The organism is Amycolatopsis sp. NPDC043887 (assembly GCF_056435665.1).
In genome coordinates this window covers 1-91,400 of the sequence record NZ_JBWKEB010000015.1, presented here as the reverse complement: position 1 = coordinate 91,400, position 91,400 = coordinate 1, and the positions used below count along the sequence as shown (strand labels likewise).

Sequence of the window (91,400 nt, the reverse complement as noted above, 5' to 3'; positions counted from 1 at the left end):
GGGGGGGGGGGGGGGGGAAGGGGGGGGGGGAGGGGGGGGGGGGGGGGGGGGGGGGGGGTTTTTTGGTTTCCCACCCAAAAACCCCCCCCACGACCACCCCGGCCGACTCGGTTCCGGCGCCTTTGTCGCATTCAGAGGACGAAATGCGGCGACCTCCCGCACGCTTCCGCACACCGTGACCCAGTCGTAGCCGAAAACGGCCCGCCCGCGCTCACGCGCTGGTTATAGTCCTGACCCGGGGTAACGGGGGAGGGAACGACGGCGATGGGCGGGTTCGTCACCGCGGCTCTGGGGTTTCCGGCCGTGCTCTTCAGCTTCCTGCTGATCGTGGTGATCGGCTACTGGCTGCTTGCCCTGCTGGGCGCCGTCGAGCTCGACGAGTTCGACGGCGGCGACGGGCTCCTGGTGGGCTTCGGCGGGGTCCCACTGTCCATTTCGCTCTCCTTACTGATCGCATTCACCTGGTTCACCAGCCTGGCAGGGACGGTTCTTCTCGATGACCTGGAGCTTTCGACACCATCGAGGATCGGGCTCGGGGTCGGCGTGCTCGTCGTCGCGCTCGTGCTCGGCGCACTTGGGACGAGGGTGATCGTGGTGCCGCTACGTCGTGTCTTCGGCCCCGCGAAGGAGCCGAGCAGGAGGGACTTCGTCGGCAGGGCCGCGGTCATCCGCACCTCGTCGGTCACCCATGACTTCGGCCAGGCCGAAGTCGCCGCCGCCGACGGGTCCACGGCCATTGTGGACGTTCGTCAGGCCGGCGAAGGCAACCTCACGGCGGGCAGCCGCGTAGTTCTCTATGACTACGACTCCGAAGGCGAGTTCTTCTGGGTCGAGTCCTTGGACATCTGAAGCAGAAAAGGAACACTATGGGTGCCATCAGTGTGGGGGCCGGCGTGCTGATCGCCGTGGTAGTTGTCATCCTCCTGGTCTTGCTCTTCACGATCACCAGGTTGTTCAAGAAGGTGCCGCAGGGGAAGGCACTGATCATCTCGAAGGTCCGCCGCGTCGACGTGACGTTCACCGGCGCGATCGTCCTGCCGGTGCTGCACAAGGCCGAGATCATGGACACCTCGGTGAAGGCGATGGAGATCACCCGGACCGGCCGCGAGGGCCTGATCTGCCGGGACAACATCCGCGCCGACATCCGGATCTCGTTCTTCGTGCGGGTCAACAAGACCGTCGAGGACGTGATCAAGGTCGCGCAGGCCATCGGCACCGAACGCGCGAGCGACGAGGCGACCCTGCAGGAGCTGTTCAACGCCAAGTTCTCCGAGGCCCTGAAGACCGTCGGCAAGCAGCTGGACTTCGTGGACCTCTACACCAAGCGCCACGAATTCCGCGACCAGATCATCCGCGTCATCGGCACCGACCTCAACGGGTACAGCCTGGAGGACGCGGCCATCGACTACCTCGAGCAGACGCCGATGGCGCAGCTCGACTCCGCGAACATCCTCGACGCGCAGGGTATCCGCAAGATCACCGAGCTGACCGCGATCGAGCACGTGCGCACGAACGAGTTCCGCCGCAGCGAGGAAAAGGAGATCACCCGCCAGAACGTGGACGCCAAGGAGGCGATCCTCGAACTGGAGCGGCGGCAGGCCGACGCCGAGATCAAGCAGCGCCGCGAGGTCGAGACCATGCGGGCGCGCGAAGAGGCCGAGATCGCGAAGGTGCAGGCGGAGGAGCGGCTCAAGTCTCAGGCCGCGCAGCTCCGCACGGACGAGCAGCTCGGCATCCAGCACCAGAACCAGCAGCGTGAGATCGAGGTCGCCGGCAAGAACCGTGAGCGGGTCATCGCCATCGAGAGCGAGCGCATCGAGAAGGACCGGCTGCTCGAGGTCATCGGCCGCGAACGTGAGACCGAGCTGTCCCGGATCGCCAAGGACAAGGAAGTCGAGACCGAGAAGCGGTCCATCGCCGAGGTGATCCGCGAGCGGATCGCGGTCGAGAAGACCGTCGCGGAGCAGGAAGAGAACATCAAGAAGCTCCGCGTCGTCGAAGAGGCGCAACGCCAGCGTGAGGCCACCATCATCCGGGCCGAGGGGGAGGCGCAGGAGAACCTCGTCAAGGACATCAAGGCCGCGGAAGCCGCCGAGGCCGCGTCGAAGCACAAGGCCCGCGAGGAGCTGACGCTGGCCGAGGCGCGCCAGCAGGCCGCCGAGCTGGAGACCAGGGCGAAGATCCGCCTGGCCGAAGGCATCCAGGCCGAGGAGGCCGCCGTCGGCCTGGCGGCGGCGCAGGTCAAGGAACGCGACGCCGACGCGCTGGAGAAGGTCGGCCGCGCCGAGGCCATCGTCGAACGCGAGAAGGCGATCGTGCTCGCCGACGCGATGCGCGACAAGCTCAAGGGCGAGGCCGAAGGTCTCACCGAGAAGGCCGCCGCGATGGCCGCGCTCGACTCCGCCAGCCGCCAGCACGAGGAGTACCGTCTGCGCCTGGAGGCCGAGAAGGAGATCCGGCTCGCCGCGCTCAACGTGCAGCGTGAGGTCGCCGAGGCGCAGGCCACGGTGCTGGGCATCGGGCTGGAGAAGGCCGACATCGACATCGTCGGAGGCGAGACGATGTTCTTCGAGAAGGTGATCGGCTCGATCGGGCTCGGCAAGAGCGTGGACGGTTTCGTCGAGCATTCGGACGTCGTCCAGACCCTCGGGAAGTCGTGGCTCGACGGTTCGGGCAGCTTCACCGACGACCTGACGAAACTGGTCGGCTCGGTGAGCACGGAGGACGTGAAGAATCTGACGCTGTCGGCCTTCCTGGCCAAGCAGCTGCAGGCGGGCGGCCCGGACAGCGGCAAGGTGCAGGAGCTGCTGGCCATGGCGCAGCGGCTCGGCCTCGCCGACACCTCTGTGGCCGCCCTCGCCCCCGCGAAGCAGTGACGACGACCGAACCGGCGGCGGGAACGGAGCAGCTGGACGCGGGCACCTACGAGGTGCTCCGCGCCCGGCTCGCCGCACAGGCCGCCGAACTGGCGAAACGCGCGGACGAGCTCAACAAGGCGCGGCTCGGGGTCTTCGGCAGCGCGCAGCTCGCGCTGATCGGCACGGAGCGGATTCGCACCGCGAACAACTGCGTGCCGCGGGACGTCGTGTCGGTCGGCGGGCGGATGCTTTTCGGCTACAACGTCTTCATCGGCCTCAAGCCCGAGACGACGGTCGATGACGTCTTCTCGCTGCACGGCTTCAGCCACGACGAAGAGGCGTTCCGCTTCGATGACGTGCCCGCCGAAGAGCTGCCGGAGCTGCTGCGCGACGAGCAGTTCGTCCGCGACTTCGCCGAGCTGTACCGGTACTACCGGCAGGCGAAGCTGCTGCAGCTGCGGCGGGTCGAGGGCAAACTGCTCGCGGTGTTCCAGATCGGTCCGCGGACCGAGGACATCCGCGTGCTGCGCTGGGGGATCGCCGCCGACGGCACGGTGTCCTATGTGGACAGCCGGGGCGAACGGGACCACGTCTTCCCGCCGTCGCACGACTTCGAATGGATCGAGACGAGCCGCGAACAGCATGTTCTCGGCCGGCATCCGCATATCTCGATCGAGGACGAGGTGTTCGTCGAGACCGTCGGCGGCAACCTGACGATCAAGGTCGAGAACAACACCGAAACCGGTGAGGGCGTCTACGCCGAGGCGGTCGACGAGCCGCTGCAGAGCCTCGCCGACGCCGAGGTCTCCTACGCCAGGATCGGCCCGCTGATCCTGCTCCGGATCCTGCCGTACAAGGAGACGGTGTACCGGTACCTGGTGTTCAACACCCGCACGCGGGACGTGGTGCGCCTCGACGGGATCGGGCAGGCGTGCCAGCGGTTGCCCGAGGACCACGGGATCATCTTCCCCGGCGGCTACTACCTCGACACGGGTGTCAGCAAGACGTTCGACACCACCGTGGACGAGCTCGAATTCGAGCGTGTGATCCGCTCGCCCAACGGGGAGGACGTGCTCTACGTCTTCCACGCGCGGACCGACGGACGCTCGCTGCTCCTGCCGTACAACGTGATCCGCAAAGAGGTCTCGAACCCGATCCCGTGCCACGGGTACTCGCTGTTCGACGACGGCACGATGGTGCTGTTCCGCGCGCTGTCGGACGAGCCGAGCCGTGTGCACCCGATGCAGGTGTGGCGGACGCCGTTCCAGTCCGACACCTACGCCGCGTCGCAGCCCGCCGGGACCGGGCCGCTGGAGCGGGTCGGCAACGCCGATCTGGTCCGCGGGATCTCCGACTGTCTCTCGATCGGCCGGATGGTCGGCGAGATGGCGCCGTCGGCGGCGGTGTTCGAGGCTCTGATCGCCGCGTGCGCGCGGGTCTTCGACCACTACCACTGGCTCGGCGAGGCCGAACTCGGCGATCTGCGGTCGCCGCTGTCGGAGGTCCGGGTCACCGCGGAGCAGGTGCTCGACGAGTTCGAGACGGTCACCGCGCTCACCTCGCAGGCGGCCGACGCCGTCGAGGAAGCCGCCGCGGAAACCGCCTCGCTCGTGCGGAAGGTGCGGGGCGAGGCGCTGAACGCGGCCGACGCGTGGGTGCGCAGGCTCGCCGAAATGCATCGCGCGCGAGGGCATCTCGTCACCGTCCGGGAGTTGCGGTACGTCGACACCGGCCGTGTCGACAAGTTGATCGCCGATCTCGACGGAAATTTCAGCGAAGCCGCTCAACGCGCCGTCCGGTTCCTGCAGGGCGAAGACGCGTTCACGAGCTACCACGCCGAGGTCGACGGGCTGATCGAGGCCGCGGGCGCGATCTCCACGGTCGCCGAAGCCGTCCCGGTCGCCGAACAGCTGGACGAGCAGTCCGGCGGACTCGAAGTCCTCACCGACGTCGTCGGGGGGTTGGAGATCGCGGACGCCGTGGTGCGGACGAAGATCCTCGAACGCGTCGGCGAGGTCATCGGCGCGGTCAACCGGGCACGGGCCACCCTCGAAGCACGTCGCAAGGAACTGCTGGAGACCGAGGGCCGGGCGGAGTTCGCCGCCGAGTTCGCGCTGCTCGCGCAGGCGATCACCGGCGGGCTCGCGGTCGCGGACACCCCCGACCGTTGCGACGAACAGCTCGGCAGATTGCTGCTGCAGCTGGAAAACCTCGAGTCGCGGTTCGGCGAGTTCGACGACTTCCTCGCGTCGCTCGGCGAGAAGCGCACCGACGTCTACGAGGCGTTCTCCTCACGCAAGCAGGCGCTGCTCGACGAGCGGGCCCGCCGTGCGGACAGGCTGGTCGACTCGGCCGAGCGGATTCTCTCGAGCGTCACCAGGCGGGTCGGCACGCTCGGTTCGGTCGACGAGATCAACACCTACTTCGCTTCCGACCCGATGGTCGCGAAGCTGCGCAGCGTCGTCGCCGAACTGCGGGACCTCGGCGACCAGGTGCGCGCCGAAGAGCTGGAAGGCCGGGTCAAGGCCGCCCGGCAGGAAGCGGGCCGCGCACTGCGCGACCGGCTCGACCTCTACGGCGAGGACGGGGAGACGATCCGCCTCGGCCGCAACACCTTCGCGGTCAACACACAGGACATCGACCTCACCCTGGTGCCGCACGACGGCGGGATGAAGTTCGCGATCACGGGGACCGACTACCGCTCGCCTGTGCGGGATTCCTCGTTCGAGGAGACGCGGCAGTATTGGGACCAGCTGCTGGTCTCGGAGTCGGCCGAGGTCTACCGCGCCGAGTACCTGGCGACGTCGATCCTGGCCGAACAGCCGGATCTGCAGGAAGCCGATCTGCTGGACGTCGTCCGGCGGGTGGCGGGGGACCGCTACGACGAGGGTTACGCGCGTGGTGTGCACGACCACGACGCCGCCGCGATCCTGTCGGTGTTGTTGCGCCTGCGATCCGGGGCCGGGCTGCTGCGTTACCCGCCCGCCGCCAGGGCCGCCGCCCAGCTGTTCTGGGCCTTCGGCGCCGATGAGGCGGCGAAGTCCGCGTGGACGACGCGCGCCGCGTCGCTCGCGCGGGTGCGGGAGGCTTTCGGTCACTCCACGGCGATCGACGCGCTGGCGCGGGAACTCACCGAGGCGGTGGGCGCGTTCGCCACGTCGTCCGGCCTGGCGCTGGACATCGAACTCGCCGGCGAGTACCTGTTCGAGGAGCTGGCCGACGCGTCGCCGGGTTTCGTCACCAGCGGTGGCGCGCGGACCCTGCTCGACAAGTTCCGGCTCGACCGCCGGACCTTCGCCGAAGACCTGCGCGCCCTCGAAGACCTCGCGGACCGTCACCAGCTCGCCGAGGCCTGGCTTCGGTCCTTTGTGGATTCGGCAGGTCTGCCTGACGACGAGCTGGCGGAGGCCGTCGCGATCGAACTGGCCGACCTGCCCCGTTACGACTCCTCGGCGGAGCTTTCGGCCACTGTGGGCGGTCTGCTCGGCGCGCATCCGCGGATCGTCAACCGGACACTGACCCTGCGGCTAGACGAGACGCTGGCCAGGACGCTGCGCTTCCGGCGCGACCGGGTGCCGGGTTTCCGGGCGTACCAGCGGCTGCGCAACGATCTGGTGACGGCCGAACGCGACAGGCTGCGGCTGAGCGAATACAAGCCGAAGGTGATGAGCGCCTTCGTGCGCAACAGGTTGCTCGACGAGGTCTATCTGCCGTTGATCGGCGACAACCTCGCCAAGCAGCTCGGCGCGACCGGCGACGCGCGGCGGACCGACCAGTCCGGTCTGCTGCTGCTCATCTCGCCGCCCGGTTACGGCAAGACGACCCTCATGGAGTACGTCGCGAGCCGCCTCGGGCTGGTGTTCGTCAAGGTGAACGGGCCGGCGCTCGGGCACGAGGTCACGTCGGTGGATCCGGCGGACGCGCCCAACGCGACGGCGCGGCAAGAGGTCGAGAAGATCTCTTTCGCGCTGGAGCAGGGCAACAACGTGCTGTTGTATCTGGACGACATCCAGCACACGTCGCCGGAACTGCTGCAGAAGTTCATCTCGCTGTGCGACGCGCAACGGCGGATGGAAGGCGTGTGGGAAGGCCGGACGCGGACCTACGACCTGCGGGGCAAGCGGTTCGCGGTCTGCATGGCGGGCAACCCGTACACCGAACAGGGCAAGCGGTTCCGGATCCCGGACATGCTCGCCAACCGCGCGGACGTGTGGAACCTCGGCGATGTGCTGTCGGGCAAGGAAGAGCTGTTCGCGCTGAGCTACATCGAGAACTCGCTCACCGCGAACACCGTCCTGGCCCCGCTGGTCTCGCGCGAACGGTCCGATGTGGACGTTCTCGTCCGGCTGGCCCGTGGCGACGGCTCGGTGCGGGCGGATCAGCTGAAGCACGCGTACTCGGCGACTGAGCTCGAGCAGATCCTCGCCGTACTGCGGAAACTGATCAAGGTCCAGCGGATCGTCCTGACGAACAACCAGGCGTACATCGCTTCGGCCGCGCAAGCGGACTCGTCCCGCGTCGAACCGCCGTTCCAGCTGCAAGGCTCGTACCGGAACATGAACAAACTCGCCGGCCGGATCGTGCCCGCGATGAACGACGCCGAACTGGAAGCGCTGATCGACGACCACTACGCCGGCGAAGCGCAGACACTCACCTCTGGCGCCGAAGCGAATCTGCTGAAACTGGCGGAACTGCGCGGACGGCTGAGCTCCTCGGAGGCGAAGCGATGGGCGGACGTGAAGGCGGCTTACCTGCGCGCGCAGGCGCTGGGCGGGGACGACGAGGACCCGATGAGCCGCGCGGTCGGCGCGATGGGCTTGCTGGCGGATCGGGTGGGGGCGGTCGAGGCGGCTATCGAACGGGCTTCGGAGCGGATGGTCGTGCGGGATGTGATGTAGGGCTTTCCCGGTGGGCGGGCTCGGTTGCTTCTCGGCGGGTTCTTGCTGGGCGTTCGGGTGGCAGATTCTGTCGGCGGCCTGCCTTTGTCACCGGAAATCGGCTATGTGATCCGGTGGCTACCTCAGTGCCGGAAATCGGCGACGGACGCCCGGTGGTGCCTATCGGCAGGTCTCGGCTGAGACCTTGTTGCCGGAAGTCGTCGACGCTGCGCGGATGCCCTCGTTGTCGAGAATCGGCGGCGCCGCCCGGCTGCTATGGCTGCCGGGCCTCCGCCGAGTGCTCGTCGTCGAAAATCGGCGATCCCGCCCCTCGTCATGAAGCCGGAAACTGTCGGTGGCCGGTCGTATGGTCGTGGGGTGGACACACATTCCGCGCCTGTGGCGCTACTGGAAAAACTCACTGAACCCGAGGTGCTGGAAGCGGTGAATGCTTCGGTCACTTCGTTGGACGACAAGGATTCCGTCGCTGTCGCGCAAGCGGCGTCGGCCGGGATCGCGCGGCTGGAAGCGGTCCGGTTCCGGGCGCTGGCGCAGCTGAACCGGCATCGCGACGGGGCGCGGAGCGTCACGCAGGAAGTCGCCTTCGCGCTGTCTCTTGTGGACAATCATGCCGGTGCGATGGTCGCCGCTGCCGACGCGTTGACCGCCCGCCTGCCCCGCACTCTGTCCCTGATGGACCTAGGAGAAGTGAGTGGCTTCGGCGCGATGAAGGTCGCCGCGGCCACCGCGTGGCTGTCGGACGAGGACGCCCGTACCGTCGATTCGCTCCTGGAGGAGCGGTTACCGGGCAGGAACCCTGATCAGATCCGGAAAGCAGCGAACCACGCGGCGAACACCGTCGACCGCGAGGGCGCCGAAGCGCGGGCCGAACGGCATCGCGAAGGCCGTCGCCTGACCTTGCGGCAAGGCGAAACGGGAGTGGCGTCGATCGAGGTCGAAGACGGACCGGTCGAGAAAGTCACCGCCGCCTACCGGCGCATCGATCGGGAAGCACGGGCGCTCAAGACCGGGGAAGAGACCCGCACCCTGGAGCAGCTACGCGCCGACGTCGCGCTCGACCTCCTGCTCGGCGGCCAAGGCGGCACCGGTGAACGCACCGAAGTGTTCCTGTACATGGATCTGTTCACCTACCTGGGCCTCAACGACGACCCGGCGGAGATGGCCGGACACGGCACAGTCCCCGCCGGACTGGCCCGGCACATCGCCACCGGCCCGAACACCGTGCTGCGCCGCATCATCACGGACCCGCTCTCCGGCCAGGTACTCGATCTCGGGCGGGGCCGGTATCGACCCACCGCCGGTTTGGACGAGTTCGTCCGGGTCCGGGACCGCGAGTGCCGAAGACCCGGCTGCCACCGTCCCGCGCAAGCATGCGACATCGATCATTCCGTGCCCTGGCAGCACGGCGGCCATACCAATGTCGACGAACTGATCGATCTCTGCCGACGTGACCACCGCCTCAAAGACGAACCCGGCTGGACCTACCACCTCGCCACCGACGGCACCCTCACCATTACCACCCCCACCGGACAGAGCTACGACAGCTCACCCCCGCCGCTTCACGTACCCCGCCCAAGGACTCCGCTCGCCGACGAGCCACCACCGTTCTGAGTCTCATTGCCGGGAATCGGCGATAGGCGGCTTTGTGCGGAGGGCTCGACTTTCACCTTCAAGGACGCTCACAGGCAAGTCTTGCTGTTAGAACCGCGTCGCCGGAAAGTGGCGACGGGCGGCCTGTGTGGAGGGCTCGGCTTTGGTTCTTCGGGGCTGTCGCCGACAAGTCGCGCCATTAGGCCAGCGTTGCCGGAAAGCGCGACGGGCACCGCGTGCGCAGGAGACTCCGCGTTGGCCTATCGAGGTTCGCCGCTGGCAAGCCTCGCCATTGGACTCGCTTTGCTGGAAAGTGGCGACGGGCGGCGTGCGAGGAGGGTGCCGCTTGGTCCTTTGAGCGGCGCTGGCAAGTCGCACCGTTAGACCGGCGTTGCCGGAAAGCGGCGACGGGCACCGCGTGCGCAAGGGCTCTGCTTCGGCCCCTTCAAAAGCCGCTGCCAAAACTCGCCATTAGGCCAGCGTCGCCAAAAAGCGGCAACAGGCGGCGAGTCCGCAAGACTCCGCTCAAACCGGGCGCAGCCATCGCCTACCCGAGCCACCCGGGGCCACTCAAGACCTCAAAGCAGCCAACTGCGCAGTCGTGAGCCGTTCCGCCAACGGGACCGCCCGATACTCCCCAGCGCGAGAATCCACCCGAACCGGGCCGGCGATGTGCGGGTGCTCTTCCGCCACCCGCAAGGCGGCCGCGGCCCGCTCGGTGGACCAGTCCAGTGCGGACGCGAGGGCAGGAAGGGAGAGTGCGCGCCCGGCGTGGAGGAGTGCGGTGAGTACGGTCAGCGCGTCACCGGCGAATACGGCGACGCGGTCGTCGTGCATGACTTCGTCGATGCGGGCGTGGAACCGGGAGAGGTCGTCCAAGCGGGCGCCCGCGGGTGTCGCGACGCCGAGGACTTCGGCGCCCTGGCGGGAGACCTTGACCCATTCCTGGTTCGAGCGGACGCTTTCGGCCCAGACTCGCTGCGGCATTTCCTCGTCGATGACGTACTGCTCACGGCGGCCGTCCCGTTCCCGCTTGAGCATCGCCTGCGCTTCGAGGTAGGCGACGGCGTTCGAGATCGAGGCCGGGCTGACCTGGAGCCGCCGGGCGAGTTCGGCGGCGGTGAGCACGCCGTCGTCGCTGACGGCCAGGCAAGCGAGGACGCGCGCGGTCATCCGGGGGAGTCCGGTCGCCACGATCATCTCGGCGAAGTCGGTTTCGAAGGCGCGTACGGCTTCCGGGTCCCGTCCGTAGCCGTTCTCGAGGACGGGGACGGCGCGCGGTCGCGGTTTGCGGCGCCGCGCGCGTTCGCCGGTCACGCGGTTCGCTTCGTCGGCGCGGTAGCCGGAACGGCCGCTGTTGCGCGCGACCTCGCGGCTGATCGTCGACGTCGGCCGCCCGAGCCGCCGGGCGATCTCGGCGTAACCGAGACCGTCCTTGAGCCAGGTCGCGATCAGCCGGCGGTCCTCCTGGGTCAGCCTGCCGCCCGGCATGGGCACCTCCTGTGCGTTCACGCGCAGATCATTGCAACGAGACGTTGCATTCACCGCCACGACCGTTGCAACGATTTCCCGAAATCTACCAGCAGCAACAGTAAAAATGCCAGTCCGTAGCTTTGAGTAAAACGTAAATGCAACGTAGCCTTTGGGTATCGGTAAAAACTGGGAGGAACAGCAATGACCACCTCGATCCCTCATCTCACCGAGATACCCCTCGAACGACCGAAGGGCTGCCCGTTCGACCCGCCCGCCGAGCTCGGCACGCTGCGCGACGAGCACCCGCTCGTCCGGCTGACGTTCCCCGACGGCCACGAAGGCTGGCTCGCGACGGGGCACGCGATCGCCCGGGCCGTCCTCGCGGATCCGCGGTTCAGTGCCCGGCAGGAGCTGATGCACTCGCCGCTGCCGGGCGCGGCCGCGATGGTGGAGATGCCACCGGCGGCCCCGGGGATGTTCATCAGGATGGACGGTGCGGAGCACGCGCGGTACCGCAAGCTGCTCACCGGCAAGTTCACCGTCCGCCGAATGCGGCTGCTCTCCGAACGAGTGGAGCAGGTGACCACCGAGTATCTCGACGCGATGGAACGGCAAGGTACGTCAGCAGACCTGGTGACGGCCTTCGCGCAGCCCATTCCGGCGCTGATGATCTGCGAGCTGCTCGGCGTCCCCTACGAAGACCACGAGTTCTTCCGCCGCAACGTCCTGCCGCTGAACCTGCCGGACGCTCCGGCCGAGGAGCAGGAAGCCGCCATCAACGCGCTGGGGGAGTACCTCTACAAACTCATCTTGGCGAAACGGGCCGAGCCGACCGACGACATCCTCGGCGAACTGACGACCACGGAACTCACCGACGAGGAGCTCACCAGTATCGCGTTCCTCTTGCTGGGAGCCGGTTTGGACACCACGGCCAATATGCTCGCGCTGGGCACTTTCGCCTTGCTGCAGCATCCGGACCAGCTCGCGGTCTTGCGCGAAGAACCGGAGCGTATCGACGGCGCGATCGAGGAACTGCTGCGCTACTTGACGATCGCGCACACCGGTGCGCGCACCGCGCTCGAAGACGTCGAGATCGGCGGCCGGCTCGTCAAAGCGGGGGAGGCGGTCGCGCTGTCGGGCATGGCGGCCAACCGTGATCCGCTGAAATTCCCGGATCCCGACCGGCTCGACGTCCGCCGGAACGCCGCCGGGCACGCCTCCTTCGGGCACGGGGTCCACCAGTGCCTCGGTCAGCAGCTCGCGCGGGTCCAGATGAAGGTCGCCTTCACCGGGCTGCTCGCCAGGTTCCCGAAGCTGCGACTGGCCGTTCCGGCCGAAGAGATCCCGATGCGGACGGATTCCGACATCTACGGGGTGTACGCGCTCCCGGTGGCGTGGGACTGATCGCGATGAAACTCGAAGTGGACCGGGAACGCTGTGTGGGCGCCGGAATGTGCGTGCTGACCGCGCCCGATGTGTTCGCACAGGACGATGAAGACGGCCGTGTCCGGTTGCTGGACCGGGACCCGGCGGAGATCGGCGACGCCGTGCAGTTGTGTCCGGCGGCGGCGATCACGGCGAGCGAATGACCGGCCAGGGGGTGCCGGGCGGGCACCCCCTGGCGCGGGATTAGCCGATTTCCGCGAGGACCTTGCCCGCGTCGGCGCTCTGCACCGCGGTGCCGGCGTAGAGCTGCTGGACCCTGGCCTTCTCCTGGGCGTTGGGGTTCACGTTGGTGCAGCTGACGCCACCGGTCGAGCCGGACATCAGCGACGAGCACGGGCCGGGCTTCACATCGGGCAGGCCGAGGCTGTGCCCGAGTTCGTGGGAAGCGATCCGGGGCGTGTGATAGCCCTGCTGGACGGCCTGCCTGCCCATCCACACGGTGACCGTGCCGCCGGGGCGGACCGGGCCGAGCGTGGCGCGCGGCCAGCCGTTGTCGGCGATGACCCGGATGTTGACCCGCTGCCCCGGCGTCGCCTTCACGATACGGACGTTGGTGACGTTGGTGTTCCAGACGTTGACGCCGGCGGCCACCGCTTCCTTGAACTCCGCGGCCTGGCTGTCGTCGTAGGTCAGGGTGGTCGCCATGATCTCGGCGGCACCGGCGGAGGGGGCCGAGAGCACCGAGATGGAGAGCGCGGCGCCGGTGAGCACCGCGGCGAAGGTACGTCGAAGCACGTTGAACTCCTCGCGTTTAAGGCGTGCTGGAATTTCGGAGCAGTGTCGACACTGAACCTTTCGAGGCGGTCGGGGTACCCGCCGATAGTCGCCTGTCGTTAACCATGATCTTGACGCGACCGGAAGACTGTGCCGTTATGACGACGGCGCGTTTCACTGGACACGAAGAACCGATCCTCGCGGTCGCGGTGAAGGGAAACCGCCTGGTCACCGGCGGTGCGGACCGGACCGTGCGGGTCTGGGACCTGGAGACCGGAGAGCAGCGTTTCGCGCTGAGCGGCCACGATCGGCCGGTGCTGGCGGTGGGGATTTCGGGGCAGTACGTGGTCGGTTGCGATGGGGCGACGGTGCGGCGCTGGCGGATCACCGGTACCGGCGCGCATCCCCCGGAGGTCCAGACCACCAGGCGGACCGTGGCGGTCGCGGTGGCGAAGGACTTCGCCGTGTCCGGCGCGGGAAGCACTGTCGAGGTCCGGAGGCTGGACGGCACGACGGTACGGGCTCTGCGCACCGGCGGCCCGGAGGTGGAGTCGGTCGCGGTGACCCCGGACGGCCGGGTGGTCGTCGCCGGGGACGACGCCGGTGGCGTGCGGTTGTGGGACGGGGAAATCGTTTCCCACTACCGGTTCGGCGGCGCGGGCGCGGTCCACGTGGTCGCGATCTCGGAGGACGGCCAGCAGGTGCTGTCCGCCGAAGGGGAGGTGGTCCGGTTGTGGGGGCGCAAGGGCGATCCGGCCCTCGTCTTCCCCGGGCATACCGGCGTGGTGCGGGCGCTGGCCTTCGGCGCGGACGGCAGGTTGGTGCTATCCGGCGGTTCCGACGGCGAGGTCCGCGTCCGCGAGATCGACGACCCGCGCGACTACACGCTCCTCAAGGGACATCAGGGGAACGTCCGGGCGATCGTCTGCACCGCGGGCAACGAGAAGATCGTCACCGTCGGGGACGACCGCACGATCCGGGTGTGGGACCGCTTCGGCAACCAGATCGACGGCACCGGCTTCGTCGAGCCCAAACCGGGCCGGGCGCGGCCGCGGATCACGCCCGACGTCGAAAGTCCGGTCGACCTGATCGGTTTCCACGACGACGTGCGCACCCTCGCCGCGGTCATCGCCGACCGTGAGACCAGCCCGCCGCTGTGCGTCGCGCTGCTGGGCCCGTGGGGCTCCGGCAAGTCGAGTTTCGTCCGGCAGGTGACCGACCGGGTGGCCGAACTGGCGCGCCGGTCCCGCGGCGCCGCCGCCAACAGCGTGTTCACCGGTGAGATCCGGCAGATCCGGTTCAACGCCTGGCAGTACCACGACGACCATCTGTGGGTCGGGCTCGTGGACCACCTGTTCCGCAACCTCGGCGCGCCCGAGACGCACGCGGACTCCGGCGAGGTCCGCGCCGAACGCGAGGAGCTGCGCAATCGGCTCGCGGGACTGAAGGCGGTCAAGGCGGATTCCCCGCACACCTGGCGCTGGCGGCTGCTGGTGTCCGGGGTGGACCGGGCCGAACGCCGTCGGCGAAGGCTCGCCGTCGCGGGATACGCGGTGCTGGGCGTGCTCGGTGTCGCCGCGGCGATCACCGGCTGGGCGTTGTGGCACAACGCTATCCTCGCCGCGGCGGGCGCCGTCGTCGCGCTCGGTGCCGTGCTGACCCCGGCGCTCACCACCGCCAGGGCGGCCCTCGCGCCGGTGAAGTCCACTTTGGACAAGCTGCGGCACGACGTGGACAAACGCGCGGAACGGTTCGAGACCGAGGTCCGGGAGACCGAGGAACGGCTCCGGCGGCTCGACGCGGCGAGCAGGCTCGGCGATCTGATCGAAGAGGCGAAAACCGGGAGATACGGGGACTACCAAGGGGTTTTCGCCCGGGTCCGCGAAGACCTCGCGAACCTGAGCGCCGATCTGGTGGACGCCAGGGAGGAGTGGCTGCGGGCGGGCGGCACGGGCAAGCCGCCGCTGGAACGGATCGTGCTCTATATCGACGATCTCGACCGCTGCCCGCCGTCGAAGGTGATCGAAGTACTGGCCGCGGTGCATCTACTGCTGGCGCTGCCCGCGTTCGTCGTGGTGGTCGCGGTCGACCCGCGGTGGCTGCGGCGCTGCCTCGACCTGCACCACGAAGAACTGTTCGGCACGGGGGAGGCGCGACGGGCGGAGTACCTCGACAAGATCTTCCAGATCGTGTTCGCCTTGCGCCCCATGGGAAGCGCGGCGGACGAGCTGATCGACGCGCTGATGCCGATCGAGGAACGGGAACCGGAGCCGTCCGAGCCCGAAGAATGGCCGAAGGACGGGAGCACCCCCGAACCCGGCGAAACGAGGGAGGTCGTCGTCCAGGAAACGGCCCCGCCGACGTTCTACAACATGCGGCCGGACCGGCTGCGGCTCACCGAGGTCGAACGCACTTTCGTCCACGTGCTGCGGAAAAGGCTGAACACGCCGCGCGAGATCCGGAAGCTGGTCAACCTCTACCGGCTCGTGCGCATCGGCATCCCGGACGCGGAACTGGCGCGGTTCGTCGGCGGCCCCTACCGCGCGGTGCTCGTCCTGCTGACCCTGCTGGTCGCCGATCCGGACGCCGCGCGCGCGACGTTCGTCGCCCTCGCGGCCGGAGAATCGTTACGAGAGGCCTTTCCACCTGAATGGCGGCTAGACGCCGAATCCTTCGATGATCTAAAGGTCTATCGGAATTGGGTGGGCACTCTCGCCCGCTTCAGTTTCGAAACCTACGATCTCGTGACCGAGGAGACGGAACCGGGAACCACGTTGTAGCTACACTTGCCCGCTACGACGGCTAGGGGGCGGCGCATGCGGAGATCAAGCTGGCTTTCGCTCGTCTTCGGCGCGCTCGTCGGGACGCTCGTGATCGTCCTGCTCGCCACCACGGTCACCCCGCCCTCGAACGCGACCAGGGCCGACTGCGTCCGCCTGGTCACCAGTTCCTCCACGGAGAAGGGCGACCTGATCGCCGAACTGGCCGAGCGGTACAACAACACCGGCCGGACGTTCGACGGCGGCCGGTGCGCGAAGGTCGAGGCGTACAAGAAGACCTCGGGTGCCACGCTCGACCTCATCGCCGACGGCTGGAACGACATCGACGAACGCCAGCCCGAGCCCCAGGTCTGGATGCCCAGTTCGTCGCTCTGGCTCGATCTGCTGCGCCAGAGCGGAAAGGGCGAGCGGATCAGGACCGGGCCGAAGACCTCCCTCGCGACCAGCCCGATGGTGATCGCGATGCCGGAACCGATGGCCAAGGCCATGGGCTGGCCGGGAAGGACCCTCGGCTGGGGTGACGTCCTGGAGGTGAACCGGAACGGTGGCTGGGCCTCGAAGGGGGCGGCGTACGCCCAGTGGGGCAACTTCACGCTCGGCAAGGACAACCCGCGGCGGTCGACGTCCGGGCTCGCCGCGACCATCGCGACCTACTTCGCGGCGACGGGCGGCGACTACGGCAAGATCGGGACCGCGGAGACCGTGCAGTTCGTCCGCGGGATCGAGGCGTCGGTCGCCTACTACAGCGACGATTCGGTGGCCTTCCTGAAGACGCTGTACGAAGAGGACCGCAAGAAGCCGACGCCCTACATCAGCGCGATGGCGATGCAGGAGCAGATGGTCTACCTCTACAACCGCGGCGTGCCGACCGGGGATCCGGCGCAGCTGAAGGGAAACCCCGTCGCGCCGCTGCGCCCGCTGGTCGCCGTCCACCCCAGGGAAGGGACGATGCTGATCGACCATCCCTTCCTGACCACCGCGAACGCGTCACCGGAGCAGCAGGCGGCGGCCAAGGACTTCTACGACTTCCTCCTGGAGACCGAGCAGCAGAAACGGTTCCGTGATCTCGGGTTCCGGGAGCCCGGCGGTAGCGGAAACCCGGAGCTGGCCAAGGTCGTGGGCACGCAGGAGACCCAGGAACCCCCGAAGATCGGCGTCCCGACCGGCGAGCAGATCCAGAAGATGCTCGACGGCTGGGAGTACACGCAGCGGCGCGGCCGGATCCTGCTGGTGCTGGACCTGTCCGGCTCGATGAACGAACCGTTCGACAAGAACCGCAAGGACAAGCCGTACTCCGAGAGCCGGATCGCCCTGCTGAAACCCGCGATCCGGAAACAGCTCGAGTACCTGCATCCCGAAGACGAGGTCGGGCTGTGGACGTTCTCCGACGGGTATGAGGAAAAGATGCCGATCGGCAAGGTGAAGAACGTCCGCGGCCCGATGCTCGACCTGGTCGAAAACCTGACCCCGAAAGGCGATACGGCGCTGTACCAGACCGTGATGGCCGCGAACGACAAGATGCGGCGGGAGTTCGACCCGAACCTGATCAACGCCGTCGTCTTCCTGACCGACGGCGAGAACACCGAGGCCGGGACGAAGGAGCAGGTGCTGCAGAACGTCGACGCCGAGCGGCTGGACAACTCCGTCCGCATCTTCACCATGGCCTACGGCGCGCAGGCCGACAGCCGGGTCCTCGACGAGATCGCGCAGAAGTCCAAGGCCCGCAGCTACCAGGCCGTCGACCCGCACGGCATCGACAAGATGTTCGTCAACGTCTTCAGCAACTTCTGACATGGCCGATCACGACAACCGCCCGTTCCACGTCGTCGCGGTGGTGCTGGGCCTGATCGCCGGGATGATCGGCCGCGCGGTGACCTATCCGCATCCGCAGGCCTGGCTCTTCGGCGGCGTCGCCGTCCTGGCCGTGCTGATTCCGGCCGAGACCGCGTTCTTCGTGCTGAACGGCAGGCGGCGGAGGCCGGCGCGGGAGAAGAAGCGTGCGCCGCAACCCACTCCCTACGACCACTTCAGCCTGCTCGGCCGGGCGCTGACCGCCATCGAAACGGTGCGGCCGGGCGAGACGGAGCTTTCCGGAGCCTTCCGCCGGGCGGTGGCCCGGCTCGAAGAACACAAGAACCGGAACACTCCCGAAGTCGTCGAACTGCGGGTGACGGTGAAGCAGACCACCGACCGGCTGGAACGACACGCGGGGGACGAGAACCCTGATCCGGTGATGCTCGTCGAACGGATGGGGCTGTACCGGGAAACGCTCGAAGAGGCTCTCCGGGCGGTCGAACCGGGTTGAGTGTTCGGTGCCGAACAGACTACGGCCGTGCGTCATGCTGATCTGACAGCATGCCGTTGATCGGGCGCCGGGTTGTCGAGGGCGTGGAACATGTGGTCGTACCGGTGGAGCACCGGTTCAGCCTGGAGGAGGCCGTGCTGGCGGTGATGGCCGCCAAGAGCACCGTGCGGCCCGCTCCGGGAGTCAAGGTCGCTCCGCTGAAGGTGTCGGAGGTACGGTCAGCGCTGCTCTATGCGGCGAAACACGCCGACAGACGACACCAGATCGTGGACAGCTATTTCGTCGAGGCCGAAGACGGACCGTTGCACCGGTTGGCCGAGTGGATCAGATCGGAGCTGATCCGGCTGGGCATCTTCACCACCCACGACGGTTCCGCCGCCGGATCGGGTGGCCGATTCGGTTACTCTCCGCGATAGGTGTTCACGACTGCCTGGGAGGGTGTTTCGTGGGTTTGGGCCAGGAGGCCGCCGAAGAAAGAGAACGTCCGTTCCTGGAGCGACTGGACGAACCCGTCCGCGCCCGGTTGCTGGAAATGGGCACCCCGCAGACCTACGAGGGACGGCAGGCGCTCATGCGGGCGGGCGAACCCGGCGACTTCGTCATGCTGCTGCGGCACGGCTACGTGAAGGTGACCAGCGCCGACCGGATGGGCGCGACGGTCATCCTCGACGTCGGGGTCCCTGGAGATCTGCACGGCGAGATCGCGGTGATCGCGGGCGGCATTCGGATGGCCGACGTCGTCGCCATCGAAGAAGTGCACGTCCGGCGTATCGCGGCGAGCGAGTTCAACCGGTTCCTGCTGGAGCATCCGGCGGCGATGCGGGAGGTGCTCGTCAGCGTCGCCCGCAGGTTCGTGCTCGCCCAGCGGCAGCGGACCCAGTCCTGGAAACCGCAGGCGGTGGCCAGGGTCGCGACCAGGTTGGACTATCTCGTCGACGTCTGTGGCATCCGGACACCCGCCGGCTGGCGCATCGGGATCCCGTTGAGCCAGGACGAACTCGCGCAGTTCATCCCGATGGGCCGGACCATGGTCGCGCAGGCACTGGACAAACTCCGGAAGGCGGGAGTGGTGGCCAGTTCGCGCCGGGCGATCACCGTCATCGATCGCGAGGCATTGCGGGTGGTCACGGAAAAAGGTGTGACTTAGCTCACTGGCGTTGATCGACGCGGGGTCACGTTTTGTTCGGTTCCGAACAGAACTTCCGGTGAGGAGTGGGAACACTGCTCCCTGTCGCCAGTTTTCACCGATCAGGGGAGGGGTCGCAGAGATGCAGGTGCTGACCTCAGGCCATTACAACGCGCACACCCACGCCGTCCTGTCCGTCGACATCGTCGGTTCGTCCAAGGCCAGCGACGACCTGTTGGACCCGATGAAGACCGAGATGGAAACGCTGGTTTCCCGCTCGTTCACCGCGGTCGGGCTCGCGCCGGGGGAAGCGCGCCACTTCCGGGAGACCGGGGACGGGCTGATGGTCGCGTATCCGGACCACGCCGTCGGCCAGCTCTGCGAGGTCGTGTTCCACCTGGACCATCTCCTCCGGACCCGCAACCGCTACGCCCGGGTCCCGATGCGGGCGCGCGTGGCGGTCCACATGGGACCGATGGCGGACAACCACCGCTACCACCGCACGTACATCACGCTGACCCGGTTGCTGTGCGCCTCCACCTTCAACGACGCCGTGGGCTACTGGTGCCGTTCGGATCCGACGGGCGACAAGTTCGGCGCCGGGATGATCGTCTCGCAATCCGTGTGGCGCAACGTGGTCGAGCCGTTCGGGGTCGCGCTGGTCCCGCCGGCCCGCTGCGCCAGGATCAGCGTCACGACACCGGATTTCGCGGACAGCGCGTGGATCCATCTGCCGGGCTTGGACGCGGAAGCGGTCCTCGCCGAACTGAACCCCGCTGTCGCGGTGCCGCTCGTGTTCGACCGGGTGAGCCGGTTGTCCACGACGGCCTGACCCAGACCGGGCGGTCCGGTTTCCAGGGAGGGAAAACCGTATCGCTCGCCGGTTCCCGGCCCGGTACCCCTACGCCGGGCCGGGAACCGGACCCTCGGCGCGGGGGTGAGGGCGCGGGTCATCCCCGCCGCGCCCTCTCGCGGAGACCTCGTGAGTGGTAAGGACGGTTAGAACCGTCCTTACCACTCACGAGACGGGACCACACGCGGCTCGCTACTGTCGGCACCTCTTGCCGCTGTTGACGCACTTCACCAGCTGGTTCATCAGCCGCTGCGACATGACGTTCGCGAAGTCGTCGTGATCGGAGCGGGGATCGTGCTTCTCCTGCGCGAACGCGTCGACCGCGTACTGCCCGGCCGCTTGGATCTCCGGCGGGATGTTGTACACGAGCGTGATCCGCAGCTGCGGCACGTTCTTGAAGCCGCGCGGGCATTTCCCGTTGCGGTCGGAGAACACGATATGCGTGCGGTGGTTGGCGCTGTCGGTGTTCTTCCCGTCCCAGCAGTTCGGGAACGAGTGGATACGCGTGACCTTGCTGCCCCGGGGGCAGATCGGGTACAGCTCGGTGAGCCGGTCTTCGAAGCCGGTGCAGGTCCAGCTGGGCCGCGCGTTGGCCGGGCCGTTGGTGCTCTGCTTGGCGTCGCCGTAGAGCACACGCAGGAATTTCGGCATCGCGACGACCCGGCGGGCGCCGCCGCTGGTGAAGGTCAGGTCCACCTTCTCGGCGCGCTGGATCTCGCCTTCGTTGTCGCCGATCTCGTTGTTGTCGTCCGCACCGGGCAGGTCGGCGGCCTTGCCGTCGGACTTCTTCTTTTCGGCGTCGCCCGCGGCGTTGACGTTGCTGTTGTCGCCACCGTTGTCGAGGCCGCCCTCGCCGTTCTGCTTCACCGCGCAGCCGGCCAGCTGGTCTTCGTTCTTCGCGACCGGTTTGCCTGCTTGCCGCAGGGTGTCGGCGATCTTCTCGATCGACGGCTTCCGCTTGTTCTTCAGTTCATCGAGCACCTGGCCCGCTTGTTTTCCTTGCGCCAGCTGGTTGTCCGCGTTCTCGGACTCCTGGTCGAGCTTGTCGAGGTTCTCGTCCACCGCGGGCATGGCCTGGTCGGGGACCTCACTGAGTTCACTGAGCTCGCTGGCGACGTCGGGGCAGTCCACTTGGGCGGCCGCCTCGTCCTTGGCCGCGTTCGCGCGGTCGGCGGCGAGTTTCTCCTCGTTCGCCGCCTCGTTCTCTTCCTCTTCTTCGGTGTTGATCCGGATGACCGGCCAGAAATAGGCCGACTTGTCCCCGTTCTTGCACGTGGTGCCCGCGCGCAGCAGGCTCTTGTTGTTCGAATCCGCGTTGGTCGACAGGTTTCCGACGTAGTCGTGCAGATGCTCGGCTCCATTGCGGACACCGGGCTGCGCGATGAAGTTGTCGCCGTTGAAGTGGCCGTTCTCGTTGCGGCCGCAGTCCACGGTGAACGTCCCTCGCGCGCCTCGTTTCGCGAGGTCGAGGTTGACGTTGTTGCCGCGGGGGACCTTCGTGATGTCGATGAAGAAAGACTTGTCCGCGCCGTCGGCCCTGGCGGCGTCGGGGGTTCCGGTCGTGTTGATCACGACGATCCCGCCGACGGCTAGGGCGAGGGCGATGGCGCCCGTGGCGACCTTGGTACGGCGTGCCATGCGATGGCGGCCGGCGGTTCTTTGGTTACGGGGCATGAACTTGTTCACCTCGTTCGGTGTCGTTGCGCGGAGCCCGGGGGATGCGGCGCCGGCAGCACCGGCGTCACTGACTCCGCGTTGGCTGAAACGGCCCCGACGGGTGCCCGGTTCAAAACGCGACCTCGCCGTTATGCTTTCGTTATCTTGCGACGGCGGTGGTAGGCGAGTCCCAGAACGATGGTGATCGGCCCCCACAAGGCGAGCGGGGCGCTGCAGATCGAGGCCAGCGTTTCCCAGCCTTCGTGGACGTAGGCGGCGTTTTCGGCGACGCCGAACACGGTGAGCCGGCGGCCGTCACCGAGGGGGATCGAGCTGAAGAGCGCGGTGAGGATCAAGCCTCCGGCCACGGCGGGAACGACCGCCGCCATTGGCCGGACGGATTTGCCGCCGAGGACCGGGATCCATCGGGGCACCACCTCGCCCCAGCCTCGGACCAGCCCGATGGCCAGGATCGCGATCACTTCGGAAAGCACGCTGAGTGTGAGGACGTACGGAATGCTCACCCAGTAGTCCGGCATCTCGCGATCGTGGATCTGCCCCATTTCGAAATGCACCGCGAAGGGCAGCCGCCACAGACACGAAGGCAGCAGGAGCCAGGGGAGTGCGTAGGCCAGGCGCATCGCCCAGCGGGGAACCGGCCGCTCGGTGTCGCTGACGGCCGGGGGACGGTGCAGGATCTTCATGAAACCGATCCTGTCGCCGTGTGGCGCCGGAAAGATCACTCGCGCGGACAAGTGCCCTCCTTCCGGAGAGGGAGAAGGCCCGGCCTCGGGGCAGTCGAGGCCGGGCCGGTTTCCCACTGGTCAGGCGTCCACCTTGTCCTTGGGCTCCGCCTCGGTGGCGGTGGGACGGGCAGGCAGGAAACGCTTGATCAACGGGAAGAACAGGATCACCAGGATGATCACGTAGACCACGATCGCGAACGGGGTGTTGACCAGTCCGGTCATCTCGCCGTCACTGAGCTGCAGCGCGCGCCGCATCTGCTGTTCGGCGGCCGGGCCGAGGATGACGCCGATGATCGCCGGCAGCACCGGCAACCCGTAGCGGCGCATCGCGAACCCGATCAGGCCGATCACGAACATCACCAGCAGGTCGAAGATGTCCGCGTTGACCGCGTACGCGCCGACACTGGCGAAGAACAGGATGCCCGCGTAGAGGTACGGCCGCGGGATCCGCAGGAGCTTCGCCCACAGCGGCGCCAGTGGCAGGTTCAGCACCAGCAGCAGCGTCAGTCCGACGAACAGCGAGGCGATCAGGCCCCACACCAGCGAAGACTCCCGCTCGAACAGCAGCGGTCCCGGCTGGATGCCGTACTGCTGGAACGCCGCCAGCATCACGGCCGCGACCGCGGTGGTCGGCAGGCCGAGCGTCAGCATCGAGACCAGCGTCCCGGCGGCGGAAGCAGACGCCGTCGCTTCCGGGCCCGCGACCCCTTCGATGGCGCCCTTGCCGAACTCGTCCTTGTGCTTCGAGAGCCGCTTTTCCGTGACGTAGGAGAGGAAAGTCGGGATCTCGGCGCCACCGGCGGGCACCGCGCCGAACGGGAACCCGATGACCGGACCGCGCAGCCACGGCTTCCACGTCCGCTTCAGATCGGCACGCGAAAGCCAGGGCCTGCCGACCGGGATCGGTTTGAACGCGTTGCGCCGCAGGTGTGCGGCGACCCAGAGCGACTCGCCGACCGCGAACAGCGCGACCGCCACGATCACGACGTCGATCCCGTCGGCGAGATGCAGTGAGCCGAAGGTCAGCCGCTGCTGTCCGGTCATCTCGTCCAGGCCGACCAGCCCGATGGTGAGCCCGATCAGCAGCGACGCCACGCCGCGGATCCGGGAACTGCCCAGCACCGAGGTGACCGCGATGAACGCCAGCACCATGATCGCGAACAGATCCGGCGCGCCGATGTCGACGGCGTGTTTCGCGATCACCGGGGCCAGCACGACCAGCGCGATCGTGCCGAGGATACCGCCGACGAAATGCCCGATCGCGGCCGCCGCAAGCGCTTGCGCGCCGCGTCCCTTGCGAGCCATCGGGTTGCCGTCGATGGCCGCGACCACCGCGGCGCTCTCACCCGGCGTGTTCAGCAGGATCGACGTCGTCGAACCGCCGAACATCCCGCCGTAGTAGATGCCGGCGAACATGATGAACGCGCCGGTGGGCTCCAGCCCGTAGGTCACCGGGAGCAGCAGCGCCACCGCCATGGCCGGGCCGATACCCGGCAGGACACCGATCGCGGTGCCCAGCAGTACCCCGATCGCCGCCATCGCGATATGGGTCGGGGTCAGCGCGGTGCCGAAGCCGTCGATGAGTTGCTGGAACATCAGAACACCTCCATCAACGGGCCACCGGGGAGCGGGACTCCGAGCAGGTTGTTGAAGACCAGGAAGGTCACGACGGACATGCCCGCCGCGATCAGCGGGTCACGCACCAGGTTGCGGCTGCCGAGCGCGTACGCCGCGCCCCAGAACAGGATCGCGCCCGAGATCGGGAAACCGACCAGGCCGATCAGCGCCGCGTTGGCGAGGAAGGCGCCGCACAGCAGCAGCACCGTGCGCAGATCGGCGGGCGCGGTCAGGTCGATGTCCTCGCCGCCCTCGGCCTCGCCCTTGCCGCCGCGCAGCACGTCGCGCGCCAGCAGCACGGCGACGAGCAGCAGCAGCGAGCCGACCAGGATCGGCACCGCCTTCGGTCCCACCGGGCCGCGCTGGGCGAAGTCGGTGGGAATGCTCAGCGCGTCGGTGAGCACCAGGACACCGAGCACCACGAGCCCGACGCTCACCCCGAGTTCGGAGCGCTCCTTCAGCCACGTGGTCGTCATGCCAGACCCAGCTCTTTCAGCACCGTTGCCACTCGAGTGTTCTCCTCTTCGAGAAACGAACCGAACTGCTCACCTGGCGCGAACGCGCCGGTCCATCCGTTGCGCTGCAAGGCTTCCTGCCATTGCGGCGTCTTCTGCAATCGCTCGAACAGGCTCACCAGCTTCGCGCGGTCCGATTCGGTGATGCCGGGCGGCGCGACGATGCCGCGCCAGTTGGTGAACTTGACGTCCACACCGGACTCGGCAAGCGTCGGCGCGTCGATTCCGGGGATCCGGTTCCCACTGGTCACCGCCAGGACCCGGAGCGTGCCCGCCGCGATCTGGTCGCGGTACTCGCCGACCCCCGAGACGCCGAACGCGACCTTGCCGCCGAGGACCGACGCGAGCAGTTCACCGCCTCCGTCGAACTGGACGTAGTTGACCGCCTTGGGCGCGAGCCCGACGGCCTTCGCCATCAGCATCGGCGCCAGGTGGTCCGGGCCGCCGGGCGACGAACCGCCGCCGACCTGTACCGCGCCGGGGTCCTTCTTCCAAGCCTCGATCAGCTGACCGATGTTCTGGTACGGCGAGTCCTTGCCGACCACGACGATGTCCGACTCTTCGATCAGCTTCGCCACCGGCGTGGTGTCGAGCAGCGAAGACGGCGACTTGTTCGTGAACACGCTGCCGACGACGCCAAGGCCCATCGACATGACGAGTTTGCCGTTGCCGCGTTCGGCCACCGTGCGGCCGAGGCCGACCGTGCCGCCGGCACCGGGGAGATTGAAGACCTCCGCGTTGCCGAGCAGGTCGGCGTCTTCCATCGCCTTGGTCGCCGTGCGCGCCGTGATGTCGTAACCGCCGCCGGGCGCGTTGGGCACGAGCACCCGCAACGACCGGATCTGCGAGCCCTCGTCGGCCTCGCCGCCCGGGGTGAGCAACGGTGGCACCAGCAAAACGGCGACGAGCGCCGCCGCGATGGCCAACCAGCTACTGGGCTTCACTGTGATCCCCGCCTCTCTGCCGCGTGGTTGGACATGTTGCACTCGTGTAAACAGAGATGTCTCGCTTAGACGCCTAAGGTTTCTTTTGTTCTTTGTGGTCACGCGGAGGTGGCGATGGGTGCTCGGGGTTCCTTGGCCCGCCAGCTCCTCGTGTGGCAACTCGTAGTCGTCACCTGCCTACTGTGCGCGGTGGGCGTGCTGGCCGTCGTCCAGGCGGGGAACAACTTCCGCACGACCGAGGGACGCCGGGCACTTTCGGTCGCGGAGAGTGTCGCCGCGCAGGGGGTCGTGGGCGACCTCGAGAACGGCCCGTTCGAATTGAACGCGCCCGCGGAGACCGCGCGAAGCCTCTCCGGGGTGGATTTCGTGGTCATCGCGAGCGCCGACCGCTCCGTGCTCGCGTCACCTGATCCGGGTCAGGTGCGGACGCTGCTCGACATCGGAGAGAGCACTGTCCTCTCTGGACGGTCCTGGGTCGGTGAACTCGACGGTTCGATCGTGGCGCACGTACCGGTGCTCGACGAAAAGGGCGGCAAGGTGATCCGCATGGTCGCGGCGGGTTCTAAATCGCCCGGGTTCTTCGCCGGCGTGCTCGACTCGCCGGACAACGCGCTGCGGGTGCTGGGGGTCGCGCTGGTGATCGGGGTGAGCGGTTCGCTGCTGCTCGCGCGGCGCGTGAAGAACCAGACGCTCGGCCTGGAGCCGCACGAGATCACCGCGCTGGTCGAGAACCGGGAGGCGCTCCTGCACGGCATCAAGGAGGGCGTCGTCGGCCTGGACCCGCAGCACCGGATCACCCTGGTGAACGATCAGGCCCGCGAACTGCTGGCGCTGCCGGAGGACGCCGTCGGCAGGTCGGTCGAGGACCTCGACCTCAACGAGCGGATCCGCGACCTGCTCACCGGCCGCGCGACCGGCGCCGACCAGATCGTGTTGCGGCAAGGGAAGGTGCTGACGCTGAACCGGATGCCGATCGACGTGCGAGGAGCCGTGGTCACGCTGCGGGACCGGACCGATCTGATGACGCTGCGGGACGAACTCGACGCCAGCAGGCACGCGACCGACACGTTGCGGGCGCAGGCGCACGAGTTCAGCAACCGGCTGCACACCATCTCCGGGCTGCTGGAACTCGGGGAATACGAAGAGGTTCGCGGCTACGTCAGCCGGATCAGTTCGGCGCAGGGGGAGTGGCGCGCGGAGGTCGGCTCACGGGTCGGCGATCCGGCGGTGGCGGCGTTGCTGATCGCGAAGGCGTCACTCGCCGCGGAACGCGGGGTCGGGCTGCGCATGGCCCCGGACAGCGAACTGGACCGCGTCGAGGACGCCCTTTCCACGGATCTGGTGACAGTGCTGGGAAATCTCGTCGACAACGCCTTGGACGCGCTGAGTTTGAACAAGCAGGGCGGGGAGCAGGGCTGGATCGAGGTCGGGGTGTGGCAGGAGGAGGACGAAGTGCGCGTGGAGGTCCGTGACTCCGGACCGGGGGTCGCCCCGGAGATCGCGGAAGAAGTGTTCGAGCACGGGTTCACCACGAAGGCCGCCGCGCACGGCCAGCGCGGGCTCGGGCTAGCGCTGATCCGGCAGGCGTGCGTGCGGCGGGGCGGTTCCGTCGAGGTGCACAACTCCGGCGGCGCGGTGTTCACGGCGAGGTTGCCGCGATGATCAAGGTGCTCGTCGTCGACGACGATTTCATGGTCGCTAAAGTCCACAGTGGATACGTCACGCGGACGGAGGGGTTCGCCGTGGTCGGGGTCGCGCACACCGGTGCCGACGCGCTCCGCCTGGCGCGGGAACTGAAACCGGATCTGGTGCTGCTCGACGTCTATCTTCCCGATCTCGACGGGCTTTCGGTGCTGCGGGAACTGCGCGCGACCGAGGACGTCGACGTCATCCTCATCACCGCCGCGACCGACGTGGAAACCGTGCGGCAGGCGATGCGGGGCGGCGTCCTGCACTATCTGATCAAGCCGTTCGAGTACGCGTCACTGCGCGATCAGCTCACCCATTTCGCGTCGTTGCACCAGCGGCTGGACCGGCTGGCCGAGGCCGGGCAGGCCGACGTCGATCAGGTCTTCGGCGCGCGGCCGAGCGCGAAACCCGTGCTGCCCAAGGGACTCACCGTCCAGACCGCGCGGTTGGTGGAAACCGCGCTGAGGGGCGCGGCCGGCGGGATGTCCGCGAGCGAATGCGCCGAGGCGACCGGCGTGGCGCGGGTGAGCGCGCGCCGGTACCTGGAGCATTTCGTGGCGACCGGAAAGGCCGAGGTGACCCTCAAGTACGGCGGGACCGGACGCCCCGAACGCCGTTACCTCTGGTCCTGACCCTTCCGCGTTCAGTCCTCTAAATGCGGCTAGGCGACATCCTGGTCCGGCGGATTCGCGGCATCGACGTCGGCGCGGAGCCCGGCGATCAGGCGTGCGAGACCGTACTCGAACGAGGCGGCCGGATCCTCGTCGTGGTCGCCGTCGATGTGCTGTTGTTCGTCGATCGCGCAGCCGAGCGTGTACCGGCTGATGGCGAGGATCGCGTGCGTCGCGTCTTCTTCGGTGAAACCGGCCCGCAGCAACGGTTTGATCAGCGGCGTCATCGCCGACCGGTCGGTCGGGCGGGAGCCCGCGTGCAGGCGGGCGCCGTCCCGGTAGGACAGCAGGGTGCGGCGGATGGTGCGGGCGCGCCGCGCCAGCCACTCGGCCCAATCGTCCATCGCCGAGGGATCGTCCAGCGGGGCGAGCCGGTCGTTCAGCATGGTCTCGGCCATCTGATCGAGCAACGCCTGCTTGCTCTTGAAGTGCGTGTAGAGCGCGGGACCCCGCACGCCGAGTTTCTCCCCGAGCTTGCGCAGGCTCAATCCGTCCAGCCCGACCTCGTCGAGGAGTTCGAGCGCGGCTCGAACGTAGCCATCCCGTCTCACGACCATGCGCACACCTTCGCCGGTCCGTATCGGACTTGACAACTCGGCAAGATCTTATCACCGTTAAGATCTTAACGGTGATAAGATGGGCAGGTAGGATGATCGGAAGTCCCGAGGAGCGCATAGCCCCGGCGTTGTGGGGGATGGCCTCGATCCTGACCCTCGGCGGGTTCCTGTCGATGTTCACCTCGACCGTCGTCAACGTCGCGCTCGGCACGATCGCGGCCCGATTCCAGGCACCGCTCGGTACCGCCCAGTGGATCGCCACCGGCTATCTGCTCGCGCTCGCCGCGATGGTGCCGGTGAGCGGCTGGGCGAGCCGCCGCTTCGGGACGACGCGGCTGTGGCTGGTGTGCGTTGGTCTGTTCGCGGTGCTTTCCGCGCTCTGCGCGACGGCCCCGACGATCGAGGCGCTGATCGCTTTCCGTGTCCTGCAAGGCGCCGCGGGCGGGCTGCTGGTCCCGGCGGGACAGATCCTGTTCGCGACGACGGTGGGGCCGACGCGGCTCGGCCGGATGATGGCCGTGCTGAGCATCCCGATCTACCTCGCGCCCGTGCTCGGCACTCTGGCGGGCAGCGTGCTCACCGAGCGGTTCGGCGTGCCGTGGTTGTTCCTGGTGAACGTGCCGCTCTCGCTGCTCTGCCTGCTGCTGGGCCGGAAACGGTTGCCGAAGGAGGGCTTCGTCGACACCCGGCCGCTGGACCGGCGTGGGTTGGCGCTCACCGTGACCGGGCTGCCGTTGCTCGTGTACGGCTTCGCCGGCGGCCGCCCCGATCGCGGCGGCCGCCGGCGCGACCCTGCTCGCCGCCTTCGCGGTCAGCGCGCTGAGGTCGCCCGCGCCGTTGCTCGATCTGCGGCTGTTCCGCGACCGGACGTTCTCCTCGGCCGCCGCCGTGATCTTCGGGATGGGGATCGCGTTGTTCGGCGCGATGATCGTCCTGCCGCTGTACTACCTCGACGTCCGGCACGAAAGCCTCGTCGCCACCGGCTTCCTGACCGCGCCCCTGGCACTCGGCACGGTGCTGGCCCTCCCGCTCGCGGGCAGGCTGACCGACCGGATCGGCGGGGCCCGGGTGATCTTCGCCGGGCTGATCGTCACGATCGCCGGGACGGTGCCGCTGGCGCTGCTCACCGGAACCGACAGCTACTGGTGGCTCTCGGCCGTGCAGGTCGTCCGCGGTTGCGGGATCGGACTCACCACGACCCCGGCGCTCGCCGCCGGGCTGGTGTCGGTGCCCGAGGCGCGAATCTCCCACGCGATGCCGCTCTTCGCCATGCTGCAACGGATCGGCGGATCCTTCGGGACGTCGATCCTGACCTCGGTCGTCTCCGCGCGGTTCGCCGCCGCTCCGGGGGCCGCGGCGGCCGTCGCGGGCACGCACTGGTGGATCGCCGGGATCACCGCGATCGTGCTGATCCCGGCGTGGCTGCTCGTTCGCGCCGAATCGTCCACAGTGGACTGACCGTGCCGGTGGGTTTGTTCCCGCCCGACGCGTCCCGCTGGTTCCGAGTGGCATTCGGGACAGCCGGTGGACAACGCCGTAGGCTCAGGTGAATGAGCACGGCATCCACCTCGGAGCATCCGATGGTCGAAACCCGGCACCAGACCCAGCTGCTCACCCTGTTGCGGGATGAGGGACCGATGTCCCGGGTCGAACTGGGGGAGCGGCTGGAGCTGCCGCGTGCCCGGGTGGGGGCCGAGGTCGCGCGGCTGGCCGAGGTCGGCCTCGTCGAGACCGCGGGTCCTTCGGCGAGCCGTGGCGGCAGGCGGTCCACGCTGGTGCGGCTCGCGGGAGACCTGCGGGTGCTGTCGGTCGACGTCGGCGCGACGTCGGTCGGGGTCGCGCTCACCGACGCTTCGTGCGAGGTGCTGGTGCACACCGTCGAGGACTGCGACGTCCGGCAGGGTCCGCACGCCGTGCTCAAACGCGTCGTCGCGCTGGCGGAGAAGATCCGCGAAGAGGCGCCGGGCAAGCTGATCGCCGCCGGGATCGGCCTCCCGGGGCCGGTGAGTTTCGCCGAGGGCATGGCGGTCGCGCCGCCGATAATGCCCGGCTGGGACCGGTTCTCCGTGCGCGACCATCTCGGCGGGCTGCTGCGCTGCCCGGTCACCGTCGACAACGACGTGAACTCGATGGCGCTCGGGGAACGGCACGCCGGCGTCGCGCGCTCCATCGACGATCTGGTGTTCGTCAAGATCGGTACCGGGATCGGCTGCGGGATCGTGCTCGGCGGCAAGGTCTACCGCGGCGTCGCCGGCACCGCGGGCGACATCGGGCACATCCGCCTCGACGACTACGGGCCGACCTGCGCCTGCGGTGAGACGGGCTGTCTCGAGGCGTACTTCGGCGGCGCCGCGCTGGCCCGCGACGGGCTGACGCTGGCCCGCAGCGGCCGGTCGGCATACCTGGCCGACGTCGTCGCGGACCGCGGCGTGATCACCGCGCAGGACGTCGGCCGCGCGGCGGCGTCGGGCGATTTCGGCGCGGTCAACCTCATCCGTGACGGCGGGCGCAGGCTCGGGCAGGTGGTCGCCTCGCTGGTGAGTTTCGTGAACCCGGGCATGGTCGTGATCGGCGGCGGCGTGGCGCAGCTCGGACATCAGCTGCTAGCCGAGATCCGCAGCTCGGTCTACCGGCGGTCGCTGCCGCTCGCGACCGGGAACCTGCCGATCGTGCTGTCCGAGCTGGGGGACACCGCGGGCGTCATCGGGGCCGCTTGGTCCGCTACTGATCGGGCCTTCACGCTGAGCAGCTGAGGCGCCTCACCCGCGCCCCACCGCCTGTGCAATGAAGGGGCCTTTCATAGCAAAATTTGCTATGAAAGGCCCCTTCATTGCACGCGGGGAAGCGCGCGGGACGACCGCCCGGAGAACGCTGAGTGACCGGCTCGGCGGCACGTTGAGCACTCACCTGATTCCGATTAGTAACGTCAAGATCGTACAGACTTTCGCTCAAACCATGCGAAAGTCTGCGCGGTTCTGGACGGCTATTCGGGTGACGGCGGGCATTTCTGTCCTGTTGTCACCTTGACGAGTGACACGGACCACCCTACTTTCGCTGGCTAAGTAACAAAGTTTGTTACGGCCGATTCGTAAGTGAGGGCAGTGTGGCCGCGACTGAATCCGGGCAGCTCGACCCGGTCAGCCCACGTACCTCGAACCTCGCCGTGCTTCTGCGGGCGTTGCGTGCGGGGCCGCTTTCGCGTACCCAGCTCGCGGCGCGCTGCGGGCTCACCAAGGCGGCCGTCTCCGGGTTGATCACCGAGCTGTCCGAACGTGGTCTCGTCCGCTCCGCCGGACTCCAGGGCGGCGGCAACGGCAGGCCCAGCCAGCTCGTCGAGCTGAACGGCGCCAGCGCCTGCGGGCTCGCGCTCAGCGTCGAGGCCGATCGTTTCGCCGCCGTCGTCACGAACCTCGACGGCCGCGTCGTCGCCGAACGCATCGAGACCGCCGACGTCGCCGCGCTCGGGCTGCACCGGAGCATGGACGAACTCGCCTTCCTCGCCCGGAACATGCTGCTCGACGATCAGCCGGTCGGGGTCACCGTCTCGGTGCCGGGGCTGGTCGATTCGGCCGCCGCCGTGCTGCGGTTCGCGCCGACCCTGCGCTGGCGCGACGCCGAGATCGCCGATCTCCTCGCCGCCCGGCTCGGTCTTCCCGCCGACGCCATCGCGGTCGACAACGAGGCCAACCTCGGCGCGATCGGCGAGGCCGTCGCCGGAGTCGGCCAAGGTGTGCGGGAGCTCTTCTACCTCAGCGGCGGCACGGGCGTCGGCGGCGGACTCGTGTCCGGCGGCATGATCCTGCGTGGTGCCAGGGGTTTCGCGGGCGAGGTCGGGCATATCACCGTCGACCCGTCCGGCGAGCAGTGCCAGTGCGGCCGGGTCGGCTGCCTGGAGACCAAGGCCGGCCTCAACGCCGTCCTGCGCGGCGCGGCGTCGCCCGGCGACCCGCTGCACGATCCCGCGCTGGGTGTCGACGGCCGGGTCGGGCTGCTCAAGCACCGCGTGCAGCGCGGTGACCAGCGCGCGGTCGCCGCGGTTTCGGAACTCGGGGTCGCGCTCGGCATCGCGGTGTCCACTGTGGTCGACGTGCTCGACCCGGACGTCGTCGTGCTCGGCGGCTACTTCGCCGAACTGGGCGAATGGCTGGTCGAGCCGGTGCGCCGCGAACTGTCCGCGCGTCCGCTAGGGCATGAGCCCACCTGTCGCGTCGAGCCGTCGCCGCTGGGCACCACCGCCCCGCTGCGCGGCGCCGCGCATCTCGCCACCGAACGGCTTTTCGCCGACCCGACGCTAGTTCCCTTCGTGACCGAGGAGGCTCCGGCATGACGCTGCTATCCGTCCGGGGGATCGTGAAGACCTTCCCCGGGGTCCGTGCGCTCGACGGGGTCGACTTCGACGTCGAACCCGGTGAGGTGCACTGTCTCCTCGGCCAGAACGGCGCGGGCAAGTCCACGCTGATCAAAACGCTCGCCGGTGCGCATCGCCCCGACGGCGGCGAGATCTTCTGGCAGGGCGAGCCGGTCACGCTGCCCTCGCCGGTCGCCGCGCTGAAGATCGGCATCGCGACCATGTACCAGGAACTCGACCTGGTACCCGGGCTTTCCGTGGCGGACAACATCTTCCTCGGCCGCGAGCGCGCGTCGTTCGGGTTCACGCGGATCAGCGAGTCCCGGAACAAGGCCGCGAGACTGATGGCGCGGCTCGGGCATCCCGAGATCTCGCCGTCGACCGAGGTCGGCAAGCTCTCCGCCGCCGGTCAGCAGCTGGTCTCGATGGCGCGGGCGCTCGCGTACGACGCGAAGCTGCTGGTGATGGACGAGCCCACCGCGGCGCTGGCGGGCGAAGAGGTCGACAACCTGTTCCGCATCGTCGGCGAACTGACCGCCGAAGGTGTCGCGATCATCTACATCTCCCACCGGCTCGAAGAACTGCGCCGGATCGGGCACCGCGTCACCGTGCTCAAGGACGGCAAGACCGTCTCCACCGGCCTCGACGCCAAGGAGACGCCGACCTCCGACCTCGTCGCGCTGATGGCGGGCCGCAAGGTCGAAACCGTGTTCGGTCCGCGCCACCAGGAACACGTGGACCCGGACAACGAGGTCCTCAAGGTGGAAAACCTGACCACCGTCGGCGAATTCGAGAACGTGAACTTCACCGTGCACGCCGGTGAGGTCGTCGGGATCGCGGGCCTCGTCGGCTCGGGACGCAGCGAACTGCTGGAGACGATCTTCGGCGCGCGCAAACAGGACGCGGGTTCGGTGTCGGTCGACGGCGAGCCGGTCCGGCCGGGCAGCGTGTCCGCGGCGGTCAAGGCCGGGATCGGGCTGGCGCCGGAGGAACGCAAGAGCCAGGGGCTGCTGCTGGACCTGCCCGTCGTGCACAACGTGACCTTGGCGAGCCTGGGCAAATACGCGACGTTCGGTTTCACCGAGCGGGGCAGGGAGCTCGACGACGCCGGGGAAAGCCTGCGGCGCCTCGATCTGCGGCCCGCCGATCCGCACCGCATCATCCGCACGCTGTCCGGCGGCAACCAGCAGAAGGCGGTGCTCGCCCGCTGGCTGGTCCGCGGCTGCCGGGTCCTGCTGCTGGACGAACCGACGCGCGGGGTCGACGTCGGCGCGCGGGCGGAGCTGTACCGGCTGATCGAGGAACTGGCCGCGACCGGCGTCGCGATCGTGCTCGTCAGCAGCGAGATCCCCGAAGTACTCGGCTTGTCCGACCGGGTGCTGGTGCTGCGTGAAGGACGTGTCCTGGCTGAAAAGCCGTCTGCGGAGCTGACAGAGGCGGATGTGCTCGACGTGATTCTCGAGGGGAGTGCGGCGTGACCGACCAAGCCGAATCGGTGCGTACGGAGCCCGCCGTGGAACCGTTACGACCCAAGGAAAAGCGAAACTTCTCGCTCGACACCCGGCTGCTCGGGCTGGCCGGGGTACTGGTCATCCTGTGCATCGTCGGCCAGGTCACGAGGCCCGACCAGTTCTTCACCGACGGCAACATCTCGACGATCCTGCGGCTCGCCGCGGCCATCGGGGTGGTCAGCGTCGGGATGACGTTCGTGATCATCGCCGGCGGCATCGACCTCTCGGTCGGGTCGATCGTGGCGCTCTCCAGTGTCTGGCTGACCACCCTGGCCACCCAGTCCTACGGCCCGTGGGTGATGATCCTTTGTGGACTCCTGGTCGGCCTCGGCTGCGGGCTGATCAACGGGATCCTGGTCTCCTACGGGAAGATCGTGCCGTTCATCGCGACACTGGCGATGTACGTCTCGGCCCGCGGGCTCGCGGAACGCATCAGTGGCCGCCGCACGCAGGTGGTGTCGGAGGCGGGTTTCCTCGACTTCTTCCGCGGTGACCTGCTCGGCGTCCCGGTGCTGATCTGGATGTTCGCGCTGGTGTTCGTGATCGGCTGGGTGCTGCTGAACCGCACCACGTTCGGCCGCCGCACCTTCGCCGTCGGCGGCAACGCCGAGGCTTCGCGGCTGGCGGGTATCAACGTCAAGCGGCACACCGCGCTCGTCTACGGCGTCGCCGGGCTGTGCTGCGGCATCGCCGCGCTGATGGTCGTCGCCCGCACCACCGCGGGCGCCTCGACCAACGGCATGCTCTACGAACTCGACGCCATCGCGGCGGTCGTCATCGGCGGCACGCTGCTCACCGGTGGCCGCGGCTCGCTCATCGGCACCCTGATCGGCGTGCTGATCTTCACCGTGCTGTCCAACATCTTCACGCTCAACAACCTGGACACCGACATCCAGAACATCGCCAAGGGCGTGATCATCGTCCTGGCCGCGCTACTGCAGTTCCGCTCCGTGAAAAAGACAAAGACGAGTACTTAGCGGGGTCGTGAGTGGCGTTTCGGGTTAGAACCCGAAACGCCACTCACGACCACCTGGACCACCGCCGTCACCGTGGATGGAGAGTCGTCATGACCGAACAATCCCTGCATCGCCGCCGGTTCCTGCTGGGAGGCGCGGCCGTCGGAGCGGGTGCGCTGCTGACCGCGTGCACCTCGAACGAGGCACCGGCGCAGAACAACGCGGCCAACGTGGCCAACGCCGGGGCGAACTCGCAGCCCGGCACCCCGGTCACCATCGGGTTCTCGGCGCCTGCCGCGGACCACGGCTGGATGGCGGCCATCACCAAGAACGCCCGCGCGCAGGCGCAGAAGTTCAGTGAGGTCACGCTCAACGCGACCGAGGGCACCAACGACGTCAACCAGCAGATCTCCCAGGTGGAGACCTTGATCAACGCCAAGGTCAACGTGCTGGTGATCCTGCCGTTCGACGGCAAGGCGCTGACCGCCGTCGGCCAGCAGGCGATGGACGCCGGTATCCAGGTGATCAACCTGGACCGCGTCTTCGACACCCCGCTCGCGTACCGCACCTGGATCGGTGGCGACAACTACCGCATGGGCGTCAACGCCGGGAACTACATCGCCCAGCAGATGAAGGCGAAGAACATCGCCAGCCCGGTGATCGGCGAGGTCGCGGGTATCGACTCGCTGCCGCTGACCCAGGAACGCAGCAAGGGTTTCAAGGACGCCTTGGCGCGTCAGGGTTTCCAGGTGGGACCGCGTGTCTCGGCGCAGTTCACCCCGGAGTCCGGCGAGCAGCAGACGTCGAACCTGCTCCAGTCTGCGTCCAAATTGGACGCTCTCTGGAACCACGACGACGACCAGGGTGTCGGCGTCATCGCGGCGATCAACAACGCCAACCGCAAGAACTTCCTGATGGTCGGCGGCGCGGGCTCGAAGAACGCGATGAACCTGATCAAGTCCGACGCCGAGCCGCTGAAGGCGACCGTGCTCTACAGCCCGTCGATGGCGTCTTCGGCGATCTCGCTCGCGCGGCTTCTCGGCCAGGGCAAGGGGGCCGGCGACTTCGCCGAGCACGAGATCCCCGCCGAGATAACCACGTACTCCGCGGTGGTCACCAAGGAGAACGTCGACAAGTACATGGACGTCGGCTTCGACTCGTAAACCCGCGTACCCGACACGCGCGCTTGAAAGACACAGCCTAGGAGGGGCATGAGCACGGCAAAGGAAACGATCGGGATCGGCATGGTCGGCCACGCGTTCATGGGTGCGGTGCATTCGCACGCGTGGCGCAGTGTGCACCGGTTCTTCGCCCCACCGCTGATCCCGAGACTCGCCGTGCTCGGCGGCCGTGACGAGGTGCGGACGAAGGCCGCGGCGGAACGGTTCGGCTGGGAAGACGTCGAGACGGACTGGCGCGCGCTGATCGCCCGTGACGACGTCGACCTGGTCGACATCTGCACGCCGGGCGACAGCCACGCCGAGATCGCGATCGCCGCGCTCGAAGCGGGCAAGCACGTGCTGTGCGAGAAGCCGCTGGCCAACACCCTCGCCGAGGCCGAAGCGATGGCCGAGGCCGCGGCGAAGGCGCGGGCCAACGGCGTCCGGTCGATGGTGGCGTTCAACTATCGCCGGGTGCCCGCGCTCGCGCACGCCAGGAAACTGGTCGCGAGCGGGGCGCTCGGCGAGATCCGCCACGTGCGGTCGGTCTACCTGCAGGATTGGCTGTCCGACGCGCGGGCGCCGATGACCTGGCGGCTGCACAAGGACAAGGCGGGTTCCGGCGCGCTGGGCGATCTCGGCGCGCACATCGTCGACGCCGCCCAGTTCGTCACCGGCGAGACGATCACCGGGGTTTCCGCGCTGACCAACACCTTCGTCAAGGAGCGGCCGGACGGCGACGGCGGTACCGGGCAGGTCACCGTCGACGACACCGCGCTGTTCCTCGGCCGGTTCACCGGCGGCGCGGTGGCGAGTTTCGAGGCGACCCGGTTCGCGCTGGGCCGCAAGAACGCGATGCGGCTGGAGATCAACGGGTCGAAGGCGAGCCTCGCGTTCGACTTCGAGTCGATGAACGAACTGTCCTTTTTCGACGGTGGCCAGCCCGCCACCGAGGCGGGGTTCCGCCGGATCCTGGTCACCGAACCCGAGCACCCGTACGTCGGGGTGTGGTGGCCGCCGGGGCATCTCCTCGGCTACGAGCACACCTTCACCAACGAGGTCGCCGATCTGCTCACCGCGATCGGCGACGGCACGGATCCCGCACCGTCCTTCGAGGACGGGTTGAGGGTTCAGCAGGTCTTGGCCGCGGTCGAGCGCAGCGCGTCCGACGAGGCGCGATGGACCACTGTGCCCGGCGTCACCACGAAAGGAAGTAACTGAGTAGTAGATCCAGCCGAAAGTCGCATGACGACTGTCACTGCGACTTGGTTCGATCCGAAACATCCGACCATCGGAGGTTGGTGTACTCGGGCTGGGAAAGGTGGAGGAAATGCCTGCTCACGAGCGTACGGGCATCTGGTTGATCGGGGCGAGGGGGTCGGTGGCCACCACGGCCGCGGTGGGGCTCCTCGCGCTGCGCGCGGGGGTGACGGGCGGTGGCGGCTGCGTCACCGAGCTGCCCGCGTTCGCCGGGGTTCCGTTGCCGGGCTGGGACGATCTGGTCCTCGGCGGGCACGACATCGCGCATACGCCGCTGGAGAAGCGGGCCGAGCAGCTGGCGCACGCCGGTGTGTTCGGGCACGCGGTGTTCGCCGCGGTCCGGTCCGGGCTGGCCGAGGTGGACGCCGAGATCCGCGACGGCTACCACCCGGCGTCCCACACCGGTGCCCAGGCCGACGCGGCCGCCCGGCTCACGGCGGACATCCGAGCTTTCGCCGACCGGCACGACCTCGCGCGGGTCGTCGTGGTCAACGTGTCCTCCACCGAGGCCCCGTGTCCCCACCTGCCCGAACACGACGACCTCGCCGCGCTGGAAGTGGCGCTCGCCGACCCGGCGCGGGCAGTGCTCCCGTCGAGTTCCCTGTCGGCTTACGCGGCGCTGAAGGCGGGAAGCCCGTACGTCGAGTTCACGCCGTCCGCCGGGATCACCCTGCCCGCGCTGCGGGAGCTGGCCGAGCGGGAAGGCCTGCCGTACGCGGGTTGTGACGGCAAGACCGGTGAGACGCTGCTGCGCACGGTCCTCGCGCCGATGTTCAGCGCGCGGGCGTTGAAGGTCCGCTCCTGGGCGGGCACCAACCTGCTGGGCGGCGGCGACGGCGAGACCCTGGCCGACCCGGTGACGGCGAACAGCAAGCTGGAATCCAAGGCCCGCGGGCTCGCGGCGCTGCTCGGCGAGGACGTCACCGCGCCGCTGCACATCGACAACGTGCCCGACCTCGGCGAGATCAAGACCGCGTGGGACCACGTGTCGTTCGAGGGTTTCCTCGGTGCGCGCATGAGCCTGCAGTTCACCTGGACCGGTTACGACTCCGCGCTCGCGGCGCCGCTGATCCTGGATCTGGCCCGTTTCGTCACCGCGGCGCACGCCGGCGGCCAGAGCGGCGCGCTGACCGAACTCGGGTTCTTCTTCAAGGATCCGCTGGGCAGCGACGAACACCGGTTCGCCGAGCAGACCGCCCGCCTGATCACCTGGGCGGGAACCCTGTGAAGGCTTACGTGGAACTCGTCCGGGCGCCCGCCGCGCTGACGGTGCTCGGCGACACGGTCGCCGGATCCGCCGCGGCGGGGCTCAAGATGACCGGGCGACGGCTGCTGCTGCCGCTGTCTTCGGTCGCCTTCTACTGGGCCGGGATGGCCCTCAACGACTGGGCGGACCGGAAGCTCGACGCCGTGGAGCGTCCCGAGCGGCCGATCCCGTCCGGGCGGGTGAGTGCCGGCGCGGCGCTCACCACCGGGACCGCGCTGACCGCTGCCGGACTTGGCCTGGCAGCGCTCGGTGGCGGCCGCCGGGCGATGCGTGTCGCGGTCCCGCTCGCGGCGTCGGTGTGGGCTTACGACACCGTGCTCAAGCCGACCCCGGCCGGGCCGGTGGCGATGGCGGCCTGCCGCACGCTCGACGTCCTGCTGGGCGCGGGCGACTCTCCGAAGAAGGCGGCCACCGCCGCGGCGGCGGTGGGTGTGCACACACTCGGCGTCACGGCGTTGTCCACCGGGGAAGTGCACGGCGCGAAACCAGGCACGGCCCGCGCCGCACTGGCCACCAGCTGTGCGGCGACAACGTTGGCATTGACCGGATCGGCGCGGGGCGGCTGGCATCGCGCGGCCTCGATGGCGGCCGGTTCCGGCTACGCGGGCCTGGTCGGCCGGGCTCAGGCGGACGCCGTCCGCGACCCGTCGGCGAAGTCCGTGCGTTCGGCGACCAAGAACGGCATCCACGGCATGGTCCCGCTGCAGGCGGCGGTCACGGCGAAGGGCTCGGTACTGGGGGCGGCGCTGGTCGCGGCCGCGCTGCCGATCGCCCGCAAGCTGTCGCGGAAGGTGAGCCCCACATGACGTTTTCTTTGGGATACGGCACCAACGGCTTCTCCAACCACCGCCTCGACGACGCGCTCGCGATCATCGCCGACCTCGGCTACACCGGGGTGGCGCTGACCCTGGACCACGACCACCTCGACCCGTTCGCCGACGATCTGGCACGGCAGGTCGACCACGTGGCTTCCCGGCTTTCGGCGCTCGGCCTGAACCGCGTCGTCGTCGAAACCGGCGCGCGTTATCTGCTCGACCCGTGGCGCAAGCACTCGCCGACGCTGCTGTCGGACGACCCCGCGCTTCGGATCGACTTCCTGGAACGGGCTTTGCGGATCGCCGGGGATCTCGGTGCCGACTGCGTTTCGTTCTGGTCCGGCGTGTCCACTGTGGACACGGAGATCGCCTGGTCTCGATTGCGCGAGGGAGTCGCGGCGGTCCTGGAGCACGCCGCGCGGCTGAACGTGCGGCTGGCGATGGAACCCGAGCCCGGGCATCTCGTGCAGCATCTGGGCCGGGTCCTTGACCTGCGCAAGGAGCTCGGCGAGCCGGAGCTGTTCGGCGTCACGCTCGACGTCGGGCACTGTGTCGCCGTCGAGCCGGTCAACGCGGCCGAATGCGTCCGCCTCGCCGGCCCGCTGCTGTGGAACGTGCAGCTGGACGACATGCTGCCGAGGGTCCACGAGCATCTGGAGTTCGGTGACGGGCACCTGGATCTGCCGGGGACGCTCGCCGCGCTGGCGGAGATCGGCTACACCGGACTGGCCGCGGTCGAACTGCCCCGGCACAGCCACGCCGCGCCGGACACCGCGCGCCGGGCCTTCGAAGCGCTCACCGCGGCGATGCCGCAGACGTGGTCGGCCAAGGCGGAACGCCGGATCCGGGAGAAGCCGTCGGTGATCGGCTCGCTCTTCCCGGCCGTCGGCCGCGAGGTCGGGCGTGCGGCGCTGCGGCCGGACACCGATCCGCAAGGGCTGGTCCACGGCACCGTCGACGACCGGGCGCGGGTCCGGCTCGTGGCGGTCTTGGCCGACGTCCTCGACGACGCCGCGCTGGCCACGGAACTGCGCGACCTCTATCGCTACGGCGACGACGCCGAGCGGCGCGGGGTCCTGCGGGCGCTCAACGCGCTGAAGTCCCCGGGCGCCGAAGTCACCGATGCCGGGATCAAGCTGGTCGAAGACGCCTTGCGCGCCAACGACATCAGGCTGGTCGCCGCCGCCATGGGTGCCTTCGCCCGGTTCCTGGACGACCACACGTGGCGCCACGGCGTCCTCAAATGCGTCTTCGTCGGGGTGCCGCTGGCCGCCGTCGCGGATCTCCCTTCCCGCGCGGACGACGAGCTGAGGCGCATGCTCGCCGACTTCGCCGACGAACGCAGGGCGGCCGGACGTGACGTACCCGCCGACGCCCTCGAACTCCTCAAGGAGAACTGAGCCAGTGCGTATCTTCGATCCCCACATCCACATGTCCTCCCGGACCACCGACGACTACGAAGCCATGTACGCGGCCGGTGTCCGCGCGCTGGTCGAGCCCGCGTTCTGGCTGGGGCAGCCGCGCACGAGCGTCGGCTCGTACACCGACTACTTCGACGCGCTCATCGGCTGGGAACGGTTCCGCGCCGCCCAGTTCGGCATCCGGCACCACTGCACGATCGCGCTGAACCCCAAGGAGGCCAACGACCCCCGCTGCCGCGAGGTGCTCGACGTACTCCCGAGGTACCTGGCCAAGGACGGCGTGGTCGCGGTCGGCGAGGTCGGCTACGACTCGATGACCAAGGAAGAGGACGAGGTCTTCTCGCGGCAGCTCGCCATGGCGCTGGAGCACGACCTCCCGGTCCTGGTGCACACCCCGCACCGCGACAAGCTGGAAGGCACCAAGCGCACCCTCGACGTCGTGCGGGAAGCCGGTGTCGCGCCGGAGCGCGTGGTCGTCGACCACCTCAACGAGGTCACCGTCAAGCTGGTCAAGGATTCCGGTGCCTGGATGGGCTTCTCCATCTACCCGGACACCAAGATGGACGAGCACCGGATGGTCGAGATCCTGCGCCAGTACGGGCTCGAAAACATGATCGTCAACTCGGCAGCCGACTGGGGCCGGTCCGATCCACTGAAGACCGCCAAGACCGGACAGGCGATGCTCGACGGCGGTTTCACCGAGGCCGACGTCGACAAGGTGCTCTGGCAGAACCCCGTCGACTTCTACGGCCTCAGCGGCAGGCTCACTCTCGATCCGCTGCCCGGGTTCACCGGCGAGGCCGTGACCTTCGAGGGCAACTCGGTCCTGCGAGGTGCCCGCAAATGATCTCCTACTGTACGAACGTCCATCCGGCCGAAGACGTCGACGGCATCGTCGCGCAGCTGGAGCGGTACGCGCTGCCCGTGCGTGAGCGGCTGGCCGCCGATCGGCTCGGCGTGGGGCTGTGGCTCTCCGCGCCGGTCGCGCGCGGACTCGCCGAAGACGCCGGAGCCCGCAAGCGTTTCCGCGCCGAACTCGACGCTCGCGGGCTTTCGGTGTACACGCTGAACGCGTTCCCGTACGGCGGTTTCCACGACGACGTCGTCAAGCACGCGGTCTATCGTCCTGAGTGGACGAACCCGGACCGGGTCGTGTACACGATCGACTGCGTGAACGTGCTGTCCGATCTGCTCGCCGAGGACGCTTCTTACGGCAGCATATCCACGCTGCCGTTGGCTTGGCGTGAACCGTGGGCCGAACAGGACGATCGTCGCGCCACCGAGGCGTTCGGTCAGGTCGTCCGGGCGATCGGAGACCGGCCGATCAAACTGGCCGTCGAGCCGGAGCCAGGTTGTGTGCTCGACACCGTGGCCGACGCGCTGGACTGGCTGTCCGGTCGCGTCGACCCGGAGTACGTCGGGCTGTGCCTGGACACCTGTCACCTCGCGGTGTCGTTCGCCGACCCGGCGGAGACCCTCAAGGCGATCGCGGAGTCCGATGTGGACATCGTCAAGGTGCAGGCTTCCGCCGCGCTGCATGTCGAGAAGCCCGCCGATGCGCGTGAAGCGTTGGCGGCGTTCGCCGAACCGCGGTACCTGCACCAGGTCCGCGAGTTTTCGGGCGGTGTCGTGCGCAAGGCCGACGACCTGCCCGAGGCGTGGTCCGAGCTGCCGGGGGAGGGGCCGTGGCGCGTGCACTTCCACATGCCGCTGCACCAGGCGCCGGCCGCACCGCTGTCCACCACGACGGACGTGCTGCGCACCATCGCCGCCGGCCTGCCCGGCGAACCGCATATCGAGGTCGAGACCTACACCTGGAGCGTGCTCCCGGACGCGGGCGACCTCGTCGGCGGGATCGCCGCCGAACTCGAATGGGCACAGGCCAACCTCGTCAAGGAAGGGGTGTCCGCGTGAAACCCTTGGTCGTCATCGACGTCGTCGGGCTGACCCCGAAGGCGTTGCGGGACATGCCGAAACTGTCCGCCGTCGCCCGCGACGGCTGGCAGGCCGAACTGGGCACGGTGCTGCCCGCCGTCACCTGCAGCGCGCAGTCGACGTTCCTCACCGGGCTCATGCCCGCGCGGCACGGGATCGTCGGCAACGGCTGGTACTTCCGCGAACTCGGCGAGATCTTCCTGTGGCGCCAGCACAACCGGCTCGTCGGCGGCGAAAAGCTGTGGGAGACCGCGCGAGCGGCGCATCCCGGCTACACGTCGGCGAACGTCTGCTGGTGGTACGCGATGGGGATGAGCACCGACGTCACGGTGACCCCGCGGCCGATCTACCACGCCGACGGCCGCAAGTCGCCGGACGCCTACGTTCGGCCGCCCGAGCTGCACGATCAGCTGACCGGCGCGCTGGGGGAGTTCCCGCTCTTCCAGTACTGGGGCCCGACGGCGTCGCTCAAGTCGAGCAAGTGGGTCATCGGCGCGTCCCGGCAGATCCTGCGGGAGAAGCGGCCGGATCTGCTGCTGACCTACGTGCCGCATCTGGACTACGACCTGCAGCGCTTCGGTCCCGACGCGCAGCAGGCGGCCAGGGCGGCGCGGGAGCTGGACAACGCGCTCGCGCCACTGCTCGACGACGCCCGCAACGCCGGGGCGACCGTGGTCGCGCTCAGCGAGTACGGGATCACGAACGTGAGCAGGCCGGTCGACATCAACCGGGCGCTGCGGCGCGAGGGTCTGCTGGAGGTCTACACCCAGGCGGGCATGGAGTACCTCGACCCGTGGGCGTCGCGCGCGTTCGCCGTCGCCGACCACCAGGTCGCGCACGTCTACGTCCGCGACTCCGCCGATATCGAGCGAGTGCGGTCGATCGTCGGTGAACTGACCGGCGTCGACGAGGTGCTCGACCGCGAGGCGCAGGCTCGTTATGGATTGGATCACGAGCGCGCAGGCGAGCTCGTCGCGGTCGCCGAGCCGGACGCGTGGTTCACCTACTACTACTGGCTCGACGACGAGCGGAAGCCCGACTTCGCGCGCGGCGTCGAGATCCACCGCAAGCCGGGCTACGACCCCGCCGAGCTGTTCTTCGACCCGGAGGACAAGTTCGCCAAGGCGCGGGCCGGGCTCAACCTGGCGAAGAAGTTCGCCGGGCTCCGGTACGCGATGGACGTCGTTCCGACCGATCCGCGCTGGGTGCGCGGTTCGCACGGACGGCTGCCCGATTCCACTGAGGACGGTCCGGTGTTGTTGTGTTCGGATCCGGCCTTCCAGCCGTCCGGTCGCGTCGGGGCGACCGACGTGCATCCGCTGCTGTTGTCCCTGCAAGGCCTGAAGTGAACGGGACACGCGTGCTTGGAGGCGGAACACGCGTGCTTGGAGACCGAACACCGTGATCCGGCCGGAGACACGCGTGATCCGCCTCCAAGCACGCGTGATCCGGCTTCGCGACTGGCCTGAATAGTCCGAAATCACCGCCAGAAAGGAAAGTTCCACCCGCAAGTCCTTCCTTGATCGCCGCCGCTCATCGAAAGGATCGCCACTGCTATGTCTTTGAAACGACGATTGGGTGTGCTCGTCACATCCATGGTCACGGCTCTGACAGGCGTCGCGCTACCGATGCAGACCGCATCGGCGCACGAAGCGGCCACGGTGCTCGTGTTCTCCAAGACCGCGGGCTTCCGGCACGATTCGATCCCCGACGGCATCAAGGCGATCAAGGAACTGGGGGCGCAGAACCACTTCGCGGTGGAGGCCACCGAGGACGCGGCGGCCTTCACCGACGCGAACCTCAAGCGGTTCGACGCGGTGGTCTGGCTTTCCACCACCGGTGACGTGCTGAACGCGGACCAGCAGGCCGCGTTCGAGCGGTACGTGAAGGGAGGCGGCGGGTACGTGGGCGTGCACGCCGCCTCCGACACCGAGTACGACTGGCCCTGGTACGGCGAGCTGGTCGGGGCGTACTTCAAGTCCCACCCGCAGATCCAGCAGGCGAACGTCAAGGTCGAAGATCACGAGCACGTGTCTACTGTGGACCTTCCGGAGACCTGGCCGCGCACGGACGAGTGGTACAACTACCGCGAGAACCCGCGCAGCGACGTCCACGTGCTCGCCAGTCTGGACGAGAAGAGCTACCAGCCCGGCGACGGCGCGATGGGCGACCACCCCATCGCCTGGTGCCACGAGAATTCCGGCGGCCGCTCCTGGTACACCGGCGGCGGGCACACCAAGGCCTCCTACGCCGAGCCTGCCTTCCTCAAGCATCTGGCGGGCGGCATCAAGTACGCCACCAAGCTGAGCGAGGCGGGCTGCGCCAAGACCCAGGAAGACCCGGTCGACGCGGACTTCGACCAGATCACCCTGGCCAAGGGCGAGGAGAAGACCGGCGAGCCGATCGCGCTTTCCGTACTGCCCAATCGCGACGTGCTGCACACCTCGCGTGACGGCCGCGTCTGGTACACCAGCTCGTCGGCGACGACGTCGCTGGCCGGGCAGATCCCCGTCTACAACCACGACGAGGACGGCCTCCAGGGGGTCGCCATCGACCCGGACTTCGCCAAGAACCGCTGGGTCTACCTGTACTACGCGCCCAAGCTGAACACCCCGGCCGGTGACGCGCCGGAGAACGGCACCCCGGCCGACTTCGAGCCGTTCAAGGGCTACAACCAGCTCTCGCGGTTCAAGCTGGGTACCGACAACAAGCTCGACCTCGCGAGCGAGCAGAAGATCCTGCAGGTCCCCGCCGAACGCGGTATCTGCTGCCACGCCGGCGGTGAGATCGACTTCGACGCGCGGGGCAACCTGTATCTGTCCACCGGGGACGATTCCAACCCGTTCGCCTCCGACGGCTTCACCCCGATCGACGAACGCGCCGACCGCAACCCGGTCTACGACGCGCAGCGCACCTCGGCCAACACCAACGACCTGCGCGGGAAGGTGCTGCGGATCAAGGTCGGCGCGAACGGCAAGTACACGATCCCGAAGGGCAACCTGTTCCCGCGTGGCACGGCCAAGACCAAGCCCGAGATCTACGCGATGGGCTTCCGCAACCCGTTCCGGTTCGCCGTCGACCGTAAGACCGGCTGGATCCACCTGGCCGACTACGGTCCCGACGCCGGCGCGGCCGACCCGAAGCGCGGTCCCGGCGGCACGGTCGAGTTCAACCTGATCAAGAAGCCCGGCAACTTCGGCTGGCCGTACTGCGTCGGGGACAACCAGCCGTTCATCGACTACGACTTCGCCACCAAGCAGTCCGGCGCCGCTTTCGACTGCGCCAAACCGAAGAACACCAGCCCGCGCAACACCGGCCTGACCGATCTGCCGCCGGTGGAGAAGGCGTGGATCGCCTACGACGGCGGTTCGCTGCCCGAGTTCGGCACCGGCCCCGAGTCGCCGATGGGCGGCCCGGTCTACCAGTTCGACGCGAAGAACCCGTCGCAGACCAAGTTCCCGGAGTACTTCAACGGCAAGACCTTCGCCTACGAATGGGAACGCGGCTGGATCAAGGAGATCACCGTCGGTGCGAACGGTGAACGCGGCGCCATCAAGCCGTTCTTCGACTCGATGGACCTCGTCCGCCCGATGAACCTCGAGTTCGGCCCGGACGGCGCGCTCTACGTCCTCGACTACGGCACCGGCTACTTCGGCGGCTCCAAGGAATCCGCCGTCTACCGCATCGACTACACCAAGGGCCGCCGCACGCCGGTCGCCAAGGTGGCCGCGGACAAGACGTCCGGCCAGGCGCCGCTGACCGTCAAGTTCGACCCGGCCGGGACGAACGATCCCGACGGCGGCGCGCTCACCTACGCGTGGGACTTCGACGGGAACGGCACGACCGATTCCACCGAGGCCACCCCGGTTTCCCACACCTACGCCGCGAACGGCCAGTACACCGCGAAGCTCTCGGTCACCGACTCCACCGGGCTGACCGGTTCGGCGAGCGTGGTCGTCACCGTCGGCAACACCGCGCCGGTGGTCACGCTGAAGACGCCGGTCAACGGCAGCGTGTTCAGCTTCGGCGACATGGTTCCGTTCAAGGTCGAGGTGACCGACGCCGAGGACGACCCGATCGACTGCTCGAAGGTGACCGTCGAATACATCCTCGGCCACGAGGGCCACGGACATCCGCTGAGCCGTGCGACCGGCTGTGAAGGCACCATCGCCACGCCCGCCGACGAAGGACACGGGGCGGACGCCAACGTCTTCGGCGTCATCAACGCCAGCTACACCGACAACGGCGGAAACGGCGTGCCCGCGCTCACCGGTGAGGCGGAATCCATCCTGCAACCCAAGCTGAAGCAGGCCGAGTTCTACACCCAGTCCAGCGGGATCGAGGTCGTCGTGCACGCCGGCGCCAGTGGCGGCAAACGCGTCGGCCACATCGAATCCGGTGACTGGATCAAATTCGACCCGGTGAACCTCGTGGGTGTCAGCGGCATCGGCTACCGGGTGTCCTCCGGCGGCGCGGGCGGCACGATCGAGGTCCGCTCGGGCGCGGTGGACGGACCGCTGGTCCAGACGGTCACCGTCGCCAACACCGGCGGCTGGGACACCTATGCCGACATCCCGGCGTCCGCCCTCACCGACCCCGGCGGTACCGGCCCGTTGTTCCTCGTGTTCAAGGGCGGTTCCGGCGGCTTGTTCGACGTAGACGCGATCACCTTCGAGGAGAACTGATGAGCCGTCCGATCACCCTGTTCACCGGCCAGTGGGCGGATCTGCCGTTCACCGAGGTGTGCAGGCTGGCCAGCGAATGGGGCTACGACGGCCTCGAAATCGCGTGTTCCGGCGACCATTTCGAGGTCGACCGCGCACTGTCCGAAGAGGACTATGTGCCCGGCCGCCTGAAACTGCTCGCCGACCACGGCCTGAAGGTGTGGGCGATCTCCAACCACCTCGTCGGCCAGGCCGTCTGTGACGACCCGATCGACGAACGCCACCAGGCCATCATCCCGTCCAGGGTGTGGGGCGACGGTGAACCGGAAGGCGTCCGGCAGCGGGCGGCGAAGGAGATGGCCGACACCGCCCGCGCGGCGGCGAAACTCGGCGTGGAGACGGTGATCGGCTTCACGGGTTCGAAGACCTGGAAGTACGTCGCGATGTTCCCGCCGGTGTCGCAGGCGGTCATCGACGACGGCTACCAGGACTTCGCGGACCGATGGAACCCGATCCTCGACGTCTTCGACGAGGTGGGCGTGCGGTTCGCCCACGAGGTCCACCCGTCGGAGATCGCTTACGACTACTGGACCACGAAACGTGCGCTCGAAGCTGTCGGCGACCGTCCGGCATTCGGGCTGAATTGGGATCCTTCGCATTTCATCTGGCAGGACCTCGACCCGGTCGGCTTCATCCTCGACTTCGCCGACCGGATCTACCACGTGGACTGCAAGGACACCAGGAAGCGGTTCGACGGGCGGAACGGACGGCTCGGCTCGCATCTCCCCTGGGGAGATCCCCGACGCGGCTGGGACTTCGTTTCGACCGGGCACGGCGACGTGCCCTGGGAGGACTGTTTCCGCGCACTGAATTCGATCGGCTACGCCGGTCCGATCTCGGTGGAGTGGGAGGACGCCGGCATGGACCGGCTCCGGGGCGCGGCGGAAGCCGTGACCTTTCTGCGGGGGCTCCTGTTCGACAAGCCGTCGGCGGCCTTCGACGCGGCTTTCAGCAACCAGAAGTGAGGGCGGTTTCATGTGCGGTGAAGAAGCTGAGCAGTTCCACTCTCGACGGGCGCTCCTGCGCGGCGCGGCGACGGCGGCGGTCGCGGTGGGCGCGGCGGTAGCCCTGCCGAGCGTGGCCAGTGCGGCCACCGAGGGATCCGGCCACCACGGTCGGGGCCGGGTCCCGGTGGAGAAGATCAGCATCCAGCTCTACTCCCTGCGCACCGCGCTGCAGGCCGATCTGCCGGGAACCCTGTCCGCGCTGGCGGACATCGGCTACCGGAAGGTCGAACTGGCGGGCACCTACGGCCGCACGGCCGAGGAGTTCCGCGGGCTGCTGGACAAGAACCACATCAAGGCGACGTCCACGCACGTCGGCATCGACGGTGACCTCGACAAGACCATCGCGGACGCGAAGATCCTCGGGAACACCCGCGCCAACGTGCCGTGGGCGAACTTCGACACCATCGACGGCTGGAAGCAGTTCGCCGGCCGGATGGACACGGCGGCACGGAAGTTCCGCCAGGCCGGTATCCCGCTCGGCTACCACAACCACGCGCACGAGTTCGCGCCCATCGACGGCGTGCGCCCGTACGACGTGCTCACCAGGAACACGAACCCGCGTTACGTGCACCTGGAGATCGACCTGTTCTGGGCGGTGGAAGGCGGGATGGACCCGGTTTCGCTGTACCGGCGGCACTGCCCGCGCGTGGTGCAGTACCACGTCAAGGACCGGACGGCGGACGGTCAGATGGTCGACCCGGGCAAGGGCGTCATCGACTTCCCCCGCATCTTCCGGCACACCCGTCCCCACCTCGCCGAGTACATCGTCGAGCACGACAACCCCACGGATCCCCTGAGCACCGCCCAGACCGGATTCACCTATCTCCGCAACGTCCGATTCTGACTGGGGAATCCACAATGGACATGAAGAAACGCGGGCTGTCCCGCAGATCGATGCTCGCGGGCACCGCGGCCGGGGTCATCGCCCCGGTCGTGGTGTCGGCCAGCGCGGGTTCGGCACCGGCCGCCGCGGCCGGGATGACCCGCAACATCACCGTCTACGCCGACTACGTTCCCGGCTCGACCCGGGTCGGTTACGGGCTGGAGCCCGGGAAACCGACGATCCCCGGGCCGCTCCTGGAGTGCTACGAGGGCGACACGCTGGTGATCGAGCTGGTCAACAACACCGACCAGCGGCTTTCGATCCACCCGCACGGCGTCAACTACGACACCAAGTCGGACGGCTCGCCGTTCAACGATTCCTTCAACAAGCCGTACGAGACCAAGACCTACACCTGGAAGACCCGGACGGCCTACCAGGCGGCCAACGGTTTCTGGATGCCCGGCAGCGCGGGGTACTGGCACTACCACGACCACGCGTTCGGCGGTGACCACGGCACCGTCGGCCTGATGAAGGGCCTGTACGGCGGACTGATCGTGCGCAAACGCGGGGATCTGCTGCCCAGCAAGCAGTTCACCGTGGTGTTCACCGAAATGTGGATCAACCACCAGGTCGCCCCGAACACGCCGATCTTCGAGGCGAACCTCGGCGAACGCGTCGAGTTCATCTGCATCGGGCACGGCAACCTGATGCACACCTTCCATCTGCACGCGCACCGCTGGGCGGACACCCGCACCGGCATGCTCACCAGCGCGACCGACAACGCGCCGATCCTCGACAACAAGACCCTGGACCCCGGTAACTCCTTCGGCTTCCAGGTGATCGCCGGTGACGGCGTCGGGCCCGGCGCGTGGATGTACCACTGCCACGTCCAGCAGCACTCGGACGACGGCATGTCCGGGGTGTTCCTGGTCCGCAACGCCGACGGCGGGATGCCCGCGGGCGCCCAGGAGGCGATCGACCGCTTCAAGGGACATCAGCACCCGACGTCCACTCCGGACGCCACCGGCGCTTCCGCCCATACCCACCACCAGTCTTGAAAGGAGCGAGAACTTGAGACGAGTGTTTTCGCAACGTCGGCTCCGCAGACGGTCACTGGCCGCGCTGGCGGTCGGCGCCGTCGTCACCTCCGGGCTTCCGCTGGCCATCGCACCGGTGACCGCCGAAGCCGCGACGAACGTCCCGATCAACGTCCTGGTCTTCCACGGCACCGCCGCGGACCAGAAGGACCCCGTCCTGCGCGCCACGGACGCGATCGCGAGCCTGGGGCAGGCGAACGGCATCTCCGTTTCGTCCTCTTCGGACCCCGCGGTGTTCACGCAGGCGAACCTCGCGAAGTACCGCGGCGTCGTTTTCCTGTCCGCACAGGGCATCACGCTGAACCGTGACCAGGAAACCTCGCTGCAGAACTACATGAAGGCGGGCGGCGGCTTCCTCGGCCTCTCCGACGCCGCGCGGGCGCAGGACGGCTCGCAGTGGTTCTCCGGGCTGATCGGCGCGCGCCCGGTGGGGGCGCGTCCCACTCCGGAGGCTGTCGCCTCGATCACCGCGAGCGCGGAGAACCCGCCCAACGAGACCAAGGAAAAGCTCGCCGACAACAACGAGAACACCAAGTGGCTGGCCTTCGCGAACAGCGGCTGGATCGCCTACAAGCTGGCCGCCCCGGTCGCCGTGAGCAGCTACGCGCTCGTTTCGGCGAACGACTTCGCCGGGCGTGACCCCAAGAGCTGGACCCTGCAGGGCTCCAACGACGGGACCGCGTGGACCGATCTGGACACCCGTACCAACGAGGTGTTCGCCGACCGGTTCCAGAGCCGGACCTTCACCTTCGCCAACACCACGGCGTACTCGAACTACCGGCTGAACATCACCGCCAACGCCGGTGAATCGGCCACCCAGCTGGCCGACTTCAAGCTGTTCAAGGACAACTCGACGACCCCGCCGCCGCCGGAGAGCGACCCGGCGCAGGCCACGGTCGACGTCCTCGACAAGGCGAACCCGGCCACCGCCGGCCTGCCGCAGAAGTGGGTCCGCACCGACCGGTGGCTCAACTGGGAGGTCAACCCGGTCGGCACCGTGCACACGGTCGCGCAGGTCGAGGAATCGACCTACAAGCCGGGAGTCGGCGCGAACGGCGCCTTCCACCCGATCTCGTGGTGCCGTGACTACGACGGCGGCCGCTCCTTCTACACCGGCATGGGCCGGACCGAGGCGAGCTACGGCGAAGCCCAGTTCCGCAGCCACATCCTCGGCGCGCTGAAGTGGACCACCGGCATGGTGCGCGGTGACTGCAAGGCGGGGATCGCGGCCAACTACAAGGTCGAACGCCTGACCGGGATCAACCAGCCCGGTCAGCTGGACCAGATGGGCGAGCCGCACGGGCTCACCATCGCGCCGAACGGCCGGGTCTTCTACATCGGCCGCGCGGCCTGCGCCGGCAACGTGGTGCCCGCGCCGAACGACTGGACCAACCCCGAGATCGGCGCCGGCTGCGGCACGATCCACCAGTGGGACCCGGTCACCAAGAAGCCGAAGCTGCTCACCACGCTGAAGGTGATGGGCAACCGCGGCAGCGGCGACGAACTGGTCAAGAACGAGGAAGGCCTCCTCGGTCTCGTGCTGGACCCGAAGTTCAGCGAGAACGGCTTCATGTACGCCTACTGGATGCCGCACGCGTCGATCGACCTCGACAAGCGGATCGGCAAGCGCACGGTCTCGCGGTTCACCTACGACCTGAAGAACCAGACGCTGGACCAGGCGACCCGCAAGGACCTGCTGTCGTGGGACGTCCAGATCCACAGCTGCTGCCACGCCGGCGGCGGGATGGACTTCGACTCCGACGGGAACCTCTACATCGGGTCCGGTGACAGCAACTCGTCGCAGGGCTCCAACGGGTACTCCGGCAACAACTGGACCAAGGACTACAAGGGCGTCTCGTTCCAGGACGCGCGCCGCACCGCCGGCAACACCAACGACCTCAACGGCAAGATCCTGCGGATCCACCCGGAGCCGGACGGTACCTACACCAACCCGGCGGGCAACCTGTTCCCCGAGGCGAACGATCCCGGGGACAAGACCAGGCCCGAGATCTACGTGATGGGCGTGCGGAACATCTCGCGTCTGCAAGTCGACAAGAAGACCAACTGGCTGACCGCCGCGTGGGTCGGCCCGGACGCGTCCTCGCCGAGCCCGGAACTCGGCCCGGCCAAGTACGAGACCGCCACGGTCATCACCGAGGCGGGCAACCACGGCTGGCCGTACTGCATGGGTAACAAGCAGCCGTACCGCGACCGCAGCAGTACCGACGCCGCGGTGCTCACCGGCTGGTACGACTGCGACAACCCGGTCAACACCTCGCCGCGCAACACCGGTCTGGTGAACCTTCCGCCGATCAAGAAGAACATGATCTGGTACGCGCCGGACGGCGGAGGGCCGGTGTTCCCCAACCGTCCCAACAGCTCCGTCCCGACGTACAACGCGGCCGAGGCAACCTACACGCAGCCCTACCTCAAGGGCGGCGGCCAGGCGGTCATGACCGGGCCGACGTACCACCGCGAACTGGTCAACACCAACAGCGGCGTCGCGTGGCCCGCCTACTGGAACGACAAGTGGTTCATCGGTGACCAGAGCAACGGGCAGAACCGGATCGCGGTCACCCTCGACCCGAACGGCGTCGCGAAGCAGGATCCGCCGGTGTTCGCCGAGACCGTGCGGCAGATCATCCCGACCGGCGGTGGCGACACCAAGCTGAACCAGTGGATGGACGCCAAGTTCGGGCCGGACGGCGCGTTGTACGCGCTCGACTACGGCGGCGGCTTCTTCACCCTGACCAACAACCAGAAGCTGCTGAAGATCAGCTACACCGGCGGCGAGGCCACGCCGGCCGCGGCGGCGTCTTCGACCATGGTGCAGAACAAGCCGCTCACCGCGGCCTTCACCGGGTCGAAGTCCGGCGGCGTCTCCTACAAGTGGGAGTTCGGCGACGGCACGATCTCGACGCAGCCCGACCCGCGGCACACCTACCCGCGCACGGGCCTGTACACCGCCAAGCTGACCGTGACCTACGCGAACGGCGAGACGGTGACCACGCGGAACTCGGTGAACGTCGGGTGTCTCGTGGCGGATCCCAGTGCCACGGTGACCATCGGAGACACCGACACCGGGGTGACCAACCGCAACGCCGGTGGCGGCTGCACGGTCGACGACATGATCGACGACGAGAGCACGTGGACCTCCCACGCCGGTTTCGTCAACCACGTCACCCAGGCCGTGGACCGGCTCGGCGACCTCGGCGTGCTGAACGCGGCCGAGTCGGACAAGATCAACGCCGCGGCCGCCGCGTCGCCCATCGGCAACAAGGGCGTCACCGGCTACGACGCGATCTACGACGGCACGCCCGAATCGTTCCGCAACTGGTCACAGGCGCCGTCCGGGCAGTTCGCCATCCAGCCGGACGGGTCACTGCGACCGTCGGGCGGGCTGGGCATGCTGTGGTACTCGGCACGGCAGTTCGGCAACTTCTCGGTGAAGCTGCAGTTCAAGGACATCGCGCCGACCGGCAGCGCCAACAGCGGTGTGTTCGTCCGGTTCCCGGACCCGCGCACCCCGCTGGAGCAGCGTCCGCCGGGCAGCTGCGGCACGGTCGGTTCGGCGAGGACGTCGCAGGCCTGGGTCGCGATCTACTGCGGCCACGAGGTCCAGCTGTACGACGGGGCCACCGGTGAACCGCAGAAGACCGGGTCGATCTACAACTTCGACCCGCGGCCGCTGGACCAGGCGGGAGTGAAGCCGAAGGGGACCTGGAACGAGTACGAGGTCAAGGTCGTCGGGCAGAAGTACACGATCATCCGCAACGGTGTGGTGATCAACGAGTTCGAGAACGCGCCGGGGATCCAGTCGTCGCGGGCGGGCGATCCGTCCACCGACTTCCGGCAGTTCGTCAGCGGGTTCATCGGTCTGCAGAACCACGGTGACAACGACCTGATGGAGTTCCGCAACATCCGGGTGCGGCAGCTGTAGCGCGAAAGCCGGCCGGGCGCGGGTTCGCGTGCCCGGCCGGTGTCCCTTGTACGGAAGGTTTCCCTGCGATGTCCCCAAGAACCCTCGTCGTGGCCCTGGTGGCCGCGACGCTCGCGCTGGCGGGCCTGGTGTTACCGGGCTCGTCCGCTCCCGCCTCCGCCGCACCCGTCCAGACCCTGGAATGGACCGCGGGCGACAGCACCGACCACTACCTCAGCGCGCCGTCCACCGCGGTGGCGGGCGAGACCACGATCGTCTTCAAGAACACCGAAGAGCTCGGCTCGACGATGTCGCACACGCTGACGTTCGACACGGCGACCCCGGGCTACAACCACGACGTGAACCTGAACATCCTCGCCAACCCCTATGACGACAAGAACGGCGTGCACCAGGCCACGGTGACGCTGACCCCGGGCAAGTACCGGTACTACTGCACGATCCAGGGCCACACCAAGATGATGGGCGAGTTCGTCGTCACCGACGGCGGCGGCGCCGACACCACTCCGCCGACCGTGACCGCGAACGTGACCGGCACCAAGGACACCGCCGGGAACTACGTCGGTTCCGCGACGGTGAACCTGACCGCGTCGGACAGCCAGTCCGGAGTGGACAAGGTCGAGTACCAGCTCGACGGCGGCGCGTGGACCGCGTACACCGCACCCGTGGCGGTCACCGCGGCCGGTTCGCACATGGTCCACTATCGCGCTTCCGACAAAGCGGGCAACGTTTCGCCGGAAGGGATGTCGTCGTTCACCGTCGTCACCGGGCAGCCCGGCGACACGACTCCGCCGACGGTGAATTCCGAGGTGACGGGGACCAAGGACACCGCGGGCAACTACCTCGACACCGCCACCGTGAAGCTCACCGCGACCGACGCCGGCACCGGCGTCGACAAGGTCGAGTACAAAGTGGACGAAGGCGCGTGGACCGCGTACACCGCTCCGGTCGCGGTCACCGCGCCGGGGATGCACATGGTCTCGTACCGCGCGTCGGACAAGGCGGGCAACGTCTCGCCGGAGGGCATGGCGCACTTCACGATCGTCAGCAGTGACACCACCGCGCCGACGGTGACCTCCGAGGTGACCGGGACCAAGGACACCGCCGGGAACTACGTCGGCAAGGCCACCGTGACCCTCACGGCCACCGACGCCGGTTCCGGTGTCGGCAAGGTCGAGTACCAGTTGAACGGCGGTCCGTGGCTGGCGTACTCGGCGCCGCTCGCGCTCACCGTCGTCGGCGCGCACACGGTGAAGTACCGCGCCACCGACAAGGCGGGCAACGTCTCGGCCGAAGGCACGGCGACGTTCACCATCGTCGAGGGCGACGACAGCACCGCGCCCGCCGTTTCGGTGGTGGTGAGCGGCGATCTGGACGGAAGCTGGTCGTACATCGAGGACGCGACCATCAACCTGACCGCGACGGACACCGGATCCGGCGTCGACAAGATCGAGTACAAATTGGACGGTGGGGCCTGGACGGTCTACACCGCGCCGGTGAAGGTGACCGAGCTCGGCACGCACACGCTGACCTACCGCGCGTCGGACAAGGCGGGCAACGTCTCGGCGGAACAGGGCGGCGCGTTCACCATCGTCGCCGCGCCGCCTGGCTCGGACGCGTGCCCGGACTCCGACGTCCGGGACACCGTGATCCTCGGCACGGCGGACAGCCAGGTCGAGAACCGCGACACCGGCAACGGCTGCACGATCAACGACGTGATCGACGACGAGTCGGACTACTCGTCGAACGAGCAGTTCGTGACCTACGTGCGGGCCGTGACGCAGGAGCTCCTCGACGGCGAGGTCATCTCGTCCGACGAGCGGAACCTGATCGTCACGGCGGCGATCGACTCCGGTATCGGCGGCTCGACCGCCGAGCCCGAGCCGGAGCCCGGTAAGAAGAAGCCGGAGACGAAGAACCCCGGCATGAAGAAGACCGTGAAGACGCCGATCCGGGACGTCTGAGCGGCTCCTCGTAGCGCGGAAGGCCCCTTCTCTCTGCCCAGCCGAGGGAAGGGGGCTTCACACGCCTGTGCCTGCCACCTTCGGTAACCGGGTCGGTCACGTGTGTCGTGAGTGGCGATTCGGGTTCTAACCGTCCTTGCCACTCACGAGACGTGCCCCACCCTGCCACCGCCGCCCTTGCTCGCTTCCCGCGCCGCCACTGAGACTGCTGGAGCTGGTGGTGTTGCTGAGGCCGCGGATGGCGATCACGTAGTCCGTGAAGGCCTCCTTCCCTACCTTCAGGGTAGGCAAGGAGGCCTTCACGGACCGGCGCACTCGACCGGCCGCCGGTTACCTTTCTCGCGTCGCGCTCGTCATGGACATGACGGGTTCGGCGCGAGAAAGGAATCGACATGACCGGCGAAGCCCTGGCCAGCGCGTTCGAGGAACAGCGCGGGCGTCTGGTGGCCGTGGCCCAGCGGATGCTCGGCTCGCGCGCGGACGCCGAGGACGCCGTCCAGGAGGCCTGGCTGCGGCTGGCCCGCCAGGACGCCGACACGATCGACAACCTCTCCGGCTGGCTGACCACGGTCGTCGGCCGCGTCTGCATCGACGTCCTGCGCTCCCGCAAGACCCGCCCCGAGGATTCCTACGACGAGCCGCCCGAGCTGCTGGTGCTGGAGGACTCGCCGGAAGAGGACGCGCTGCTCGCCGAATCGGTCGGGGTGGCGCTGGTCGTGGTGCTCGACACCCTCGGCCCGGCGGAGCGGCTGGCGTTCGTCCTGCACGACCTGTTCGCGGTCCCGTTCGCCGAGGTCGGCGAGATCCTCGGCAAATCCGCCGACGCGGCCAAGATGCTCGCCAGCCGGGCCCGCCGGAAGGTGCAAGGACGGCGTCCAGCCGACGAGCCTCGGCAGCACGCGGTCGTCGAGGCGTTCCTCGCCGCCGCGCGCGAAGGAGACTTCGAAGGACTGGTCGAGATGCTCGACCCCGGCGTGACGTGGCGTTCGCGGAGCAGGCACGGCGAGGTCGTGCGGCTCGGCGCGGCCGAGGTGGCCACGCGGGTCCAGCGCGGGGCGCGCGCCGTCGTCACCACTCGTCCCGCGCTGGTCAACGGAAAACCGGGAATCGTGTCGTGGAGCAGGACCGGCAAGCTGCTGGGCGTGATGTCCTGCACCGTCGTCGACGGCCGTATCGTCGAAATCGATTCCGTGAGTGACCCGCGTCGCCTCGCGGCCATGGGTGTTACCTCCCGGGAGTCCTCCTCGTCGAAGTAAGTGAACACCGACGAGAAGGAGAAATCCCGTGCAGGCAAGGATCGATTACCTCAAGACCGCTCTCGCGCCGAAGCTGGTGAAGCACCTCGTCTCGGCCGCGAAGGTGCTCGACGGCAGCGAACTTCCCTTGGCGACAAGGGAACTGGTGAACATCCGGGCCAGCCAGATCAACGGCTGCTCGGGCTGCCTCGACATGCACACCAAGGACGCGGCGCACGCGGGGGAGACCACGACCCGGCTGAACCTGGTCGCGTGCTGGCGCGAGGCGACGGTCTTCACCGAGGCCGAACGCGCCGCGCTGGAGCTCACCGAGCAGGGCTGCCGCCTCGCCGACGGCAGCGGTGTCACCGACGAGGCGTGGGCGGCCGCCGCCAAGCATTACGACGACGAGCAGCTCGTGGCGCTGGTGACCCAGATCGCGCTCATCAACGCCTTCAACCGGCTCAACGTCATCACCCGGCAGCCGGCGGGCGACTACACGCCAGGCCAGTTCGCGGGGCATTGATGGACACCGCACTATGGATCGTCGCCTGGCTGCTGGCCGTCATGTATGCCGTGTCCGGCGTCGGGAAACTGTTCCTGCAAAGGGAAAAGATCGCCGGCGTGGCGTCGGCCGCGGGCTGGGTACTGGATTTCGGCCCCGGCACGGTGAAGTTCATCGGGCTGGTCGAGATCCTGGGCGCGGTCGGCCTGATCCTTCCGGCCTTGCTCGACATCGCGCCGGAACTCGTGCCGCTGGCCGCCCTCGGGCTGGCGCTGGTCATGGCGGGCGCCGTGGTCGTCCGGCTGCGTCGCCGGGAGCCCCTGGTCGCGCTGCTGGACCTGGGCTACCTCGCGCTGTGCGCTTTCGTCGCCATCGGGCGCGCCTGAAACGCGTGAAGGCCCCCTTCCCTCGGCTCAGCCGAGGGAAGGGGGCCTTCACGCGCGATCAGCTCAGGTGCGCTGTTTCGAGCGTCCGAGGATGCGACGGCGGCCGTGGCCGTTCGTGCGTTCCTCGTGGAGTTCCTTCAGCGACAACATCATCGCGTCTTCCTGCTTCATCAGCGGGTCGTTGCGCAGGTCCTTCCAGACCGAGACGCACAACCCGACCATCACGAACACGAACGGCACCGCGATCAGGATCGTGAGGTTCTGCAGACCGGTCAGCGCCTTGTCCCCGCCGACCAGCAGCATCACCGCCGCGACGGCGCCCATCAGCACGCCCCAGAAGATCACGACGGTCTTCTTCGGATGCACGCTTCCGCGCTGGGACAAGGTACCCATCACCACCGACGCCGCGTCCGCACCGGAGACGAAGAAGATGGACACCAGGATCATCACCAGGATGGCGATCGGGAGGAACCACGGCAGCGTCTCGAGCAGTTCGAACGTCGCCGACTGGGCACTGCCCGCGCCCGCGATGTCCGTCCCCGCTCGCTGCCTGCTGATCGCCGCGCCGCCGAAGATCGCGAACCAGATGAGGCTCACGATGCTCGGGATCGCGATGACCCCGAAGATGAACTGCCGGATCGTGCGGCCGCGCGAGATCCGCGCGATGAACATGCCGACGAAGGGGGTCCACGAGATCCACCAGGCCCAGTAGAAGACCGTCCATCCGCCGAGCCAGGTCTGCATCTCCTCGCCGCCGGTCATCCCGGTGCGGCCGGACATCTCGGCCAGCTCGCGGAAGTAGTCGCCGATGGCGCCCGGCACGATGTTGAGGATCAGCACGGTCGGCCCGACCACCAGGACGAACACCGCGAGTACCGCGGCGAGCACCATGTTGATGTTGGACAGCCACTGGATGCCCTTGGCCACACCGGAAACCGCCGAAGCGATGAACGCGATCGTGAGGATCGCGATGATCGCGACCAGCAGGCCCTTGCCTGGGTCGTCGATCCAGCCGACGGCGCCCATGCCGCCACCGACCTGGAGCGCGCCGAGACCGAGGGAAGCGGCGGAACCGAACAGAGTGGCGAAGATCGCCATGATGTCGATCGCCTTGCCCAGTGGGCCTTCGGTGCGCCGCTTGCCGATCAGCGGCGCGAACACCGAACTGATCAGCTGGCTGCGACCCTTGCGGAAGGTGCTGTAGGCGATCGCGAGACCGACGACGGCGTAGATCGCCCACGGGTGCACGGTCCAGTGGAACAACGTCGTCGCCATCGCGGTGTGGACGGCTTCGTCGGAATTCGGGGCCGCAGTGCCCGGGGGCGGGCTCGCGAGGTGGGAGACCGGTTCGTACACCCCGAAGAACATCAGGCCGATGCCCATGCCGGCGCTGAACATCATCGCGATCCACGACGACGTCCGGAATTCGGGCAGTTCCTTGTCCCCGCCCAGCGGGATCCGGCCGTAGCGGCTTATGGCCAGACAGACCGCGAAGAGCACGAAACCGCTCGCGGTCAGCACGAAAGCCCAACCGCCGTAAGGGATCACGGCGTCGTTCAACAGGGTCGACGCGACACTCGCCAGGTTTTCCGGGGCCAGCACGCCCCAGACGATGATCGCGAGCGCGAGCACCGCCGCCACACCGAAAACGGTCCGGTCGGTCTCGGCGGGTCGTTCGGAGGCGAGGTCGAGGGGGACGTGCTCATCGGGCGGGTGGCCCGGGCCCGTCGTGTCCGGTGCGTGGGCAAGGTCGGCCGCGGTCTCCGCGACGACCTCTTCTTCCGCTTGTTTACCGTCCTGCGAACTCATGTTCAGTGACGCGCCGACTGCGGCGCGCTCTCCTTCCGCCCGATGTTAACCCGTTTGCACCACTGCACCCTAACCAGAAAACTGGTAACCGGCAGAAAATACGGGCGAAGTGGTTTAAAGCCGTGATTGTGGGTTTGACCTCGGCGGATGACGGTCGGGTTCGCGGTCCGGGCGGGGAACGTGGCGCTCGTGACACCGGGCCTTCGCGGCCCGGTGTCCTCAGGCCGTGTCGCCGCCTCTCCAGAAGGGGCGGACGAGCGGGTCTCCGCCGGCGGTGCCGGGGCGACCCTGGCGCGTGTGGTTGCGCTCCAGGAGGTAGCCGACGAGGGCGATCAGGGCGAGGGTGACGAGGATTGCGGTCATGGCAGTAAGTTTGCGCCGCCAGAGATCCTGCCAAAAGTGGCAGTTCTGTCGTTGTGTGACAATATCCTGCCAGCTATGCTCCGGCCATGCTGAAAAGCGTCGCCGTGGTGCTGCTGGACGATTTCGCCGCCTTCGAGTTCGGTGTCGTCTGCGAGGTGCTCGGTTACGACCGCACCGATGACGGAGTGCCACTGCTCGACTTCCGCGTGTGCGGGGAGCGGGCGGGAGAACCGCTCAGCCTCGGCCACGGCGTCAAAGTGACCCCGGAGCACGGTCTCGAAGCGACGGAGGACGCGGATCTCGTCGTCGTCCCCGCCTGCGACGTACGCGACGAGTACCCGCCCGCGGTGCTCGAGGCGCTCCGGGCGGCTTCGGAGCGCGGCGCCACGCTGCTTTCGGTCTGCACGGGCGCGTTCGTGCTGGGCGCCGCCGGCTTGCTCGACGGACGGCGGTGCACGAACCACTGGCGCCACAGCGCGGCGTTCCGGAAGCGGTTCCCGCAGGCCCAGCTGGATCCGGACGTCCTCTTCGTCGACGACGGCGACATCGTCACCAGCGCGGGCACGGCCGCCGGCATCGACGCCTGCCTGCATCTGGTCCGGCGCGAACTCGGCTCCGCCGCGGCCACCGCGATCGCGCGGCGCATGGTGGTGCCGCCGCAACGGGAAGGCGGGCAGCGCCAGTTCGTCGAGGTGCCGATCCCGGAGTGCACCGGGGACAGCCTGCAGCCGGTGCTCACCTGGATGCTCGACACCATCGCCCACGAACATCCGGTCGCCGATCTCGCCCGCCGGGCCCGGATGTCCGAGCGCACCTTCGCGCGCAAGTTCGTCGCGGAGACGGGCACCACGCCGCACCGATGGCTTTCGACGCAACGGGTTCTGCACGCGAGGTCGTTGCTGGAGGAGACGACGATGAGCATCGACGAGGTCGCGCGCCGCTGCGGTTTCGGTTCGGGAGCCTTGCTACGGCACCATTTCCACAAGGTCGTCGGCGTTTCCCCGCAGGACTATCGCCGGACCTTCGCGCCGCGGCGAGTTTGACCTTCCTTCAGGCGGAACGCCGTCCGACGGCCTCGAAGATGTCGTGTGCCAACAGGTCGGCGCCTTCGGTGAATCCGTTGATGAGGATCTTCCTGCCGTCGGTGAGTTTGACGAGACAGCCGACATCGCCGCCGAACGCCTTGGCGAGGGCGTTCTTCTTGGCGTGGTCGACGGCCACCTCGACCTTGCTCCACGGCACGACGGTGGTCGATTTCCGCCAGGTGCGCACGAATCCCTGTTCGTACAAGGTGAAGATCTCGCCTCGCTTGCTGATGGCGTGCCAGCAGCCCCAGGCGCCCATCAGCGCCAGCCCGAGCCCGCAGCCGATGACGAGGCCGATGATCATCTCGCCGCCGGAAACCCCGGCTTCCTGACCCAGCACGAACACGACGACACCGAGGACGGCGATCGGCACGCCGATCACGATCGCGGCCACACCCCGGAGCGCACGCCTGCGGCAATTCGTCTCGAAGCGTTCGACGTACGCACCCAGTTCGGTCACGGGCAGGACGCTAACGGCGGGTGCGGGGACCGGTCCCTAATCCTTCGGTGCCTTGGTGAACAGGCCGAGGGATTGAGCGAACGCCGCTCCGCCCGCCAGGAAGACGAGCGGCAGCGTCTTGGCCCAGAAGGCGCCGACGTCGAGCGAGATGAGCAACGCGAGCAGCCCGCCCGCCAAGGCGGCCAAAACGAGCATTCCCAGTGCGACGCGGGGTTTCGAGACCATGTGCCCTCCAAGAAACGGTTCGGAAGAGCAAGCCCCGCGATGGTTCCGCCGCGGAAAGAGGTCATTTTTGCCGCGTCGGACTTTCAGAGCGAGCCCCAGGAGCGGGCGCGTTCCAGCAGCCTGTCGCGGATGAGCGTCACCACCGGCCGCGTCGTCCCCGACCGGTACGCGAGATAGATCGTGTTGAGCGGCGGCACCTCCGGGGAGTGCACGATCGAGACCGAGCCCGCTTCGAGCGCGGCCGCGGCGATGTAGCGAGGCAGCACGCTCACCCCGGCGCCCGCGACGACGACGGCGAGGATCGCGCGGAGGTCGGGGACGACCATCGCGACGCGGTTCGGCGGCCGCCGCCCGAATTCGCTGCGCCAGTAGCGGCGGATGATCGGCAGATCGTCGGCGTACGCGATCAGCGGCAGATGGGCCAGCGCGGGTACCGGGTCGGTCGCGAGCAACGCGGGATCCACGCTCCGCGCGAGGGCGGGCGCGGCGGCGAGGACGAATTCCTCGTCGATCAGCGGAATGGCGATGATCCCGCGCTGCCGTGGGCGGACCGAGGAGATCACGAGGTCCAGGCGCGCGGCTTCGAGCGCGGACAGGAGCTCATCGGCGAGCCCGAGGGTGACGGTGACGCGCAGCCCGCGTTCGGTCAGCGGGGCGAGCGCGGGCAGGAACCGCGTCGCCATGCCGTCGCTCGCACCGCCCACCGCCACCCGTTCGCGGTACTGGACGTCGTCGCCTGCCGTCAACGCGCCTCGCAGTTCGTCGATGCGGGTGCCGATCCTGGCGGCGAGTTCGGCCGCGCGGGCGGTCGGGGCCGCGCCCTGTCGCGACCGGACGAACAGCTGCTCGCCGAGTTCTTCCTCGAGCTTGAGCAGCTGCCCGGTGACGGCGGGCTGGGTCAGGCCGAGTTCCGCGGCGGCCGCGGAGAGCGAGCCTTGACGGTAGATGGCCAGGAAGGTCGCCAGCCGATCCAAGTTGGGCATGCAAGGCACCTTCCATAAGAAATCTTATGGATTGTAGCCGCCTGGGCGGAGTACGCGCGGCGAAGACCTCGTTGAAGCCGGCAGTGGGGCACATCGCCCCGGAAGAACGAAAGGAACACTCATGGCGCGGATCCTCATGATCGTCTCGGCCGCCGACCACGTGCGGCTCACCGACGGCACCGACCACCCGACCGGGTTCTGGGCCGAAGAGGTCGCCGAATCGCATCGGGTGCTCGCCGCGGCGGGTCACCAGGTGGAGATCGCGACCCCGGCCGGGCTCCGGCCGACCGTCGATCCCATCAGCCTCGACGAACGCGGCGGCGTCGACCCGGCCGAGGGCGCGAAGTTCGCGGAATACCTCAAAGGGCTCGATCTTTCGGCGCCGCTCAAGCTTTCCGACGTCTCGGCCGACGCCTACGACGCCTTCTACCTGCCGGGCGGGCACGGTCCGATGACCGACCTGGTGGACGACGCCGATCTCGGTGCCCTGCTGAACGCCGCCGACGCGCGGGGCAAGACCATCGCCGCGCTCTGCCACGGGCTCGCCGCCTTGCTCGGCGCGCGTGGCGATGACGGCTCGTTCACCTTCGCCGGCCGATCGATGACGTCGTTCAGCGACGAAGAGGAGCGGCAGGGCGGGCTGGGCGACAAGAGCCCGTTCTTCGTCGAGACCCGGCTTCGGGAACAGGGCGCGATCGTCACTCCGGCGACCGCCTGGTCGAGCGAGGTCGTCGTCGACGGAAACCTCGTCACCGGGCAGAACCCGCAGTCCAGCGTCGCGACCGCGGAGCGCGTGGTGGAGCTCCTGAAGACCGCGTGAGCAGAGGTCGGTGACCGCCGGGTTTGCGCCGCGGGCGGATCCGGGCCTACGATCAGGGCATTCGTACAGGACGAATGCCCTAGGAGATGAACGGTGGCAGGATCCCCGGCCGCGGCGCGCGGTCAGCTCGTTCGGCGCCGGTTGCTCGACGCGGCCGTCGCGCTCGTGCCCGAACTCGGCTGGTCCGCGGTCAGCACCCGCATCCTGGCCGAACGCGCGGGTGTCACGCCGAGCGTCGTGCACTATCACTTCCCTTCGCTGCAAGCCTTGTTGATCGAGGCCGTGCTGGGGGCGATGCGCGAGGTCGCCCTCGCCTTCGAGCCGGCGCTGGAAACCGTCGAAACGCCCGCGGACGCGGTCGACGCGCTGCTGGCGTCGGTCGGTGGGTACTCCGGTACCGACCCGATGTCGTTGCTGTTCGCGGAGTCCTACCTCGCCGCGACCCGCGACGACACTCTGCGCCAAGGCATCCGCGAACTGCTCGCCGACCTGCGCACCCGGCTTGGCGGCTGGCTGGCGCGGCATGGGGTGGCCGACGCCGAGGACACGGCCGCGGTCCTTCTCGCGGCGGTGGACGGGCTTCTGCTCCATCGGGCGCTCGGGCCGGATTCGGGCGCTGTCTCTCCCGCCGTCCTGCGCAGACTGGTCGACTGAACCGAAAGGGAGGACACCCATGAAGGTGGCGATCTGCGGGGCCGGGATCACCGGGCTGGCGCTGGCGCACCGGCTCGCGACGCTGGACGTCGAGGTCGTGGTGCTGGAGCGGGCCGCGGGGCCGCGCGAACAGGGCTACATGATCGACTTCTTCGGTCCCGGCTTCGACGCCGTCGAGGAGATGGGCCTGCTGCCTCAGGTCGAAGACGTGGCGTACCGGGTGGACGAGGCGAGTTTGCTGGACGAGCGCGGTCGCCGCCGGGCGGCCATCGATTACGTCCAGTTCGCCAAATCGGTGCGGGGCAGGCTCTGCAGCATCATGCGGCCCGATCTGGAACGTGTCCTGCGCACCGGACTGCCGTCCACAGTGGACGTCCGGTTCGGTGCCGGGGTCACGGGAGTCGAGGATCTCGGCGACCGGGTGCGGGTCACTTCGGCGGACGGCGGGACACTCGAAGCCGATCTGCTGATCGGGGCCGACGGGATCCATTCGACCGTGCGGCGGCTGGTCTTCGGTGAAGAGAACCGGTTCTTGCGTCGTCTCGGGTTTCATACGGCGGCCTTCGTTTTCGAGGACGAGGAGATTCGTGCGCGGGTCGGGGAGCGGTTCTGCCTGACCGACACGATCGGGATGCAGATGGGTTTCTACGGTCTTCGCGACGGCAAGCTCGCGGCCTTCGCCGTGCACCGCACGACGGATCCGGTCCTGCCGGACGACGCGCGAGCGGCCCTGCGCGCGACCTACGGTTCGCTGGGCTGGGCGGTACCTCAAGCGCTCGCTCTGTGTCCGCCCTCCAGCGAGGTGTACTACGACCAGGTCGCGCAGATCGAGATGCCGTCCTGGAGCCGCGGCCGGGTCGTACTCGTCGGCGATTCCTGTTACGCCGTCTCCCTTCTCGCCGGACAAGGCGCTTCGCTGGGGATCGCGGGCGCGTTCGTGCTGGCCGAACAGCTCACCCGGTCACCCTCGATCGAGTCCGCGCTCGCCGAGTACGAAAAACTGGTCCGCCCGGTGGTGACCGAAAAGCAGCAGGTCGCCCGCCGCGGCGCCCGATGGTTCCTGCCCGCCAACCGATTCCTGCTCCAGGCGCGCCGGGCTTTCCTTCACGTGGCACGCCTTCCCGGCCTCGAACGCCCGCTCGCGGCCGCCGTCACCGGCAAGTCGACGGCGCTGGTGACGAATCTGAGGCATGGGGCCGAAATCCGGAGCCGGTGATGGTCCGGCGCGGCCTTCTGCTGCACCGGTCACGGAAGTTCGGTGTTTCCGGTGCGGTCGGGCGGGCCAGGTGGTCCGGCGTCGCCGGGTGGTTCGGAAGTTTCCGGGGGTCGGCTTATGTCCTGAGGTGCATGGTGTTCCGTCTCGGTGTTCCGGTGGGGTGAATTCGGGAGGCCGTCTTGGGCGATGTGGACTTTCCATTCGCTGTGGTGGATCAACCGGTGGTGTTTGGTGCACAGCAGGACGAGGTTGTCGATTTTCGTTTCGCCGTGGTGGCGTTCGTCCTGGGTGCGGGAGTCGCGGACCCCGTCGATGGCCTTATCAGGTTTGGCCATCGGGTCGAGATCGGACTTCAACCGGGCGTAGGTTTCGAGGTCGAGCCTGGCTTTGAGGCCGAGGGTGCCGTCGCGGTGCTGGACGAACCGCAGCTCCGGCCGGGTGTCTTTCGGGTCTTCGTTGCGGGGCTCTTTGCCGTCGGGGTCGAGTGTGTCCAGCAGGCGGCGTCCGGCGCGGGCGATCTGCCGGGGCCCGGCACGACGAGCCAGCTCGACCAGGATCTTCTCCCCAGCCTGCACGTCTTCTTCCGGCACGGTGGACGGAATGCGGGCGAGAGTCCGGATGATGGCGTCGATCTGCGAACCCCCGATCGCGCCCTCGGCGGCGGCTTGGGCGGTCAAGGGTGCCAGGGGTGGTTCGGGGTCTCCGCCGATGGACGGTCCGGGATGCAAAGCGAGGACCCGGTCGGCGCGGGCGCTGGCTTCCTTGTCCGTCACCAGGAAATCCTCGAAAATCAACGCCGCCAACGTCGAATGACCCGAACACCCGCGAACCCCGCGGGAATTGATTTCCGCCAGGATCGCGTTTTTGCTCGGCATCCGCCCGCCGCTTCACAACCTTCAATTCCTGTTTGCGGCATGCAGCGTCGCGGTGTCGACACGCCACCACTCGGTGGACGTCCTCGGGAGTGCATCGTCGCTGGCCACGACACCGACATTACCCGAATCGAACACCTGTACTATCGCATATTCAGACTAGTCATGCCTCATCAATGTATGAAGATTCACCTGCTCCAATAAATGATGATGGCCATGTCGTGTTGCCGCACAAGTCAAACGGTAGAAGTGTCAGCCAGTAGCGCTGCGACGAATAACCGTCCCAGAACCCGAATCCGTGATCACCAGGTGGGACGTGCGGAGACGCCTCCGTCCACGGTCAGGTTGTGCCCGGTGACCCACGCCGCGAGCGGCGACGCGAGGAACAGGCAGGCGTTCGCGACGTCGCCGGGGGTGCCGAGCCTGCCAAGGGGTGCGGCCTGCTCCCAGCGGCGGACGCCCTCCGGCCAAGCGTCGCCGAGGCCGGGGCGGTCGATCAGGCCGGGGGAAACCGCGTTGACGCGCAGGCCTCGCGGTCCGTATTCGAGCGCGGCGGCGCGGGCGTGCATGACCAGGGCGGCCTTGGCGCTGCTGTAGTGCGCGTGTCCCGGCGCGGGGTGGGCCGCTTCGATCGAGGCGATGTGGATGACGCTGCCGCCGTCCATCACGTCGGCGGCGGCCTGCGTGCACGAGAAGGCGCTGGTGAGGTTCGCGTCGAGGACGGCGCGCCAGCTTTCCGCCGACATCTCCGGCAAGGGGTCTATCGGCTGCACGCCGGCGTTGTTGACCAACGTGTCCAGTCGTCCGGTCCATGCCGCGGCGGCGGCCACGAGACGGCGGCATTCGCCGTCGTCGGTGAGGTCGGCGGAGAACGCCTTGGCGGTGCCGCCCGCTTCCTCGATCCGCTCGACGACGGCGAGCGCGGAAGCTTCATCGCGGTGGTAGTGCACGGCGACGGCGCTGCCCGCTCCGGCGAAGCGCAGGGCGATGCCGTGGCCGATGCCGCCGCTGGCCCCGGTGACGAGGGTCGTGGTGCCGCTCAGGTCGAGCATCGAGGTCCTTTCCGCAGCGCGAGAACGGCCGCGACGACGAGGAAGACCAGGCCCGCGGCGACGTAGCAGTTTCCCAGCCACTGCTGGGCGGTCGTCCACGTCTGGCCCGGCCGGTCGAAGGCGGGGAAGTACCGGAACGGTGCCCCGACGAAGATCGTGGCGGCGACCCCGGTGACGGCGAGCCAGGCCGCGGCCCGGCGGCGATCTCGGCGATGGAGTGCCGCGCACGCGGCGGTGGTGAACAGCGCCGGGGCGATCCACACCCAGTGGTGTGACCACGACGTCGGCGAGATGAGCAGGGCGAACGTCGCGTTCAGCAGCAGCGCCGGCACCGCGGCCGAGCGGTACATGGTCAGGGTCACCAGAATCAGCAGAACGCCGGTGAGGACGATCCACAGCGGCTTCGCGGCGCCCTCGACGCCGAATCGCGCCAGCACGGCCCGCAAGGTCTGGTTGGTGTGGAACGAGGTACCGCTGATCCCCGACGCCCCCGCGAGTCCGCCGAACCAATAGCGCGCGGAAGCCTCCGGGGCGACCGCGAACGCGACGGCGGACGCGGCCACGAACGTGCCCGACGCGGTCAACGCGCCGCGGAAGTCCTTGCGCACCAGGAAGAACAACAAGAACGCCATGGGCGTCAACTTGATCGCGGCCGCGAGACCGACGCCGATTCCCCGGTAGCGGCCCCGAGTCAGCAGGCAGTCGGCCGCGACGAGACCCATCAGCAACAGATTGATCTGGCCGAAGCCGAGCGTCTGGCGGACCGGTTCGAGGAAGAGCACCGGCGTGATCGCCAGCGAGGCGACGAGCAGCGCCTTCCGCCGGTCCCCGGACGGCCACAGCGTGCGGGTGATCCCGTAGAAGGTGATCCCCAGCGCGGCCAGGCTGAGCGCGAACAACAGGAGCACCGCGCCGGTCCAGGGCACCAGCGCCAGCGGGGTGAGCACCAGTGCGGCGAACGGCGGATAGATGAACAGCAGGGGGATGCCCGCGTCGGAAAGCGGCAACGCGCCGTAGAGGTCGCCGCCGTTCCACAGGGTGTCGACGCCGAAGCGGTAGATCTCGAGGTCGCTGTGGGAAGCGCCCGTCGTCGCCCAGGCCACGGCGCACGCCAGTACCAGTGCGGCGAACGCGCCGACCGGCCACCAGGTCCGACCGCGCGACTTGGTGGGAGACATCGCGTGGTGACCCTTCGGACGTGCGTCGATGCTCCTGACTGTACCCCGACGGCGACAAGCGACTTCCGTCGGCAGTCAGCGATCCGTCATTGGTCTAGACTTTTCATTCCCAGTGTGGTGAAAGGGACCGGTCCATGCGCGGAACGACGGTGTTGCCGAGGACGCCTTGCCTCGAACCGAAGGCGGGGGAATTGCCACTGCATCGGCTGGAGGTCCGCGCGCCGGACGCTCTGCCGTTCACGGTCGGCACATTCGACACGATCGGGCCGATGTCGCGGGCGGCGTTCCCGCATCGGCACACTTTCTACGAAATCGTCCATGTCACCGGCGGTACCGGCGACCACGTCATCGATTTCACCCGCTGGGAATTGGGGCCGCCGCAGCTCGCGGTCATAACACCGGGGCAGGTGCACCATTGGGATGCCCGCGATCTCAGTGGATTCGTCGTGTTGTTCACCGACGATTTCCTGCTCGAACATCCGTCGGATCGCGAAACCCTGCGAAGGCTCAGCCAGCAGCCGTGGCGGCTCGACGAGCGCGCGGCCGAGGAGACGGCCCGGATGGTCGCCGAACTGGACGAGGAATTCCGTTGTGGCGGCCAGGGTACCGATTCGGTGCTGCGGGCCCTGATGCACGTGCTGATCGTGCGGGCGGGACGCCTTCCGGGATTGGCGGACCCGCGCCCGCCCGCCAGAGCACAGGCGGTGGGCACGGAATTCGCCCGGCTGCTGGGCAGGCCGGATCTGGGGCTGTGGTCGGTCGGCGCACTCGCGGAGCGAATCGGGGTCACGCCGGGATATCTCACCGACGCGGTGAAAACGGCGACCGGCCGGACGGCGGCACAACTGATGCGCGAGGCGAGGACGAGGGAGGCGAAACGATTCCTGCGCGGCACGGATCTCACCGTGCGGCAGGTCGCCAGCCGGGTCGGATTCGCGGATCCCGCCTATTTCTGCCGGTTCTTCCGGCGGGAAACGGGGTTGAGCCCCGGCGATTACCGCAGGACCGGTGACGCGCCCCCGGAGATTCACCACGACTGACCACCTCAGTCCATCGTCCGCAGCTGATCTTCTCCATACCGTCGAGGGTGATTCCCGAAGCCCCCACGAGGAGCAGGTATGGACGAAGAGAACAAGCTCAGCCGGAAGACCGTGCTGAAGGCCGCGCTCGCCGCGGGCGTGGCGGCTCCGGTCGCGTTGATCGGCGGCCCGGCTCTCGCGCGCACCACCGTCGAGAGCGGCCAGGCACCCGAGCTGACCCCCGCCTGTGACGACGGTGACGACCCGACCCCGCCGCAGACCGAAGGTCCTTACTTCAAGCCGAATTCCCCGCAGCGGACGTCGCTCGTCACGCCGAACACGCAAGGGACGAGGCTCACCGTCTCCGGCTACGTCTTCGGTCTCGGGTGCCTTCCGATCTCGCGGGTGCTGCTGGACTTCTGGCAGGCGGACGTCAACGGCGCCTACGACAACGTGGGGTACACCTTCCGCGGTCACCAGTTCACCAACGACCAGGGCGCGTTCTCGCTGAGCACGATCGTGCCCGGCCTGTACCCCGGCCGTACGCGGCACATCCACGTCAAGGTCCAGGCGCCCGGCAGGCCGGTACTGACCACGCAGCTCTACTTCCCCAACGAGCCGCGCAACAACACCGACTCGATCTTCGACCCGCGGCTGCTGATGACCGTGCGCGATCAGCCTCCCGGCAAGCAGGCCGCGTTCGACTTCGTGCTGAACGTGCCGCAGACGCCGACGTCGACCTCACGGCCGACCAGTACGACGCCGACGACGTCGACTTCGACCTCCAACCCGCCCGGCGGGACGACCTGGGCGGCGGGAACCGGCTATTCCGCGGGCGCCCGGGTCACCTACAGCGGTCGCGGTTACGTGTGCTTGCAGGCGCACACGGCCCAGCCAGGCTGGGAGCCGCCGTCCACACCCGCGTTGTGGCGCGCGGAGTGACGGACAGCCGCTGCGGAGGGAGATAAACGCGGGTGGACTCCCGCCGCCGGGACCCACACCCCGGCGGCGGGGTCCACCCGCTTCCTCGTGGGGTGGGGTTTTCCTCACCCCAAGTGGGAGCTTTGCTTCAGTGCGCCGCTCCGGTCCGCGGACGATGATCGTCTTCGACATCGGAGCGAAGGGGTGGACGGTAATGACACAGCGCCGGAAACGGTGGGGGAGACGCGGATTGGTGGCCGCGGCGGTGGTGGTGACGGGGGCGGTGCTCGCTCCCGCGGCGAGTCCGGCTCTCGCGGCGGAGACGACCTCCGCCTGGCGGGATCCGGTGCGGTCGCTGGACCGGGCGGCATATCCGTTGCGCTCGACCGAGCCCGGCCGGAGCACCGCCGATCTACGGGCGCTGGGCGGGATGATCGGCGGCGCGAAGGTGGTGGGCCTCGGCGAGGCGACGCACGGCTCCCACGAGTTCTTCACCATGAAGGAGCGGGTGTTCCGCTACCTCGTCGAGGAAAAGGGGTTCCGGGCCTTCGCGCTGGAGCTCAGCTGGTCAGCCGGCCTGGAGATCGACGAGTACGTCCAGAGCGGGCGCGGCGACGCCCGTGAGATCGCGAAGCGCACGCTGGCCGGCTCCCCGTGGGACCGCGAGGAGTTCGTCAGCCTGATCCGGTGGATGCGCGATCACAACCGCGCGCACCCCGACCGCACGGTGCACTTCGTCGGTGACGACCTCGGCGCGCCATCGGTGAACGACGGGTTCTTCGCGCGGATCACCGACTATATCGGCCGCCATCACCCGGAGGCGCTGCCCCGGCTCAACGAGCTGTACACCGGGCTGCGCCCGATCGACGACGCGTTCGCTTACTTGCGCAAACCCGTCGACGAGCGACAGCGGCTCGCCACGCAGGCGGAGCAGGCCTTCGAGCTGGTCAAGGGCCTGACCGGCGCGGACGCCCACGGCTGGGCCGAGCAGCACGCCCGGTTCGTCGCGCAGACCGCCCGCTTCCTCGCCGTCGACCTCGCGGATCCGGAGAGCCTGCCCGCGGCACAGATCCTGCGCGACCAGGCGATGGCGCAGAACGTCGCCTGGTGGCAGCGGCGGACCGGGCACAAGATCCTGCTCTCCGCGCACAACGCCCACGTCGCGTACATCCCCGACATGCCGGCGATCTACCCGAAGACCCAAGGCGCCTTCCTGAGCGAGACGTTGGGCCGCGGCTACCTGCCGATCGGGTTCAGCTTCGACGAGGGTTCCTTCTTGTCCAAGGACACCGCGGTGGGCGGGGAGTGGAAGCGGTTCTCCGTCCCGGCCGCGCCGTCCGGGACGAACGAGGACACCCTCGACCAGGTCCGGTTCGAGGACTTCTACCTGGACCTCCGCACCGCGCCGCCCGCCGCCCGCGCCTGGCTGGACACCGCCCGGCCCACCCGCACCATCGGCACGCAGTTCCCGGTCGACCCCGCGACCGTCTCGCTCGGGCGGTCCTACGACGTCGTCATCCACCTGCACGACGTCCGCCAGGCCGATCTGAGAAGGTAGTGACGTTGCGCCCGTTTAGGGGGTTTTAACCCGGTTTACCTGGCGTGCCGCGACGGATCTCGGTAGTAGTCGAAGTGTTCCGGTACCCCCTGTTCCAGTACCCCCTGTTCCAGTACCCAGCGGAGGAAATCCCTGATGTTCAAACGGATGCTCAGCGCCTTCGGGGTCGGCGGTCCGTCCGTCGACACCGTGCTCGACTCACCGCACGCCGTTCCCGGCGAGGTGATCACCGGCCAGGTCCGCATCCAGGGCGGTTCGAGCGACGCCCAGATCGAGGAGATCCTGCTTTCGCTGGTCACCCGGGTCGAGGTCGAGCGTGGCGACCACGAGCGCGCCGGAACCGCGGAGTTCCTGCGGGTCAGCGCGGGCCGCAAGGTGAAGGTGACGGCGGGACAGCTGACCACCGTTCCGTTCCAGATCGCGCTGCCTTGGGAGACGCCGATCAGCGCGGTCGGCGGACGTGAACTGCCGGGTATGGTCGTCGGTGTGCGGACCGAACTGGTCATCGCCGGAGCGCCGGACAAGGGCGACCTCGACCCGGTGCTGGTCGGGCCGCTGGAATCGCAGGATCGGGTGCTGGAGGCGTTCGGCGAGCTGGGCTTCTCGTTCCGCAGCGCCGACGTCGAAGCCGGCCGGCTGCACGGCGTCCGGCAGGAGCTCGGGTTCTTCCAGGAGATCGAGTTCTTCCCGCCGTCGCGCTACGCGGGCCGCGTCAGCCAGGTGGAGCTGACCTTCGTCGCCGGCCCGGACGACCTCGTGGTGGTGCTGGAGGCCGATCGGCGCGGTGGCATGTTCCGCTCCGGCGGCGACTCCTTCGGCCGCTTCCACGTTTCGCACGAGGAGGCCCTGCGCACCGACTGGGCGGCGGCCATCGACGGCTGGCTGGCCAAGGTCGCCGAGTCCGGCGGCGGGCACGCCATGTTCGGCGGGCACCAGGAGCACTACGGCCACGACTACGACCACCACGGGCACCACGGCAGGCGTGGACCGGGGATGGGCGGCGTGGTCGCCGGTGCCGCGGCAGGCGTGGTCGGCGGCATGATCCTCGGCGAGGTCATGGAGGACGCCTTCGACGGCGGCGACGAAGGCTTCGAGGAGTGATCCGGCTCCTGGGCACGCCGGCGCCGGTGTGCCCAGGGGTCACTTCGCGGTCAAGGGCGCCAAAGCGGCGTCGACCGCGTCGGTGAGCCGGCGCGGATCGGCCTCCGCCCTGGCCACCACGTGCAGGCCCTGCATGACGATGAGCAGGAGCCGTGCCTGCGCCCCGCAGTCGATGTCCGCGCGGACCTCGCCGGACCGCTGGGCGGCTTCGAGTCCTTGCGTGATACCGGTTTCCAGTGCGTCGAATCCACTGTGGACGATCTTTCCCGCGGCTTCGTCTGCGGGTAGCAGTTCGGCGGCGGTGTTGCCCAGCAGGCATCCGCGTCCCGGGGTTTCCCGCGCCGCTTCGAGGACGCTGAGCAGAAGCTCACGCAGATGCGCGAGGACCGGTCCTTCGGCGAGAGTGTCCGCCTGGTTCGCGGCGCCGCCCGCGTAGCGTTCCAGTGCTCGCAGGAAGAGGGCGTGCTTGTCGCCATACGCGGCGTACAGGCTTCCCGGCAGGATGCCGAGGTCCTCCTTCAGATCGCGCATCGACGTGGCCGCGTAACCCCGCCGCCAGAAGACGTCGAGCGCACCCCCGATCACCCGGTCTTCGTCGAAGGAGCGCGGCCGTCCCGTGCGTGGCATGGCGTCATCGTACGACTTCTTGACAGTGCGTTCAAGAAGTGTACCTTGACTTCTTGTTCATGCGTTCAAGAAGTCAACCGAGGAGTTCACATGGGTCGGCTCTTCCTGCACATCAACGTTTCGCTCGACGGGTACATCGCCGACGCCGCGGGCGACATCGACTGGCGGTTCGCCGACGACGAGTTCCAGGGGCATATCGACGAGCTGCTGGAGTCGATCGACGGCATGGCCTTCGGTCGCAAGGCCTATGAGGAACTCGCCGGCTATTGGCCGGCCGCCGGGGACGAGGTCTCGGCCACGCAGCGGCGCCGGATGCGCGAACTGCCGAAGTATGTCCTCTCGCGCACTCTCCGAGCCACGAACTGGCACAACTCCCACGTGATCGAAGACGCCTCGGCGCTCGCCGGTCTCGAAGGTGACATCGCGCTCTTCGCCGGGGGAGGGGCCGCGACGTCCGCCGCCGGGCTCGGGCTGTTCGACGAAGTGCGGCTCGTGATGAACCCGGTGCTCCTCGGCGGCGGGACGCGGCTGTTCGATGGCGAGTACGCCGAGACGGCGCTCACGCTCGTTGACGACCGACGGTTCGCTTCGGGCGCGCTGCTGCTCACCTACGCCGTCGCGCGCTAGCCGGCCGCCCGGGGGTCAGGTGTACCAGGTGGGTTCCGGGAGTTCGTTCAGCAGCGCGTACGCACCGACTTCGCGGCGCTTGTAGGCCACCGGATCGTGTAGCGAGTGCGTGCGCAGGTTCCGCCAGAAGCGGTCCAGGCCGTATTTCGTGGCGCTCGCCCGCGCGCCGGTCAGCTCGAAGATCTTCGTGCCGATTTCGAGGCCGGTTTCGATCGCGCGCTGTTTGGCGGCCGCGATGAGGACCGCGACCTCGCCGCGGGCCCCGGGTGTCAGGTCTTCGCGCGGTGCGTGCAGCACGGCGGAGATCGCGGTTCCGGCCTTGTCCGCCAGTGCCTCGGCCGCCCACAGCTTCGACTGGAGATCGCCATAGCCGTCGAGGATGTACCACTCCTCGCCGGCGGAGGTCTTGTTGTCGCCGCCGTACGGCCACGCGCGGGTGCGTTCGCGCGTGTACGCCAGTGCGGTTTCCAGTGCCCCTTGCGCGATGCCCAGGTAGAAGTTGGTGAACACCAGCTGGATCGCCGGGACGTTGAGCGTGTTGTAGGTCAAGGGGCGGAACTTCTTGTCGACGTAGCCCGCCGCGCTCGCCCACGGGACGCGCACGCCGGAGATGGTCACGCTGCCCGATTCGGTGAGCCGCTGGCCGATGTTGTCCCAGTCGTCGTGGAAGACGATACCGTCCTGTTCGGACGGAACGATGGCGAAGACATGGTCCTCGGTGCCTTCGAGGACACCTTCGAGGACACCTTCGAGCACGGTCAGGTCGGAGACCTTGCTGCCGGTGGAGAACGACTTGTGTCCGTTGTAGACGATCTCGTCGCCGTCTTCGGTGATCTTCAGATCGGAGTCACGGGGATTGACCGCGCCGCCGAAGACGAAGTTGTTCCGCGTGTACAGTTCTTCGACCGCGGCGATCTGCTCGTCGGTCGCCACCAGCCGGGCGGCCCACGCCCAGAGGTAGTGGTAGCCGAGCAGCTGGCCGATCGAGCCGTCGCCGCGCGCGACCTCGCGGATCACGCGGTAGGCGGTCTCCCAGCTCTGGCCGCCACCGCCGTGTTCGACCGGGCCGAGCAGGGTCACCAGGCCGGAATCCTTGAGCAGTCGTACTTCCGCGTAGGGCGTCTCGTTCTCACGGTCCCGCTCGGCGGCGTCCACCGCGAGTTCGGCGGCGACGTCTTTCGCGGCCGCCAGCCATTCACTGGCTGATCGGATCCGGTTCTCGGTCGTGGTCATGGGCGAATTCCGTTCTGTGCGAGGGCGAACGGGGTTTCCGGGCAGGACGGAGCGCCCGGAATTCCCGGGTTTTCACCGAATTGGGCGGACACTGATTCAGGCCGTACGGAGCATGCGTCCGAGTAGAGCAGTGGCACTACGGGGGTGTCAACGAACGTCCGCGCTCTGGGACCGGGGTAATCTCCGGTCGTGCCGGATCACGTTGATCACATTCTTCGCCAGTGGGCCGAAGCCCGTCCCGACCTGGACGTCTCCCCGATGGGGGTCATCGGGCGGCTGACCAGGCTGACCCGGGTCCTGGAAGGCGAACTGCGCAAGACGTTCGCCCGCCACGACCTCGACCGGTCGTCGTTCGACGTCCTGGCGACCCTGCGCCGGGCGGGCACGCTGACCCCCGCCGACCTGATGCGTTCGGCGATGATCACCTCCGGCGCTGTCACCCAGCGGCTCGACCGGCTCGAACAACGCGGACTGGTGGTCCGCGCGCCCGACGAGACGAACGGCCGCCGCGTGCTGGTCGACCTCACGGAGGAAGGGCGCGAGCTCATCGACCGTGCCCTGCCCGATCACGTGGACACCGAGCACCGGCTCCTGAGCGCGGTCAGCGCCGAGGAACGGGACGAGTTGGCCGCCTTGCTGCGAAACCTGTTGCGGTCACTGGGAGATGTCGCCCTCGACGACTGACGCGCGAACCTTCTCGGGTACTAGTTTGACTTAGCGCTAAGCATCGAATAGCTTAGCGCTAAGAGGTTCGCGGGTCGTCCCGCGCGCCGTCGATCCTTCTGGAGCGAAGCACCCCAGGGGCGGAATCGCCGTGCCCGCAGGGGTTTCTTCGTCATGCTCGTGAATCGAGAGAGAAGAAATGGTCACCCGAACCGAAAACGCGCACTCGACCCTGAAGGGCTGGGCAGGGGTCGCCGCCATCACCGCCAGCCTGTTCGTCTTCCTCACCACCGAACTGATGCCCGTCGGCCTGCTCACCCCGGTGAGTTCCAGCCTGGACATCTCGGTGGGCGCCGCCGGCCTGATGGTCACGCTCTACGGCGTCTCGGCCGGGCTCGGCGTGCCGTTCGTGGTCGCGTGGACGCGGCGGATCAACCGGCGCGTCCTGCTCTCCGCGTTGCTCGCGATCCTGACCGCGGGCAACCTGATCACCGCCCTCGCGCCCGGCTATCCGCTGGTATTGGCGACCCGGCTCGTCATGGGCTTCGCCAACGGCGCGTTCTGGGCCATCGGCGTGGGGATGGCGATGCGGATCGTCCCCGGCCGCCACGCGAACCGGGCGGCGGCGGTCGTGATGTCCGGTATCTCCGTCGCCACCGTGCTGGGGATGCCGCTGGGCACCGTCCTGGAGCGTCTCGTCGGCTGGCAGGCCACGTTCCTGATCTGGAGCGGGCTCAGCGTCCTGGTCTTCCTCGCCGTGCTCGTCCTGGTCCCGTCCCTGCCGTCGGCGAACGCGGTCCCGGTCCGTGAGGTCTTCGGCCTGCCGCGGGTGAACGCGCGCCTGCGATCGGTCCTGATCACGGTGGTCCTGTTCGTGCTCGGGCACTTCGGTGTCTACACCTTCATCCGGCCCTTCCTGGAAGGCACTTCGTCGGCGTCGCCCGCCTTCGTCACGGTGTGCCTGATCGTCTTCGGTGCCGGGGGAGCCGCGGGGAACTTCATCGCCGGGTATTTCGTGGCGAAGAACGTGCTCGTCAGCTTCGCGGTCGGAGCGGCCGGGCTCGTGGCGTCACTGTTGCTGCTGCTCGCGATCGGCCACGGGCAGGCGGGGGCGATGATCGCGCTCGTGCTCTGGGGACTGTCCTACGGCGTGGTGCAGCTGAGCCAGCTCACCATGACGCAGCGGTCCGCACCCGACACGTTCGAGGCCGCCATGTCGCTCAACACCTTGGCGTACAACACTTCCATCGCACTGGGCGCGTTGTTCGCGGGATTGCTCGCGGACCACGCCGGGATCACCAGCGTGGTGTGGTTCGGCGTGGTGCTGACCGCGGCGTCGCTGCTGTTCACGGTCGGCACCCGCCGGACCTGATCAGAACCAGTGCAGGCAGTGCGGCGAACGCTCGGTACGGAAGAGAGCGTCGGCGAGCGCGGCCGCACCCGGCTGATGGGCTCGGACGCGTCCGGCCCGCACGAGCAGGCTCGGGGCGGTGCCGCCGAGATAGATCGAGCCCAGGTCGCTCACGTCCAAGGAGAGGTCGGGTTCGCTGTCGGTCGGCACGCAGTCCGCCTCACCGCCCCGGACGGTGAGCAGGTACCGGCCGTGCTCGCCGAGCGCCGGGTCGTCGACGTCGAGGACGAGCTCGCCGTCGGTGGACCAGCCGCGTGCGGTGAGCGCGCGGGGCACGTCCAGCAGCCGCACCCAGAGCCAGTCCGTGTCACCGCCGACTTCGCCGGCGCGGAAGTCCTCGAGCTGCCACCGCAGCGGATGGTCGGGCGGGCAGTGCTCGAACACGACCTCGGTGATCAGGTCGTGTTCGAGCACGAACCGGGCCAGCGCCGTGGACACCTCGTCGTCGACGGCGACGGTCTCGTCGACGGTCAAGGTGCTCGGTTCGGTGAGCGAGTACGAGGCGTACCCGTCCGGAACGCCGTCGGCGTCGCGGTGGACGGCGATGTGGCGCGATGCCCGGGAGATCGGCGGCTGCCCGGCGCCCAAGGACCACCAGCGGTGCGGCCGCGACAGCGCGCCGGGCCGGGCACGGCGATACCGGTCGTAGACCTCCTCCAGGAGCTCGCCGCACTCGGCCCGGCGCAGCACCTCGATCGAGCCACCGGCCGTCCCGCCGGCGAAGGCGGCCCGATGGCGCTGCACCGTCAGACGCCGGGTGTAGGTCGCCGGGCCGTAGCCGAACCGCCGGTAGATCAGCGCCTCCGACGCCAGCAGGACGGAGAGGAACTCGCCCCGCTCCCGGAACTCGGCGAGCTGATGCCGCATCATCGCGCTGAGCACACCCCGCCGCCGGTGCGAGGGCAGGACACCGACGGCGGTCACCCCGGCGGCCGGGACGACGACCTCACCGGGCAGGGTGAGCTCGAAGGAATACGCGGCGGCCGTGCCGACGGGCCGCCCGTCCTCCGTCACCGCGAGCAGGCCGCGGTCCAGTTCGAGCGCGGACCAGGTCTCGCCCGCGGTGTCCGGGAAACGCGCGAACGCGGTGAACATCGTGTCGACGAAGACGTCGCGGTCCTCGGCGGTCGTGGAACGGATCTTCATCGCCACAGTGCATTGCCGTTCGCGCGTGGCGTCAAGCGATTTGCAGTTCGAGGAACCCGGCGTACCGGCCACCGAGCCGGGCCAGCTCGTCGTGGCTTCCCTCCTCCACGATCCGGCCGCCGTCCAGGAAGACCACGTGATCGGCACGTTCGACGGTCCGCAACCGATGCGCCACCATCACCACGGTCCGGCCCGCCATGAGGCGCTCGATCCCTTCGTGGACGGCCGTTTCGTTGACCGGATCCAGTGCCGACGTCACCTCGTCGAGCACCACGATCGGCGCGTCCTTCAGCAGGGCACGCGCGATCGAGACCCGCTGGCGTTCCCCGCCGGACAGCAGCGCCCCGCCTTCGCCGACGTTCGCGGACCAGCCGCCGGGCAGCCGTTCGATCACCTCGTCCAGCCGGGCCGCCGTCGCGGCGGCGCGCACCTCGGCGTCGCCGGCGTCCGGGCGGCCGAGCCGGATGTTCTCCTCGATCGTGCCGTCGAAGAGGTGGACGTCCTGGAAGACGATCGCGATCCGCGCCATCAGGTCCTCGGTGCTCATCGCGCGGACGTCCACCCCGCCGACGCGCACCGCTCCCGAATCCACGTCGTGGAACCGGGCGAGCAGCTGCAGCACCGTGCTCTTCCCGGCGCCCGAAGGCCCGGCGACGGCGAGCTTCTGTCCTTCGTGGACGGTCAGCGAGAGGCCGTCGAGCACCGTGCGGCCGCCGCGGGTGAAGACGACGGACTCGAATTCGAGGTCGTGCCGCTCCGGCCGGACGGGGTCCGGCGGCTCCGGCAGCGGTTCGGTCCGCAGCAGCGCGTCGAGCCTCGTCAGCACCGTACGCGCGCCGCGGAGCTTGCCGCCGATGTCGGTCAGCGAGAGCAGCGGATCCGCGCAGCGCGCGGCCAGGACGAGGATCGTCAGCACCTCGGGTGCCCCGATGCCCCCGCCGAGCGCGAGGAACGCGCCCAGCACCAGGAGGCCGGTGAACATCGCCTGCACCGTGAACGTCAGCCCCACGACACCGGGCAGCGCCGACAGCGTGGACCGGCGGTTCGCTCGCTGAAGGTCTCGCAGCGAGTCGTCGAGCAACCGGAATCGTTCCGCGGCTCGGCCACCCGCGCGCAGCACCGGCTGTGCCTGCAGATACTCGATGACCCGCCCGGTGGCCTCGTTCCCGCGTTCCGCGGTCTCCTCGTCGGCGGCGGCCATCGAACGACCCGTCCAGACCTGGATGGCCGCCACGACCGGAGCCGCGATCAGCGCGGCCAGCCCCAGCCGCCAGTCGAAGACGAGGATCACGAACACGATCGTCAGCGGGGTGACACACGCGGCGATGAACGGCGCCAGCAGATGCGCGATCACGCCCATCGCCCGCAGGACACCGGGTCCGGCCAGCGACGACACCTCACCGACCCGTTTCCCGCTGTACCAGCCCATCGGCAGCCGGGCGAGATGGTCGCCGAGCCGGTGGTACATCCCGCGCAGCAACGTCGTCCCGGCGCGGAATCCGGAAAGATCGGCGCGGTAACGCAGGATCGCGAACACCGAGAAGGCCGCGCCGAACGCGATCAGCCACGGGACGGCGTCGCCCGGAGTGCTCCCGAGCAGCGCCCGCAGCAGGGGGACCAGCAGCGCGTACGACAGGCCCTCGACGATCGCGGTCGCCGTCATCAGCGCCACGGTGCGCCGCACCGGCGGGGCGTGGTCGGGGCCGAGGACGCTCAGCAACATCCGGATCATCGAGGTTCCCCCAGTGGTTCGGCGGAGCGGTGGGAACGCCAGAAGGCGGCGAACCTCCCGTTCCGCGCCAGCAGCTCCGCGGGTTTCCCGCGTTCGGTGATGGTGCCGTTCTCCAGCAGTACGACGGTGTCGGCGTCGACGACCGTCTCCAGGCGATGGGCGATGACCAGGACCGTCCGGTCGGCGCGCCCCGCCGTCAGTGCCCGGCGCACGGCCAGTTCGGTCCGCGGATCGGCGAACGCGGTGGCCTCGTCGAGCACCAGGACGGGAGTGTCGGCGAGCAGCGCACGAGCCAGCGAGATCCGCTGCGCTTCGCCGCCCGACAACCCGGTTTCCTCGTGCAGCACCGTTTCGTAGCCGTGCGGTAGTTCGAGGACGCGGTCGTGGATCTGCGCGAGCCGGGCGGCGCGCACGATGTCGTCGAGCTCGGCGTGCGGCACGGCGAGCGCGATGTTGTCCGCGACCGACGCGCGCAGCAGGCGGACGTCCTGGAACACGAAGGAGACCTTGCGGTACAGCTCCCGGCTGCCGATCTCGCGCAGATCGACGCCGCCCAGCAGCACGGAACCGTCCGCCGGGTCGAAGAACCGCGGCAGCAGAGTGACCAAAGTGGACTTCCCGCCGCCCGACGGCCCGACGAGCGCGGTGACCGTCCCCGGTTCGAGCACCAGATCGATCCCGCGCAGGACCTCGCGCTCCGCCTCGTAGCCGAAGCGGACGCCGCGCAGTTCCACCCGATGGCCTCGCGGCGCGACCGGCTTCGACGGCTCCGGCAGCGACGGCACCGCGAGCACTTCGCGGATCCGGCCGGTGGCGCGACGGGCGGCCTGGAGTTCGTCGAAGCCGTGGCCGAGCGCGGCCACAGGCGCGGTCAAGCCCAGGCCGAGCACCAGGAACGGCAGGAGATCGACCGGGGCGAGGCCGCCACCGGTGATCAGGAGCGTGCCGCCGATCAGGACCACCAGCAGGACGAACGGCGGCGACAGCGCCAGTTGCATCCCCGCCGCCGGCCCGGCCATACCGTGCACCCACCGGGTGAAGGTGGCGACGAAGGCGTCCGCGGCGGTGCGGAACCTGCGATGGGCACGGCCCGCGCCGCCGAACGCCTTGACCACGGCGATGCCCTGGACGAACTCGACGACCGAATCCGAGATCCCCGCCATTCCCCGGTCGAACTCCTCCTGCTCGCGCAGGCGGGAGGGCGTCATCATCAGCGGGACCAGCGCCACCGCCAGCACCACCGGGATCAGCGTGATCAAGGTGAGCCGCCAGTCGATGGTGAGCAGGTAGACCAGCGACACCAGCGGGACGACGAAGGCCGACACGAGTTCGCCGGGGGTGTGGGCGATGAACGGGTGCACGGCGCCGACGTCCTCGCCGACGACCTTGGCCAGTTCACCGGTGCGGCGGTTCGAGAACCAGCCGATCGGCACCCGTCCCAGACGTTCGGCCAGCAGACGGCGGAACGTGAGCTGGACCCGGCCGTCGAGCAGATGCCCGATCCCGGACGACGCGGCCGTGAGCACCAGCCGGACGAACAGCCCGGCCGCGCCGACGGCCACCGCCGTCCACACCCGGCTCTCGTCGGCCGGGCCGGGCACCAGCAGCGCCCTGCCCAGTTCGACGACCGCCAGCAGCGGCGCCAACCCCGAGATGGCACCGATGATCCGCAGGACGACGACAGCGGCGAAACTCCCGGCGAACGGACGCAGCAGCCCGGCCGTCGTGGGGGTCGCGGTGGGTGCCGTCATGACCCGGCCAGCGCGCGGCGCAGGACGCCGCCGAGTTCGTCGATCTGACGGCGGGACACCTCGGCGGACAGGATGGCCTGCGACCCGTGGAAGGTGCCCGCCCACTGGTGCAGCTCGACCGAAACCCCCGCCTGCAGCAGACGGAGCGCGTACTCGATGTTCTCGTCGCGATTGGGGCAAAACTCGGCGGAGGCCACGTACGCGGGCGGCAGCCCGGAGAGATCGGTGGCCCGCGAAGGGGCGGCATACGGCGAAGGCGCGGGCTTTCCGTCCAGGTAGTGCCCCCACGCTGCGGTGATCTTGGCGCGGTTCATCCACGGCGTGTCGGTGAAGTTCCGCGCCGACCAGGACTCCTGCCGGTCGTCGAGCCCCGGCTGATTGAGCAGCTGGAAGCAGATCCGGGGGCCGCCTTCGTCGCGGGCCCGCAATGCCGTCGCCGCCGCGAGGCCGCCGCCCGCGCTGTGCCCGCCGACCGCGATCCGGTCGGGGTCGACGCCGAGTTCGGCCGCGTGCTCGGCCGTCCAGTTCAGCACCGCGTAGACGTCGTCGAACGCGGCCGGGAACGGATGTTCCGGTGCCAGCCGGTACTCGACCGAGATCACTGTCGCGTCGGAGGCTTCGGCGAGCCGCGCCGCCCAAGGATGTTCGGTCTCCAGGTTGCCCATGACCCAGCCGCCGCCGTGCAGCCAGATGATGGCGCCCTGTGCCTCACGCGGCCGGTAGATCCGGATCGGGACGCCGGGTTCACCGGGCACCGTCCGGTCTTCGACCTCCAGGTCCGACGTGTCGGGCTGCGGCACGGACGTGGCGAGTTTCGCGAAGCTCACGCGGTCCGCGACCGGGTCGTCGAGTTTCGCCTGCGGGAACAGGGCGATGAAGGCTTCGAGTTCGGGATCCATGACCACGATCCTTCCGGCTCCGGGGCCGGAGGGCGGCCGCCATCCGTCGCGTGTGATCGCCCCTTCGCGCGACGATCGCCGCGTACGCTCGCGGACATGGAGGCACTGGCCGCGCGGTTGTCGCATCTGGATCCCGACGTCGAAGGCGCGATCCGGGTCGTGATGTTCTACGACACCCTGATGCGGCGGCGGGTCGACCTCCCCGCGCTCGCTCGCGCCACCGCGGGCTTGGCGGAATGCGTGGCGGGCATCCGGCTCCACAGCACGGGACGCACCATCCGCATGGCACCCGACGGCCGCGAAGCCGCGCCGACCGCCGCGCCCGCGTCCATCACGGAGGCGGTCACCCTCGACGACGAGGAGATCGGCACGGTGTGGCTGGAACGCGAGGGAACGCCCGTCGCCCTCGACGAAGCGGTGCTGGACCGGCTCGCGATCGCCGTGGCGACGGTCGTCGAAAGGTACGGACCGGCCCGTACCACGATGGCCGATCCGGCGCTGGTGGAGCTCGTGATCAGTGCCGCCGGCGACGACGCCGCGAGGAGCCGGGCCCTGCGGCTGCTGGGTTTCCCCGCCGACGCGTCGATCAGGGTGGTCGCCGTCCGGTCGGGGCTCCCGCTCGAGAAGATCGGGAACCTGATCTGCCCCGGCCGCCCGGTCAAGGCCGCGTCGCTCACCGACGTCGGCATCATCCTCGCCACCGCGGTGGACCCGGACCGCTTTCCGGAGGACGTCCGGGCGGGGATCGGGGAGACCGGCTGCCCGCATCGTTCCTGGCAGGACGCCAAGACGGCCTTGCGTTTCACGACCGCGCGCCGTCCGGTGATCCACTACGACGACCTCGGAGCGCTGGCCCTGCTCGCGCGGATCCCGGAGGAGGACACGCGGGCCAACGCCGACGTCGTCGCGATCACGAAGCTGGCGGCGGATCCCGAGGATCTGCGGACGCTGGACGCCTACTGCGCCACGGGTTCGGTACGCCAGGCCGCCGATTCCCTGCACCTGCACCACAGCAGCGTCGCGCGACGGCTGACCCAGATCGGCAAGAGCCTGGCCGTCGACCTGACCGACCCGTTCGGGCTGACCAGGGCGAGGCTCGCCCTCACCGCGTGGCGGCTGCTCGGCGAGTGACTACCTAATGATCTTCGGCGCATACTCAAAAACCTTCGCCGCGCGTCATGGAAATAAATAGGTAGCCGACGCGAACTTTCGTCGGTTTCCGGGTTCCCTTGGCACGACACAGAATCAGCGCGTTCGTCCCCACTGAAGCGGCCGGAACCCGCCGCAGAAATGAGTCGGAACATGCGACTGCGCTCTCTTGTCCTGCTGGCCGGTACCGCCTTCATGGCGTTGCTCGGCTCGACCGCCCCCACCGCGACCGCCGCCGAGCCCTCGGGCGTGCAGCCGATGATCATCGGTGGTCAGTACGCGCAGAACGCTCCCTGGGCGGCCCGGCTGTTCGTGAACGGCCAGCAGAACTGCAGCGCGACGATCATCGCGCCGCAGTACATCCTCACCGCGAAGCACTGTGTCGCCAGCAGTGGCAGCTACACGTTCCGGATCGGCAGCCTCGACCAGCAGAGCGGCGGCACGATGGCCACGGCGGCGAGCATCACCCGCCACTCGGGCGCGGACCTCGCCATCGTCCGGCTGACGAGTTCGGTCAACGCCACCTACGCGCCGCTCGGCACCACGAGCAACGTCGCGGTCGGCCAGAACGTCCAGGTCTACGGCTGGGGCGCGACCAGCCAGTGCGGTTCGGAGATCAACTGCCAGTCCCGCTACCTGAAGGTCGCCACCGTCCGGGTCAACTCGGTCAACTGCGGTGACTACCACGGCGGGGTCGCGGTCTGCGCGAACCGCGTCGACGGCATCACCGCCGGCGGTGACTCGGGCGGCCCGATGTTCTCCGGCAGCCGCCAGGTCGGCGTCGCCTCGACCAGCGACCGGTCGAACAACACCGCCTACACCAACATCACCCGTTACCGCAGCTGGATCCAGCAGGTCGCCGGCGTCTGACCGCCTCGTGAGTGGTAAGGACGGTTAGAACCGTCCTTACCACTCACGAGCCCTAGCACGCTCCCGCCGCCCCCTATTTGTCAATTGACACTCACCCTCAGGGCCGATCGACGCGATAATGTGGCGGTCGGCGCCGGTGGGGCGGCGCCGTGGACCTTGGGAGGGGGCCAGTGGCGCGACCGACGCGGGCTCTCGACCGCACGATCGTCGTGGTGGACGTCGTGGGGTTCACCGCGCCGGACCGCAACCGGCTCGACAGACTCGCCGTCCACCAAGGCATGTACGAGGTGCTGAAGACGGCCTTCGCCGAAAGCGGTATCGATTTCGATTCCTGCGCGCACGAGGACCGCGGCGACGGTGTGCTGGTCCTTCTGCCGCCCGGAACGACCAAAAGCCTGGTCGCCGACCTGTTCCCGGATCGCATCGCGGTCGCCCTCCGCCGGTACAACCACACGCGGACGCCGCAGGCGCAGATGCGGCTCCGGGTGAGCTTCAACTCCGGCGAGGTGATCGACGACGGCAACGGGTGGGTCGGGGAAGCGGTCGACATCGCTTTCCGCATTCTGGACGCGCAACAGGCGAAGGACGCGTTCGCGGAATCCGGCCGGATGATCGCGTTCATCTGTTCGCAGCGATTTTTCGCCGACGTCATCGAAAAGGACCCGGGCCTGTTGCCCGAGTCGTACAGTCCGATACCCGTTGCGGTGAAGACCTTCACCGGAACGGCTTATTTACGACTGCACGGAGAAGGTACCGCGACGGTCGCCAAATTCCCCGAACCGGCGGTAGTGGCCGCCGAAGACCTGTTTCTGGCCGACCTGGACAGCGCCGTTCTGGAGCTGATCCCCCGCAAGGATCTGGCCGGCCTGCACCGAAGGCTGACCCGGCTGGAAGTCCCCCATTTGGCGGTCATGGTGAGCCGCGCGCTCGGCCCCGCGGTCCCCTTGCCCCGGCTGGAGGGCATCACCGACGCGTGGGGTGCTTTCCAGTTGCTCGCCGACTTCAACGCGGGGCCGGACGGTATCCCACCGGCCATGACTTTTCTGGGCCTGCTCGCGGAAAACGTGGACGGCGAGCCCGCGGCCATGATCGCGAACTGGATCGCCGACCAGGCCAGGTCGTTGCGGCTCGGCCCCGCCCTTCTGCATCAGCGGCAGAGCAGGCCACCGATTCCGGAGCGGCCCCATCTGCATCTGTTGATCATGCTCGAACCGGTTTCCGGGGATCCCACGCGGTGCACCCTCGCGTTCTGGCGGCAGGACGATCCGGAGGTCTGGCCGCCGTCACTCGGTGGAGTGCGGGAAATCGGGATAGAAGAGGTCGAGTTCAGGGTCGATGACGTCATCTTGGAGACTGAAGGCGTCTGGTCCGGCCAGAGCGTGTCCGCGTCGGTGGAATTCCTGCTGCCGAGGACGTTGATCAATTTGCCCGTGCAGCGCTGGGCGAAGGAACATGAGACCGGCCATCCCCAGCCGTTGCGCTACGGGTACCGGCTCGGAATACGGTCTTTGGAGAGGATGCGGGCGAGGCATTGGCATCGCGCATGGCATGTTCGCTGGGATTCGATGGTGAAGGACCCCGCCGCCGATCGGCTGCACTATTCCGGGTGCGCGGAGTTCGAGGATCATCCGATCGACGCCATCCTGAGCGACGATCACTGGGTCGGCCTGGTATTGACGAAACCCCCTTCGCCCCAAGCGGAACCGGGCGGCGTGCCGGACGAACTGACGAGCGCGCTCCGCAGCGGTCTTCCGGTGGTGCTCTGGCATCCGGACGCCGAGCCGGAGAACCTGCGCGAGTTGCTCGACTGGGTATTGGCCGCGGACAGCGGTTTTATCGAACTCCCGGATCGCCGCAAACTGGCGAATTCGGGTGCGGCGGTACCGTTCAAGAATTCTCTGGCTCACGATCTGGTGGTAATGTGGGACGACCCGAAACGGGTGATCGTTCTGGACCAACCGTTGATCCCGACTCGACTGTAAGGGGATGCCGCGGATGAGCGGGAACGATCAGGACGCGGCCGTGAACGGCCGGACGCCTCAGCACGACGCACCCGATTGGTGGATCTACCGGGGAACCGGAAGGCCCATTCACGACATCGACCTCGCGCAGTTGCTGCCCGCGCCGCCGCCGTGGCGTTCGTATCGCGGCGACCCGCCACCGGAGAACGACGTGCCGCCGCCGGACGACGGCGAGGCGGAGCGCCGTCTCGGCACCGCGTTCACGCTTTCGGAGCTGACCGTCGACGACGGCGAGCTGAACATGGTCAACGCCGCCCTGTATCTGCGCCGTCCGTTGCTGGTCACCGGAAACCCGGGGACGGGGAAATCCAGCCTCGCGTACCGGATCGCCAGGGAACTCGGTCTCGGCAGGGTGCTGCGCTGGGCGATCACCAGCCACACCGCGCTGAGTTCCGGCCTCTACGGCTACGACGCGATCGGCCGGGTCCAGGCCGCGGCGACCAGTCAGGCGCAGCGCGGCGGCGAGGCGGAAGAACCACCGATCGGCGATTTCGTCCGGCTCGGCCCGCTGGGCACCGCCTTCCTCCCGAGCAGGCTGCCGCGGGTACTGCTGATCGACGAGCTGGACAAATCCGAGGCGGATCTGCCCAACGACCTGCTGTCGGTCTTCGAGGACGGCGAATTCTCCATCGAGGAACTGGCGCGCATGCGCAACCGGCATCCCGAGGTCACCGTGCACACCGCCGATCCGCAGCGCACCGCGGTGGTCCGCGACGGCAGGATCGCCTGCCACGCCTTCCCGATCATCGTCATGACCAGCAACGGCGAACGGGAGTTCCCGCCCGCCTTCCTGCGCCGCTGCCTCCAATTGCGGATCGAGAACCCGGACGAGGAGCAGCTCGCGGCGATCGTGGCGGGCCATCTGGTCGGCGAGAACGGCGAACACCGGGACAGGCTCATCCGGGAATTCGCCGAACGGAGCAAGGCGGAAGGCGGTCTCCCCACCGACAGGCTGCTCGACGCCGTCTATCTCGCGACGTCGGGCGCGTACCAGCCGGATCAGGAGGCATGGCCGCGGCTGGTGGACGCCCTCTGGCAACGACTGACGGTGCGGTGACATGGAGGGGCCGGGCGGTGTGTCCGACTCGCGTTCCGCCCCGGTGGCGGAGCGGCGGAAGACCGGTTCCCCCCAGGGGGTCGAGCGGTTCGGGTTCGAGGACCTGAGCTGGACCGACGTCGCCGACATCGTGTGGCTGGCCGCGGCCATTTCGCCGCGGCGCGCCGCAGACCGAGCCGAGCCCGACGAGGAGCCGGAGCGGACTTCCGAGAAAACGCGGATCCGCAATGCTCCCGCCGAACGCGGGGAAAACCCGGAACCTCCCGAGTCGCGGCCGTCGCGGATCGTCGACACCGAGGCGCCCGCCGGGGACGACGGTGAGATCGTCGGGATCGAGGCCGTGCCCGGTGAGCTGCCCGAACCCGCGGTGGACGGCACCGGGCCGGGGGGAGTGGTACTCCTCGAATCGCTGGAGTACTTCCGCGCACTGAGATCACTGAAACGGGAGACGGTGTCGCGGCGACACAACAACGTGGTCCTGGACGAAGTGGCGACCGCCGTCCGGGTCGCGGAGACCGGCCGGTGGTGGCCGGTCACCCGATCGAGAAAAGAGCGCTGGCTGGACCTGACGCTCGTCCTCGACAATGGTCCCTCGATGGCCTTGTGGCGGCCGAGGGTGTCGGCCTTCGTCGAATTACTCCGGCAGGTGGGTGCTTTCCGCACCATTCAGGTTCGGCTGCTGGAAACGGCGAAGGACAGCGAAGAGGGTCTCGTTCTTCGTGGTGGTACGCCCGGCGCGCCCGCCCGTGACCCGGACGAGATCGTGGATTCTTCGGGACGGCGGGCCGTATTGCTGCTGACCGACGGTGTCGGCGATGCCTGGCAGAACAAGGACGCGCTGTACCCGATGCTCGCGCGCTGGGGCAGGCGGATGCCGGTGAGCATCGTCCACCTGCTCCCGCCATGGCTGTGGGGCCGGTGCGGAATGGAGCCGCACAAGGCGTGGTTACGTGTCCCGAACGCGTTGGCACCCAACAGCCGATGGGGTTGCGACCTCGCGGACGCCTGGCTCGAACCGGGCTCGGAAGTGCCCGGCCACCTCGTCCCCGTGCCGATGCTCGAACTGCGGCCACGGTCGCTGGGCTGGTGGGCCGGGCTGATGACCGGCGAGAACACCGGTGCCGTCGAAGGAACGGTCGTCCTCACCACGGAACGGAGTTCCCGGTCCGATTTCGCGGACCCGCCGGTAACTTTGTCACCCGCCGAAAGAGTGCACAGATTCCGCAGTGTTGCGTCGCCGCCGGCGCTACGCTTGGCGCAGTTGCTCGCGGCGGTACCGGTCCGTCTCGACGTGGCGAAGCTGGTGGGACAACGGTTCGTACCGGAAGCGGGAGTGGAGCACCTCCTCGAGCTTTTGCTTTCGGGGATGATGTACGCTCCCGCACTCAGGGAAGGCAAGTCCACTTGGGACACCGACGGGGTCTTCGCTTTTCCCGAGGCAGTCCGGGAATTGCTGCTCAGCGGCGCGCGACGGTCGGAAACGGCCAGTGTCGTCCGAGTGGCCGCCACCCATTTCGGTGACCGGATCAGGTTGCTCGGTCACCTCCGGGACGCCATCGCCGACCCGAACAACACACCGGATCCAGACCTCACCCGCGAGTCCCCGGCCGATGTGGAATTGGAAAGCGCGCTCATGCGCGCGCTTTCCGGACCGTATCTGTCCCGGGCCGACCGGCTACGGAACGCGGTACGAGGCCGGGGTCTCGTCGCATTCGAATCTGAATCAATAAAGAAGGCTGTGAGCCCAAAAATGCCTGAGACGGCCGAACGTCCACCTGCTTCGACACCTGTGCCACAGGGACGGTCGACTTATCTCAGCGAGCCCGACGCGAACGAACCGACGACCAGGATCGTCCACCCGTCGGCGGCGGACAGTTCCCGGCACTTCCCCGACCGCCAGCCCGACGACCCGCCGCTGATCTTCGGGAACGTCCCCCCGCGGAACCCCAACTTCACCGGTCGCGACGAACTGCTCGACCAGCTCACCAAGCGATTGAGCAGTGGTACCACCGCCGTGCTTCCTTCGGCGTTGCATGGTCTTGGTGGTATCGGTAAGACTCAGATGGCGACTGAGTATATTTATCGGCATCTTCAGGATTATGATTTGGT

At 68.5% G+C, this 91,400-nt stretch carries 73 protein-coding genes and 2 pseudogenes; 53 read left to right on the top strand and 22 right to left on the bottom strand.

Translation table 11 applies throughout. The annotated features are described in order from the left end of the window. Positions 1-264: 264 nt before the first annotated feature. The 4 genes from AC069H_RS33140 (at position 265) to AC069H_RS33125 (ending at position 9,367) form a co-directional block, all read left to right on the top strand. Positions 265-849: a hypothetical protein gene (locus tag AC069H_RS33140; RefSeq protein WP_478234951.1), complete on the top strand. Its 585-nt coding sequence runs from the start codon at positions 265-267 to the stop codon at positions 847-849. A gap of 17 nt (positions 850-866) precedes the next feature. Further along, positions 867-2,876: a flotillin family protein gene (locus tag AC069H_RS33135; protein WP_478226846.1), complete on the top strand. Its 2,010-nt coding sequence runs from the start codon at positions 867-869 to the stop codon at positions 2,874-2,876. Beyond that, positions 2,873-7,756, top strand: a complete 4,884-nt coding sequence (locus AC069H_RS33130) for a DNA repair ATPase (RefSeq protein ID WP_478234950.1) — start codon at positions 2,873-2,875, stop codon at positions 7,754-7,756. The genes AC069H_RS33135 and AC069H_RS33130 overlap by 4 nt, the downstream gene beginning before the upstream one ends. A gap of 414 nt (positions 7,757-8,170) precedes the next feature. After that, on the top strand, positions 8,171-9,367 hold the full coding sequence (locus AC069H_RS33125; protein WP_478235039.1) for an HNH endonuclease signature motif containing protein: 1,197 nt from the start codon (positions 8,171-8,173) through the stop codon (positions 9,365-9,367). A gap of 549 nt (positions 9,368-9,916) precedes the next feature. Here the strand turns inward: AC069H_RS33125 and AC069H_RS33120 are convergent. Beyond that, the gene (locus tag AC069H_RS33120; RefSeq protein ID WP_478235038.1) at positions 9,917-10,837 is read right to left on the bottom strand and encodes a GbsR/MarR family transcriptional regulator; all 921 of its coding nucleotides are present in this window, start codon (positions 10,835-10,837) and stop codon (positions 9,917-9,919) included. A 183-nt stretch (positions 10,838-11,020) separates the two neighbouring features. Here AC069H_RS33120 and AC069H_RS33115 point away from each other — a divergent pair, with 183 nt between their 5' ends. Together AC069H_RS33115 and AC069H_RS33110 are read left to right on the top strand one after the other, a co-directional pair. Then, positions 11,021-12,223 (top strand): cytochrome P450, encoded by a 1,203-nt coding sequence (locus AC069H_RS33115; RefSeq protein WP_478234949.1) that lies wholly within the window; start codon positions 11,021-11,023, stop codon positions 12,221-12,223. Between the two features lie 5 nt (positions 12,224-12,228). Beyond that, entirely contained in the window at positions 12,229-12,408 is a 180-nt protein-coding gene (locus tag AC069H_RS33110; RefSeq protein WP_340684182.1) for a ferredoxin, read from the top strand. A gap of 40 nt (positions 12,409-12,448) precedes the next feature. Here AC069H_RS33110 and AC069H_RS33105 read toward each other — a convergent pair whose 3' ends face one another. After that, positions 12,449-13,000, bottom strand: coding sequence for a snapalysin family zinc-dependent metalloprotease (locus tag AC069H_RS33105; RefSeq protein ID WP_478234948.1), 552 nt, complete (start codon positions 12,998-13,000; stop codon positions 12,449-12,451). 137 nt (positions 13,001-13,137) lie between these two features. Here AC069H_RS33105 and AC069H_RS33100 point away from each other — a divergent pair, with 137 nt between their 5' ends. The 6 genes from AC069H_RS33100 (at position 13,138) to AC069H_RS33075 (ending at position 20,022) form a co-directional block, all read left to right on the top strand. Beyond that, the gene (locus AC069H_RS33100) at positions 13,138-15,759 is read left to right on the top strand and encodes a P-loop NTPase fold protein (RefSeq protein WP_478234947.1); all 2,622 of its coding nucleotides are present in this window, start codon (positions 13,138-13,140) and stop codon (positions 15,757-15,759) included. Between the two features lie 36 nt (positions 15,760-15,795). After that, on the top strand, positions 15,796-17,550 hold the full coding sequence (locus AC069H_RS33095) for a substrate-binding and vWA domain-containing protein (RefSeq protein WP_478234946.1): 1,755 nt from the start codon (positions 15,796-15,798) through the stop codon (positions 17,548-17,550). Between the two features lies 1 nt (position 17,551). Then, on the top strand, positions 17,552-18,064 hold the full coding sequence (locus AC069H_RS33090) for a hypothetical protein (RefSeq protein ID WP_478234945.1): 513 nt from the start codon (positions 17,552-17,554) through the stop codon (positions 18,062-18,064). Between the two features lie 50 nt (positions 18,065-18,114). Then, on the top strand, positions 18,115-18,480 hold the full coding sequence (locus tag AC069H_RS33085; RefSeq protein ID WP_478226853.1) for a hypothetical protein: 366 nt from the start codon (positions 18,115-18,117) through the stop codon (positions 18,478-18,480). A 29-nt stretch (positions 18,481-18,509) separates the two neighbouring features. After that, entirely contained in the window at positions 18,510-19,211 is a 702-nt protein-coding gene (locus AC069H_RS33080) for a Crp/Fnr family transcriptional regulator (protein WP_125680634.1), read from the top strand. A 121-nt stretch (positions 19,212-19,332) separates the two neighbouring features. Continuing rightward, on the top strand, positions 19,333-20,022 hold the full coding sequence (locus AC069H_RS33075) for a hypothetical protein (RefSeq protein ID WP_340684177.1): 690 nt from the start codon (positions 19,333-19,335) through the stop codon (positions 20,020-20,022). Positions 20,023-20,235: 213 nt separating this feature from the next. On the opposite strand, the gene AC069H_RS33070 is transcribed toward AC069H_RS33075, so the two are convergent. The 5 genes from AC069H_RS33070 to AC069H_RS33050 form a co-directional block, all read right to left on the bottom strand. Beyond that, positions 20,236-21,681 (bottom strand): DUF1996 domain-containing protein, encoded by a 1,446-nt coding sequence (locus tag AC069H_RS33070; protein ID WP_478234944.1) that lies wholly within the window; start codon positions 21,679-21,681, stop codon positions 20,236-20,238. Between the two features lie 167 nt (positions 21,682-21,848). Further along, the gene (locus AC069H_RS33065) at positions 21,849-22,403 is read right to left on the bottom strand and encodes a hypothetical protein (RefSeq protein WP_478234943.1); all 555 of its coding nucleotides are present in this window, start codon (positions 22,401-22,403) and stop codon (positions 21,849-21,851) included. Between the two features lie 120 nt (positions 22,404-22,523). Then, complete coding sequence (locus tag AC069H_RS33060) at positions 22,524-24,041, bottom strand: tripartite tricarboxylate transporter permease (protein ID WP_478234942.1); 1,518 nt, start codon at positions 24,039-24,041, stop codon at positions 22,524-22,526. Continuing rightward, complete coding sequence (locus AC069H_RS33055) at positions 24,041-24,538, bottom strand: tripartite tricarboxylate transporter TctB family protein (protein ID WP_378440887.1); 498 nt, start codon at positions 24,536-24,538, stop codon at positions 24,041-24,043. Before AC069H_RS33055 ends, AC069H_RS33060 begins: the two co-directional genes overlap by 1 nt. After that, the gene (locus AC069H_RS33050; protein ID WP_478235037.1) at positions 24,535-25,503 is read right to left on the bottom strand and encodes a Bug family tripartite tricarboxylate transporter substrate binding protein; all 969 of its coding nucleotides are present in this window, start codon (positions 25,501-25,503) and stop codon (positions 24,535-24,537) included. Before AC069H_RS33050 ends, AC069H_RS33055 begins: the two co-directional genes overlap by 4 nt. Before the next feature lie 132 nt (positions 25,504-25,635). On the opposite strand from AC069H_RS33050, the gene AC069H_RS33045 reads away from it, so the two are divergent. Then, positions 25,636-27,183 carry a sensor histidine kinase gene (locus AC069H_RS33045; protein ID WP_478226857.1) on the top strand — a complete coding sequence of 516 codons (1,548 nt, stop codon included), beginning with the start codon at positions 25,636-25,638 and terminating at the stop codon, positions 27,181-27,183. Next, positions 27,180-27,842 carry a response regulator gene (locus AC069H_RS33040; RefSeq protein ID WP_478234941.1) on the top strand — a complete coding sequence of 221 codons (663 nt, stop codon included), beginning with the start codon at positions 27,180-27,182 and terminating at the stop codon, positions 27,840-27,842. Before AC069H_RS33045 ends, AC069H_RS33040 begins: the two co-directional genes overlap by 4 nt. A 29-nt stretch (positions 27,843-27,871) precedes the next feature. Here AC069H_RS33040 and AC069H_RS33035 read toward each other — a convergent pair whose 3' ends face one another. Continuing rightward, a complete protein-coding gene (locus AC069H_RS33035; protein ID WP_340685812.1) occupies positions 27,872-28,438 on the bottom strand; it encodes a TetR/AcrR family transcriptional regulator C-terminal domain-containing protein in 567 nt (188 codons plus the stop codon). Between the two features lie 92 nt (positions 28,439-28,530). Here AC069H_RS33035 and AC069H_RS33030 point away from each other — a divergent pair. The 23 genes and pseudogenes from AC069H_RS33030 to AC069H_RS32920 all read left to right on the top strand — a co-directional run. Then, positions 28,531-29,085 (top strand): annotated as a pseudogene (locus AC069H_RS33030) (MFS transporter); the annotation flags it as partial. 190 nt (positions 29,086-29,275) lie between these two features. Then, positions 29,276-29,896, top strand: coding sequence for an MFS transporter (locus AC069H_RS33025; protein WP_478234940.1), 621 nt, complete (start codon positions 29,276-29,278; stop codon positions 29,894-29,896). Between the two features lie 92 nt (positions 29,897-29,988). Next, on the top strand, positions 29,989-31,191 hold the full coding sequence (locus AC069H_RS33020) for an ROK family transcriptional regulator (RefSeq protein ID WP_478234939.1): 1,203 nt from the start codon (positions 29,989-29,991) through the stop codon (positions 31,189-31,191). Between the two features lie 350 nt (positions 31,192-31,541). Further along, positions 31,542-32,765, top strand: a complete 1,224-nt coding sequence (locus tag AC069H_RS33015; RefSeq protein ID WP_478226860.1) for an ROK family protein — start codon at positions 31,542-31,544, stop codon at positions 32,763-32,765. After that, positions 32,762-34,264, top strand: coding sequence for a sugar ABC transporter ATP-binding protein (locus tag AC069H_RS33010; RefSeq protein WP_478234938.1), 1,503 nt, complete (start codon positions 32,762-32,764; stop codon positions 34,262-34,264). Before AC069H_RS33015 ends, AC069H_RS33010 begins: the two co-directional genes overlap by 4 nt. A gap of 35 nt (positions 34,265-34,299) precedes the next feature. Further along, on the top strand, positions 34,300-35,274 hold the full coding sequence (locus AC069H_RS33005) for an ABC transporter permease (protein ID WP_478235036.1): 975 nt from the start codon (positions 34,300-34,302) through the stop codon (positions 35,272-35,274). Positions 35,275-35,363: 89 nt separating this feature from the next. Continuing rightward, positions 35,364-36,416, top strand: coding sequence for a substrate-binding domain-containing protein (locus tag AC069H_RS33000; RefSeq protein WP_125680657.1), 1,053 nt, complete (start codon positions 35,364-35,366; stop codon positions 36,414-36,416). Positions 36,417-36,464: 48 nt separating this feature from the next. Then, a complete protein-coding gene (locus tag AC069H_RS32995) occupies positions 36,465-37,634 on the top strand; it encodes a Gfo/Idh/MocA family protein (protein WP_478234937.1) in 1,170 nt (389 codons plus the stop codon). A gap of 109 nt (positions 37,635-37,743) precedes the next feature. Beyond that, entirely contained in the window at positions 37,744-38,901 is a 1,158-nt protein-coding gene (locus tag AC069H_RS32990; protein WP_478234936.1) for an inositol-3-phosphate synthase, read from the top strand. After that, the gene (locus AC069H_RS32985) at positions 38,898-39,746 is read left to right on the top strand and encodes an SCO3242 family prenyltransferase (RefSeq protein ID WP_478234935.1); all 849 of its coding nucleotides are present in this window, start codon (positions 38,898-38,900) and stop codon (positions 39,744-39,746) included. Before AC069H_RS32990 ends, AC069H_RS32985 begins: the two co-directional genes overlap by 4 nt. After that, positions 39,743-41,155: an EboA domain-containing protein gene (locus tag AC069H_RS32980; protein ID WP_478234934.1), complete on the top strand. Its 1,413-nt coding sequence runs from the start codon at positions 39,743-39,745 to the stop codon at positions 41,153-41,155. Before AC069H_RS32985 ends, AC069H_RS32980 begins: the two co-directional genes overlap by 4 nt. 4 nt (positions 41,156-41,159) lie before the next feature. After that, positions 41,160-42,023, top strand: a complete 864-nt coding sequence (locus AC069H_RS32975) for a TatD family hydrolase (RefSeq protein WP_478234933.1) — start codon at positions 41,160-41,162, stop codon at positions 42,021-42,023. Next, a complete protein-coding gene (eboE, locus tag AC069H_RS32970; protein ID WP_478234932.1) occupies positions 42,020-43,090 on the top strand; it encodes a metabolite traffic protein EboE in 1,071 nt (356 codons plus the stop codon). Before AC069H_RS32975 ends, eboE begins: the two co-directional genes overlap by 4 nt. Then, on the top strand, positions 43,087-44,460 hold the full coding sequence (locus AC069H_RS32965) for an alkaline phosphatase family protein (RefSeq protein WP_478234931.1): 1,374 nt from the start codon (positions 43,087-43,089) through the stop codon (positions 44,458-44,460). Before eboE ends, AC069H_RS32965 begins: the two co-directional genes overlap by 4 nt. Positions 44,461-44,706: 246 nt before the next feature. Then, on the top strand, positions 44,707-47,796 hold the full coding sequence (locus tag AC069H_RS32960) for a ThuA domain-containing protein (protein WP_478234930.1): 3,090 nt from the start codon (positions 44,707-44,709) through the stop codon (positions 47,794-47,796). Continuing rightward, a complete protein-coding gene (locus AC069H_RS32955) occupies positions 47,796-48,800 on the top strand; it encodes a sugar phosphate isomerase/epimerase family protein (RefSeq protein WP_478234929.1) in 1,005 nt (334 codons plus the stop codon). Before AC069H_RS32960 ends, AC069H_RS32955 begins: the two co-directional genes overlap by 1 nt. 10 nt (positions 48,801-48,810) lie before the next feature. Further along, entirely contained in the window at positions 48,811-49,686 is an 876-nt protein-coding gene (locus AC069H_RS32950; protein ID WP_478234928.1) for a sugar phosphate isomerase/epimerase family protein, read from the top strand. 14 nt (positions 49,687-49,700) lie between these two features. Then, complete coding sequence (locus AC069H_RS32945) at positions 49,701-50,723, top strand: multicopper oxidase domain-containing protein (RefSeq protein WP_478226872.1); 1,023 nt, start codon at positions 49,701-49,703, stop codon at positions 50,721-50,723. A gap of 13 nt (positions 50,724-50,736) precedes the next feature. Then, on the top strand, positions 50,737-54,702 hold the full coding sequence (locus AC069H_RS32940) for a ThuA domain-containing protein (RefSeq protein ID WP_478234927.1): 3,966 nt from the start codon (positions 50,737-50,739) through the stop codon (positions 54,700-54,702). Between the two features lie 68 nt (positions 54,703-54,770). Beyond that, positions 54,771-56,663, top strand: a complete 1,893-nt coding sequence (locus AC069H_RS32935) for an OmpL47-type beta-barrel domain-containing protein (RefSeq protein ID WP_478234926.1) — start codon at positions 54,771-54,773, stop codon at positions 56,661-56,663. 392 nt (positions 56,664-57,055) lie between these two features. Then, the gene (locus tag AC069H_RS32930) at positions 57,056-57,919 is read left to right on the top strand and encodes a sigma-70 family RNA polymerase sigma factor (protein WP_478234925.1); all 864 of its coding nucleotides are present in this window, start codon (positions 57,056-57,058) and stop codon (positions 57,917-57,919) included. Positions 57,920-57,947: 28 nt separating this feature from the next. Continuing rightward, positions 57,948-58,424: a carboxymuconolactone decarboxylase family protein gene (locus AC069H_RS32925; protein WP_340685831.1), complete on the top strand. Its 477-nt coding sequence runs from the start codon at positions 57,948-57,950 to the stop codon at positions 58,422-58,424. Then, positions 58,424-58,789: a DoxX family protein gene (locus tag AC069H_RS32920; protein WP_478234924.1), complete on the top strand. Its 366-nt coding sequence runs from the start codon at positions 58,424-58,426 to the stop codon at positions 58,787-58,789. Before AC069H_RS32925 ends, AC069H_RS32920 begins: the two co-directional genes overlap by 1 nt. 63 nt (positions 58,790-58,852) lie before the next feature. Here AC069H_RS32920 and AC069H_RS32915 read toward each other — a convergent pair whose 3' ends face one another. Together AC069H_RS32915 and AC069H_RS32910 are read right to left on the bottom strand one after the other, a co-directional pair. After that, positions 58,853-60,598, bottom strand: a complete 1,746-nt coding sequence (locus AC069H_RS32915; RefSeq protein ID WP_478226877.1) for a BCCT family transporter — start codon at positions 60,596-60,598, stop codon at positions 58,853-58,855. Between the two features lie 219 nt (positions 60,599-60,817). Next, a complete protein-coding gene (locus AC069H_RS32910; protein ID WP_478226878.1) occupies positions 60,818-60,961 on the bottom strand; it encodes a hypothetical protein in 144 nt (47 codons plus the stop codon). Between the two features lie 86 nt (positions 60,962-61,047). On the opposite strand from AC069H_RS32910, the gene AC069H_RS32905 reads away from it, so the two are divergent. Next, positions 61,048-62,004 (top strand): GlxA family transcriptional regulator, encoded by a 957-nt coding sequence (locus tag AC069H_RS32905; RefSeq protein WP_478226879.1) that lies wholly within the window; start codon positions 61,048-61,050, stop codon positions 62,002-62,004. A gap of 7 nt (positions 62,005-62,011) precedes the next feature. Here the strand turns inward: AC069H_RS32905 and AC069H_RS32900 are convergent, their stop codons facing one another. The 3 genes from AC069H_RS32900 to AC069H_RS32890 form a co-directional block, all read right to left on the bottom strand. Continuing rightward, positions 62,012-62,506 carry a hypothetical protein gene (locus AC069H_RS32900; protein ID WP_478234923.1) on the bottom strand — a complete coding sequence of 165 codons (495 nt, stop codon included), beginning with the start codon at positions 62,504-62,506 and terminating at the stop codon, positions 62,012-62,014. A gap of 36 nt (positions 62,507-62,542) precedes the next feature. Further along, entirely contained in the window at positions 62,543-62,731 is a 189-nt protein-coding gene (locus AC069H_RS32895) for a hypothetical protein (RefSeq protein WP_478234922.1), read from the bottom strand. 83 nt (positions 62,732-62,814) lie between these two features. Continuing rightward, complete coding sequence (locus AC069H_RS32890; protein WP_478234921.1) at positions 62,815-63,714, bottom strand: LysR family transcriptional regulator; 900 nt, start codon at positions 63,712-63,714, stop codon at positions 62,815-62,817. Positions 63,715-63,835: 121 nt separating this feature from the next. Here AC069H_RS32890 and AC069H_RS32885 point away from each other — a divergent pair, with 121 nt between their 5' ends. The 3 genes from AC069H_RS32885 (at position 63,836) to AC069H_RS32875 (ending at position 66,404) form a co-directional block, all read left to right on the top strand. Further along, positions 63,836-64,534 (top strand): type 1 glutamine amidotransferase domain-containing protein, encoded by a 699-nt coding sequence (locus AC069H_RS32885; RefSeq protein ID WP_478234920.1) that lies wholly within the window; start codon positions 63,836-63,838, stop codon positions 64,532-64,534. 93 nt (positions 64,535-64,627) lie between these two features. Further along, the gene (locus AC069H_RS32880) at positions 64,628-65,188 is read left to right on the top strand and encodes a TetR/AcrR family transcriptional regulator (RefSeq protein WP_340685840.1); all 561 of its coding nucleotides are present in this window, start codon (positions 64,628-64,630) and stop codon (positions 65,186-65,188) included. A gap of 19 nt (positions 65,189-65,207) precedes the next feature. After that, a complete protein-coding gene (locus AC069H_RS32875) occupies positions 65,208-66,404 on the top strand; it encodes an FAD-dependent monooxygenase (protein ID WP_478234919.1) in 1,197 nt (398 codons plus the stop codon). Positions 66,405-66,519: 115 nt separating this feature from the next. Here AC069H_RS32875 and AC069H_RS32870 read toward each other — a convergent pair. From AC069H_RS32870 to AC069H_RS32860, 3 genes and pseudogenes are all read right to left on the bottom strand, one after another. Then, positions 66,520-67,387, bottom strand: a pseudogene (locus tag AC069H_RS32870) (HNH endonuclease signature motif containing protein). A 191-nt stretch (positions 67,388-67,578) separates the two neighbouring features. Next, positions 67,579-68,328 (bottom strand): SDR family NAD(P)-dependent oxidoreductase, encoded by a 750-nt coding sequence (locus tag AC069H_RS32865; protein WP_478226886.1) that lies wholly within the window; start codon positions 68,326-68,328, stop codon positions 67,579-67,581. Continuing rightward, positions 68,316-69,506 (bottom strand): glycosyltransferase 87 family protein, encoded by a 1,191-nt coding sequence (locus AC069H_RS32860; RefSeq protein WP_478234918.1) that lies wholly within the window; start codon positions 69,504-69,506, stop codon positions 68,316-68,318. The genes AC069H_RS32865 and AC069H_RS32860 overlap by 13 nt, the downstream gene beginning before the upstream one ends. 134 nt (positions 69,507-69,640) lie before the next feature. Between AC069H_RS32860 and AC069H_RS32855 the strand changes: the two genes are divergently transcribed. The 4 genes from AC069H_RS32855 (at position 69,641) to AC069H_RS32840 (ending at position 74,105) form a co-directional block, all read left to right on the top strand. After that, positions 69,641-70,546, top strand: coding sequence for a helix-turn-helix transcriptional regulator (locus AC069H_RS32855; protein ID WP_340685844.1), 906 nt, complete (start codon positions 69,641-69,643; stop codon positions 70,544-70,546). Between the two features lie 78 nt (positions 70,547-70,624). Further along, complete coding sequence (locus AC069H_RS32850) at positions 70,625-71,467, top strand: dioxygenase family protein (protein WP_478234917.1); 843 nt, start codon at positions 70,625-70,627, stop codon at positions 71,465-71,467. Positions 71,468-71,660: 193 nt separating this feature from the next. Beyond that, a complete protein-coding gene (locus tag AC069H_RS32845) occupies positions 71,661-73,004 on the top strand; it encodes an erythromycin esterase family protein (RefSeq protein WP_478234916.1) in 1,344 nt (447 codons plus the stop codon). Positions 73,005-73,139: 135 nt separating this feature from the next. Then, on the top strand, positions 73,140-74,105 hold the full coding sequence (locus tag AC069H_RS32840; RefSeq protein ID WP_340685847.1) for a sporulation protein: 966 nt from the start codon (positions 73,140-73,142) through the stop codon (positions 74,103-74,105). A gap of 39 nt (positions 74,106-74,144) precedes the next feature. Here AC069H_RS32840 and AC069H_RS32835 read toward each other — a convergent pair whose 3' ends face one another. Then, on the bottom strand, positions 74,145-74,732 hold the full coding sequence (locus AC069H_RS32835; RefSeq protein WP_478234915.1) for a TetR/AcrR family transcriptional regulator: 588 nt from the start codon (positions 74,730-74,732) through the stop codon (positions 74,145-74,147). A 90-nt stretch (positions 74,733-74,822) separates the two neighbouring features. Here AC069H_RS32835 and AC069H_RS32830 point away from each other — a divergent pair, with 90 nt between their 5' ends. After that, entirely contained in the window at positions 74,823-75,359 is a 537-nt protein-coding gene (locus tag AC069H_RS32830; RefSeq protein ID WP_478234914.1) for a dihydrofolate reductase family protein, read from the top strand. A gap of 15 nt (positions 75,360-75,374) precedes the next feature. Here the strand turns inward: AC069H_RS32830 and AC069H_RS32825 are convergent, their stop codons facing one another. Further along, on the bottom strand, positions 75,375-76,592 hold the full coding sequence (locus AC069H_RS32825; protein ID WP_478234913.1) for an acyl-CoA dehydrogenase family protein: 1,218 nt from the start codon (positions 76,590-76,592) through the stop codon (positions 75,375-75,377). Between the two features lie 189 nt (positions 76,593-76,781). On the opposite strand from AC069H_RS32825, the gene AC069H_RS32820 reads away from it, so the two are divergent. Both AC069H_RS32820 and AC069H_RS32815 read left to right on the top strand, forming a co-directional pair. Further along, a complete protein-coding gene (locus AC069H_RS32820) occupies positions 76,782-77,276 on the top strand; it encodes a MarR family winged helix-turn-helix transcriptional regulator (protein ID WP_478234912.1) in 495 nt (164 codons plus the stop codon). 178 nt (positions 77,277-77,454) lie between these two features. After that, positions 77,455-78,627 carry an MFS transporter gene (locus tag AC069H_RS32815; RefSeq protein ID WP_478234911.1) on the top strand — a complete coding sequence of 391 codons (1,173 nt, stop codon included), beginning with the start codon at positions 77,455-77,457 and terminating at the stop codon, positions 78,625-78,627. Here AC069H_RS32815 and AC069H_RS32810 read toward each other — a convergent pair whose 3' ends face one another. From AC069H_RS32810 to AC069H_RS32795, 4 genes are read right to left on the bottom strand one after another with little or no spacing between them, the layout of a single operon-like run. Further along, complete coding sequence (locus AC069H_RS32810) at positions 78,628-79,812, bottom strand: GNAT family N-acetyltransferase (RefSeq protein WP_478234910.1); 1,185 nt, start codon at positions 79,810-79,812, stop codon at positions 78,628-78,630. Positions 79,813-79,843: 31 nt separating this feature from the next. Beyond that, a complete protein-coding gene (locus AC069H_RS32805) occupies positions 79,844-81,544 on the bottom strand; it encodes an ABC transporter ATP-binding protein (protein WP_478234909.1) in 1,701 nt (566 codons plus the stop codon). Then, positions 81,541-83,295, bottom strand: a complete 1,755-nt coding sequence (locus tag AC069H_RS32800) for an ABC transporter ATP-binding protein (RefSeq protein ID WP_478234908.1) — start codon at positions 83,293-83,295, stop codon at positions 81,541-81,543. The genes AC069H_RS32805 and AC069H_RS32800 overlap by 4 nt, the downstream gene beginning before the upstream one ends. Then, entirely contained in the window at positions 83,292-84,194 is a 903-nt protein-coding gene (locus AC069H_RS32795; protein WP_478234907.1) for an alpha/beta hydrolase, read from the bottom strand. Before AC069H_RS32795 ends, AC069H_RS32800 begins: the two co-directional genes overlap by 4 nt. A 96-nt stretch (positions 84,195-84,290) precedes the next feature. Here AC069H_RS32795 and AC069H_RS32790 point away from each other — a divergent pair, with 96 nt between their 5' ends. The 5 genes from AC069H_RS32790 to AC069H_RS32770 all read left to right on the top strand — a co-directional run. Further along, positions 84,291-85,325 (top strand): PucR family transcriptional regulator, encoded by a 1,035-nt coding sequence (locus AC069H_RS32790; RefSeq protein ID WP_478234906.1) that lies wholly within the window; start codon positions 84,291-84,293, stop codon positions 85,323-85,325. 171 nt (positions 85,326-85,496) lie between these two features. After that, the gene (locus AC069H_RS32785; RefSeq protein ID WP_478234905.1) at positions 85,497-86,213 is read left to right on the top strand and encodes a S1 family peptidase; all 717 of its coding nucleotides are present in this window, start codon (positions 85,497-85,499) and stop codon (positions 86,211-86,213) included. 170 nt (positions 86,214-86,383) lie between these two features. Next, positions 86,384-88,195: a VMAP-C domain-containing protein gene (locus tag AC069H_RS32780; protein WP_478234904.1), complete on the top strand. Its 1,812-nt coding sequence runs from the start codon at positions 86,384-86,386 to the stop codon at positions 88,193-88,195. A gap of 13 nt (positions 88,196-88,208) precedes the next feature. After that, the gene (locus tag AC069H_RS32775; RefSeq protein ID WP_478234903.1) at positions 88,209-89,291 is read left to right on the top strand and encodes an AAA family ATPase; all 1,083 of its coding nucleotides are present in this window, start codon (positions 88,209-88,211) and stop codon (positions 89,289-89,291) included. Between the two features lies 1 nt (position 89,292). After that, the coding region (locus tag AC069H_RS32770; RefSeq protein WP_478234902.1) for an SAV_2336 N-terminal domain-related protein at positions 89,293-91,400 on the top strand (2,108 nt) is incomplete at its 3' end.

What these genes read in the sequence shown, in the direction of transcription:
- AC069H_RS33140 (WP_478234951.1), top strand. Translation starts at nt 265, where the DNA reads ATGGGCGGGTTCGTCACCGCGGCTCTGGGGTTTCCGGCCGTGCTCTTC.
- AC069H_RS33135 (WP_478226846.1), top strand. Translation starts at nt 867, where the DNA reads ATGGGTGCCATCAGTGTGGGGGCCGGCGTGCTGATCGCCGTGGTAGTT.
- AC069H_RS33120 (WP_478235038.1), bottom strand. Translation starts at nt 10,837, where the DNA reads ATGCCGGGCGGCAGGCTGACCCAGGAGGACCGCCGGCTGATCGCGACC.
- AC069H_RS33115 (WP_478234949.1), top strand. Translation starts at nt 11,021, where the DNA reads ATGACCACCTCGATCCCTCATCTCACCGAGATACCCCTCGAACGACCG.
- AC069H_RS33110 (WP_340684182.1), top strand. Translation starts at nt 12,229, where the DNA reads ATGAAACTCGAAGTGGACCGGGAACGCTGTGTGGGCGCCGGAATGTGC.
- AC069H_RS33100 (WP_478234947.1), top strand. Translation starts at nt 13,138, where the DNA reads ATGACGACGGCGCGTTTCACTGGACACGAAGAACCGATCCTCGCGGTC.
- AC069H_RS33095 (WP_478234946.1), top strand. Translation starts at nt 15,796, where the DNA reads ATGCGGAGATCAAGCTGGCTTTCGCTCGTCTTCGGCGCGCTCGTCGGG.
- AC069H_RS33090 (WP_478234945.1), top strand. Translation starts at nt 17,552, where the DNA reads ATGGCCGATCACGACAACCGCCCGTTCCACGTCGTCGCGGTGGTGCTG.
- AC069H_RS33085 (WP_478226853.1), top strand. Translation starts at nt 18,115, where the DNA reads ATGCCGTTGATCGGGCGCCGGGTTGTCGAGGGCGTGGAACATGTGGTC.
- AC069H_RS33075 (WP_340684177.1), top strand. Translation starts at nt 19,333, where the DNA reads ATGCAGGTGCTGACCTCAGGCCATTACAACGCGCACACCCACGCCGTC.
- AC069H_RS33070 (WP_478234944.1), bottom strand. Translation starts at nt 21,681, where the DNA reads ATGGCACGCCGTACCAAGGTCGCCACGGGCGCCATCGCCCTCGCCCTA.
- AC069H_RS33065 (WP_478234943.1), bottom strand. Translation starts at nt 22,403, where the DNA reads ATGAAGATCCTGCACCGTCCCCCGGCCGTCAGCGACACCGAGCGGCCG.
- AC069H_RS33060 (WP_478234942.1), bottom strand. Translation starts at nt 24,041, where the DNA reads ATGTTCCAGCAACTCATCGACGGCTTCGGCACCGCGCTGACCCCGACC.
- AC069H_RS33055 (WP_378440887.1), bottom strand. Translation starts at nt 24,538, where the DNA reads ATGACGACCACGTGGCTGAAGGAGCGCTCCGAACTCGGGGTGAGCGTC.
- AC069H_RS33045 (WP_478226857.1), top strand. Translation starts at nt 25,636, where the DNA reads ATGGGTGCTCGGGGTTCCTTGGCCCGCCAGCTCCTCGTGTGGCAACTC.
- AC069H_RS33040 (WP_478234941.1), top strand. Translation starts at nt 27,180, where the DNA reads ATGATCAAGGTGCTCGTCGTCGACGACGATTTCATGGTCGCTAAAGTC.
- AC069H_RS33035 (WP_340685812.1), bottom strand. Translation starts at nt 28,438, where the DNA reads ATGGTCGTGAGACGGGATGGCTACGTTCGAGCCGCGCTCGAACTCCTC.
- AC069H_RS33020 (WP_478234939.1), top strand. Translation starts at nt 29,989, where the DNA reads ATGAGCACGGCATCCACCTCGGAGCATCCGATGGTCGAAACCCGGCAC.
- AC069H_RS33010 (WP_478234938.1), top strand. Translation starts at nt 32,762, where the DNA reads ATGACGCTGCTATCCGTCCGGGGGATCGTGAAGACCTTCCCCGGGGTC.
- AC069H_RS33000 (WP_125680657.1), top strand. Translation starts at nt 35,364, where the DNA reads ATGACCGAACAATCCCTGCATCGCCGCCGGTTCCTGCTGGGAGGCGCG.
- AC069H_RS32995 (WP_478234937.1), top strand. Translation starts at nt 36,465, where the DNA reads ATGAGCACGGCAAAGGAAACGATCGGGATCGGCATGGTCGGCCACGCG.
- AC069H_RS32990 (WP_478234936.1), top strand. Translation starts at nt 37,744, where the DNA reads ATGCCTGCTCACGAGCGTACGGGCATCTGGTTGATCGGGGCGAGGGGG.
- AC069H_RS32980 (WP_478234934.1), top strand. Translation starts at nt 39,743, where the DNA reads ATGACGTTTTCTTTGGGATACGGCACCAACGGCTTCTCCAACCACCGC.
- eboE (WP_478234932.1), top strand. Translation starts at nt 42,020, where the DNA reads ATGATCTCCTACTGTACGAACGTCCATCCGGCCGAAGACGTCGACGGC.
- AC069H_RS32960 (WP_478234930.1), top strand. Translation starts at nt 44,707, where the DNA reads ATGGTCACGGCTCTGACAGGCGTCGCGCTACCGATGCAGACCGCATCG.
- AC069H_RS32955 (WP_478234929.1), top strand. Translation starts at nt 47,796, where the DNA reads ATGAGCCGTCCGATCACCCTGTTCACCGGCCAGTGGGCGGATCTGCCG.
- AC069H_RS32950 (WP_478234928.1), top strand. Translation starts at nt 48,811, where the DNA reads ATGTGCGGTGAAGAAGCTGAGCAGTTCCACTCTCGACGGGCGCTCCTG.
- AC069H_RS32945 (WP_478226872.1), top strand. Translation starts at nt 49,701, where the DNA reads ATGGACATGAAGAAACGCGGGCTGTCCCGCAGATCGATGCTCGCGGGC.
- AC069H_RS32935 (WP_478234926.1), top strand. Translation starts at nt 54,771, where the DNA reads ATGTCCCCAAGAACCCTCGTCGTGGCCCTGGTGGCCGCGACGCTCGCG.
- AC069H_RS32930 (WP_478234925.1), top strand. Translation starts at nt 57,056, where the DNA reads ATGACCGGCGAAGCCCTGGCCAGCGCGTTCGAGGAACAGCGCGGGCGT.
- AC069H_RS32920 (WP_478234924.1), top strand. Translation starts at nt 58,424, where the DNA reads ATGGACACCGCACTATGGATCGTCGCCTGGCTGCTGGCCGTCATGTAT.
- AC069H_RS32915 (WP_478226877.1), bottom strand. Translation starts at nt 60,598, where the DNA reads ATGAGTTCGCAGGACGGTAAACAAGCGGAAGAAGAGGTCGTCGCGGAG.
- AC069H_RS32910 (WP_478226878.1), bottom strand. Translation starts at nt 60,961, where the DNA reads ATGACCGCAATCCTCGTCACCCTCGCCCTGATCGCCCTCGTCGGCTAC.
- AC069H_RS32905 (WP_478226879.1), top strand. Translation starts at nt 61,048, where the DNA reads ATGCTGAAAAGCGTCGCCGTGGTGCTGCTGGACGATTTCGCCGCCTTC.
- AC069H_RS32895 (WP_478234922.1), bottom strand. Translation starts at nt 62,731, where the DNA reads ATGGTCTCGAAACCCCGCGTCGCACTGGGAATGCTCGTTTTGGCCGCC.
- AC069H_RS32890 (WP_478234921.1), bottom strand. Translation starts at nt 63,714, where the DNA reads ATGCCCAACTTGGATCGGCTGGCGACCTTCCTGGCCATCTACCGTCAA.
- AC069H_RS32885 (WP_478234920.1), top strand. Translation starts at nt 63,836, where the DNA reads ATGGCGCGGATCCTCATGATCGTCTCGGCCGCCGACCACGTGCGGCTC.
- AC069H_RS32875 (WP_478234919.1), top strand. Translation starts at nt 65,208, where the DNA reads ATGAAGGTGGCGATCTGCGGGGCCGGGATCACCGGGCTGGCGCTGGCG.
- AC069H_RS32865 (WP_478226886.1), bottom strand. Translation starts at nt 68,328, where the DNA reads ATGCTCGACCTGAGCGGCACCACGACCCTCGTCACCGGGGCCAGCGGC.
- AC069H_RS32860 (WP_478234918.1), bottom strand. Translation starts at nt 69,506, where the DNA reads ATGTCTCCCACCAAGTCGCGCGGTCGGACCTGGTGGCCGGTCGGCGCG.
- AC069H_RS32855 (WP_340685844.1), top strand. Translation starts at nt 69,641, where the DNA reads ATGCGCGGAACGACGGTGTTGCCGAGGACGCCTTGCCTCGAACCGAAG.
- AC069H_RS32850 (WP_478234917.1), top strand. Translation starts at nt 70,625, where the DNA reads ATGGACGAAGAGAACAAGCTCAGCCGGAAGACCGTGCTGAAGGCCGCG.
- AC069H_RS32845 (WP_478234916.1), top strand. Translation starts at nt 71,661, where the DNA reads ATGACACAGCGCCGGAAACGGTGGGGGAGACGCGGATTGGTGGCCGCG.
- AC069H_RS32840 (WP_340685847.1), top strand. Translation starts at nt 73,140, where the DNA reads ATGTTCAAACGGATGCTCAGCGCCTTCGGGGTCGGCGGTCCGTCCGTC.
- AC069H_RS32835 (WP_478234915.1), bottom strand. Translation starts at nt 74,732, where the DNA reads ATGCCACGCACGGGACGGCCGCGCTCCTTCGACGAAGACCGGGTGATC.
- AC069H_RS32830 (WP_478234914.1), top strand. Translation starts at nt 74,823, where the DNA reads ATGGGTCGGCTCTTCCTGCACATCAACGTTTCGCTCGACGGGTACATC.
- AC069H_RS32825 (WP_478234913.1), bottom strand. Translation starts at nt 76,592, where the DNA reads ATGACCACGACCGAGAACCGGATCCGATCAGCCAGTGAATGGCTGGCG.
- AC069H_RS32815 (WP_478234911.1), top strand. Translation starts at nt 77,455, where the DNA reads ATGGTCACCCGAACCGAAAACGCGCACTCGACCCTGAAGGGCTGGGCA.
- AC069H_RS32810 (WP_478234910.1), bottom strand. Translation starts at nt 79,812, where the DNA reads ATGAAGATCCGTTCCACGACCGCCGAGGACCGCGACGTCTTCGTCGAC.
- AC069H_RS32805 (WP_478234909.1), bottom strand. Translation starts at nt 81,544, where the DNA reads ATGATCCGGATGTTGCTGAGCGTCCTCGGCCCCGACCACGCCCCGCCG.
- AC069H_RS32800 (WP_478234908.1), bottom strand. Translation starts at nt 83,295, where the DNA reads ATGACGGCACCCACCGCGACCCCCACGACGGCCGGGCTGCTGCGTCCG.
- AC069H_RS32795 (WP_478234907.1), bottom strand. Translation starts at nt 84,194, where the DNA reads ATGGATCCCGAACTCGAAGCCTTCATCGCCCTGTTCCCGCAGGCGAAA.
- AC069H_RS32790 (WP_478234906.1), top strand. Translation starts at nt 84,291, where the DNA reads ATGGAGGCACTGGCCGCGCGGTTGTCGCATCTGGATCCCGACGTCGAA.
- AC069H_RS32785 (WP_478234905.1), top strand. Translation starts at nt 85,497, where the DNA reads ATGCGACTGCGCTCTCTTGTCCTGCTGGCCGGTACCGCCTTCATGGCG.
- AC069H_RS32775 (WP_478234903.1), top strand. Translation starts at nt 88,209, where the DNA reads ATGAGCGGGAACGATCAGGACGCGGCCGTGAACGGCCGGACGCCTCAG.